Genomic DNA, 115,343 nt, shown 5'->3' with positions numbered 1-115,343 from the left:
TATTCCAGGATGCTGATGCTACGGCTAGTCGCTGTATGCGAGGTGCCTCCGTCTTCCACGTACCACAGCGTCTGTCCTTTCTCGCCCGGCACGTCACTGATGCCCGCAAAGCGGTACGACCACAGGGCACTGGACGGATAACCGGTCATATAAGGCGTTTCGACAAGCTGGTATGCCGAAGTGGCAGGGTTCTGCACGTCGGTCACCACGTTCTTGTTGTAGGACATCGTGAAGTTGGTGGTCCAGCCGAAGGCACGGCGGCGATGGGGCACGAACCAGTTGTAGCTGAGGGCCAATTCCATACCGCGGTTGCGGATGCTCGCCGTGTTGTAGTACATCGAGGTGAATCCGGTGGTCGGGTCGAGCTGGCGCGGCGCGAAGATGTCGGTACCCATCTTGTTATAGAAGTCCAGCGACCCCTGCAGGCGGTTGTTGAAGAACGAGAAGTCGACACCGACGTTCGTGGTGGTGTTGCGTTCCCACTTCAGGTTCGGATTGGCAGGGCTTTCTATCGACCCGTAGGGCAGGTTGGTATATTCGTTCACCTCCGTCGACGTGGCGGTCATGTAGCTGGTGACGCCCTGGTAGATGTTACCCGTCACACCGTAGCTGACACGCAGCTTCAAGAAGTTAATCCAGTCCACCGGCTTCAGGAACTCTTCCTGATGGAGGTTCCAGCCCGCACCGACCGACCACAACGGACGGCCACGGTATTTGGCGTTCAACCCGTAGACATCGGCATAGTCCTTGCGGAACGACCCGAAGACATTATAACGGTCATCGTACGTGTAACTCAGGGTAAAATAACCGGAAGCATAGCGGTGGAACTGCTCTATCACCGGTCCCATGCCGTCACGGAAGTAAGGATTGAACACAAACTGCTGCGAGGGATAACCTCCTGCCAGCTGCATGTAGTAGCTGTTGTATATCATCGTGCTCATCGTGCCGAAGTCCACCGTATGCGTGGAGCTGTTCTGCAACTGGTCATCGTAGCCCAGGACGAGGGCTTTCGAACCGTTCGACTTCGTCTGGCGGAACTCCAGACCGGCAATGGCTGCCACGTAATGCTTGCCAAAGGTATTGGCATAATTCAGCTGTCCGCGGGCTGTCCAATAACGTCCGTAAGTATTGGTGGAACGCAGCATGCCCCCGTTCTCCGGCGTCATGTAGGTGACTTTCCCGTCGGCTCCTACCTGCGTATAGGCATTGCGGATGCTGCGTGCCGCGTGGCTCGCCTCGTTGGCAAACCAATCTTCTTGTGTCCGGTCGGTCTCGTAGATGAACTGCGCATTGGCGGTCAATCCCTTGATAATCTTGAACAGCAAATCGCCGTGATAACGGAGATGCTGGCGGCGGGTGGTCAACGTGTTGTTATAAAATTCGTCCTTGATGTTCACACCCAGGTCGTGAAAACCTTCGGCACCCTTGCTGCTCCAATAAGGGTTTCCATCATACCAATAATAAAACAGATTGGCGGAACCATCGTCGTTGTACATCCGTTCGTAGGCAGGAACCGCCCACGGGTTGGTGTGCTGCGAATTATAATCCTCACCCGGACCGACACTCTTGTCATAGATGCCGTTGATATTGAAAGTGGCCGTCAGCCAGGAAGCCACGTCGTAGCTCCCCTTGTAATTGATGTTGAGCGAACTCTTGTCGGAATGAATCTGCCCGCTGTTGTCGAACTTGTAATTCAGCGTCAAGTTGCTCTGGAACTTGTCGGAACGGCTGCGCAGCGACAGGTTGTATTGTTGCAGAATCTGCTGCTTATAGATGTTGTCGCCATATTCCTTGGCAAAATTGTTCTTCTTCAAGCCATTCAAATAGTCATTCAATTCCTGATTGGTGATTTCGCCCTGTGCCAGCCGGTAATAAGCATACTGAATGGGAGAGATGGCACTCGATCCACCCTCGATTGTCTGATATGTACTCTCCAACGGGTCGGCAACTTCACCGTCGTTATCGAAGAAATAATAATTCCAGTAGTCCGACTCGATGTCTACCTGCTGTTCGGGAGTGAGGTAGAAGTTATCGGCATAATCCATGTTTTTCTTTTCCCAAATGGTCAGGTTGGTGGAAAAATCAATGTCAATCTTCCCTTTCTCCTTCGCGCTCTTGGTCGTGATGACAATGATACCATTGGAAGCCCGCGCACCGTAAATGGCCGTTGCGGCAGCATCCTTCAGGACATTGACACTTTCGATGTCGTAAGGGTTCAAGTCTTCTATCCTTCCCTCGATAGGCACGCCGTCCACTACCAGCAACGGATTGGTCTCGGCATACAACGAACTGGCACCACGAATGGTTATCTTGCCATCCTGCGTGCTCAAACCAGCCACACGACCTTCCAGGTTGTTCAAGATATTCGGCGTATAGCGAGTCTGCAAATCTTCGGCGCGGACAATGGCGACCGAACCTGTCATTTTCTCCTTGGCAATGTCCTGATAACCGGTCACGACCACTTCATTCAACATCGTGTCGTCATCTTTCAGGGTAAAGACCGTATTCGAACCCGGTTCCACATCCGCCTCGATGGTCTTCTTGCCCAAGAAAGAAATCACCACCGTCGCCTTACTGCCGCTCACGCCCGGAATGGCAAAACGTCCGTCCATATCGGTAATCATACCCTTACGGGTTCCTTTCAGCAAAACCGAGGCACCGATGACCGGCTCTCCTCCTTCGTCAAGCACCTGTCCCGACACGGCAGCCCTTGCCTGCGCACCTTGGGAGGTCTTCGGTTTGGAAACGATAGTATAGATACCGTTTTTCTCTGTATAAGTCAAGGAAGTATTAGCCAACAATGCGTCCAATATTTCGGTAATATCCTTTTCCCGGAACACCTGCGCCCGACAGCGGATATGTGCAGCTACATCGGTGTTATACACCAGCTGGATATCACTGTTCCGCATAATTTGTTGGAAAGCCTGGTCCAGCGTTCCCCGTTCGATGCGGACAGAAAGCGCCTGTGCCAGCAGCGAAGCCGGAAAAGCCAAAGCACCTCCCAGCATCAAAGCACAAAAACAATTAACGATTCGTTTCATAAGCATTCTCTACTTTTTTATCACTATATATATTATCAACTGATTATTCGGAAATGATGATGCGTTTGCCTTGCAACTTAAACTTCAGTCCCGAAGTCTTTTCATAACTGTCTAACAAAATACGGATATCATCGTAACGATACAAACGCCCCGAAAGCCGGACATGACGCACAGCATCGGAAGTGAATACAGGGGTAAAGTCATACCAACGCGACAAGGTTGTCATAATTTCCTCCAATGTCTCACCGTGGAATACAAACTGATGGTTGACCCACGCCACATACTGGGAAACATCGACCGGATGCACCGCTACTTCTCCCGAAGCTGCATCATATTCCAAACGCTCGGAAGGATGCAACCGGACTTCTTCTCCTTCTGACGGCTGAAAACCGACATTGCCTTCGACCAACACTGCCGACAAAGGCTCGCCTGCATAACTGGAAACATTGAAACGAGTACCATACACACGAATAGCTCCCTCGTCTAAAGACACGACAAACGGATGCCGGCGGTCCTTCGTCACATCAAAAAATGCCTCACCTTTTAAATAGACTTTCCGTTCCTCACCCTTGGTAAAAGTGACCGGGAAGCGTAGTTCCGACTCGGAGTTAATCCATACCTGTGTGCTGTCGGGCAAACGGAATACATACTCCTGACCGGCTTCGACCGTCAACGTATTATAAGGAACAGTATCAGACTTGATATCCAACGAAACCGATGTTACCAATTCATCCACCACCTGACGGTCGACATCTGCAATATCAAACTGCCTTCCGTCTGCCAAAGTCAACACCGCTCCGCCTTTACCAGGAAAAATCTGTTGCTGCTCATGCTCGCCCCAAAAATAAAAAGAAAGCGAAAAAAGCAACACAAACATAGCAGCCACACTTCCCCACCGAAGTAAGCGGATGCGCCGTTGCCTGCCGAATACCTGACGCGAAAAGCGGTCTGCCATTTTTTCTCCATAATCTTCGTGTTGCAAACGGAGAATAAGCCTCGCCAATTGTTTACTACGAATCTGCTCGTACAGGTTCCGGTTTTCTTCCGAAGCCCGCAACCATTCATCCAAACGGCGATTGTCTTCCTCGCTCAAAGGGACTTCTAAAATCCGTTGAGCAATCAAATGGGATATATCTTTATTATTTTGACACATATTTTCGTCTCTTTATTACAATAGACGGTCAATATGCGCCAAAAGTATGACAAAGCATTACGATTTTAACACATGGAAGAATATAAAAGTAATAAGAGAGGAAGAAAGTCCTCTTTCGAAAGCGAAGATGCAAGCTGCTTGATGGCACGATATTTCAAGGTCTTCACTGTATTAATGGAAATATGCAGGGCATCGGCGATTTCGGGCATTGTCTTCCCGTCCATACTCATCAAGATAATGCGCCGGCTCTGAGGAGACAGTTTATGGATTGCCGCAGCAATCAAGTGTGAACTTTCAGCTTCGATGATATGCTGTACAAAAGATTCATTGGAAGACACCTCCATATAATCATCCAGACTCCGTTCGTTCTCACCCGCAGTGAAATACGTCCATTTATCAATGATGGTATTCCGAAGTATCGAATAAAAATAATTTTGCACGGAGCTGACTTTGCCGATTGTCTTCCGGTGAGTCCAAAGTTTTACATAAGCTTCTTGCAAGAAATCGTCAACAAGATCCGGATTATTGACATAGCGACTGGCAAAAGCATAAAACAAAGCAGAATTGTCTCGTATAAAACGCTTCATACAAGACTCATCCCACGTAGATATATCCAAAGGCAAGCCATCGTTCATTTTTCTATCCCAATATTAACAACCACCATAAAAACGGTGACAAAATAAACGTTTTTCAGCCAATTAAGCAACATCTATGGATAATTATTTTAAAAAGAAGGGACAAATTGTAAAAAAATCAAAATGAATACCCCCATCCAATTATGCTTTTGCAATGATAGCTATGCTTCAACAGTTATAGAAGCAATGATAAAAGGCAAAGTATCCTATAATAAATGGCAAAGTATCCTATAATACTTGACCATAGAAGCAATGATACTTAGACGCCGGAGTTTACTACTATATGTTCCTTATTTTCTGTTCGGGCAAATCCAAAAGATAGCCATTAAAATCAACAGTAAATTCAAAAATCAAATGACAACTGACCATCACCCAAAAGATTGAAAGTCATCCGATGATAAGGAGTCGTACCATACAGCCGGATAGCCTCCCGATGTTTCTTTGTCGGGTATCCCTTGTTGCCCTTCCAGTCATACATCGGATATTCCTTATCCAAACAGTTCATATAATCATCACGATAGGTTTTAGCCAAGATGGAAGCAGCGGCAATAGACAAGTATTTTCCGTCACCCTTTATCACGGTTGTATGAGGAATACCCCGATAAGGATTAAAACGATTTCCATCAATCAACAAATGTTGTGGACGTATCGACAATTGGTCTACCGCCCGGTGCATCGCCAGAAAAGATGCATTCAAAATATTGATTTTATCGATTTCTTCCGGCGAAACTACACCAAGCGCCCATGCCAAAGCATCTCGTTCGATAACCTCACGAAGCCGGTATCTCTGACGCTCAGTCAGCTTTTTCGAATCGTTCAACAACTCATTTCTGTAATCGGCAGGCAAAATAACAGCGGCTGCATATACCGCCCCTGCAAGGCATCCACGCCCCGCTTCATCACATCCGGCCTCTATCAAATCTTTATGTAAATAAGGTAATAACATCGTGTACATTCTCCTTTCACTTCATAAATGTTGCTTCTGCAAACAGACACAGGTACCAGTTCAGAGCAACAGAGGCATTTACGCCAAAAAACAAAAAAACCGGAATCTGAAAAGATTCCGGCCTCTTTTTATATTGCATTTACAGAATTATTCAGCTTTAGGGGCTTCCTCTGTAGTAGCTTCAGCAACAGGTGCTTCGGCTGTAGTAGCTTCAGCAGCAGGTGCTTCAGCGGCAGCAGCAGATGCAGACTTCTTAGAACGACGGGTGCGAGTTGCTTTTTTAGCAGCAGTCTTAGCCATGTTCTCATTATAGTCAACCAGTTCGATAAAGCACATTTCAGCGTTATCTCCCAAACGGTGACCGGTTTTGATAATACGGGTATAACCTCCCGGACGATCTGCAACCTTTACAGAGATTTCCTTGAAGAGTTCAGTAACGGCATATTTGTCTTGCAAATAGCTGAATACTACACGACGTGAATTAGTTGTATCGTCTTTTGAACGAGTAATCAACGGTTCTACGTACTTCTTCAAAGCTTTAGCCTTCGCAACAGTCGTAGTGATTCTTTTGTGCTTAATCAGAGAACATGCCATATTAGACAACATCGCGTGTCTGTGAGAAGCAGTACGACCTAAATGGTTAAATTTCTTATTGTGTCTCATTTTTTATTCTTTATCTAATTTATACTTAGAAATATCTGTTCCAAACGACAGATTCAGACTCTCGAGCAAATCATCAAGCTCCGTGAGCGATTTCTTACCGAAGTTGCGGAACTTCAACAAATCGGTCTTGTTGAACTGTACCAAATCGCCCAGTGTTTCCACATCGGCAGCCTTCAAGCAGTTCAATGCACGGACTGACAAGTCCATATCGACCAACTTGGTCTTCAGCAACTGGCGCATGTGCAAAACTTCTTCATCAAATTCTTCATTGCCGTCAGCATCTGCCGTTTCGAGTGTAATCTTCTCGTCAGAGAACAACATGAAGTGATAAATCAGAATCTTTGCAGCTTCTTTCAGCGCTTCTTTCGGGTGAATGGAACCATCCGTCGTAATCTCCAATACCAGCTTTTCATAGTCGGTCTTCTGTTCTACACGGTAGTTTTCCACCGCATATTTGACATTACGAATCGGAGTGTAAATAGAATCGATAGGAATTACATTCACATCGGTACAGAATTCCCGGTTCTCATCAGCCGGAACATAACCACGACCTTTGTTGATTGTAAGATCTATCTGCATAGTTGCTTTTGAATCTAAATGGCAAATAACTAATTCAGGATTTAACACTTCAAATCCGGTCAAATACTTACCAATATCACCTGCCTTAAATTCAGTAGAATTCTCAACGGTAATGCTAACCTTTTCATTTTCGAATTCCTCAACTATTTGCTTGAATCGAACTTGCTTCAGATTCAAGATAATGTTAGTCACATCTTCCTTCACACCGGGAACGGTTGCAAATTCATGCTCAACACCTTCTATGTGAATTGTGTTAATGGCATAACCTTCCAGAGAAGAGAGAAGAATACGGCGTAAAGCATTACCAACGGTAATACCGAAACCGGGTTCAAGCGGACGGAATTCAAACTTCCCATATTTAGAATCCGCTTCCAACATTAAGACTTTATCAGGTTTTTGAAATGCTAATATCGCCATGAAATTAATTATTTTATTTAGAGTACAATTCTACGATCAAGTGTTCTTTAATGTTTTCAGGAATGTCAGCTCTCTCAGGTTTATGCAACAATTTTCCTGTCTTAGAGTTCTCATCCCATTCCAACCAAGGATATTTGCTGTGATTGAATCCAGCCAATGAGTTTGCAATAACTTCCAGAGACTTAGATTTTTCACGAACACCAACCAATTGACCAGGCTTTACAGAATAAGAAGGGATGTTTACTACCTTACCGTCTACTGTAATATGTTTATGACCTACCAATTGGCGAGCGGCAGCACGAGTCGGAGCGATACCCAAACGGAACACCACATTATCCAAACGGCACTCAAGACTTTGCAGCAAGATTTCACCAGTAATACCATTCATGCTTGCAGCCTTTTCAAACATATTACGGAATTGTTTTTCCAATACACCGTAAGTATATTTAGCCTTCTGCTTTTCTGCCAACATGACACCATATTCAGACGTCTTTCTGCGACGATTATTCCCATGTTGTCCAGGAGGATAATTTTTCTTTGACAAAACTTTATCAGCTCCAAAAATCGCTTCACCAAATTTACGTGCAATTCTTGTTTTTGGTCCAGTATATCTAGCCATTTTCTTTAATTTAAATTAATTGTTATTCATGAACTCAATTTGTTGCAGCCGCGATTACAGAAAGGAAATGCAATCCATGTATCTAACAAAATCAAGTTACACTTTAAATTAGGTTATCAAAAATTATACTCTTCTTCTTTTCGGAGGACGACAACCGTTATGAGGCAATGGAGTTACATCAATAATTTCTGTAACTTCAATTCCAGCACCGTGTACCGTACGAATAGCAGACTCACGTCCGTTTCCAGGACCCTTCACATAAGCTTTCACTTTTCTCAATCCAAGATCATACGCTACTTTTGCGCAATCTTGAGCAGCCATCTGAGCTGCATAAGGAGTGTTCTTCTTAGAACCTCTAAATCCCATCTTACCGGCTGAAGACCATGAAATAATCTGACCTTCACTGTTTGCCAAAGAAACGATGATGTTGTTGAATGATGAATGCACATGCAACTGTCCGTTAGCATCTACTTTCACATTTCTTTTTTTAGCTGCGACTGTTTTTTTTGCCATATCAACAATTATTATTTAGTAGCTTTTTTCTTATTTGCAACAGTTTTCTTTCTTCCCTTACGTGTACGAGCATTGTTCTTAGTGCTCTGACCTCTTACAGGAAGACCTAAACGGTGACGAACACCGCGATAGCATCCGATATCCATTAATCGCTTAATGTTCAACTGGATTTCTGAGCGCAAATCACCTTCCACCTTATATTCAGCACCGATGATCTCACGAATCTTTGCTGCCTGATCGTCTGTCCAATCTTTTACTTTCAGATCACGATCAACACCTGCCTTGTCCAAAATTTTTGCTGAACTACTGCGTCCGATACCATAAATGTATGTCAACGCAATCTCACCTCTCTTGTTCTGAGGTAAATCTACACCAACTATTCTTATAGCCATATACTAAATTATTTTTTCTGCAAAAATAATAATAAATTATCCTTGACGTTGTTTATACTTAGGATTTTTCTTATTAATAACATACAAACGGCCCTTACGTCTCACGATTTTGCAATCCGGCGTACGTTTTTTTAATGATGCTCTTACTTTCATATCTATATTATTTTATTTGTATCTAAAAACGATTCTTCCTTTGGACAGGTCATAAGGAGACATTTCCACACGAACCTTGTCACCCGGTAAAATTTTAATGTAATGCATTCTCATCTTGCCAGATATATGAGCAGTTATTTCATGCCCGTTTTCCAGCTCTACACGGAACATTGCGTTTGACAATGCCTCTACGATTACTCCATCTTGTTCTATTGCAGCCTGTTTTGCCATATATTAATTCTCTTTATTTTTCAATACCTCTTCTATATAATCAAATGATGATAAAATATCAGCTTTCCCTAATCCTACAGCTACGGTGTGCTCAAAATGTGCGGCACACTTACGATCCATCGTACGGACAGTCCAACGGTCATTTTCCATTACGATTTTCCGACTACCCAAAGTTATCATAGGCTCGATAGCGATACACATACCTTTCTTCAACAAAGTGCCTGTGCCCCTTTTTCCATAATTAGGGACAGGAGGATCTTCATGCATCTCCTTTCCTATGCCATGCCCGACAAACTCGCGGACCACTTCATAAGATTGGGCTTCACAGTGCTGCTGGATAGCATATCCGATATCACCTAACCGTTTTCCATGTACAGCATTTTCAATACCTTTGTACAAAGCTTCCTTTGTCGTTTTCAATAAGGCAACAATCTCCGGAGCAACTTCCCCTACACAAAACGTATATGCAGAATCACCACAATATCCATTCATGTAAGTTCCACAATCAACCGAAATTATATCACCTTCTTTCAAAGGAATATCATTGGGAATGCCATGCACTACCTGCTCGTTCACCGAAGTGCAGATAGAACCTGGAAACGGACCTCCATAAGGATTCGGAAATCCTTTAAAAGTAGGAACAGCTCCATGGTCTCTAATATACTCTTCAGCAACTTTATCCAGTTGCTCCGTAGTCACACCCGGCTTGATTAGTTTAGCCAGTTCAGCCAAAGTTTTCCCCACAAGGAGATTACTTTGGCGTAACAGTTCTATTTCATCATCAGTCTTTAGAAATATCATATTGAATGCAAATTAATATGCAGCAACGCCGGAACGGCCTTTTATTCTTCCCGAAGTGAGAAGACCGTCATAATGGCGCATCAATAAATGACTTTCTACTTGCTGTAAAGTATCAAGTACAACACCTACAAGAATCAACAGAGATGTTCCACCGAAGAATTGCGCAAACTCTGCCTGCACACCGAAAATACCGGCAAAAGCAGGAAGGATAGCGATAAGTGCCAAAAACAACGAACCAGGCAAAGTGATACGTGTCATAATCATATCAATATAATCAGCCGTACTTTTACCCGGCTTAATACCTGGGATGAAGCCATTATTCCGTTTCATGTCCTCTGCCATCTGATTCGGATTAATCGTGATTGCTGTATAAAACCACGTAAATACAATAATCAAAATAGCAAAAACCAGATTATACCAAAAACTGGTATGATCAACGAAAGCACGGGCAATTCCACTTGCCGAAGCAACATTCGAAAAACCGATAACAGTTATAGGAATGAACATTATTGCTTGCGCAAAGATAATCGGCATCACATTTGCAGCATTCACCTTCAAAGGAATGTATTGTCTTGCACCACCATATTGTTTGTTCCCGACAATACGTTTTGCATATTGCACTGGTATTTTACGGACTCCTTGCACCAGAAGGATAGCAGCAGCTATTACCAAAATCAGCACGATAATTTCAAGCAAGAACATGATAATACCGCCTGCTCCTGGAGAAGCAAGACGTGATACGAACTCACCGGAAAAGGCTTGCGGAAGACGGGCTATAATTCCAATCATAATTATTAAGGAGATTCCGTTTCCGATACCTTTATCTGTGATTCGTTCACCTAACCATAAAATAAACATACTTCCGGCTGCCAAAATGATGGTAGAAGTAATAATAAAGAAAGTCCAATCTAATGAAGCATTAAGAGCCGGACCTGCCTGCATTTTCAAGTTAATCAGATAAGAAGGAGCCTGAAAAATCAAAATGAATATAGTCAGAATTCGAGTATACTGATTGATTTTCCGACGCCCACTTTCACCTTCACGCTGTAGTTTCTGGAAATAAGGAACTGCAATCGCCAACAACTGAATCACAATGGATGCAGAGATGTACGGCATAATTCCCAATGCAAAAATAGAAGCATTGGAAAAAGCTCCACCAGAGAACATGTTTAACAAAGCAAGAAGACCTTCACTTGTTTGTTCATGCAACTTTGACAACATATCTGGGTTGATACCTGGAAGAACCACATACGAACCGAATCTGTAGATTGCGACAAACAATATAGTAATGAGGATCCGTTTTCTCAGATCCTCAATATTCCATATGTTCTTTAATGTTTCAATAGATTTTCTCATTGAATCAGAGTTTTACTGCATTACCACCAACGGCTTCGATTGCAGCTACTGCACTCTTGGAAAAAGCATGTGCTTCTACTTCGAGTTTAGTAGTTAAACTACCGTTACCAAGAACTTTCACTAATTGATTAGAAGAAACAAAACCTGCCTCAATCAGCTCATTAATGCCTACTTTAGACAAATTATTTGCAGCTGACAGCTCTTGAATTACACTAAGATTAATAGCTTTATATTCAACACGGTTAATATTCTTGAAACCAAATTTAGGCACACGGCGCTGGAGAGGCATCTGCCCTCCTTCAAAACCAATCTTCTTAGAATAACCCGATCTTGATTTTGCACCTTTATGTCCTCTTGTAGAAGTTCCACCCAAACCAGAACCCGGACCACGGCCTATTCTTTTTCTTGTCTTAGTAGAACCTGCTGCTGGACGTAAACTATTTAAATTCATATCGCAAAATTCTTTATTAATTATTACTTAACGATTGTAACAAGATGTCTCACCTTTTCAACCATACCCAGAACAGAAGGAGTAGCTTCACGCTCAACCACTTGATTCAATTTACGAAGTCCCAAGGTATCCAACGTTCTTTTTTGATTGGCAGGAGCACCTATTCTACTTTTAACTTGCTTAATCTTAATAGTTGACATGTAAAACCTCCTTATCCTCTAAATACTTTATCCAAACTTACACCTCTGTTTTGAGCAACCATACAGGCATCACGCATTTCACTGAGTGCCAAAATAGTAGCCTTTACCAAGTTATGAGGATTGGAAGATCCTTTAGACTTAGCCAAAACATCTGTCACACCTACGCTTTCCAATACAGCACGCATTGCACCTCCGGCAACTACTCCTGTACCTGTCGAAGCCGGTTTGATAAATACTTCAGCACCACCAAACTTTGCAGTCTGTTCGTGAGGCACAGTACCTTTCAATACAGGCACACGAGTCAGATTCTTCTTAGCGGCTTCCACACCCTTAGCAATTGCAGCTGTCACTTCACCAGCTTTACCAAGACCATAACCAATGATGCCGTCTTCATTTCCTACCACCACGATAGCAGCAAAACTAAAAGTTCTACCACCTTTCGTAACCTTCGTTACACGGTTAATGGCTACCAGTCTGTCCTTTAATTCTATATCGTTAGTGATCTTAACTCTATTATTAATTGCCATAATCCATTAAAATTTAAGTCCACCGTTACGAGCAGCATCAGCTACCTCTTTTACTCTCCCATGATACAAGTAGCCATTACGGTCAAATACAACAGCCGTAATACCAGCTTCCTGGGCTTTCTTTGCAATCAGTTCACCAACCTTGGCAGCCTGTTCTTTCTTAGGCATTGCAGCCATTCCCAAAGAAGAAGCTGCCGCCAAAGTCTTGCCGCTCAAATCATCAATCACCTGAACATAGATTTGCTTGTTGCTTCTGAACACGCTCATACGAGGACGTTCCGGAGTACCTGAAATCTTGTTACGTACTCTATATTTAATCTTGATTCGTCTTTCTATTTTTGTTGTCATAATATTATACGATTTAATGTGAATTATTTAGCGCCAGCCGACTTACCAGACTTTCTACGAATTTCTTCACCAACAAACTTAATACCTTTTCCTTTATAAGGTTCAGGCTTACGGAAAGAACGTATTTTTGCACACACCTGACCAAGCAGCTGCTTGTCACAAGATTCCAATATAATAAGAGGGTTCTTATTTCTCTCAGACTTAGTTTCCACCTTAATTTCAGGAGGCAACTGTATAAAGATATTATGCGTATATCCTAAAGCGAGGTCAATGATATTACCATTGTTTGACGCACGGTAACCTACACCGACCAATTCCAATTCCTTCTTATATCCTTCAGAAACACCCACAACCATATTGTGCACCAATGCACGATACAAGCCATGATATGCATGACGTTGTTTCAGATCGTCAAGCATTGCGTTTTCATTTTCTTTCAACTCCACATGTCCGTCTGCAATCGTCACCTCAATAGCGGGATTGACATACTGACTCAACTCACCTTTAGGACCTTTTACACTAACTACATTATCCTTCAGAGTTACAGTAACTCCGGCAGGGATAACAACTGGCAATTTACCTATTCTTGACATAGCTTACCCTCCATTAATATACATAACAAAGAACTTCACCGCCAATTTTCAACACTGAAGCTTCCTTATCTGTCATTACACCTTTGGAAGTAGATATAATAGCAATACCTAATCCATTAATAACTCTCGGCATGTCCTTATAGCCAGTATACTTACGCAAACCTGGAGTGGATACTCTTACAAGCTTCTTGATAGCATTAACCTTATTTACGGCATCATACTTCAAAGCTACCTTAATAGTACCTTGAGGACCATCTTCCACAAATTTGTAATTCAGGATGTAACCTTTGTCAAACAGGATTTTTGTAATCTCCTTTTTCAGATTTGAAGCAGGTACTTCCACCACTCTGTGCTTTGCACTAATTGCATTTCTCAACCTTGTGAGATAATCTGCGATTGGATCTGTCATAAAACTAATTGTTAAATTAATCAGGACTACCCTGACAATATTTAATAATAAACACTAATTACCAACTTGCCTTCTTTACACCCGGTATTAAACCACTGGATGCCATTTCACGGAATTGGATACGTGAAATACCGAACTGACGCATGTAACCTCTAGGACGACCTGTCAGCTTGCAACGATTGTGTAAACGAATCGGATTTGCATTCTTAGGGAGGCTTTGCAATTTCTGTGCCGCCTCAAACGCTGCAACAGGATCACCTGAATTGACAATTTTTTTCAGTGCAGCACGTTTTTCTGCATATTTGGCTACCAGCTTCGCTCTTTTTACTTCACGAGCTTTCATTGATTCTTTTGCCATATCTAATCAGTCTTTTTTAGCGTTTTTAAACGGTAAACCGAATTCTTTCAACAATGCATAACCTTCTTCATCAGTCTGAGCAGAAGTCACGAAAGTGATATTCATACCCATAATCTTGGCAATGCTATCGATATTGATTTCCGGGAAAATGATTTGCTCCTGAATACCCAAGGTATAGTTACCACGACCGTCAAACTTACTTTCAATACCTTTGAAGTCACGGATACGCGGCAAAGCCACACGCACAAGTTTTTCAAGGAACTCATACATTCTCTCACGACGCAAAGTCACCATCACACCAATCGGCATTTTTTTACGCAATTTGAAGTTTGCGATATCTTTGCGTGATACAGTTGCCACTGCTTTCTGTCCTGTAATAGCAGTCAACTCATTGATGGCAACATCAATTATTTTCTTATCAGCAACAGCCATACCCAAGCCCTGATTGATTACAATCTTCTTGAGTACAGGAATTTGCATAGTCGAAGAATACTTGAATTGATTCTTCAATGCAGGAGCGATACGCTCTGCATATTCTTTCTTAAGGCTAGCAGTATTACCCATTATTTAATCTCCTCTCCCGATTTTTTAGCATAACGAACAAATGTTCTTCCATCAGAACTTTCTCTTCTACCAATACGTGTCGGTTTACCTGTCTTCGGGTCAACCGGATTCAGGTTAGAGATGTGAATCGGAGCTTCCTGTTTCACAATACCTCCCTGCGGATTCTTTGCATTCGGTTTAGTACTTTTGGATACCATGTTGATACCCTCAACCACTGCACGTCCCTCTTTTACAAGAACTTTCAACACACGTCCAGTTTTACCCTTGTCTTCACCAGAGTTTACGTAAACTGTATCGCCTTTCTTAATATGTAACTTACTCATTACGACTTAACTTTTTAACAAAATTAAAGTACTTCAGGTGCAAGTGAAACCACTTTCATATTCACACTACGCAATTCTCTCGCTACCGGTCCAAAGATACGACTACCTCTAATTTCGCCCGCATTGTTCAGCAACACACATGCATTGTCATCAAAACGAATATAAGAACCATCAGCACGACGGATTTCTTTCTTAGTACGTACGACCAAAGCCTTAGATACTGCACCTTTCTTAATATCACTTGATGGGATTACGCTCTTTACAGAAACGACAATCACATCTCCTACAGAAGCATAGCGTCTTCTCGTTCCGCCCAATACACGAATGCAAAGAGCTTCTTTTGCGCCACTGTTATCACATACTGTAAGTCTGGATTCTGTTTGTATCATAATTACTTCGCTTTTTCAATTATTTCAACCACTCTCCATCTCTTAGTCTTACTCAAAGGACGAGTTTCCATGATGCGTACAGTATCACCTACAGCACATTCATTCTTTTCGTCATGAGCATGATATTTTTTCGTCTTCGAAACGAACTTACCATAAATCGGGTGTTTCTCCTTAAATTTGGCAGCAACAGTAACAGTCTTATCCATCTTGTTGCTAACCACAACACCAGTTCTTTCTTTTCTTAAATTTCTTACTTCCATAATAAGACCTTGTTATTTGTTGTTGAGTTCTCTCTGACGCAATTCTGTCTTCATCCGTGCAATCGTTCTACGCAAAGTTCTGATTTGTGCAGTATTTTCCAACGGAGAGATTGAATGATTCAACACCATTTGGTTATAATTAGCCACTTCTGTCTGAATTCTTTCAGCCAATTCACTGGTCGGTATTTCTCTAATTTCTGCAATCTTCATATCTCAATTAAGCATTTTGACTTGCGTCGTAATCACGTCTAACAATAAACTTAGTAGTCACAGGAAGTTTTTGTGCCGCCAGGCGCAAAGCTTCTTTAGCTACATCAAAAGATACTCCTTCCACTTCAATCAGGATACGACCCGGAGTTACAGGAGCAACAAATCCTTCCGGATTACCTTTACCTTTACCCATACGTACGTCAGCAGGCTTACGAGTAATCGGTTTGTCCGGGAAAATGCGGATCCAAATCTGACCCTGACGTTGCATATATCTAGTTACAGCAATACGAGCTGCTTCAATCTGACGACCCGTAATCCATTTGGTCTGCAAAGATTTGATTCCAAAAGAACCAAATGCCAACTGATGACCACGCTGTGCATTACCTTTGGCGCTGCCCTTCTGCTGTCTTCTGAATTTTGTCTTTTTCGGTTGTAACATAATTCCTAAAATTCAAATTCGTTAGCGATTGTTATTTTTCTTTCTGCGGAAATTCTTGCCACTGTTATTTCCGTTTCCGCCACGGCCGTTTTCTTTTGCCTGTGTAAAGTTAGGAGCCAACTCACGTTTTCCATAAACCTCACCCCGGCAAATCCATACCTTAATGCCCAGCAAACCGACCTTTGTCAATGCTTCAGCCTGACAGTAATCAATGTCTGCACGGAAAGTATGCAACGGTGTACGACCTTCCTTATACATTTCAGAACGCGCCATTTCTGCGCCATTCAAACGACCAGAAATCAAAACCTTAATGCCTTCAGCACCCATGCGCATCGTATTGGCAATAGCCATCTTAATAGCACGGCGGTAAGCGATTTTACCCTCTACCTGGCGAGCGATGTTGTTTGCAACGATAACAGCATCAAGTTCGGGACGCTTTACTTCGAAGATATTGATTTGGATATCTTTATCGGTGATCTTCTTCAACTCCTCTTTCAACTTGTCAACTTCCTGACCACCTTTACCAATGATAATACCCGGACGAGCAGTACATACAGTAATTGTCACCAATTTCAGAGTACGTTCGATTACGATTCTAGAAACGCTGGCTTTTGCAAGTCTGGCATTCAGATATTTACGAATTTTGCTGTCTTCCAGCAAAGCATCACCATAATTCTTGCCACCGTACCAATTAGAATCCCATCCTCTGATAATTCCTAAACGGTTGCTTATCGGATTAACTTTCTGTCCCATCTACGTTTAATTTTTATCATTAGTATTTTTAGCATCAACAAACAGAGTCACATGATTAGAACGTTTGCGAATTCTGTAACCTCTACCCTGCGGAGCCGGTCTCATTCTTTTCAGAGTAACTCCTTCATCAACAAAAATCTTAGTCACATACAATTCGCCGTCTTCAGCCTTGCGCTCGTTTTTCGTTTCCCAGTTTGCAATAGCAGAGCGTAACAATTTCTCAACTTTTGCAGCTGCTGCTTTTGAAGAAAACTTCAAAACGCCAAGTGCACGATTTACTTCCATTCCACGAATCATATCTGCAACCAGACGCATCTTACGTGGAGAAGTAGGCACATTTTGCAATTTTGCAAAATACATGGTTTTACGGGCTTCTTTTCTTTTCTCAGCCGATATTTTTTTTCTTGCTCCCATTATTCTTCACTTTTTATTATTTCAAAAAGCTCCTGTCCGTTTATTTTTTCTTGTTACCAGCATGGCCACGGAATGTACGTGTCGGGGCAAATTCACCCAACTTGTGTCCCACCATGTTTTCTGTAACATAAACAGGAATAAATTTATTTCCGTTATGAACTGCAATAGTATGCCCAACGAAATCAGGCGAAATCATTGAAGCTCTGGCCCACGTCTTAACAACTGACTTCTTGCCACTTTCATTCATGGCAAGCACTTTCTTTTCCAGTTTTACATTAATATATGGACCTTTTTTTAATGAACGACTCATAATTTTCTCAGTTAAAATCAGTTGTTATTACTTTCTTCTTTCAATTATATACTTAGAAGACTGTTTCTTCGGAGATCTTGTCTTCAAGCCCTTAGCATACAAACCTTTGCGTGATCTCGGATGACCTCCAGACTGACGTCCTTCACCACCACCCATCGGGTGATCAACAGGGTTCATAACAACACCACGGTTGTGCGGACGACGTCCCAACCAGCGAGAGCGGCCTGCCTTACCAGAAGACTCCAACGCATGGTCAGAGTTACCTACACTACCAATAGTAGCCTTGCAAGCACCCAAGATTTGCCTCAATTCGCCAGAAGGCAATTTAACCACACAATAACGTCCCTCACGAGAAGTCAATTGAGCAAAATTACCAGCCGATCTTACCAGTGCAGCTCCTTGTCCCGGACGCAATTCAATGTTATGAATTACAGTACCGACAGGGATGTTATCCAACGGAAGCGCGTTACCAATCTCAGGCGTCGCATCCGCTCCCGACATCAATGTGCTGCCTACTTGCAATCCATTAGGAGCAATGATATATCTTTTTTCTCCGTCAGCGTAAAACAACAGAGCGATACGAGCCGAACGGTTCGGATCGTATTCAATAGTTTTAACAACTGCCGGAACACCGTCTTTGTTTCTCTTGAAATCGATGATACGATATTTTCTCTTATGACCGCCACCTATATAGCGCATTGTCATCTTACCTACGTTGTTACGACCACCCGTAGAACGCTTTCCATACACAAGAGATTTTTCTGGTACCGATGCAGTAATCTCTTCAAAAGTACCAATAATTTTGTGTCTCTGCCCCGGTGTTGTGGGCTTAAATTTACGTACTGCCATCTTCTATATCAAATATTACTATAAAAATCAATAGTATCGCCTTCTTTCAAGGTAACAATTGCTTTCTTGAAAGCGTTCTTGCGACCTTTGATCAAGCCTGATTTTGTATAACGAGTTTTGTTTTTCCCTTGATAACGCATCGTGTTTACATCCAACACGGTCACGTTATACAAAGCTTCGATTTCACTCTTAATTTCCAATTTGTTGGCTTCCGGACGTACGATGAACCCGAAACGGTTGTTCATCTTATCTGTAATAGCCGTCATTTTTTCTGTAACCAACGGTTTAACAATCATTCCCATATTACTTTCAGCCTCCTATAATTATTTAATTAAGGTTTCCTCGATAGCTTTCAATGCATTCTCTGTAACAACAAGAGTTTCTGCGTTCAATACCACATAAGTATTCAGCGCAGAAGCAATCGCCAAATTTGTACGCTCTAAATTACGAGCTGACAAATATACGTTTTTATTTGCTTCCGGCAAAACCATCAGTAACTTCTTACCAGCTACTTTAAGATTATTCACAACATTTACGAAATCTTTTGTCTTCGGAGCTTCAAATGTGAAGTCTTCAACCACAACAATGTTATTTGCCTGAGCCTTATAAGACAAAGCAGACTTACGGGCCAACGATTTCACTTTCTTGTTCAACTTAAAGCTGTAGTCACGAGGTTTCGGACCAAACACACGTGCACCGCCAACCAACAGCGGAGAATTGATATCACCGCGACGTGCACCACCGCCACCTTTCTGACGGCCCAATTTACGAGTAGAACCACTTATTTCACTTCTTTCTTTTGACTTGTGAGTACCCTGACGCTGATTAGCCAAGTACTGCTTTACAGCCAAATAGATAGCGTGGTCATTCGGAGTGATGCCGAAGATGGCGTCATTCAAGACAACTTTTCTTCCGGTATCTTCACCTTTAATATTTAATACATTAACTTCCATTATTTCTCAATTATTACGATTGAACCTTTGTAACCTGGAACAGAGCCCTTAATCAACAGCAGGTTATGTTCAGGAATTACTTTTAATACTTGCAAGTTGTGAGTAGTAACTCTACCACCACCCATTTGACCTCCCATGCGCATTCCTTTGAACACCTTTGCGGGATAAGAACATGCACCGATAGAACCCGGTTTGCGGGCACGGTTGTGCTGACCGTGAGTAGTCTGACCTACACCACCGAAGCCATGACGTTTAACGACGCCCTGAAAACCTTTACCCTTCGATGTTCCGATTATATCCACATACGGAGCATCATTGAACAGTTCTACGGTAATTGTGTCACCTAAATTCAATTCTTCTGAGAAATCTTTGAACTCGGCCAAGTGTCTCTTGGGAGTTACTCCTGCTTTTTTGAAGTGACCCATCAGCGGTTTGGTTGTATGCTTTTCCTTCATTTCCTGGAAGCCCAACTGAACAGCTGCATAGCCATCTTTTTCTACGCTCTTAATCTGAGTAACTACACAGGGACCAGCTTCGATAACAGTGCATGGTACATTCTTACCATCAGCACTGAAAACGGATGTCATTCCGATTTTCTTTCCTAATAATCCTGGCATTTCAGTTAATTTTTAATTCATTAAACTTTAATTTCTACTTCTACTCCACTCGGCAATTCCAATTTCATCAATGCATCCACTGTCTTGGCAGTTGAGCTATAGATGTCAATCAGTCTCTTGTAAGAAGACAATTCGAACTGTTCACGCGACTTTTTATTAACGAAAGTCGAACGGTTTACTGTAAAGATACGCTTATGAGTAGGCAATGGAATCGGACCGCTCACAATAGCACCTGTAGCTTTTACAGTCTTTACAATCTTCTCAGCAGACTTGTCTACCAAGTTGTGATCGTAAGATTTCAATTTAATTCTGATTTTCTGACTCATTTTCCTTTTATTATATTAATAGATGATTATCCAATAAGATGAAGCATGAGGGTTAAGAGTCATTCGCTAACCCCCATAGGCTTCAAGCTATTTTTTTGATTATACCAAATCGGTACGGCCTTTCACTTCTTCCAGAACAGCCTTAGCGATAGAAGAAGATACTTGAGCATGATGGTCGTAACTCATTGAAGAGGTTGCACGACCCGAAGTAATCGTACGCAAGGCAGTTACATAGCCGAACATTTCTGCCAGCGGAACCATCGCCTTCACGATACGGGCACCCGAACGGCTTGTCTCCATACCTTCTACCTGGCCACGACGTTTGTTCAAGTCACCGATTACGTCACCCATATTTTCTTCCGGAGTAACGACTTCCAGCTTCATAATCGGCTCCATCAATACAGGACCTGCCTTCACGCAAGCGTTCTTATAAGCCTGGATGGCACAGATTTCGAATGACAGCTGGTCAGAGTCTACCGGGTGGAACGAACCATCTTTCAGCACAACCTTCAAAGAGTCAAGCGGGAATCCTGCCAACACACCATTCTTCATAGCTGTCTGGAAACCTTTCTGTACAGAAGGAATGAATTCCTTAGGCACATTACCACCTTTCACCTCATCGATGAACTGCAATCCACCTTGTGTCCAGTCTTCGTCAACCGGTCCTACGGTAACGATGATATCGGCAAACTTACCACGACCACCCGACTGCTTCTTATACACTTCACGCAATTCCACAGTCTTTGTGATAGCTTCCTTGTAGTTTACCTGCGGACGGCCTTGGTTACATTCAACCTTGAATTCACGTTTCAAACGGTCGATGATGATATCCAAGTGAAGCTCACCCATACCCGAGATGATGGTCTGACCGGTCTGCTCGTCTGTGCGTACAGTAAAGGTCGGATCTTCTTCAGCCAGCTTAGCCAAACCGTTAGACAGCTTGTCCAAATCTTTCTGAGTCTTCGGCTCTACTGCAATACCGATAACCGGTTCCGGGAAATCCATAGATTCCAATACGATCGGAGCAGTTTCGTCACACAGTGTATCACCGGTGCGGATATCTTTGAAACCTACCCCAGCACCAATATCACCAGCACTAATTACCTCTACCGGATTCTGCTTGTTAGAATGCATCTGGAACAGACGCGAAACACGTTCTTTCTTTCCAGAACGAGAATTGTAGATATAAGAACCTGCCTCAACCTTACCAGAATAAACACGGAAGAAAGTCAGACGGCCTACATACGGGTCAGTAGCAATCTTAAATGCCAAAGCAGCAGTTTTTTCATCTTCGCTCGGCTTACGGTCTTCTTCAGCTCCGGTAGAGGGGTTTGTACCCACAATATTCGGAGTATCCAACGGAGAAGGCAAGAATGCACATACATAATCCAACAATGTCTGCACGCCCTTATTCTTAAACGAAGAACCGCACAACATCGGCACGATTTCCATCTTCAAAGTTCCGGCACGCAAAGCACGCAGGATTTCTTCTTCCGTAATCGTAGAAGGATCATCGAAGTACTTTTCCATCAAAGCTTCGTCGAACTCAGCTACTTTTTCCAGCATTTTATCGCGCCATTCATTCGCTTCGTCAACCAAGTTTGCCGGGATATCCTCTACCTCATAATCGGCACCCATGGTTTCATCATGCCAATAGATAGCTTTCATCTTGATCAAGTCAACCAATCCCTTGAAGTTTTCTTCGGCACCGATAGGAACAACTACCGGACACGGATTAGCACCCAATACATCTTTCATCTGACGTACCACTTCGAAGAAATCCGCGCCCGAACGGTCCATTTTGTTGACATAACCGATACGGGGAACATTGTACTTGTCAGCCTGACGCCATACCGTTTCCGACTGCGGCTCAACGCCACCTACGGCACAATAAGTAGCAACAGCACCGTCCAGCACACGCAACGAACGTTCTACCTCAGCAGTAAAGTCCACGTGCCCCGGAGTATCGATCAAGTTGATCTTATACTTGTTGCCCGCATAATTCCAGTAAGTGGTTGTAGCAGCAGAGGTAATCGTGATACCACGTTCCTGCTCCTGTTCCATCCAGTCCATCGTAGCAGCGCCATCATGAACTTCACCGATTTTGTGAGTTAAACCAGTATAAAACAGAATACGTTCTGAAGTAGTGGTTTTACCGGCATCGATGTGAGCCATAATACCAATGTTACGGGTCAAATGCAAATCATGTTTAGCCATTTTCTGTTCCTTCTTAAATTAATTATACTTGATTAGAATCTGAAGTGAGCAAATGCACGGTTAGCTTCAGCCATACGGTGCATATCTTCCTTACGCTTGAAAGCACCGCCCTGTTCGTTATATGCATCCAGAATTTCAGCAGCCAATTTGTCAGCCATCGATTTTCCACCACGTTTACGTGCAAAAGCGATCAGGTTTTTCATTGAAATAGACTCCTTACGTTCGGGACGGATCTCAGTCGGAACCTGGAAAGTGGCACCACCAATACGGCGAGACTTCACTTCCAACTGAGGAGTTACATTGTCCAATGCTTTTTTCCACACTTCCAATGCTGATTTTTCTTCGCCCGGAAGCTTTGTTCCTACCACATCCAATGCTTTGTAGAAGATTTCGTAAGAAGTATTCTTCTTACCGTCATACATCAAGTGGTTTACAAATTTAGAAACCTTCGGATCGTTGAATACGGGATCCGGAAGAATGATACGTTTTTTAGGTTTTGCTTTTCTCATTTTGTTTTGATAATAATGTTTAGTTTGGGGCTGCACCTTTTGTTTTCTTCAACGCCTCCTCCGAGACATTTACTCAACCTTAAAGCTTTCCTGCAAACCAAAACGGATTAATAATTTTCTGTATACCCGCAGCAGATATTACTTCTTACCCTTTCCTGCCGGAGCTGCCTGTCCCGGTTTCGGGCGCTTAGCACCGTACTTAGAACGTCTTTGCGTACGTCCTGCCACGCCGGCCGTATCCAATGTGCCACGAACGATGTGATAACGTACACCCGGAAGGTCTTTCACACGACCGCCACGTACCAATACAATAGAGTGTTCCTGCAAGTTGTGGCCTTCTCCCGGAATATAAGAGTTCACTTCCTTAGAGTTTGTCAGACGCACACGAGCAACTTTACGCATTGCAGAATTCGGTTTCTTCGGAGTTGTAGTGTAAACACGCACACATACACCACGTCTTTGCGGACATGAGTCAAGTGCCGGAGATTTACTCTTCTCAACCAAAACCTTTCTTCCTTTTCTTACTAATTGTTGAATAGTAGGCATTTTGTTTGATTTTTAATTATTTATATTGTTATATTTATTTTGTTTTCCTATATCAAGCCGAAACTATACATTTCGGGCTGCAAAATTACAAATAACTTTTTAATACACAAACTGTTTTTGCATAAAATTCTGATAACGATAAAATTTTCTCCTTTCTTTTCCGCAAACTGATTAGTCAGAGAGAAAGGCATAGAGCTTACCCAGCCGGAGAACATCCGTCACAAACTTCAAAGATGACAATACGGATCATTATACAATGACTTTCAGGATTCTATGTCCCAAGAGAAGAATCATCCCTTTCCCGTAGATATAAAATTGCATAAAAAGGTTAAATAAATATTTAGATTTCATGTATATATTCATTTGAGGACGAAGATATATTCACAAGTCATTCCAGTTGACTGCCACAATCCACAAAGATAACTGAAACGGCAAAATGGAACAGCCGCAGATAACTTCGCCTGGTGTAAGATTAATAATCTTCCGCTTGTAAGATTAATAATCTTGCAGCCTGAAGATTAATAATCTTACAACGGATGGACTTATATGTATGTGCCGACGCACCCATATCCGCGGGCTTCCGCAGCCAACTGCGCCTTACTATGATACTATCTGGAAAAACGGCAATCAGCAAGCATTGGTTCGAATGTCTACGAAATTTCATCAGACAATTAAGAAGCTGTTTTGAATTTCCCAAAAAAGTTTTTCTTGGCTTGATGTATACGTTTTCGTGTGTTTTTTCCCGTCTTGATGTATTCGTTTCATGACTGACCCTTTTATGCCTGCATAAGAATTAAAATACAAACAGACAGACAGAGGCATAAGGAAATAAAAATCAGTCTTCGCAAATTACAAAAAAAAACACTATATTTGCATACGTTACATTTCTAAAACACCGGCAATTATGGACAGAAGAGAACTCAGCGACAGATACGTCAACCCCTATACCGACTTCGGATTCAAGAAACTGTTCGGCACCGAAATAAACAAGGACCTGCTCATCAGCTTCATCAACAGCCTCCTGCACGGAAAAGAAGTGGTGAAAGACCTGACCTACCTCAATACGGAGCATTTAGGCACCGGCGAGGCAGACCGCAAGGCGGTGTTCGATGTGTATTGCGAAAACGAAAACGGAGAGAAGATACTGGTAGAAATGCAGCGCGGAGAACAACAGTTCTTCAAGGACCGAAGCTTGTATTACGCCACCTTCCCCATTCGCGAACAGGGACAGAAAGGGGAATGGAATTACAAGCTGAAAGCCGTATATGTCATCGGCATCCTCAACTTCACCTTCGACGAGCAGAGCGATGATTTCTATCACCACGAAGTGAAGCTCATGGACACCCGGACCAAAGAAGTGTTTTATGACAAGCTGACTTTCATTTACCTGGAAATGCCCAAGTTCAATAAAAGCGAAGAAGAACTGAACGGCATGTTCGAGAAATGGCTCTTCGTGTTGCGCAACCTCTCACGCCTGATGGAACGTCCCAAAGCCCTGCAGGAACGCATCTTCACCAAACTCTTCGAAGCCGCTGAGATTGCCAAGTTCACCAAGACCGAATACGACAGCTACGAAGAAAGCCTGAAAATCTACCGGGACTGGAAAAATACCATTGATACTGCGAAAATTAAATCGAAGGAAGAAGGACGCAAGGAAGGACTGAAAGAAGGACGCAAGGAAGGACTGAAAGAAGGAGAAAAAATCGGTATTGAAAAAGGAGCAAAGAAAAAAGCAATTGAAATGGCGCAAAGCCTAAAAGCTAAAGGAGTTGCAATCAGCATAATTGCTGAATGCAGCGGCTTGTCCGAAGAAGAAATCAACAGCCTGTAGGTTAGTTTGTAAGTTTTTTAGTTCTTAAGTTCGTAAGTTCTTGAGTTAAGCATAAGAGAAACTTAAAAACTCAAGAACTCAAAATCACATGCGGCTCCGCTGCTCCTGTCCTGCACCCGTGCCTTTGTACTTGCTCTTTGTGGCATTGAATTTGTAGCGCAAAGTAAGCGTGAAATAGCGGCGCGATTCTTGATCAATGGTTATTAAGCGATTGCCGCCATATATCGTGCCCCATGCGTTACGGGAATTAAACAAGTCTATACCTTGCAGCTGCAAACTGAGGCGTTCATTGAAAAAAGCTTTGCGCAGGCTGACGTTAAGTGCCCAGCCTACTTCGCTGACGTGACCGTTTTCATTATCACCGGGTGTATCGAGCGATGCGTCTACATCCAACAGCAGTTCCCAAGGCAGACGGAAATTGTTGCGCCAGCTGAAGCTGCCCATGGGGTGGTTGAAGTTCTTGCGTGTGCCGTCGGGCATATCCACCATATACCATTGCTGAAGGTACATCAGCGTGAATTGGGGCGACCAGATGCCGATGGTAGGCGAGAAGCTGAGCGTGGCGTAGATTTTATCTGAATCATACTTATTAAAGTAGCTTAGCAGCATGATGTTAGGCTCGTCTTCCGAATAGGTACCGCCCAAGTTCACAATGGCGTCTTTGGTATGTGTATAGCGGGCATTGAAGTAAATCCACTTCCAAGAGGCGTCCAATGACAGGCGGTTGATGATGGAAGGACGGAGCAACGGATTGCCACTCTCGTAAGTATAACGGTTGGCATAGGTGATGTTGCTGCGCAGCATGTAATAAGTCGGACGGTAGATACTGCCCGTATAACTCAACGAAAGCTGCGTCTTGCCCACAGGAAGAGAAAGCGCAAACGTAGGGAACACATTGTCATACGTACGGCTCTGCTCGTCCACAAGGATTTCATTCTCATAATAGTCGGATGCCAAGTGCTCGTAACGCACGCCTATATGAGCCTGCAGCTTGCCGAAACTGCGGCTGTACTCCAGAAAGGCAGAAGCGGCGTTCTCGCGGATATTGCTGTGGTCGTCATCCAAAATGCCCTGGTCGTTGATATAGGTATTCGTATGGTCGGTATAGGTATATTCCCCGCCGAAAGACAGGTTTCCGTCCCACAGGGGACGGCTGATGATAAGCTTGGCGGCATAAAGCGTGTTCTCGTCCTTGTTGTAGCTGGTGACGTTCTGCTCCTGCAAGGCTTCGCCGATGGGGGTATATTCTTCGGTCATATCCTGCAACGTCTTGCTGTATGACCACATGCCGTCGGCATTGAAGTCAATGTTCCAGTCGCCTGCCTGACCGTTGTAATAAGCATTAAAGGAGTGGGTAGTAGCCGGAGTCCTCTGCCAACCCCGGCTGGTGTTCTCTTCATAAAGCGCACCGTCTCGGAACACTTGCGAGTACATATTGATATTCCACCAGTCCTTGGGCGTACGGTTGAAGTCGTAACGCGCACCGGCTGAATGATTCTCGTTGAACTGGTAATTGAGTGAAAGCATGGTAGAGATATTCCGGGAGCCTCCTGTTGTAGAAATGGAACTCTCCTGCCGCCACGTATTATCGAGGAATGTTTCAAAAACCCCTGTCTTGTTGTCTTCGCTATAGACTTTCGAGCCGTAAAGCATGCCGCTCAGGTCGAACCCGCCCTTGCGATAGTTAAAGTTAAACTGGTCAAGCACATTCCAGCCATAGTAATAACGGGTGAGGAAACGGTTGTTGAATCCGAAACCTTCGCCCTGCGCCTTCTTGGTATAGATGCGCACCACGGCTTTCACCGTTGCGTCATAACGTGCACCGGGATTGCGTACCACCTCTACACGCTTCACGTTATCCGATGAAAGCTGGTCCAGTTCCGAAGCATTACGCATCTTGCGCCCATTGATGTAGATTTCAGCCGCACCCGAACCGAACACGTTTACCGTACCTTCTTCCGCCGATACGCCCGGAAGCTTGCTCAGCAAGTCATTGCCCGTACCTGCTTTCTCCAAAATACTTCCTTGCACATTCGTCACCTGCGCATCCCCTTTCAACTGCATTTTGGGCAAATCGCCCTTTACTACCACTTCGCCCAACAGCTGTGCATCGGGCAAAAGCTGGATGGTTCCCAAGTCCGGTTTATCTACCTTAACGTGAGTTCGATGAAATATAAGTGTTTGAAGATTTGGTGATTAGCGAAAATTGCTGTAACTTTATAGTGCTAAAATACAAAGACTTACAAACAATAATCGCTATGATCACCGAGGACAAAGTTACAGAATTATTTTGTATGGCAGACGATTTCTGCAAGTTTTTTGATGCTATGATGAAGAAATACACATTGAAATCTGATAATAAGCGTGCTTATCACCGCGATTCAACCATGTCAAAGTCTGAAATTATGCTTATTATGATATTGTTTCATGACTCTGGTTATCGTTGCCTAAAGCATTTTTATGTAGAAAAAGTCTGCAAGCACCTTCGCCACCTCTTCCCCAAGGTTGTCTCCTACAACCGCTTCGTGGAACTTGAAAAGCAGGTTGCCGTCCCCTTGGCCTTATTTATAAAGAAGGTATTGCTGGGCAAGTGTACAGGCATAAGCTTTGTCGACAGCACTCCGTTGAGGGTGTGCAGGAACCAAAGGATACATATCCACAAAGTATTCAAGGGCATTGCGCAAAGAGGCAAATGTTCCATGGGATGGTTCTTTGGCTTCAAACTGCACTTGATTTGCAACGAGAAGGGCGAGATTTTGAATTTCATGATAACTCCAGGTGACGTAGATGACCGCAAACCGCTTGAGTACAAGGCTTTTGTTGAATTCATTTACGGAAAGCTCGTCGGTGACAAAGGCTATATCGGAAAGAATCTCTTCCAAAGGCTCTTTGTCGATGGCATACAACTTATCACAAAATTGAAAAGCAACATGAAAGGTGCGTTGATGAGTGTCTCAGACAAGCTTCTTCTCAGAAAGAGGGCTATAATTGAAACCGTGAATGACGAATTGAAAAACATCGCACAAGTGGAGCATTCAAGGCACAGGAGTTTTGAGAATTTCATAGTAAACATGCTTGGGGCAATTGCCGCTTATTGCGTGTTCCCTAAAAAGCCTTGCATCCATGTACAACGCACATTGGATACACAGCTTGCCTTATTCTAAATTCATCGAACTCACGTTACCTTATTATATATAGTAGCATAACCGATAGAGGAAATCCGGAGCAGCAGATTGTCCCGGTTCGTCTTTAGGGCAAAAGCACCCGATTCGTCACTCACCGTTCCCGTCACAAAAGCGGAATCGGGAAGGGATAACAACACTACATTGGCGTAGGGCAAGGGCTGGTTCTTTTCGTCTGTCACCTTGCCCGTGTAGGTCTGCGCCGGAAGGATGGATGCCGCGCACAGACACAGCAAAAAGAATAAAATCTGTCTCATTTCGGTTGATTGTCTTTGTTTTGTTTGGCGCAAAGTTAAAGAGTATTATCCGATGAAACAAGAAATCCATCTATACAGCACCGTTCCTATAAACAGCTTATAATAAACGGATTACAAATTTTAAGGAAAGCCGAATCTATACAGATGCGGCATGTTCAGGCTTCCCAAGCCCATAAGTCCAGGCTCTTCTTGTCCGTGATGCCGAGGCACGAATAGATTTTCTTCTTCACACGGTGCTTGCTGGTAGAGACCGAAGAAGGGGAAATGCCCAGCAGGGTGGCTATCTCACCGACAGTGAAGCGGAGCTTGATCAGGCAGCACAGCTCCACCTCGTATTCGCTCAGCGAAGGGACGGATTGCGAGAGGCGCCGGCAAAAGCCCCCGTACACCGTATCGCATATCTGACGGAGCCGTGACATGCCTTCCGCCTGAAGGTACACCGGATGGGCATGGAGGGAGGAAAGCTCGGGGTATCGTTCCAGCATACGGATGCGGAGCTCCTCGTTCTCCTGCCTGGTCTGGCGAAGTTCTGCGGCGATGCGTTCCGTACCTCCTGACTCTTCCGAAGGGAGGCGGAGCTTCTCCATTTCCTTACGCAAGCGGTCCGCATCACGGCGCAAGGAATCGTTTTCCTTACGTAGGGAGGCAAGCGTTTCCTCTTGCTCACCCAACTGGTCCGAAGCCTCACGCCCCTCGGCTATCTGCGCTTCCAGTTCCGCAATGTAAGCGTTGTTCCGATCCATCAGCGACTCATGCTCGTGAAGCCGCAAGCCCAGACGGTTCAGTTCCTCTCCCTTTTCGTGTATGGCTATTTTCCGCCGCTGATAGAAATAAACCAACAAAACAAGCAGGACTAAAACTATAATAATCAGTAGGAGAAGCAGACGGGAAGTATAAACCTTTTCCAATTCTAACTGCTGGTTTTGTGTGATCAACTTTTCATTTTCGTATTTTTTTTGTAAGTGATGATTTCCTTACTCTTATCTACTATGTAAATCGAATCCTTATAAAACAACAATGAATCTGCATAAATTTTCATATATTCCCTATACGGTTGATAATCAGTCAGTTTATATAAACTTTCGTAAATGGCTCCACGGGTATAAATATTCGGAGTATTCAATGCTTTTGTTAAATAATAATATGCGGAATCGTACTGATGCAAATTCTGATAGTTGACTCCTAATCCATAATAAGCCTGGGCAAATGGACGCCCTCTTCCATTTATAGCTTCCTTTTCTAATGTTATGGCTTTCTCGTATTGCCCTAAAAGCGAGTAAATTTCAGCCAGACCACTTTTTATGGAATAATAAAAATAATCTAAATTCAGACTATCTGCCAACTCTAAAGCCTGCTCATAACATGAAAGTGCCTTGTCGAAATTTGTCTTTAAAGTGTAGCATCTGGCTAAAAAACGTAATGAAGCTATTTCATAGCGTTTATAAGAGGCTTTGACTGCATACTCATACGCTGTCTGACAGGCTTCCAATGCTTCATCCGGTAAATTGCGAAACAGATAAAGATTACCTAAACCGGACATGATTAAATATCCCAATTTGAAGTCGGAAGTTTTCTCCACTTCCGTTGCTGCTTCCAGATAGAAAGCCTGTGCTTCCTCTGCCTTACGCAATTGATAGTTTATCGTACCCATATAAAGTGCCGCCATAGCCTTGCGCCGGGCATTATCGGTAGGCTTGTAATAATCGTATGCAATACGAAGAAGCGAATCAGAAGAAGCAGGAAACTGTTTGCATTCCGCTTGCGTCACCAGCAGGCACCACAAGGCATGCTGCCCCTTATCCGCAGGCATGGGCATAGATTCTAAAATACGCAAGGCACTGTCGGGATGGTCGAACATCACCGCTTCCGCCCGCTCCAGTTCGGGCAAAGGGGCGGCTTTCCGCTGAGAGCAGCCGAAGAACAGGTTCATCACACAAAAAATCAACAATAGGCAGGTTACGGCATTCGGTTTCATGGCTTGTCCTTTTATGCTTGCAAAGATACAATTAAAATGCAAACAGACAGAGGCACAAGGAAATAAAAAATCAGTCTTCGCAAATTACGAAAAAAATACTATATTTGCATACGTTACATTCCTAAAACATCGGCAATTATGGACAGAAGAGAACTCAGCGACAGATACGTCAACCCCTATACCGACTTCGGATTCAAGAAGCTGTTCGGTACCGAAATAAACAAGGACCTGCTCATCAGCTTCATCAACAGCCTCCTGCACGGAAAAGAAGTGGTGAAAGACCTGACCTACCTCAATACGGAGCATTTAGGCACCGGCGAGGCAGACCGCAAGGCGGTGTTCGATGTGTATTGCGAAAATGAAAAAGGAGAGAAGATACTGGTAGAAATGCAGCGGGGAGAGCAGCAGTTCTTCAAGGATCGAAGCTTGTATTACGCCACCTTCCCCATCCGCGAACAGGGACAGAAAGGCGAATGGAACTACCGGCTGAAAGCCGTATATGTCATCGGCATCCTCAACTTCACTTTCGACGAGCAGAGCGATGATTTTTATCACCACGAAGTGAAGCTCATGGACACCCGGACCAAAGAAGTGTTTTATGACAAGCTGACATTCATTTACCTGGAAATGCCCAAGTTCAATAAAAGCGAAGAAGAACTGAACGGCATGTTCGAGAAATGGCTCTTCGTGTTGCGCAACCTCTCACGCCTGATGGAACGCCCCAAAGCCCTGCAGGAACGCATCTTCACCAAGCTATTCGAAGCCGCAGAAATCGCCAAGTTCACCAAGACCGAATACGACAATTACGAGGAAAGCTTGAAAACATATCGTGACTGGAAAAATACCATTGATACGGCAGAACTGAAAGGTGAAAAGAAAGGGTTTAAGAAAGGAGAGAAAAGCGGTATTGAAAAAGGACGGAAAGAAGGACTTGAAAAAGGACTTGAAAAAGGACGGAAAGAAGGAGCAAAGAAAAAAGCAATTGAAATGGCGCAAAGCCTGAAGGCTAAAGGAGTTGCAATCAACATAATTGCCGAATGCAGCGGATTGTCCGAAGAAGAAATCAACAGCCTGTAGGTTAGTTTGTAAGTTTTTTAGTTCTTGAGTTTTTAAGTTCGTAAGTTCTTGAGTTAAACATCAAAGGAACTCAAAAACTTAAAAACTCAAAAACTTAAACTCACATCCGGCTCCACTGCTCCTGACCTACACCTGTACCTTTATACTTACTCTTCGAAGTATAGCTGAGCGAAAGTTCCGCCTTTCCCACAGGCATTGCAAGCGAAAAGGAAGGGAACACATTGTCGTACGTACGGCTTTGTTCATCGATACGGACACCGTTTTCGTAGTAATCAGAAACCAAGTGCTCGTAACGTACACCTGACCGAAACGGCGGGCATATTCCACGAAAGCCGAAACGGCATCTTCGCGGATATTGCTATGGTCATCGTTGAGGATGCCTTGCTCATTGACATAATTATTGATGCGGTCGGTATAAGTATATTCACCTCCAAACGAAAGATTGCCCTGCCACAACGGACGGCTCACCACCAGCTTGGCGGCATAAAGGGTATTCTCGTCCTTGTTATAACTGGTGACACGCTACTCCTGTGCATCCTCACCCGCCAAGGTATATCTTTTGCTCATATCCTGCAACATCTTCCGGTACGACCAAAGCCCGTCGGCATTGAAGTCGATATTCCAGTCGCCCACCTGCCCGTTATAGTAAACATTCAACGAATGGCTGGTTCCGGGACGGTTCTGCCAGCCTGTGCTGACATTCTCCTCATAAAGTACTTCATCTTGGGTCACCTCGGCGTATGAATCAATGTTCCACATATACCGGGGTTTGCGGTCGAACTCGTAACACATACCCAGCGAATGATTTTCGTCCAACTGGTAATTGAGCGAAAGCATGGCGATCAAATCCTGGTCGTGCCCCGGGGACGCAAAGCGTTCGACTGCCTCCACACCTTATCAAGAAAGATCTCAGTCACCACGTCTTGTCGTCCCCTCCGCGCGTATTCGCTCCATACAGCATTCCCCTAAATCGAACTTATCCTTACGGTAATTGAAATTGAACTGGTCGAGCACCATCCAGCCATACTTGTAATAAGTGGAAAAGCGGTTATCGAAACCGAATCCTTCGCCCTGCGATTTTCGGGTATAGATACGCACCACGGCTTTCACCGTCGCATCATAACGTGCACCGGGATTGCGCACCACCTCCACTCGCTTCACATTATCCGAAGAAAGCTGGTCCAGCTCCGAAGCATTGCGCATCTTGCGCCCGTTGATATAGATTTCCGCTCACCCGCTCCAAAGACATTTACCGTACCTTCTTCTGCCAACACTCCCGGAAGTTTGTTCAACAAGTCATTGCCTGTGCCTGCCTTCTCCAAGATGGTGTTTTGCACATTCGTTACCTGTGCATCGCCTTTCAACTGTATTTTGGGCAAATCACCCTTTACCACCACTTCGCCTAATAGCTGGGCATCGGGCATCAATCGAATGGTTCCCAAGTCCGGTTTCTCTACCTTATTATATATGGTAGTATAACCGATAGAGGAAACACGGAGCAACAAGTCGTTTTGATTTGCCTTTAAAGTAAAACTTCCACTTTCATCACTTACCGTTCCCGTCACGAAAGCGGAATCAGGAAGGAATAACAATACTACATTGGCATACGAAAGAGATTGGTCCTTCTCGTCCATCACCTTGCCCGAATAAACGGACTGCGCATAGCAGCATAGCACAAGGCTGAAGAACGCAACCAAGCTAAGCAATCGTTTCATATTTCTATTCCGTTTAATTACTTGTATTTGGCGTGCGAAAATACAAAACTTCTGCATTTTGCCAAACAATTTGTAGAAGCAAAAAAATTTTCCCCGTTACAATTGTAACGCTGTATACCCTACCTGTGAAAGTATATGCACAGCTTCACGCATATACTTTCGCGAGGCTGTGCAACGATATGTATGCGTGCCTGCATTGACTATTTGCCGAATCATATAAATTGCCCCACTTGGTGTCTCCGGCATCCTCCATCCCCAACTCGCATGGAATCGAGTAGGAGGAAAACGAAGTAGTTTTCTTTAGGGCTCATTAGGGACTTGCACCCGTTAGCTAATACTCATGCCGAGCGTACTACCAAAAAAGCTCCCTACCCCTTGACGGGCGGGAGCTTTCTATGATAAACACCAAAGAGATAATGATTATTCTACTTCGTTATAGTCAAGCACATTCTTCTTGTTGGCAAGGATACGGTCGTATTCCTCTTTCGAACCTACAATAATCTTATCGAACTCGCGCTGTCCGGTACCTGCAGGAATCAAGTGACCGCAAATCACATTTTCCTTCATACCTTCCAAACGGTCTACCTTACCATTGATAGCAGCTTCGTTGAGCACCTTCGTCGTTTCCTGGAAGGATGCAGCCGACATGAAGCTGGAAGTCTGCAATGCGGCACGGGTAATACCTTGCAGAATCTGCGTAGAAGTTGCCGGAACAGCATCACGTACTTCCACCGGTTTCAGGTCGCGGCGTTTCAGCATACTGTTCTCGTCACGCAACTTACGTGCCGTAACAATCTGCCCCGGCTGGAGATTCTGCGAATCACCTGCGTCAACCACAACTTTCTTGCCCCAGATACGGTCGTTCTCTTCGTTGAATTCCAGACGGTCTACCACCTGTTGCTCCAAGAAACGGGTATCTCCCGGCTCGTCAATCTGTACCTTACGCATCATCTGGCGTACGATAATCTCAAAGTGCTTGTCGTTAATCTTCACACCCTGCAGACGGTACACATCCTGGATTTCATTAACGATGTATTCCTGTACAGCCGTAGGTCCCTTGATAGCCAAGATGTCGGCAGGCGTAATGGCACCATCGGACAACGGTGTACCAGCACGTACATAGTCATTTTCCTGTACCAGAATCTGCTTAGACAATGCAACAAGGTACTTCTTTACATCACCCGTCTTCGAAGTCACAATAATTTCACGGTTACCACGTTTAATCTTACCCATCGTCACCTCACCGTCGATTTCGGATACTACGGCAGGATTGGACGGGTTACGTGCTTCGAACAACTCAGTCACACGAGGCAAACCACCGGTGATATCACCCGCCTTACCTACGGCACGCGGAATCTTCACCAAGATATCACCTGCCTTCACGGTCTGTTTGTCTTCTACAACCACGTGACCACCTACCGGCAAGTTATAAGTACGGATTTCGTTGCCATTCTCATCGGTAATATGCAACGAAGGTATCTTGTTTTTATCTTTCGATTCAGTAATGATGATTTCACGCAAACCGGTAGCTTCATCGGATTCCACTTTATAAGTCACGTTTTCGATAACCGACTCGAAAGCAATCTTACCTGAAACCTCGGTTACGATTACAGCGTTGAACGGGTCCCACTTCGCAATCAGCTTGCCCTTTTCTACCACTTCGCCATCCGAAGCATACAACTTAGAACCGTAAGGTACATTGTGGGTAGACAAGACAATGCCTGTATTTACATCGATAAACCGGACTTCGGCCAACCGACCTACAACAATCTTCACAGGTTCGCCAGTTTCTTCTACTGCATCTACTGTACGCAATTCTTCAAATTCCAGACGTGCGTCATTCTTTGCTACAATACTTGCATTTGCTGCCATATTGCCTGCGATACCTCCGGCATGGAAGGTACGCAAAGTCAACTGAGTACCCGGTTCACCAATAGACTGTGCTGCAATGACACCCACTGCTTCACCTTTCTGTACCATACGGCTGGTAGCCAAATTACGTCCGTAACATTTTGCACAAACACCTTTCTTCGATTCGCACGTCAATACCGAACGGATTTCCACGCTTTCTATCGGAGAGTTTTCGATTTCCTCGGCAATGCTTTCGGTAATCTCTTCGCCCGAAGCTACAATCAGCTTTCCGGTAGTAGGATGAATCACATCGTGTACAGACACACGTCCCAAGATGCGTTCGTACAGCGTAGCGATAACTTCATCGTTGTTCTTCAATGCCGTACAAACCAGACCACGCAAGGTACCACAGTCTTCTTCATTGATAATCACATCGTGTGACACGTCAACCAAACGACGGGTCAAATATCCGGCATCGGCTGTCTTCAAGGCTGTATCGGCAAGACCTTTACGGGCACCGTGGGTAGAAATAAAGTATTCCAACACCGAAAGACCTTCCTTAAAGTTCGAAAGAATCGGGTTTTCGATAATCTGTGCGCCTTCGGCACCTGCCTTCTGCGGCTTCGCCATCAAACCACGCATACCAGACAACTGACGGATCTGTTCCTTAGAACCACGGGCACCGGAATCCAACATCATAAATACAGAGTTGAAACCTTGGTCATCGTTCTTAATGGTCTTATACAAGATATCTGATAAATCACTATTTACGTGAGTCCATGTATCGATAACCTGATTATAACGCTCGTTATCGGTAATGAAACCCATATTATAGTTCATCGTGATTTGTTCAATTTCTTCATTACCGCGTTTTACAAGTTCTTCTTTTTCCTTCGGAATGATGATATCGCCCAAGTTAAACGACAAACCTCCCTCAAATGCTTTCTGGTAACCCAGGTTCTTGATGCCATCCAGGAAGTCACAGGCACGTGCCACACCGACCTTCTTGATAACATCGCTGATGATGTCGCGCAAGGATTTTTTCGAAATAATGGTATTCAGATAACCGCATTCGTCCGGAACCAACTCATTGACAATGACACGGCCGACAGAAGTTTCCTTAATCATCTTCTTAACAATGTTGCCATTCTCGTCAAGGTCGTTTGCCACCACACTGATGATAGCATGAATGTCTACCTTTCCTTCATTATAAGCAATCATCGCTTCTTCCGGACCGTAGAAAATCAATCCTTCACCTTTAGCTCCCTTACGGAGTTTAGTAATATAATAGAGTCCCAATACCATATCCTGTGCAGGCACGGTAATAGGCGCCCCATTGGCAGGATTCAAGATATTATGCGATTGAAGCATCAATAGTTGGGCTTCCAATACAGCTTCGTTACTTAAAGGCAAATGAACAGCCATCTGGTCACCGTCAAAGTCAGCATTGAATGCCGTACAAGCCAATGGATGCAACTGAATAGCCTTACCTTCAATCATCTTCGGCTGGAATGCCTGAATACCCAGACGGTGCAGTGTCGGTGCACGGTTCAATAGTACCGGATGACCTTTCATTACATGCTCAAGGATATCCCAAATCACCGCTTCCTTACGGTCGACAATCTTCTTTGCCGATTTCACGGTCTTGACTATACCACGCTCAATCAACTTACGGATAATAAACGGCTTGTACAATTCGGCAGCCATCAACTTGGGAATACCGCATTCACCCATTTTCAACTCCGGTCCTACAACAATAACCGAACGTGCTGAATAATCGACACGTTTACCCAACAAGTTCTGACGGAAACGTCCTTGCTTACCTTTCAAACTATCCGATAAAGATTTCAAAGGACGGTTTGAATCAGTCTTCACCGCACTTGATTTCCGTGAATTATCAAATAATGAATCGACAGCCTCTTGTAACATACGCTTTTCATTACGCAAAATCACTTCAGGAGCCTTGATTTCAATCAATCGTTTCAGACGATTGTTACGGATAATCACACGACGATACAAATCATTCAAGTCGGAAGTGGCGAAACGTCCACCATCCAGCGGAACCAACGGACGAAGTTCAGGCGGAATAACCGGTACAATACGAACAATCATCCATTCAGGCTTGTTGCGTCCACGTGAAGCACGGAAAGATTCTACTACCTGCAGACGTTTCAATGCCTCGTTCTTACGCTGTTGCGAAGAGTCATTGTTCGCCTTATGGCGCAACTCGTATGAAAGCGCATCCAAATCAAGACGGATAAGCAAATCATAGATAGCTTCTGCTCCCATCTTGGCAATGAACTTATTCGGGTCGGTATCTTCCAAATATTGATTATCTTTCGGAAGAGTATCCAAAATATCAAGATACTCTTCTTCCGACAATAAATCATATTGATTAACACCGTCTTCTGCCTTGACCCCCGGCTGTATGACAACATAACGTTCGTAATAAATAATAGCATCCAGTTTCTTGGTGGGTAACCCTAGCAAATAACCGATTTTATTGGGCAAAGAACGGAAATACCAGATATGAGCCACCGGAACCACCAACTGAATGTGCCCGCTACGCTCACGGCGCACTTTCTTTTCGGTCACTTCCACACCGCATCGGTCGCACACGATTCCTTTATAACGGATACGTTTGTATTTACCGCAATGGCATTCGTAGTCTTTTACCGGACCGAAAATACGTTCGCAAAACAAACCGTCACGTTCCGGCTTATAAGTACGGTAATTGATAGTTTCGGGCTTAAGCACTTCACCGTACGAATTTTCCAAGATTTCTTCGGGTGATGCCAGTCCAATCGTAATTTTGGAGAAATTACTTTTTACCTTAGTATCTTTTCTAAAAGCCATACTTTCTTAATTTCAAAATTAACTATTATTCCAATGTAATACTCAAGCAAAGACCTCTCAGCTCATGCAACAACACATTCAAAGACTCAGGGATACCCGGAGTAGGCATCGGCTCGCCTTTTACGATTGCTTCATATGCTTTCGAACGTCCTACTACATCATCCGACTTAATGGTCAGAATCTCCTGAAGGACATGAGCCGCACCGAATGCCTCAATTGCCCAAACCTCCATTTCTCCGAAACGCTGACCACCAAACTGTGCTTTACCACCAAGCGGCTGTTGAGTAATCAAAGAGTACGGACCGATAGAACGCGCATGCATCTTGTCTTCTACCATGTGACCTAATTTCAACATATATGTCACACCGACTGTAGCAGGCTGGTCGAACTGTTCTCCTGTACCACCATCATACAAATATGTCTTGCAATAACGTGGCAAGCCTGCCTTGTCTGTCCATTTGTCCAAATCATCCAAAGTAGCACCGTCAAAAATCGGAGTAGCAAATTTCACGCCCAATTCCTTACCGGCACGTCCCAGTACAGCTTCAAAAATCTGACCGATATTCATACGAGAAGGCACACCCAACGGGTTCAATACGATATCTACCGGGGTACCATCAGCAAGGAACGGCATATCCTCCTGACGGACTACACGCGATACAATACCTTTGTTACCGTGACGACCTGCCATCTTATCACCCACACCAATCTTACGTTTCTTTGCAATATATACTTTTGCCATTTGGATAATACCCGAAGGAAGTTCATCACCGATAGTCAAAGCAAACTTCTTACGCTTCAACTCGGCATCAAGTTCTTTATATTTCTTCAGATAATTCATTACCAAATCGCGAATCATATCGTTCTTATGAGCATCTGCCGTCCACTTGCTTAACTGGACAACCGTATAGTCCAAAGATTCCAAATCATGCTTGGTAAACTTCGCACCTTTGGCAATTACTTCTGTACCCAAATAGTCTTTCACACCCTGTGAAACTTTCTCGTCTGTCAATACCAACAGCTTCTCTATAAGAATTTCTTTCAGAGCTGCAGCCTTTTCTTCAAACTCTTCATTCAATTTTGGAAGAATCTGCTTGTCAGCATTCTTCTCACTACGAGTCTTAATAACACGAGAATACAATTTCTTGTCAATGACTACTCCACGCAATGAAGGAGAAGCTTTCAGTGAAGCATCTTTCACATCACCTGCCTTATCACCGAAAATAGCACGCAACAGTTTCTCTTCCGGCGACGGGTCCGATTCACCTTTCGGAGTAATCTTACCAATCAGGATATCACCCGGTTCAATACGGGCACCGATACGTACGATACCATTTTCATCCAAGTCTTTAGTAGCTTCCTCACTTACGTTCGGAATATCCGAAGTCAGTTCCTCCATGCCTCGTTTTGTTTCACGCACTTCCAGGATATATTCATCCACATGCACAGAAGTAAGAATATCTTCGCGCACCATGCGTTCATTCAATACGATAGCATCCTCATAGTTGTATCCCTTCCACGGCATATAAGCCACCAGCAAGTTCTTGCCTAAAGCCAACTCGCCATTTGCCGTAGAATATCCTTCCGTTAAGATATCGCCTTTCTTCACACGCTGTCCTTTGCTACATATCGGACGCAAGTCAATAGTCATGCTTTGGTTGGTCTTACGGAATTTCGGAATACGATATTCTTTCAATGCCGGTTCGAAGCTTACAAATTCTTCATCCTCGGTACGGTCATATAATACACGAATAGTAGTAGCATCTACAAACTCAATGACTCCATCTCCTTCAGCCGCAATCTGTGTACGAGAATCTTCGCACAGCTGCTTTTCAATACCTGTACCTACAATCGGAGCCTCTGTACGCAACAAAGGCACAGCCTGGCGCATCATGTTCGATCCCATCAATGCACGGTTTGCGTCATCGTGTTCCAAGAAAGGAATCAACGAAGCAGCAATAGAGGCAATCTGCTGTGGAGAAACGTCCATCAATTCCACCTGATCGGGAGTTACCACCGGATAATCTGCATCCCGACGCGCTTTTACCTTATCACGGATAAACGTTCCGTCATCATTCAACGGCGCATTACCCTGTGCGATAATCTTATCTTCTTCTTCTTCGGCAGACAAATATTCGATACCTTCCGGTGAAAGGTCTACTTTGCTATCAGCTACCTTGCGATACGGAGTTACAATAAATCCAAGGTCGTTAATCTTCGCATATACACAAAGAGAAGAAATCAAACCGATATTCGGTCCTTCAGGAGTCTCAATAGGACACAAACGACCATAATGAGTATAATGTACGTCACGCACTTCAAATCCGGCACGGTCGCGCGACAAACCACCAGGACCTAATGCCGACAGACGACGCTTATGAGTAATTTCAGCCAGCGGGTTGGTCTGATCCATAAACTGTGACAATGCATTCGTACCAAAGAACGAATTGATTACAGACGAAATTGTCTTCGCATTGATCAAGTCTATCGGAGTAAACACCTCATTATCACGCACATTCATACGTTCACGAATCGTACGAGACATACGAGCCAAACCGATGGCAAACTGATTGGACAATTGTTCGCCTACCGTACGTACACGACGGTTACTTAAATGGTCGATATCATCCACATCAGCTTTCGAGTTAATCAATTCTATCAAATACTTGATAATCTCGATAATATCTTGTTTTGTCAAAACCTTGACATCCATCGGCGTATCCAAATTCAACTTCTTGTTGATTCGGTAACGGCCGACTTCACCTAAATCATAACGCTTTTCCGAGAAGAACAAATTATTGATTACTTCACGTGCACTCGCATCATCCGCAGGGTCAGCATTACGCAACTGACGATAAATATACAACACCGCTTCCTTTTCCGAATTACTCGGGTCCTTCTGCAATGTATTGAAGATGATGGAATAATCAGAAGCATTCGCTTCCTCGTTATGAATCAGAATATTCTGAACACCCGATTCCAATATCAAATCAATATGCTCAGGTTCAATAATCGTTTCACGGTCAATAACGACTTCGTTACGTTCAATAGAAACTACTTCACCAGTGTCTTCATCTACAAAGTCTTCCGTCCATGTCTTCAATACACGCGCTGCCAACTTACGTCCGATTATTTTCTTCAGATTGGCCTTGTTCACCTTTATGTCTTCGGCGAGATTAAATATTTCAAGAATGTCTTTGTCATTCTCAAATCCAACAGCGCGCAACAGCGTGGTAACTGGTAATTTCTTTTTACGGTCGATGTAAGCATACATGACATTATTAATGTCTGTTGCAAATTCAATCCATGAACCTTTAAATGGAATAATACGGGCAGAATAAAGTTTAGTCCCGTTGGCATGGATACTTTGACCGAAGAACACACCTGGAGAACGATGCAACTGAGAAACAACCACACGTTCAGCTCCATTGATAACAAAAGTCCCTTTAGGAGTCATATAGGGAATAGGACCTAAATACACATCCTGAATAACGGTGTCAAAGTCTTCATGATCGGGATCGGTACAATAGAGCTTCAACTTCGCCTTCAAAGGAACACTATAAGTCAGCCCACGCTCCAAACATTCATCAATCGAATAGTGAGGCGGGTCGATATAATAATCGAGAAACTCTAATACGAAATTGTTACGCGTATCCGCAATGGGGAAATTTTCAGCAAAAACTTTATACAAGCCGTCGTTCTTGCGTTTCTCGGGCGGTGTATTCAACTGCAAAAAGTCTTGAAATGACTTCAACTGAACTTCCAAGAAATCCGGATACTTCATCGGATTCTTGATTGAAGCAAAATTAATTCGTTGGTTATTTGTATTAGAAGACATCTGTATGGAGTTAATTTATTAATTTCAGGAGTAAAACCTGTGTAGACGCAAAAAGGTTAAGAATCCTCCTATGAGGATTCTTAACCGAAATACCTGTTAAACAGGCAAATATTATTTGAGTTCAACTTCAGCTCCAGCAGCTTCCAAAGTTTTCTTCAATGATTCAGCTTCGTCTTTAGCCAAACCTTCTTTTACAGTGCTAGGAGCTCCGTCAACCAAGTCTTTTGCTTCTTTCAGACCCAGGCCACAAGCTTCTTTCACTGCTTTAACTACCTGCAATTTAGCAGCACCTGCGCTCTTCAAAACTACATCGAATGAAGTTTTTTCTTCAGCTGCAGCAGCAGCACCAGCAGCAGGACCAGCAGCAACAGCTACAGCAGCTGCAGCAGGTTCAATACCATATTCTTCTTTAAGGATAGTTGCAAGTTCATTAACTTCTTTTACTGTCAAGTTAACTAATTGTTCTGCAAAAGCTTTCAAATCTGCCATTTTTGTATGAATTTAATTGTTTGTTACTAATTGAAAAATATTAAAGTTGTTATTCGGGACGTTCTGCAAGCGTCTGAAGAACGCCGTGAATGGTGTTTCCACCTGATTGAAGAGCAGAAATAACATTCTTCGCAGGCGATTGCAACAAAGCAATAATATCTGCAATGACTTCGTTCTTACTCTTGATAGTTGCCAAAGCATCGAGTTGTTCTGCTCCTACATAGAAACCTTCTTCTGCATATGCAGCTTTCAATGAAGGAACACCGTCTTTGTATTCTTTCAACAATTTTGCCGGGACATTGGCAACCTCAGTAAACATGACTGCCGTAGTACCCTTCAAAGAATCGAATAACGGTGAATAATCAACATCTTCCATGCTCAGCAAAGCCTTGTGAAGCAAAGAATTCTTCACAACAACCATCTTAATACCGGCCTTATAGCACTTTCTACGCAAATCACTGGTAGCAGCAGCATCCATAGCTGTAGTATCTACCAGGTAGAAATGTCCATACTGCTTTACGGTATCAGCTAATTGACCTATAATTACGCCTTTATCTTCCTTTCTCATGACTCCTCCTTAGTTTATTGTATTTCATCTACTGATTTCGGGTCGATTTTAATACCCTTACTCATAGTACTTGAAAGATAAATACTCTTGATATAAGTACCCTTAGCTGCTGCCGGTTTCAATTTGATGATAGTAGCGATAAATTCTTTCGCATTTTCACGGATTTGGTCAGAAGTGAAAGAAATCTTGCCGATAGAAGTATGAACGATACCGCTCTTGTCTACCTTAAAGTCAATCTTACCTTGCTTAACCTCCTTAACAGCCTTAGCTACATCCATAGTCACAGTTCCGCTCTTCGGATTCGGCATCAATCCACGAGGACCAAGTACACGACCGAGAGCACCGATCTTACCCATGATAGAAGGCATTGTGATGATTACATCAACATCTGTCCATCCACCTTTGATCTTTTCAATATATTCATCAAGACCAACATAGTCAGCGCCAGCTTCTTTTGCAGCAGCTTCAGCATCCGGCGTACACAATACAAGCACACGAACCTGTTTACCTGTCCCATGAGGCAAAGATACAACACCTCTTACCATCTGGTTAGCTTTACGAGGATCCACACCTAAACGTACGTCGATATCAACTGAAGAATCAAATTTGGCGAAAGTAATTTCTTTTACCAGTTCCGAAGCTTCTTTCAGTGAGTATGCTTTCCCTGCTTCAATTTTTTCTGCAGCCAACTTTTGATTTTTTGTCAGTTTACCCATTATTAATTGAAGTTTATTTGTTATTTACCCGGGAAGTCACCTTTTACAGCGATACCCATACTTCTAGCTGTTCCTGCTACCATAGTCATGGCAGCCTCAATAGTAAAGCAGTTCAAGTCAACCAACTTATCCTGAGCGATTGCACGAATCTGATCCCAAGTCAATTCAGCGACTTTCTTACGATTCGGCTCAGCAGAACCACTCTTAATCTTCGCAGCCTCAAGCAGCTGAATAGCCACAGGAGGAGTTTTGATTACGAAGTCAAAAGACTTGTCTGTGTAGTAGGTAATAATAACAGGCAATACCTTACCTGCCTTGTCCTGGGTCCTGGCGTTGAATTGCTTGCAAAACTCCATAATGTTGATACCCTTCGAACCCAAGGCAGGTCCAACGGGAGGTGATGGATTTGCAGCGCCTCCTTTAATCTGTAATTTGATTAGTCCAGCAACTTCTTTAGCCATTTTCTTAGTTTTTAATATAAATGATTAACGAATAGAATAACGACACGTAACAAGATGTCTTATTCCTTTTCCACATCCGTAAAGCCCAACTCAAGCGGAGTCTTCCGCCCGAATATTTTGACCATCACTTTCAATTTCCGCTTTTCCGTACTCACTTCTTCAATGACACCACTGAATCCGCTGAACGGTCCGACAGAAACCTTTACTGTTTCTCCTACAACATAAGGAATGTTTGTGTCCTCACTTGCCTCCTGCAGTTCATCCACCGTACCCAGTATCCGATTTACTTCCGATTGTCTTAATGGTACCGGATGATCCAGTCCTCCTAAGAAACCGATTACATTGGTAATGTTTCTCAAATGATGAGCCACTTCACCAACCAACGCAGCTTCTATCAAGACATAACCGGGAAGATAAGTCCGCTCTTTCACAATTTTCTTACCATTGCGAACCTGATAGACTTTCTCCGTAGGAATCAATACCTGAGATACGTATTCGCCAAGGTTCGTATTCCGCATTTCTGCTTCGATATACTCTTTCACCTTGGTTTCCTTACCACTCACGGCACGAAGTACGTACCATTTCTTTTCAACCTCAGACATTTTCTTCAACTGTTAATTAGTGCGGATAGATAACATCTTCCATAATGAACTGGAAGGCAGAATCCATAAGAAAAACAACGAGTGCAATAAGCAGGGAAGCATATAAAACAACTACTGCACTACTAGAAAGTTCTTTACGAGTAGGCCAAGATACTTTATGGACTAGTTCGTCGTAAGATTCTTTACAATAATTCGTTATCTTTTTAAACATAGTTTTCAAATTTAGCACGGGAAGAGAGACTCGAACTCCCGACACTCGGTTTTGGAGACCGATGCTCTACCAACTGAGCTATTCCCGTAAAAATAGTTCCCGAAAATGAATCCGGGAACTATCTATCTTAATTCAATGATTTCCTTTAATTAGTCAAGAATTTCAGTAATCTGACCTGCACCTACTGTACGTCCACCTTCACGGATAGCGAAACGCAAACCTACGTTCAATGCAACCGGGTAAATCAATTCTACAGTGATAGTTACGTTATCACCCGGCATTACCATGTCTGTTCCTTCCGGCAAAGTAATTTCACCTGTACAGTCCATAGTACGCAGATAGAACTGAGGACGATAGTGATTGTGGAACGGAGTGTGACGACCACCTTCTTCTTTCTTCAGGATATAAACCTCAGCTTTGAACTTAGAGTGAGCCTTAACCTGACCCGGGTGACACAAAATCATACCACGTTTGATTTCGTTCTTGTCGATACCACGGAGCAACAGACCTACGTTATCACCAGCTTCGCCTTCATCCAAGATCTTGCGGAACATTTCAACACCAGTTACAACTGATTTCTTATCCTCACCCAGACCCAAGATTTCAACTTCGTCACCTACTTTTACGCGACCAGCTTCAATACGTCCGGTAGCTACAGTACCACGACCTGTGATTGAGAATACGTCTTCAACCGGCATCAAGAACGGTTTATCAACATCACGCGGAGGCAGAGGAATCCAGTTGTCAACAGCTTCCATCAGTTCGATAACCTTGTCTTCCCATTCCTTCACGCCGTTCAATGCACCCAGTGCAGAACCACGGATGATAGGAGTATTGTCACCGTCGTAGTCATAGAATGACAGCAGTTCGCGCATTTCCATTTCTACCAGTTCCAACATTTCTTCGTCATCAACCATATCGCATTTGTTCAAGAATACAACCAAACGCGGAACGTTTACCTGACGAGCCAACAGGATGTGTTCACGAGTCTGAGGCATCGGACCATCAGTTGCAGCAACTACGATGATCGCACCATCCATCTGAGCAGCACCAGTTACCATGTTCTTCACATAGTCGGCGTGTCCCGGACAGTCTACGTGTGCATAGTGACGATTTGCAGTTTCATATTCTACGTGAGAAGTATTGATAGTAATACCACGTTCCTTTTCTTCCGGAGCGTTATCAATCTGATCGAAAGACTTGATTTCGTCAGCTTTAGTGAAACCTCTTTCTGCCAAGACCTTAGTAATAGCAGCAGTCAAAGTTGTTTTTCCGTGGTCTACGTGACCAATCGTACCAATGTTCACATGGGGTTTGGTGCGTTCAAATTTCTCTTTAGCCATAGCTTTACTTATTTATTTTGATTAATAATCAGCTTTACATATTCGCGAGCTGTTACCGGGACTTGAACCCGGGACCTCTTCCTTACCAAGGAAGTGCTCTACCGCTGAGCTATAACAGCAAAAGAAGAAAAGAAGAGCGGAAGACGGGACTCAAACCCGCGACCCTCAGCTTGGAAGGCTAATGCTCTATCGACTGAGCTACTTCCGCAAATCAGTGGGCAAAGATGGATTCGAACCACCGAAGGCGTAAGCCAGCAGATTTACAGTCTGCCCCATTTGGCCACTCTGGTATTTGCCCAACTTTCTTTCTTCTGAGCCTCTTGTCGGATTCGAACCAACGACCCCGAGATTACAAATCACGTGCTCTGGCCAACTGAGCTAAAGAGGCAAGATTAAACTTTGCAGCCACGCGGCTATCTATCGTGGCTTAGCGGCTGCAAAGTTAGATATATTTTTTGAATCACAAAACTTTTAGCGTGATTTTTTTATTTCCCTTGCTGTTTTTCTTTTACTTTCAGCAATTGCTTAGACAATGCATCCATGCATACGTCTATCGATTCTTCAAATGTATCACTTACTTTTTCTGCGTAAAACTCGGTATTCAGCGCCAATACGCGCACGCCAGCTTCCTTATTCATAGCTGTCTCCGGCTTTACCACCTTCAAAGACACCTCTACTTTCTTTATATTATCGCAAAATCTTTCAAGTTTCTCTGCTTTCTTCTGAATAAAAGCTTCCAGTCTCTCAGATGCATCGAAATGAATGGATTGAATTCTTACTTCCATAAAAACCTCCTTTTTTTACGCTCTTGGATGAGCTTGTTCATAAACTTTTTTTAATTCTTCAAAAGTCGTATGCGTATAGACCTCGGTAGTGGTCAGGCTCTCATGTCCCAAAAGCTCCTTCACCGACTCCAGCCCTGCCTCATTATTCAGCATAGCCGTCGCAAATGAATGCCTCAGCACATGCGGGCTTCTTTTCTTCAACGTCACGACCTTCGACAAATCGCGTTTCACCAACAAATAAACAAGACTGGGATATAATGCTTTCCCTTCCTTACGGACGAAAAACGCCTCACATTCCCCGTGCCAATATTCTTCTCTTGCCGAAAGATAACGGAGCAGCCTTTCTTTCAAACCTTCCCCGAACGGGATAATACGCTGCTTATTCCTCTTTCCTGTCACTTTTATCTGGCATGCAGACAAATCCACATCCCCGTCTTTCAGACCTATCAGCTCCGCCTCGCGGATACCCGTTTCATAAAAGACTGCGATAACCGTCTTGTTGCGGACACTCTCGAAATCGTCACCCGGTTCCTCATCCAGCAACCTGTCCATATCAGCTTCTTTTACAAATACGGGAAGCGGTTTCTTCTTTTTCGGCCCCTGAACCTTCCGGATCGGATCTGCCGAAACCACATTCTCCCGCAACAGATAGCGATAAAACGACCGCAGCGCACTCAGCTTCCGGTTTACCGACGATGCCGAATACCCCTCATCCATCAATGAAACCATCCATCCACGGATAATGTCCGAATCGACAGCCGTAAAATCCAAAGCCTCATCCACCGCTTTGAAGTATGCTTCAAACTCCGAGAGGTCTGTACCATAGCTGACAATGGTCTTGTCAGAATAGTTTTTCTCGAACTGGAGATACCTCAGAAAAGATTCCTTCAACATAAAAATATCGCCTTTCTTGTTCTCAGCAACGAATTTATGAAAAAGAATTCAATTATTCAAAGATTTTTGCGGAATTATTCTTCTGTCTGATGCATTTTTTGAACGTAAATAGCACGTTCCATCTTCAATCTCTTCAATACAGACGGTTTGTCGTACTGCTGTCTGCGTCTCAATTCTTTTACAACACCTGTTTTCTCAAATTTTCTTTTAAATTTCTTCAGCGCTTTTTCAATGTTTTCGCCTTCTTTTACTGGTACTACAATCATGTTTTTAAAATTAAGATTATATTGTTATTAAATGTTGCGTAGTCAATTCGCGGCGCAAAATTACACATACTTTCTTTATTTACAAAACTTTCCACCATATTTTATTGTATATTCCACAGAAATCGTAACTTTGCTAACCGTTAAAACGAAAGCTACTGTATGGAAACAAGAATCACCGAACGAATAGCGTCTTTACGCGCTTTCATGCAAGAAAGAGGACTTTCTGCATTCATCATCCCAAGCACCGACCCACATGCGGGCGAATACGTGCCTCAATACTGGGAGGCACGCAAGTGGATTTCCGGATTCACAGGTTCGGCAGGAACCGCTGTCATCACCTTATATAATAAAGGAGGACTTTGGACCGACTCGCGTTACTTTCTCCAGGCTGAAGAACAGTTGAAAGGCTCGGGCATCATTTTATTCAAAGACCGTCTGCCCGAAACTCCATCTATCCCCGACTGGCTGGGAAGTGTACTGAACCCGCACGACAAGGTGGGTATCGACGGATGGGTAAACAGCTATGGAGAAACAGAAGACTTACGCACTGCACTGGATACACATGGACTGGAACTGGTAGCAACCGATGACCCGTTCCGACTCATTTGGAAAGACCGCCCTGCCCTGCCCGGCAATCCCCTTTCTATTCTGCCACTCACTTATGCCGGAACGTCTGCATCCGACAAGCTAAGAACCATACGTGCCTGCATTGATGCAACTCCGGCCGACGGAATCCTCCTGTCCGCTCTTGACGAAATAGCCTGGACACTCAATCTGCGGGGAAATGACGTACATTGCAATCCGGTATTCATCAGCTACCTGCTCATCACCCGCCAAGATGCCACCTTATATATAATGAGTGAAAAACTTACCCCCGAACTGACCGCTTATCTCACCGAAAACGGTGTACAGGCAAAAGATTACGGAGAAATAGAAAACGACCTGCGGCACTTCACCGGCAAGAGCATCCAACTTTCGCCCGAGACCAATTACGCACTATACCGTACGGCACAATCGGCCGCATCCGTCATCTGCCGTCCATCACCCGTCTGTATGTTGAAGGCCATCAAGAACGAAACCGAGATAGAGGGCTTCCATCAGGCAATGAAACGCGACGGAGTAGCAATGGTACGCTTCCTGATGTGGCTGAAGGAAGCCGTAAAGAGTGGAGCGGAAACCGAAATCAGTATTGATAAGAAACTATACGAATTCCGCTCGAAGCAAGACCTGTTCCAAGGCATCAGCTTCGATACCATCGCTGGCTACCAGGAACATGGAGCCATTGTCCATTACGAAGCCACCCCCGAAACAGCATCTACACTGAAGCCTGAAGGCTTGCTGCTCTTGGATAGCGGTGCACAATATACCGACGGCACAACCGACATAACCCGCACCATTGCCCTCGGACCGGTATCCGATGCACAACGCATCGATTACACCCTGGTGTTGAAAGGTTTCATCGCCTTGTCGCAAGCCGAATTTCCACAAGGCACATGTGGCACACAACTCGATGTACTCGCCCGCCAGTTTATGTGGAAAGCAGGTATCAATTACGGACACGGTACCGGACACGGAGTAGGACACTTCCTCAACGTTCACGAAGGCCCTCATCAAATCCGAATGAACCACGTCCCTGCCCTACTCCAACCCGGCATGACCCTCACCAACGAACCGGGCATTTACAAGTCTGGACGGTACGGTGTGCGCACCGAAAACACCATGCTCATCATCCCCAGCCAGACTACAGAGTTCGGTAAATTCTATAAGTTCGAACCATTGACACTCTGCCCGATAGACAAAGAGCCCATCCGCCCCGAAATGATGACAGCCGAGGAGAAAACATGGCTAAATGCCTATCATCAGAAAGTATATCAAGAACTTGCACCGCTGCTGGCACCCGAAGAGGCTGCATGGCTGGAAAATGCCACCTCTCCCCTCGCCTGAAGCATACAGATATTATCTTCAGAACCATATGCACATATTTGCACCAAGCGGTGCAGATATGTGCATCCGCCAAGGCAAATAAGTGCACCGCCGACAAGATTAATAATCTTCCGCGTGCAAGATTAATAATCTTACGGCTTGAAGATTATTAATCTTATCGCATATAGGTCGAAGTGCATCCGCCGGAGCAAAAGGCTGAAGAACCGCAAACAACCTTTTATCGCAACATTCAAACTTAAGAAAATATGGCTTTAATCAAATCAGTAAGAGGATTCACTCCCAAAATGGGAAGCAACTGTTTCCTTGCCGACAATGCCACGATTATCGGTGATGTAGTGATGGGGGACGATTGCAGCATCTGGTTCAATACCGTCCTGCGGGGAGATGTCAATAGCATCCGCATCGGAAACCGGGTAAACATTCAGGACGGAAGCGTCCTGCACACACTTTACGAGAAATCGACCGTAGAAATCGGCGATGATGTTTCTATCGGACATAACGTCACCCTGCACGGGGCATGTATCCACAACAAAGCACTCATCGGTATGGGCGCCACCCTGCTCGACCATGCCATAGTGGGCGAAGGTGCCATCGTAGCCGCCGGCGCTCTGGTACTTTCGAACACGATAATCGAACCATACACCCTTTGGGGAGGCGTTCCGGCAAAGTTCATCAAGAAAGTAAATCCTGCACAAAGCAAGGAATTAAACCAAAAGATAGCTAACGGATACCTGATGTATGCCTCGTGGTACAAATAAATGAAGAATGAGGAATGAAGAATCGCTGCGCCCGCATGGAATTCTTCATTCCTCATTCTTAATTCCTCAAAGCTTCCCAATCAATGCATCCACGTTTTCTTCTCGTGTCGCCCAGCTGGTAGCTATGCGCACCGCGGTATGCGTATCGTCTACTTTTTCCCAGACCTCGATACCGACCTGGGCAGAAAGGCGTGCCAATTGTTCATTCTCCAATACCACGAAGAGTTGGTTGGTCTGCGGAGTAATCAGAAACCGGTATCCCCGTTCCTTCAGTGCCGATACAATCTTGTCCGCCATCACAATGGCATTGCGGGCAATCCGTTCGTATAATCCGTCGGTAAAGAGTGTATCAAACTGAAGTCCGAGCAAACGCCCTTTTGCCAACAATACCCCTCTTTGCTTGATAATGGAAGACAACTGGCGGATAGCACCCGGACGAGGCATCACCAAAGCCTCGCCAAACAAAGCACCCACCTTTGTACCACCAATGTAAAACACATCGCAAAGCGAAGCTATCGCTTCCAGTGTCACATCATTACCATGAGCCGCAAGAGCATAACCCAAACGCGCACCATCCATATACAAAGGAAGGTGATGCTTGCGGCACACAGCCGACAAAGCCCGAAGTTCTGCCAATGTATACAAAGTCCCATACTCGGTAGGCTGGGAAATATACACCATTCCAGGAGCTACCATAGCCGTCCAACTGGGATTGGCATAAAAATCTGTAACATAGCGGTTCACATCCGTAGCAGAAAGCTTACCCTCAGCATGTGGCAAAGCCAGTACTTTATGCCCGCCAGCCTCTACAGCACCGGCTTCATGCTGGTTAATGTGTCCGCTCTCTGCAGCTATCACACCTTCATACGGACGAAGCATTGCTGTTATCAGCGTAGCATTGGTCTGCGTTCCGCCTACCATAAAATGTACCTCCGCTTCGGGAGCAGCGCACGCAAGCCGTATTTTCTCACGTGCCGCCTCACAATACACATCAGTTCCATATCCCGGTGTCTGTTCCATATTAGTCTGCATCAACCGCTCCAATACAAGCGGATACGCCCCTTCCAGATAATCACTTTCAAAATGTAACATAGTTTACAATATAAAAAATCCAAGACAAAGATAGAAATAAAACCTCTATCTTTCTTGATAAAAAGCCTCCAATCTCAATAAAACAAAACAGACCCTCATACGGAACATTTTACCAACAAACCTTAATATCAGACACGAATACATCTATAAATCAAATACTTATATACAATCCGTCAGTAGCCGGCGCGGCTACTGACGGGGCTTTCCTCCTGTTCTCTCCAGAATATGGCTGTACTTGTAAAGGCTTGAGTTAGAACGATTTGAGTTTTTTAATTTATAAATTAAATTTTATTTGTTATGAGAAAAAAGTATTTAAGTGCACTGCTGTTCGGAGCGCTGTTGTTCGCTTCAACAGGAACTTTTACCTCTTGTAAAGACTATGATGACGACATCAACAATCTGCAAGAACAAATCAGTGGCCAGGAAGGTGTAAGCGCCAAGATTACTGCGATAGAAAGCACTATCAGCAGTTTGCAATCTGCACAAAGCGGTTTGCAAAGCGCAATTGACGCTGCCGAAAGTGCAGCCCAACAAGCTGCTCTGGCTGCTCAAAACGCTGCCATTGAAGCTGCAAAGGCTGACTTGGAGGCTGCAAAGGCTGAACTGCAAGCTGCCGCTACTGCAGACAAAGAAGAGCTGCAAGCTGCTATTGCTACTGTTAACGAAACATTGGCAGGCATTTCGGGCAGCATCCAGACTTTGGAACAGTTCAAGACTAACACTGAAGCTTCACTGGAAGCCTTGGCGCAAGCTGACACCAATTTGCAGAACGCCATCACTGATCTGGAAGCTTCTGTGGCTGAAAACGCAAAGCAGATTGCTGCCAACAAAACTGCCATTGAGGGACAGCTTGCTGCTTTGGACGAATATAAGGCTCTGACAGGTGCAGACATTGATGCTTTGAAAGCTTCAATCGAAGCCATCGAAGCTGGTCAGTTGACCGAAGAAATGGCTAACAAGATTGCAGAGCAGGTGACTGAAACTGTTGGTGCTGAACTGGATTTGATTTCGGCTGCTTATAGCAAGATGGTCACTCATGTAGAAGTGTTAGGCTACGATGAAGGTGAATACAGCGACCCCATCATTGCTGGTTTTTATAACCGTATGGATTTACGTACAGCAGAAGCTGTGGAAGACCGTGTATTCGGAGGCGCAGAGCAGGCTGACGAAAAAGAAGCTGCCTTGTATGAAATCAAGAACCAAATTGAATTCAAGAAGGGTGAAAGAGCATTCTTGACAGACTCTGTTTTGATCCGTGTATCTCCGAGCAATGCAACACTGACTGCTGATCAGATTTCATTCATCAACAGCGAGCTGGGTAACTTGGATGAATTGGTTACAGTTACGGATGTGAAACCATATAAAGGTATGGTAACTCGTGGCGTTTCTTCTAACGGCTTGTGGAAAGTTTACTTCAAGTTGAACGAAACTAACTACAGTGAAGATGCATACATGAAAGCTGCCAAGTATAAATATGACAACACATTGAGTCAAACAGCTATTGACAACTTGGCGGAAATCAAGTATGCAGTCGCTATCAAAGACACTCCGGCTGAACAGGAACGTTATGTAACCAGTGGTTACGACTTGTATTTGGCATCCGACTATGCTCCTGTATACGAGTTAAGATTCAAGGTTGATGACAAGAATGTCTCTACCATATATAACCGTTTCCACCATGCAGAACAAAACAATGGCTCAGACTGGGTATTGAACGGAGATAACGACTTGATGTACGACTACAAGTGGAATACAAACCGTGAGGGTGATGAACGTATACTCCAAAATGGTTCTTATACTAGCATTGATGCCGATTACAAATCAGGTACTGCCACTATTTTAGGAAGTCGACAAGATTTATGGAATGGCGGTGACAATAGAGAAGATTATGACTATTTCTCTGCAGAAGTAGGAGTGCCGTTCACTGTAGAACTTGGTGATTATACAACCGACCAGCAAAGCGGCATTTATGGCTTCTATGTCGTATTGGATGCACAACGTGCGGTAGAAAGTGCTCCGTCTGAAATCAACGCATGGAATTCGTATGAAGCAAACATTACCGGACTGAATACCATTACTACCAACGGTAAGCTGACAATGAGCATCAACGATGAGAAGGCAAACGGTGATATTATCGGTTTCCGTGTATATGCTGTTAACCATGACGGTTCTTTGGTTGACCCGGACGGTAAGGCATTCTATGTTGCTGTAGGTGAATTCGAAGCAACTACATTGGCTACTACTTATACTCCGGATTACGACCCGACAACAAAAGCTGTTAGTCGTGAAGCAAAAGTCATTACTATTGATAATGAATTGAAAGCATTGTTCGAACAAGGCTGCGATATCGACTACACTGAGGATATCGATAACAACCCGATTGTTGATGGTGTACAAGGTACATTCTCCTATGAATTCTTGGATAAGGACGGTAATGTAACTTATAATAAGGCTGACGCTGTAAGCATACGTTGGGTTGCTGATAATGCCGCTTATAACTATGCTGACAACGAGACCTACACAATCTTTGTTGATATCAAGAACCGGAACAACATGATTGTGAAGAAGTATGTTGTAGAAATCACGAAGACTATGCCTGGATTCCCTGAACGCTTTACGCCGAAGGATAATCAGTTCATTGATGGTGTTCATACCACTGTTGATGCTTACACTTTGAATAACTGGTACAATCCTTACGACTTCACTGAAGCATTTAATGGATTAGTAGATGTAGAAGGTACAAGTGCATCAGACGGTAACTATGACTTTAAGTGTGCAACCGACGGTATTCTAATCAAGCGAGTATGGAATGGCACTGAATATCGTTATCAAATAGAATTTGACTACAGTGTTCTGACACAAAACGAAATTTTCGAATTGATAGGTGGAACTTACGACATCAACGTATCTTACACTTATCCGCGTATATCTTCGGAAAGTGATGATCATAATTATACCGTATCAGGCGAAAGCTTCAAGGTTAAGTTGGATAACGATGAAGTTCTGTCTGCTGATTGGTTGAGACTCAATGCTGATAAGAGTCCGGTTAAATTCAACTTGACTTATGGACAAAACAATAGCCAATTGACTATTGGTTCTGATGCTGCCACTTGCTGGATTAATATCAAGAAAGATGGCGACGCTTACAACTTCAGTCCGGCAATGATTGGTTACGAAGCTGTTAAGGAAGGCGAAATCCATTTGATTAGCAACAATGGAGGTGTAGACGAATACTTCACGGTAGAATTCAATGAAGCTACTAATGCCTTTGTATTTACACCGGTTGTAGGTGCTTTAAGACCTGCTGAAGATGTTAATTCTACATTGCAATTCGTCTTGGTTGACGCATTCGGACACGAACATCCTGTATCATTGGCTAATTTCGTTGTAAAAGCACAATAATAAAGATGGAAATTAATCAAAGATAACCAAATGCTTACCTAAGATTAAGAGAGGCGTTCTCAATCTCGTATTGGGAACTGCCTCTCTTCTTTTTAACTGATTATCCTTATGAAAGCCAACATCCAGAAAGCCTTTGTCGTCTTGATTATCTGCCTGAGCGCAGCCATTGTGATGTATTACCTCTGCAGCTAATGCCGGAGAACTCCCGAAGGGCAAGCCACAGGAACAATAGATGAAGGCTGATATAAAGGACAAACAAATTCGAAACGGATCATTCCTCTGTAACCGGGCGCATCAACATGCTGATGAAAAACTCCCGATTCTACTACCGGACCTATACGGAAGACAAAATCATCCTCAAATACATCGTTCCCCAACTATAGGCCCACCAACGCTTGCATCCGGCTTATCAACCTTCCGGAAGTGTCTTTATCTGCAAGCCGCTCATATTTTCTTTCCCGAAAAACGATTAATAACCACTTTTTTATTAGTGAATATCCACATTTCACTCAATGAACTGTAGGAGCGTATCGCATACGCCCGAATGCGCCAACTTATCCACGCAAATACCTTCAGGGCGTATGCAATACGCCCCTACATGGCTTTTGCGAAATTCATTAATAGTAAATCGTAAATAGACAAATAGTAAATCAGGCGGTTTTCCAGTCCTCCACTGTACCCGTTTCGGAAGAGAAATTCACTCCTATTTTATATAAGGTGCGCGGGTCGGCCTCGTAAGGGCGGGCATAGCCTTTCGCCTCTATCTGCGCCAAAGCCTCGTCCGCCGTGCCATCGCGCTTGAATTCGAAAATATAGATGTACTCATCCGTCTCCACGATACAGTCGGCACGTCCCTGGCTCTGTTCTTTCTCGGTATAGACTGTATAAACGCTTATCAGGCGGAAAATGAGATAAAGCGTATAGTGGAAGAAGCGTTCCTTCTCCGCCTCGTCCTTCTTGGTACGCATTGAGTATGGAATACTGGCAAGGAACGATGTGAACAGTTTGCGAAGCTGTTCCAAATCGCCGTGTTTCAGAGATTCCACTACGTCTATTACCCAATTCCCCATATTTTCTTTGGATTTCAGGTAATCGGAAGCGATTAAGGACACGAAACCGTTCTTCACTTCGTTGTTCGGGAAATCGAGAAGGAAACGTTCGTATACAGGCTCATATCCTTTGATGGTCAGATAACCGCTCTGGTAAATCATCGGCAAGGGCTTCTCCACGTCCGCCTTGTAATCGACAAACTCTTCGGGGCGATAATAACGTCCGGTCAGTTCGTTCAAGTTCTCCTGCGTATGGTTCAGCAGGCGGACCAGATAGGTGGGTGTGCCGCTGGAGAACCAATAGTCACGGAGTGCCTTTTTGGCAAACGCGTTCAGCAGGCTGAACGGGTTGTATATGTCCGTCAGGTTGCCGCTGAAGTGATAGCCGTCATACCGGTGCTTCAGCATGTCCAGCATCCCTTCTTCAGTAACCTTATATTTTGTAGCCAATGCCTTGATAGGCTCGGCAAAATAATGCTCCAGTTCTTCCTGTGTGATGCCGCAAAGCGTTTCATACTGCTCGTCCATGCTGATGTCGCTCGGCTGGTTGAACCCGCTGAACACACTTACCTGAGAGAACTTGGTCACGCCCGTCAGCAGCACGAACTGAAGGTCTTCATCCGCCAATTTAAAGGTGGAATAGAAACTCTTTAATATTTCCCTATGGATGCCTTCCAGCAAACGTTCCTTCCCGTCTATCGTGGTCGTGTATCCCGTATCCAGCACATCGAGTATGGGTTTGTCGTATTCGTCTACCAGCACCACGCACCGCCTGCCGTACCGCTTGTGCGCCTGCTGCAGCACGTAGGCGAACCGCTTGCCTATATCCTCAAATTCTGTAGTTCGCCCGTATTCCTTTTCCCATGTGCCGACCGTACCTCCTATGATATCATCCAGTTTGCCCGATCTTGTAAAGTCAGTCCCGTTAAAGTCGATATGGAACACGGGGTATTCCGCCCACTCGGTTTCCAACTTGTCAATAGCAAGCCCTTTAAATAGTTCTTTCCGCCCCTGAAAATAACATTTCAGGGTAGACACCAGCAGGCTCTTGCCGAACCGACGAGGGCGGCTCAGAAAATAGATTTTCCCGCCTTTTACTAACTGGTAAATCAAATCAGTTTTATCAATATAGACATAACCGTCTTCTATAATCTGGTCAAAGCTCTGGATTCCTATCGGGTACTTCATCATGCATCAAGTTTTGGATTTACGCAAAGAAACAAAATTATTCTGAAAGGGGCAATAAAAAAGCGGCTCAAAAGAGCCGCTTTTATAATAGAAGAGTTAATTGAATTATTCAACCGTAATTTGTACAGGTACTGAACTTGTCTTAGAATATCCCCAAATATCGGTAACTGTAATTTCAACAGTTGTTGTTGAAGTTTGTGGAACATTCTGTGAATGCATTTCAAAGTATCCGTCACGCTTAACCGTTGTATTACCAGAAGTAATCGGAGACTGAGCTGCGTTCGGAGTCCTTTAATATGATTGATTTGACTTTGCCCATAAGTGTATCTTTGAGGTTTATGAGGCAAAGGTATCAAATCTATATGATATAAACTAATTATGAACATCTACTTAGTTTATCGAATGCTTACAATATTAACCCCAAAAAACAGAACCAAATGAGAACAGCCGACTTTGCTCAGAACCTGCTGAGCGTCCAAACCGAATTACATCACTTTGCTTATAAGCTCACGGCTGACCGCGAAGACGCGGACGACTTGTTACAAGAAACATCGCTTAAAGCACTGGGTAACGAAGACAAGTATACCGCAGAAACAAACTTTAAAGGATGGATATATACCATCATGCGCAATATCTTTATTAATAATTACCGCAAATCAGTACGCGACCAGACTTACATAGACCAAACCGATACCCAGTTCTTCCTCAACCAGCGGGAGTATGACATCGAGACCGGCTCTATCGAAAACGGATACGACCTGAAAGAAATGCATATCATCGTCAACGCCCTTCCCAAAGAATACCGCATCCCCTTCATGATGTATGTATCGGGCTTTAAATACCGTGAGATAGCCGACCGGTTGGATTTGCCTTTGGGCACCGTAAAAAGCCGCATCCATTTTACCCGCCGCCGGTTGCAAAAGGAGCTGAAAGACTTCCGGTAAGCCGTATTTATAGTAGGACAAAATTGGCTTGCGGAAAATGGAATGGTACACAGAAACACAGAGTTTAATGAACTCTGGAAACATCCACATAAATAAATAATCCTGTAGGGGCGTATGTGATACGCCCCTACAAGGTTATTGGGTAAAATACGGAATCCATAATTTTATGTCGAGATTGCAGAGAGTGGCGTTTGGCTCCGTACCTTTTGCCTTCTCCCAATGATTCCCCCGCTTCTTTGCGTCTCTGTGTTCTATTGAGAAACTGTTTTGAATTTATCATGGCTGATTTAGAGCCTGTTTAAATTTTGCTCAGGCTTATTTTGAGCATTGTTTTCGAGGATGTTTTTCTGATTTTATAAAGAGGATAACGGGCTATCTGATGACGAGTTGAAACGGAAAAAACGTTTTGTAGAAATTCAAAACAGTTTCTTTAATCACACGGATTTTTCGCATTTCATTTCTGATTAAGTATATCATCAGCCCCAATACACAAATATATTTTGCGCAAAATATACGCTATGAACAAAAATAATAAAATACGATGGCTATAGCCAAACAAACAAGTACGCTTACAAAAATCACTTCCTTTTTATTTTTCTGCATATTATACTTCCGCCATTAAATGATTGTCTTCCCGCAAAACCATAAAAAAGAAGGTGACTTTGTGAGCCACCTTCTAAAATGTCAAGAGAGCGAATATTTATCGTTTCTTCAGTGTTACAGGAATGATAACTTCTACTTGAGAAAGGTCTGTGAAAGTTACAGTAGCTTTCACTTGAAGAGCATAGTCGCTCTGCAACAACGAACCTTGGTTCTTCCAAGTAACTACACCATCCGAATCAACCTTCAACTCACTTCCTGCACTCATGTTGCTTGTAATGGTTGTCCAAGCTTCATTGCGTACAAATTCATAACCTACAGAAACGATGCCGCTTGTAAGCTTATATGTATCCGTAGCCTTGGAAGTCAATGCCAATGCAGAACCATTCCACTTGTAAATATCATCTCCTTCGGTATCTTTTACGAGTACCTTAGACATTGTTTCCACCTTATTTTCACCGACACCGTCTGTCAGTTCTACACCACCTGCATTACCGGCAACAAACGGATTTTCGAATACAATATCGTAAGAGTAGTCACAGTTTTCACCGTTAGCAAGAGTCGTGGTATAAGTCATCGTCTTGATGGCGTAAGGTTCGGTCAACTCATTGCTCAATGCTACTATATGGCCGGCTGGATCCATAGTTACGCCTGTTTCATCTATCGCCCAAGCAAATACTATGCTATTGACATTGGTTGGCAGATAACCCAGATCGAATATACCTGAGCCAGACTTTCTTGTGAAATGCTCTTCCAATGCGGTAGACATTTCCCAAGCGTTAGAAGTATTCAACTGGCCTTTTACGACAATCAAATCACCGGTATGTCCATCGTAGTTCGTAACATGATACAGCGGGTTGTAAGTGTATTGCTGGCATTCTTCTTTTACATAGAATACTTGCGTCAAGACAACATCCGGATGTGCAGTCGTATCATCAGACTTCAGAGTGATGGTAACCGTATACTTGGCACCCTTGCCGTCAACGTCTTTATAAGTATTTTGTGTCAATACTTCGTTATTGACAGCTACTTCAACATTAGAAGTTGTCTGGTTTGCCTTGTTGAGGTCTACAGTACATTGGATTCCTGCATTTGTAACGGCGTTACCGTTAGCAACGGTTGTTTCCGGTATAACCGTAACAGTACCCGAAATGCCTTCAACTTCTACCTTAATGTTATAAGTGTCATTGTTGCCTCCATAATAATTCCAGAACGATGCTGCAGTCAAGTGGGTCTGGCCATAAATCTCTGTATTGATTTCTTCCCACGACATTGCTCCAACTTCCGTATATGCGCCAGAAAGTGTGTAGTAATCTTTTTCTGCAGTAACGTCAATGTTGGCATTGATAGCTTCCATCGGTTCAGAAGAAGTCGCTGTAATCTCAATCTTGATATAAGAAGAGCCGACCATTCTTTTAACACCATGGTTATCTGTCAAATAAGCATCTACACGTACCACCGGTGTACGGCCGATAGCAGGAGTCAATGTTCCTTCACCTAAATTAGCGGTATTTACTTTCAAAACACCGTCTGTAAGTTGAACGAACCATTGCTGGTTGGTGTGTTGTTGATCATTTGCCAGATATTCTTCGGGTAAAGAGAATTCGTATTCCATGCCATAGAAGCCCAGGTCTGACAAATAGTTATCTTTGTCGTTAGAATACAATCCAACCTTTTCCTTCAAATCCAATTCACCGGTATATATCATTTCAAGATTTGCAGGAGCACTCAATGCAACAAACTGCTGGATGAAATCGCTTGTCTCACCATTTCCCACAATAGCTTTGGTTCTCGGATAGAATTCAACGGCATCCGAACCAACTACTGTTTCAGTCGTGTCTGCTATTACAGCGTCAATGGGAGTAGAAGTAATATGAACGAAATCAGAAGTAACGGTTTCTTGACCGCTGAATACCTGAAGGGCTGCAAGTGAATTTTCTTCCAGCTTGGTAGCGTTAACCAAAGTCTTGGCTGTTACTTCGCCGTCAACAATTTCTGATTCATGAATGGTCAGCAAACCATTTTTATCACCCGTAGCTCTTGACACAGCTCTGTTGACGAACTTCAAAGAAGTATCTTCGCCCACATAAGCTCCGGTAGGATTCAAGCGGTACAACATATCTACTACGTTCGATTTATCCAAGTCTTGCGCAATGAAGTCTTTCGTAGTCGTTTCGTATTTGCTTTCGTCCAAATACGTTGCTACGTGGTAGAATTCTTCTGTCGTTGTAGGATAAGGCAATGTTTTGCTGACTTTTTCAGGAAGGAAAGCAACAGAAGCTAACGCTTCACCCAATGTCAGTTCAAGGTCTGTTTCAGAACCATCTACATTGCTGAACACAAGCTTATTTCCGTTTTTAACAGCAGTCACACCCGATGCGGCCCATTTTATATCGGTTTGTTCTACAAACTCACCATCTTTATAAATGTCGAAATAGCCAGTTTCCTTGTTGGGGACATATACTTCTACAGGTTCCGCTTCGGTCGAACTGCCGATAGCTTGATATTCTGTCTTCACTCCATCTTGATACCAATAACCATCTTCCCCGATAGTCCATACTACAGCGTCTGCCCCATCTGTACCGTTGGCTCCATTCAACACTTCATACACACCATCACTTGTTGTGATTCTGATACCGCCATTCCCATCTGTAATTGTTTCAACAGAAGTAATTACGACACCTGCATTCACAAGATCCTGTAAGTCGGCAAGGTCAGCCTTTACGGCATCCACTTGCTCCTGCAGACTGTTGATGTCATCATCGTAGTCTTTACAAGAGGTAAAAGTTCCTGTTGAAGCGAACAAAAGCGCTCCGAACAGCAGTGCACTTAAATACTTTTTTCTCATAAAAAATTAAATTTAATTTATAAATTAAAAGATTCAAATCGTTCTAAATCAATGAGTTGATTGCACTGCCTGATTCACGGAGAAAGGTGGTTTATGCCCCGTCAGTAGCCGCGCCGGCTACATGTGCGAAATGAGCTAATTAATTGATAAATAAAAGTGTAGATGTTTATGCGTGCGGAGTTGATAACAAAATGTGTCGAATATGTGCCGATTGAATAGTCGGATAGTTGAGTAGGATAGATGGGAATAATTATTTACAAGATAATTTGTAAATTAAGTGAATATAAAAATACAGAGGCACAAAGTCTGCTTATTCAAGAGTTGGTTTGTGTGCTTTATTTTACTACTTAAATAAGATTACATTATGCCTCTGTTTTTTCTACATTTAAATTTTAGTGATATATTTTACTCGATAAATTGGATTTTGTCTGCTTCACGAGGCTTGGCGGTTGGAACCTCATCGGGATAGCCGAAGCCGATGCAATATAACAGTTCGTAACCTTCACTGAAGTTTAGCTTTTTCAAGTATTCAGCCGCTTCAGGACTCTTCATAAAGCGGGCGGGACTTCCCAAACAACAACTTCCTATCCCCATAGACCAAGCTGAAATCATCATGTTTTCAGCCAACAAACCGCAGTCGAAAGGCGAACTTTCTGATTTTGTATCGTGCCCGATAAAGACTACCGTAGGTGCATTGCGGAACATATTGCGGAATGTAGAGTCTGACGCGGCTTTCGGATTGGCTTTCTTATATAATTCGGTTACGCCGTTAATATAATTGGGATTGTCTACGACACGGATTTCCCAAGGTTGGCGGTTCATGGCATTGGGGGCATTGATACCGCATTCGACAATAGTCTGTATCTTTTCACGCTCTACCGCCTGCGGTTTATACTGGCGGATGCTACGGCGTGACATAATAGTTTCCACTACTTGGTTCTTGGTGCTGTTCTGGACGGTTTCGCTGGTCGTTTGCACCTGTTGGTTTCCTCCTCCGCACGCCATTAAGGGCAGCAGCAGGGTTGTCATAAATACGTGTTTCATTTGCTTTAAGTTTTGAGTTTGTAATCGTTAAAGTCTCACCACAGAGAACATAAAGCATCGTAACAGATGAAATGAAAGATGTTTTGTGTTTCTGTAGCGAATAAGGTCTTCGGTTGCGAATATACGAATAAACTTACAAAATCTGAATACTCAGCCACTTAAAAACTCAAAAATCAATATCCTGGTGTTTATGGGTTCTGGTGTTTGTGGAACAGCACAGTTAGATCCTGTTTTAAGATTCTGTTTAAGTTCCGATGTTTGTAATGTGCTAGCAAAATAGCATAAAGCCAAGAGAAACTGTTTTGAATTTCTCCAAAAAGTTTTTTCCCGTCTTGATGTATTCGTTTTCGTGTGTGCTGATTTGGTTGCATTACTTGTTTATGCCACCTTCAATAGTTTCAAAGATGAATTTGAGATGTAATAAAAAGTAAGTAAATATATGACTATTGTGTGTATTTGATAATTGAGGATTAATTTCATAAAATGACAATATAACAAATATGTGCGCGATATTTTGATAATTTATAAGTTTTATATACAAAAACCTGCTATTAAATAACCAATTTTACTGTTTTTGTAGATTTAGATATTATTTTGATATAAAATATTTGCTTTTATTTTCCTTTTATTTATAACTTTGCGAAAAATTCAATAAAACAGGTTATGACAGCTGTATTAATTAAAGATTGTTTAACTAAACGAGAGAGTTTATGAAAAGGAAAATTGTTTTAATGTTGTCTTTTCTATGTATTGGAATAGGCATTTTATGGTCTCAAGGGAGACAAGTGAGGGGAATTGTGACTTCCGCAGACGATGGGTTGCCGATAGTGGGAGCATCTGTTTTAGTAAAAGGGACAACCATGGGAACCATTACTGATGTGGAAGGCCGTTTTAATCTTTCCAACGTGCCGGCTTCTGCCAAGACATTAAGTATTTCTTTTATCGGTATGAACACAAAAGAGGTTGATATTACTTCCAGAACGATGAACATTGTAATGGAACCTAATACTGAAACTTTGGATGAGGTGGTAGTTACAGCACAAGGACTTACCCGCCATGAGAAATCATTGGGATATTCTACTCAGACCGTAAAGGCAGAAGATTTGACCATTACCCGGCAAACAGACTTGAACAATGCATTGGCGGGCAAAGTGTCCGGTATCCGTTTCTTAGGTTCATCAGGTGCCACGTTTGATAGCGGACGTATCATTTTGCGTGGTACATCTTCTTTGACTGATGCCAGTGGAGTAGAACCGATTTATGTCATTGATGGCATTATTTCGGAAGATGCCAATGCCATCAATATGGACGATGTGGAATCAGTTAACGTACTGAAAGGCCCTGCAGCTACGGCTTTGTATGGCTCACGTGGTGGCAATGGTGCCGTAATTATCACCACAAAAAACGGTTCAGGACAGGAAGGGCATACAGAAATCAATGTAAGCCATACTTTCGCATGGGAAAAGATGTACGACCATTTTGACATGCAAAACCAATATGGTGGAGGTTATTTGGGAGCTGAGGCGGAACTTCCTGTATTCCATTATGATGCGAGCAGACACCCGTCATATCTGCAGGCATTGGACGGCAAGGCATATTATGACTACAATAACGATGCCAGTTGGGGTCCGGCTTTCAATGGCCAGCAATATCTTCCAGCATACGCATGGGATCCGAGCGACCCACGTTTCGGACAGACCACCTCATGGAGTCCACAATTGAAGCTGAGCGATTTGTTTGAAACCGGTTTCAGCAATACGACCAACGTGGCGTTTTCACGTTCAGGTAAAGATTATTCTACACGTGTGTCATTCTCTAACGTGTCACGCCAAGGCATCACTCCCAATAGCGATGCGGCACGGCGTTATTTGTCCGTACGGACTGAGTTCAAACCCTTTGACCGTTTGAAAATATCAGTAGACTACAAATATACTTACCGCAAAAACCATAATGCGGCGGTAGAGGGATATGCTGAGACAGGAAATGCTCTTTATTCATACCAGCAATGGGGGCATACCAACGTAAACTTACAGGATTATAAGAACTACAAGCGTGCGGACGGCAGCCATATATATTGGAACATCACCAGCCGTGATTCGGATCCGACTAGCCTGAACGCCGCTTTTCATGATAACCCTTATGCTGTATTCAATGAAATCAACACAACGGACACTTATCAATGGAACTTATTCAGTGGAGATGCCGAACTGACTATTTGGAAGAACCTGAAAGCCGGCATTCGTGTTAATGGCAACATTCGTAATGAAAAGTCGGAACAAGTTATCCCTAACCAGATGTTTGGTTTAGTATCCAGCTACCAACAAGATCAGAATTCTTATTCGGACATCCAAACCCAAGGGCGCATTACATGGAACGATCATTTCTTGAATGACAAGCTGGCAATAGATGCGGCACTTTTCTTTGAAGACCGCCAAAGCAACCTGGACGAACTCTCCGGATTCACTCGTAACGGATTGATTATGGATGGTTTCAACAATTTAGGAGGATCTTCGGGTGATGCAGGAGGCAGCAATAATAAAGAACAAATTCACGAGCAAAGTATCTATGGTACAGTGACGGCCGGATGGAATGATACCTATTATATAGATTTTTCATTGCGTAACGATTGGAGTTCTACTCTTCATCCGGACAACAACAGCTATTTGTATGGAGGTTTGTCGGTAGCTGTCATCGCCAGCAACTGGTTCAAACATGCCGATTGGTTAAATTTCTGGAAGATTAGAGCTTCCGCAGCCCAAGTCGGTTCAACGATGGATCCGTATAATGTGTACAACATTTATTCCATTCGTAACAGCGATGGTGAAGTAGTCAAGTACAACGGTTTGTCTACCATGTGGACCAGTCCTACACTGAATGACCCGTATATCAAGCCGACAATTTCTACCTCGTATGAAATTGGTACGGAGTTCCGCATGTTCAACAATCGTTTTTGGGGAGACATCAACTTCTACAACCGAGACTCAAAGAATCAGATAGTCAGCATGAATACTACTCCATCCAGCGGCTACACTTCCCGTAGAATGAATGCCGGATTGATCCGAAACCGTGGTATTGAAGTATCATTAGGAGGTGAAATCATTCGTACGAAAGACTGGTCATGGGAAGTAAATGCCAACGTAGCCCATAACCGGAATACATTGGAAGAGTTAGTAGATGGACAAGAATCTTATCAACTTTACTGGATGTCGTGGAGTTCACGCGTTTATTCTTATGCGGAAGTCGGAGAGCCTATTGGCGTAATACGCGGCTCGGTTTGGCAGCGTGATCCCGAAGGAAACCTTTTGTTGGGTCGCAATCAGAACGGTGATTACGTACCTTTGTATAACACGTCCGCACAAGAAGAATTGGGCAATATACAGCCAGATTTGACGGGTGGTTTTGCCACTACGTTGCGCTATAAAGGATTTACCTTGAACGCTTCGCTCGATTTCCAAGTAGGAGGTGCTTTAGCTTCTGCTACGAATATGTTTGGCGAAGCATCCGGTTTGCTGAGTTCAACCACAGGATTGAATGACAAAGGAAATCCGATTCGTAATAGTGTGGCAAACGGTGGAGGTATCCGCTTGGATGGAGTGATCCAAAACGAAGATGGCACATACTCTCCTGTCACTACTTATATGGATGCGCAGACTTACTTCCAAAGCTATAAGTCATTGTTATGGGAAGACTATGTATATGATGCAAGCTATGTAAAACTGCGTGAACTGAGTCTTGGTTATACTGTCCCTGAATCGTTCTTGCGTCGTCTGAATTGGGGAATCAAGCGTGCCAGCATTTCTTTTGTAGCACAAAACCCTTGGTTGATTTACTCGGCAGTTCCCAACATCGACCCGTCTGAAATGGGAGCGGCTACCGAAGGATATATTGAAGGCGGACAGGCTGCTTCTGTACGTTCATACGGTTTTACAGTGAGTCTGACATTCTAACTTAAAAGATTGGTTTATTATGAAAAAGATAAAATTATTGGCTTTGATTTTTGTCGGAGTTACCGGCTTGAGCAGTTGTGGCAATTTCGGAGATTTGACTGTAGACCCTAACAATCCTTCTTCTCCGGATACACGCTTTTTGTTTACCCGGGTATGTATGGATACGTATCTTTTTGCCCTGAATGGCACTTATAACCCGTGGACACAATTGTTTCCGCAATATTTGTCCGAACGGCAGAATATCCAATATTCCAACTTTGGATTGCAAGACTATGATACGCGGGCTTTCTATTACAGAGATTTACAAAATTTGGAAGAAATCATTTCGCTGAACACTGAAGAATCGACTAGCCAGTCTTCAAACGTGCTGCAGATGGGAAGCAATGAAAACCAAATAGCCGTGGCGCAGACATTGCGTGCTTACTTCTATATGCACATTACCGATGTGCTGGGCATGATTCCTTATTCGGAAGCATTGCAAGGAGATGCGGGAAATTTCACTCCGGCATACGATACACAAGAATCCATCTATTCAGATCTCGACACTCGCCTTACAGAAGCGTATGCGCAATTCGATGAAAGTGGAGATTTAGACGGCACGTATGACATACTCTATAACGGAGATATCTCTAAATGGAAGAAATTCAATGCCTCCCTACGCATGATGATGGCGATTAAGCTTTCGGATGTAGATCCTTCTTCCGGACGTGAACGGTTTTCCCGTGCGTATGCCGATGGCGGTATGACTGACAATTCTGACGCATTGGTCTATAACTTTGTAAGCGAAGAGATGAACGAGAATCCTCTCTATACCAATATTGTAGTAGATGGGCGTGCCGACTTTGCTCCGTCAAAGACTCTTCTGGATCAGTTGCTCGCTTATAACGACCCACGCATAGAAGCTTATGCTGAGCCTAATTCGCAAGGAGAATATGCTGGGGTTCCTTTCGGTATTTTGCAGTCGGACATCACGCAATATACGGACTGTGCTACTTTTGACCCTCGTTATTATCAAGCGCAGAACACGCCGATAACTATCATTTCCCCCTCACACATCTTGCTGATTCAGGCCGAAGCTGCCGTACGTGGTTGGATTGACCAAAGCCAAGCTGAGAATTATTATCGTCAAGGCATTCAGGCTTCATTCGACCAATACGATTTGGGAAGCCGCTTTGACGCATATTATGCCCAACCGGATATAGCCTTTACCGGATCGGATGAAGAAAGGATAGAAAAGATAGGCATGCAGCGCTGGCTTGCCAACTTTATGCAAGACGGTATAGAAGCATGGTCGGATTGGCGGCGGTTGAATGTGCCGAAAATCTATCCGGGACCATCGGCAAGCATCTCCCATATCCCTTACCGGCGTATCTATTATCCGGATGATTACGGAACTAATATGGATAATTACAATGCTGCAATCCAAGCTCAAGGAGAAGACAGCTTCGAAACGCGTGTGTGGTGGGATGTTGCGGACAATAACTAATAAGTAGATGTTCATAATTAGTTTATATCATATAGATTTGATACCTTTGCCTCATAAACCTCAAAGATACACTTATGGGCAAAGTCAAATCAATCATATTAAAGGACTCCGAACGCTTGGCGTTGGAAACAGGTTTCCGTCAGGGACTCAGCCATTGCTTCCGCATGCGTTGCCGTGCCGTATTGCTCAAATCGTCAGGGCTTTCAAGCAAGCAAGTAGGTTTGCAGACGGAGATGTCGCATGTATCCGTCAACTTTTGGGTGAAACGTTTCATGCAGGAAGGCATCAGCGGCTTGCATACCCGCCCCGGGCGTGGTCGCAAACCTATCATGGACTGCACGGACGAGGAAGTTGTCCGCAAAGCCATAGAACAGGACAGGCAGAGCGTCAGCAAAGCCCGCGAAGCTTGGCAGAAAGCCACGGGCAAGGAAGCGAGCGACCAGACATTCAAGCGTTTTTTATCAGCATTGGCGCAAGATATAAGCGAATAAGAAAACGCCCAAGGGGAGTACCCTCGCCGCAACTCTATGCGTATAAGACCGAGAAGTTGCAAGAACTTGAACAACTGAACATGGACGGCAAGATAGACCTTTATTACGCCGATGAGAGTCACGTATGCACCGAAGGCTATGTGCCTTACGGCTGGCAATTCCGTGACGAAGACGTGTATGTCCCATCCCAAAAGGCACAAAGGGTCAACATCTTCGGCATGATAGACCGGAACAACCGCTATCATGGGTTCACCACGACTGAAAGCATTGACGCGGACAAGGTCGTTGAATACCTCGACGCCTTTTCCTTGAGCATTAAGAAAGACACGTTCATCGTGCTTGACAATGCGAGCGTACATCGAAACAAGAAGGTACGAGAACTGAGGACATTGTGGGAGAAACGTGGGCTTTTCCTCTTTTATCTTCCGCCGTATTCCCCGCACCTGAACCTTGCGGAAACATTGTGGAGGATAATGAAAACCAAATGGATCAGACCGCAGGATTATGCGAGTAGCGACAACCTCTTTTATACCGTCAATAGGGCATTGGCGGCTGTCGGGGATACTTTGGGAATTAAACTTAAACATAATGCTGCTTAATTTTGATTAGTTACTTAACGAAGTGACAAGCCGTCTTTTTAAATTCTCTCTAATATTTTAACTTGTCAGTAAAAAAGCGGATGCGCCGGGTTGGCACGTCCGCTTTATCAGTTTAAGTACAATAGTTAGAGAAAGTGAGAAGCCAATAGTCATGTCCTATGCACAACTAAGAAGCTGTTTTGAATTTATCGTGCGATGATTTGGGATGAGTTTTTGAGGCATTTCCGCTTCTGTGATGAGGAAGATAGCGGGCTATCTGACGAAGAACAGGAGCGAAAAGGACCAAAAAATCGCCCAAAGCACACACGAAAACGGATACATCAAGCCAAGAAAAACTTTTTGGAGAAATTCAAAACAGCTTCTAAGGTCTTGGCATCTGATTCCCTTTTGGGCTTTCCTCCTTCTTTACCATCTTCTCGATGAAATAAGCATGTACTGTAGTATCGTCCGTCAGTTCGGGATGGAAGGAGCAGACCAACATGTTCTTTTCACGTGCTGCTACGATGTGCCCGTCTACCGTTGACAAGATTTCCACCTGCGCGCCTGCCTTATTTATATAAGGAGCACGGATGAAAGTCATGGGTATTTCTTGTCCGGCAAACAGGTCATGAGTGAAGAAACTGCCCAACTGGCGGCCGTATGCATTGCGTTTCACGCAGATGTCCATCACTTGCAAGTAGCGCTTCGGGTCGTTTTCTATTTCATTTGCCAATAGAATCATACCTGCACATGTACCGAATACGGGCAATCCTTCTTTCACCTTCTCCCTAAGCGGAGACATCATATCCAGGCTATTCAAAAGCTTGCCGATAGCCGTACTCTCTCCGCCTGGTATAATCAGCCCGTCCATGGGGCAGGACAAATCGGATAATTGGCGGATTTGAAAATGTGCTACACCCAAGTGGTCCAACATCTGTTCGTGCTCAAGGAAAGCTCCTTGCAGCGCCAAAACACCTATTTTCAGCATATCCTTTCCCGGTTATTTTCCTCTTTCTGCCATCAACAGGGTGATTTCATCTTCGTTAATGCCTACCATGGCTTCGCCCAAATCGGTAGAAACCTCTGCCAATAACTTAGCGTCGTTATAGTTGGTTACGGCATTGACAATGGCACGCGCCCGCTTTTCGGGATTGCCAGACTTGAAGATACCGGAACCGACAAACACACCTTCAGCCCCCAGTTGCATCATCAAGGCGGCATCGGCAGGAGTGGCTACACCTCCGGCAGCGAAATTCACTACGGGAAGCTTTCCGTTTTCGTGTACATACCGCAACAAGTCCAACGGCACTTCCAGCTCTTTGGTCTCATTGTACAGTTCGTCTTCGGCAAGTGCCTGTACGCGGCGGATGTCGCGCATCATGCTGCGCATGTGAGTCACTGCCTGAATCACATCGCCGGTGCCCGGTTCTCCTTTGGTACGAATCATCGAAGCACCTTCTGCGATACGGCGCAATGCCTCGCCCAGGTTTTTAGCTCCACAAACGAACGGTACCTTAAACTGGGTCTTGTCTATATGGAACACACCGTCTGCCGGCGACAATACTTCACTCTCGTCGATGTAGTCGATTTCCAACGCTTCCAATATCTGTGCTTCCACAAAATGTCCGATACGCACTTTCGCCATCACAGGAATACTGACAGCTTCCTGTATGCCACGTATCATCTTCGGGTCGCTCATACGGGCAACTCCGCCCGCTGCACGGATATCAGCCGGAATGCGTTCCAATGCCATAACCGCTACTGCACCTGCCTGTTCGGCAATCTTTGCTTGTTCCGGAGTCGTTACATCCATGATAACGCCTCCTTTCAACATTTGAGCCAAATTCTTATTCAGCTCGTACCTTTCATTCTTCATCTTCTACTAAAGTTCTTAAGTTTGTAAAACAAAGCAAATATAACAAATAAAGCAACATGGTAATTTTAAGAGCCTATTTAAATTTTCCAATAAAGCCATGTTGTACTGTAAAACGGTATCAAAATGTGCATTTTGATGAACATAAGTGAGTGGACCGTTTCACATAAGTAACCCGGGCGTTTCACATAAGTGAGTCAGCCTTCTCACTTATGTTCGTTTGAGGGAGCTTTTGGCTTGAACAGCATTTAAACAGGCATTAAAAAAGCGGTCCTCTACGAAAGAGGACCGCTTTGCCATATAGGTTGAGATTGAAATTACAATTTCGGACCAGCTTCAACCAAAGCCTTACCAGCTTCGTTACCAGTGAACTTAACGAAGTTCTTGATGAAGCGACCAGCCAGGTCTTTAGCTTTTTCATCCCACTGAGCAGCGTCAGCGTAAGTATCACGCGGATCAAGAATCTTCGGATCTACGCCCGGCAATTCAGTCGGAACAACGAAGTTGAAGTACGGGATAGTCTTAGTCGGAGCTTTGTCGATAGAACCATCGAGGATAGCGTCGATGATACCACGAGTATCGCGGATAGAGATACGTTTGCCGGTACCGTTCCAACCAGTGTTAACCAAGTAAGCCTTAGCACCAACCATCTTCATCTTCTTAACCAACTCTTCTGCATATTTAGTCGGGTGCAAGCTCAAGAAAGCCTGACCGAAGCAAGCAGAGAATGTCGGAGTCGGTTCAGTGATACCACGTTCTGTACCTGCCAATTTTGCAGTAAATCCAGACAAGAAGTAATACTGAGCTTGTTCCGGGTTCAAGATAGATACCGGAGGCAATACACCGAAGGCATCAGCTGACAAGAAGATTACTTGGTGAGCGTGAGGACCTTTAGATACCGGCTTAACGATGTTGTTGATGTGGTAAATCGGGTAAGAAACACGAGTGTTTTCTGTTACGCTCTTATCTGCGAAGTCGATCTTACCGTCAGCAGCAACTGTAACGTTTTCCAACAGAGCGTCGCGTTTGATAGCGTTGTAGATATCCGGTTCTGATTCTTTATCCAAGTTGATAACTTTTGCGTAGCAACCACCTTCGTAGTTGAATACACCTTCGTCATCCCATCCGTGTTCGTCGTCACCGATCAATTTACGTTTCGGGTCGGTAGACAAAGTAGTCTTACCTGTTCCAGACAAACCGAAGAAGATAGCTGAGTCAGTTTCTTCCATGTTGGTGTTAGCTGAACAGTGCATAGAAGCGATGCCACGCAACGGGTTGAAGTAGTTCATCATAGAGAACATACCTTTCTTCATTTCACCACCATACCAAGTATTCAGGATAACTTGTTCCTTAGTAGTCAAGTTGAAGACAACGGCAGTTTCAGAGTTCAAGCCCAGTTCTTTGTAGTTTTCAACTTTAGCCTTAGAAGCGTTGTAAACAACGAAGTCAGGTTCGAATGATTCCAGTTCTTCTTTAGAAGGACGGATGAACATGTTAGTTACGAAGTGAGCCTGCCAAGCAACTTCCATGATGAAACGTACGCACAGACGAGTTGCAGGGTTTGCACCGCAGTAACCATCTACTACATACAGTTTCTTGTTAGAAAGTTCTTTAGTAGCCAATTCTTTCAAAGCGTTCCAAGTTTCTGTAGTTACAGGCTTGTTGTCGTTTTTGTATTCATCAGAAGTCCACCACACTGTGTTTTCACTTGTAGCGTCTTTTACCAGGAATTTATCTTTAGGAGAACGACCTGTGTACACACCGGTCATTACGTTTACAGCACCCAGTTCAGTTACCTGACCTTTTTCATAGCCTTCCAAACCCGGTTTTGTTTCTTCTGCGAACAAAACATCGTAAGACGGATTGTGTACGATTTCTACGGTTCCATTGATACCGTACTTAGTAAGATCTAAATTTGCCATTGTTCAAATGATTAATTGGTTATTATATCAAATGTTTAGTTATTGCTTGATGTTCTCTTTAGTTAGCTTCAAAAAAGATGTTCTTCAACACATCTCCCTTGTTTTTCGCGCTACAAAAATAGTGGTTTCTTTTGAATCCGAAGCAGATATTATTGAAAAAAATCCGTAATTAGCAAAGTTTTATACTTGTGTAACAAATATGCTACACGGAGTTTGCAATTGCCTTGTTTCAAAAAAGATACCCCTCACCCTCTTTACCACGAAACCTTCGGGGCATAGCATGACATTTTTACACAAATGTCCTTTTTTCTTCGTACCTTTGTGAAAAATTATCAAGCGAACATCATGAAGATTATTGATTTTAGTACCAGCAACACACTGTTAAACCAATTCCTTGCCGAGATGCGCGATGTCAACATCCAGCAAGACAGTTTGCGATTCCGGCGGAATATCGAACGTATCGGGGAAATCATGGCATACGAAATCAGCCGTGACCTGCCTTATGAAGAGAAGGTGATACGCACGCCGCTTGCCGAAGCAGTGGAAAACATACCGGCTGTCCGTCCGGTTATTGCGACCATTCTGCGTGCAGGGCTTCCGCTCCACCGAGGATTCATCAATTATTTCGACCATGCCGAGAATGCTTTCGTATCGGCTTACCGCAAATACATCGATGAAGATCATTTCGACATTCATATTGAATACATCGCTTCTCCAAAACTGGATGGAAAAACATTGATTCTTACCGATACGATGCTTGCTACGGGTGCTTCTATGGAATATGCATATGAAGCCTTGCTGACCAAGGGAACGCCTGCGCACGTACATATTGCTTCGGTAATAGCCAGCCGACAGGCTGTAGAACATATCCAGAAAGTTTTTCCTCAAGAAAAGACTACCTTGTGGTGTGCTACTATCGATCCGGAACTGAATGCTCACTCGTATATTGTTCCGGGGCTGGGCGATGCAGGCGACTTGTGTTATGGCGAAAAAGAATGACTTCTGAATTGTGCGTGCAGGCGTGCGGAGAAACACGTCTGCACACATTCTCAGTCTGGGATATAAGAAGCTGTTTTGAATTTATCGTGCGATGATTTGGGATGAGTTTTTGAGGCATTTTCGCTTCTGTGATGAGGAAGATAGCGGGCTATCTGACGAAGAACAGGAGCGAAAAAGACCAAAAAATCGCCCAAAGCACACACGAAAACGTATACATCAAGACAAGAAAAACTTTTTGGAGAAATTCAAAACAGCTTCTAAGTCTTACAGGTTTCGGATATGATTTAGTAAACCTTTGCAAGCATCTTCCAGAATGTCTAGTACATTTTCGAAGCCTTGTGCACCACCGTAGTAAGGATCGGGTACATAGTCAGCTACTTTCGTTTGGCAGAAATCGGTCATCCGACCAATCTTTCGTTCTGTTTCCACATCAGGGGCTTTCTCGCGTAAGGCATCGATATTGGCATCATCCATACCAAGAATCCAATCGAAGTTGTAAAAATCATCGGTACGCACGGGACGCGAATGGTGCGTAATCTGGTAGCCACGCCGGGAGGCATGCATTCGCATCCGTGGGTCGGCAAGGTCGCCTTCATGATATCCGCTGATACCTGCCGAGTCGACCTCTATTTCCATTTCCAGTCCTTCTTGTTTCAGGTAAGTACGCATGATTTCTTCGGCGGCAGCCGAACGGCATATATTGCCGAGGCAGACAAAGAGTATTCGCTTCATAATTTGTAAAGGAATTAGAAAAAGCAAAAGAAGCCAGGAGAACAAGAGGAGCAAGAAGAGTTTAACGGCATTTCGGACATAAAAGTCATGGCTTCTTGGATCCCCGATAACAGTTCCTTTCCTCCCTGCTTACATTATATATTCAAATAAGTTTTAAACTTTTCTACGCTGGTGTTCATGATCAGTTCTTCAGGGAACTCTGTCTCACCTATCAGCTGCAAGGCATAATCGTAAGTTGCAATATCGAACGAAATGTGTGCATCGCTTCCCAATATGACCGGTACTTCGTATCGTTTGCACAAACGCAGTATTTCCAGGTTATTGTCGCGTGCATCCATCTTTTTCCGGCAAGGACGAAGTGAAGAATTGTTGATTTCGAGCAACGTGTGGTGCTCTTTGGCGGCCAGCACAATGGGTTCGAAATTCAGTTTCGCAGTCCCGTCTCCCGGATGACTGATAATGTGAATGTAAGGATTGGCTATTGCCTGTACCATGCCGTGCGTGTTTTCTTCAGGTGTACCGCCCGCATAACACAACGAGTGTATACCGGCAATACGCAAATCGAGCAAATTAAGGTAAAACTCGTCCATGTCAATGTTGCCTTCACAATCCAGAATGTTGATTTCCGCTCCCAGCAGCAAATCGACGCCGTACATTCGGCGCGGTACGACATAAAGATTGCGGAAATAAATGGGACTGCACGAACCCGGAATGCCGGGAGCATGTTCGGTAATGCCCAACAGTTTCAATCCCTTTTCGGAAGCCGCTTGCACCATTTCCTGCAAAGTGCTGAATGCATGCCCGCTGGCTATCGTATGGGTGTGTACATCTAATTCTATTTTCATATTCTTTATTATAATTGGAGAGAAAACTCAACTCACATAGGGTCTACGTCATAATATACCAACAGCGAACGAAAACGTTCGTCTTCTGCGATGGCACGTTGCACTTGGCGCAGGTATGCCCGTACTTTTGACATCGACGCCTGTAATTCTACTTTTACCATTATCTTCTTTATGAACAAAGTTTGAATACGTGCCACCAAAGGTAAATCCGGCCCTAAAATCCGTTCGCCCAATCCTTGTCGCAAGTAACGTGCCATTACGTCAGCCGCCTGGTCGAGAACTTCTTGTTTACGGTGTTTCAGGTATACATAGACCAGCCGGTAAAAAGGCGGGTACTTGAACAAGTGGCGTTCGGCAATTTGCTCATCGAACAAACTGCGGTAATTATTCGTTACCACTTCGTGTATCAACGGAAGGTCGGGCGATTTGGTCTGCAAGATTACCAGTCCTTGCTTGTTTTTCCTGCCCGCACGTCCTGCTACCTGTGCCATCAGTTGGAACGCGCGCTCGTATGAACGGAAGTCGGGATAGTTCAGCATCGAATCGGCATTCAGTATGCCAACCACACTTACCCGGTCAAAATCCAAACCTTTCGATACCATTTGGGTTCCGATAAGGATATCGGTTTTTCCTTCTTCAAAATCAGCGATAATTTTTTCGTATGCAGTACGGGTACGGGTCGTGTCCAGGTCCATCCGGGCAATACGTGCTTCGGGAAAGATTTCCTTGATGCTGTCTTCCACCTTCTCGGTTCCGAACCCCCGGCTGACCAGTTCCACTCCTCCACATGCCGGGCATGCTTTCGGTATGGGTTCGGCATACCCGCAGTAATGGCACGTCAACTGGTTCAATCCTTTATGATAAGTCAGGCTCACATCGCAGTTTTTACACTTTGGTATCCAGCCACATGTACGGCATTCTATCATCGGGGCAAATCCTCGCCGGTTCTGAAACAGGATGACCTGTTCCTTTTGCTCCAACGCCTCCCTGATCTTTTGTAAAAGCAAAGGAGAAAATTGTGCCGTCATCCGTTTCTTGCGTGCCAGTTCCTTGATGTCTACCACTTCGATTGCCGGCAACTGAATCTGTTGGTGACGCTCGGTCAGTTCCACCAGGCCGTATTTCCCCTGAAGGGCATTGTAATAGGTCTCGATACTGGGAGTGGCAGTCCCCAGTAATGTCTTTGCACCGAACAATGAAGCCAGCACCATGGCAGCATTACGGGCATGATAGCGCGGTGCCGGTTCTTGTTGCTTATAGGTGTTCTCGTGCTCTTCGTCAACGATGACCAGCCCTAACCGACGGAAAGGTAAGAATATGGACGAACGTACACCCAGTATGATATCGTAATCGTTTTCGGAAAGCTGCTTCTGCCAGATTTCTACCCGTTCGGCATCCGGGAATTTGGAATGATAAATTCCAAGCCGGTTGCCAAATACCCGCCTTAGCCGTTCGGTTATCTGAGTGGTCAAGGCTATTTCGGGCAGCAAATACAACACTTGTTTGCCACTCTGGATAACCTGTCTAATCAAATGAATGTAAATTTCCGTCTTACCACTGGAGGTCACTCCATGAAGCAAGCATACGGATTTTGTAGCGAACGACCCGATTATTTGCTCGTATGCTTTTTGCTGTGCCATGCTAAGCGGGTTTAGCGGAACTGTATCCAAAACACCTTTTGCCAGTCTTCCTATTTCCTGATGGTATAATTCAAATACTTTTTTATCCACCAGGCCAGACAATACAGCAGGGGTCACTCCCGATTCTTGCAGCAAAGCCTTGCGTGATACTTCTTTCAGAAAGCTGCCAGGACGCACCCATCCTGAAAGTTCTACGTATTTCATCAAAGCAGCCAGCTGTTTAGGAGCACGTGCAAGCGCATCGAACAGCCGATGCAGGTCTGCTTCCTGTTGTATCGTCTGTGGAAAACGCACAAAAACCTCGGTACGTGGCTTGTAGCTACGTTTCAGTTCCTCCTTGACATAAATGGCATTTCTCTTCAGCAGGCTATGAATAACAGGAAGTATGTTCTTGATGCCGGTGATTTTTCCCAGTTGGGTAATGCATTGTTCGTTATCAAGGGTCAGGGCATCAAGCACAGATTGTTCTTTCTCAGGAAGGATGGAATCCGCTTCAAATTCAGGATTGTAGACTACTAGAGTCTCGCTTTCCAGCTTCATCCCCGAGGGTAGGGCAGCCTTATAGACATCGCCCAACGTGCACAGGTAATAATCGGCTATCCATTGCCAGAAATCGTATTGCCGTTTTAGCAATACAGGTTTTTCATCGAGCACTTCTACAATCTCCTTGGTCTCATATCCTTCTGGAACTTCTTCGTGCACGCGTGTCACAATAGCCGTATAATATTTCTTTTTGCCGAATGAAACAACGACACGGATGCCTGCGCATACTCTTCCTTCCAACTCTGCCGGAACAGCATACGTATATTGCCCCAGGATAGGCAACGGCACTATGACATCTGCAAACTTTTTCATGCCGCAAAGTTACAAAAACCCGTGCATCTTGCTGGGATATTTTGGAAACTTTTAATAGCTTTGCATCCGACTCATTGTTTCATCTTATAGTTAATTCAATATGAAAGTTTATAAAATAGGTATCATCGGTTGTGGCAGAATAGCTCAGAAGATGGCAACTACCTTGGGAGGAATGAAAGGAGTGGCCCGTTATGCCGTCGCTTCGCGCAGTAAAGAAAAAGCAGAACATTTTGCCCGTGAATGGCAGTTTGCCAAAGCATACGGCTCTTACGAAGAACTGGCAAACGACCCAGAAGTAGACCTTATCTATATAGCTACTCCGCATTCGCACCATTACGAGCAGGCACGAATGTGCATCGGAAAAGGGAAACCGGTATTGTGCGAAAAGTCTTTCACCGCCAATGCACGCCAAGCCGAATCTTTGCTGGCATATGCCAAAGAGAAAGGAGTCTTTATTACCGAAGCTATCTGGACACGATATTTGCCTCTCTCGCTCAAAATACAGGAACTGATACATAGCGGCATAATCGGTACACCTTATACACTCTCGGCAAACCTTAGTTATCCGGTATCGTACAAAGAACGCATCCAACGTCCGGAACTGGCGGGAGGTGCCTTGCTGGACATTGGCGTATATACACTTAACTTTGCCGCTATGGCATTCGGCACCGAAATAGAACGGATGGAATCTTCTTGCCTGCTGGCCGATACAGGAGTGGATGCACAAGAAAACATCACTTTGTTCTACAAAGACGGGAAAATGGCTTCGCTCCAGTCGAGTATTTATGCCAAGAGCGACCGTATGGGAGTCATCAGCGGAGATAAGGGACAACTCATTGTAGAGAATATCAATTGCCCACAATCGGTACGGGTAATAGATGACGATTACAATGTATCTGCCGTATATTATGCCCCGCAATGTATCACAGGATTTGAATATCAAGTATATGCCTCCATCGAGGCCATTGAAAAAGGCTGGCTGGAATCTCCTTATATGCCGCATGCAGAAACACTTCGCATCATGAGACAAATGGACGAATTGCGGAAATCGTGGGGAGTGGTTTTCCCGTGTGACTGACTTAATACGATGCCATGTAGGGGCATATTCAACTTCTCTATTTGCAGACACACGCATATAGATGCGTAAGCATAAGCATAAGCAACTATTCCTGATTAATTAAATTCATCACAGAAGACAAAAATGCCCATAGCATAAAAGGGAGTTAGAAGGAGTTATGTCTTCGGCAGGAGTTAAAGGCCAATAATCCTGTTATGGCTTCCATGAGCAAAAGTATTGGCTTCTAACTCCCTTTAACTCCCTGAAATAACTCCTTTTCAACTCCTTATTGGGGAAAATGCTTAAAACATATATGCCAGTGATACCTGCCACGTGTTTTTCTTCATGTCTACCGTGCCTTCATAATCTTCTATCACGGCTTTCGCCACTTTGTTGATGCTGAAGTTATAGTTCAATCCGATTTGCAAATGCTGAATGAGTTTTACACCTGCTCCCACATTGAAGGTAGTATAAGATTTCTTCATATCAAATGTTTCCGAACCGATATTGAAAAGTCCGCTGCCTACATTGAAGCCGAATTGGGGTCCCGCCGCAATATAAGCTCCGAAGGTACTTCCCAGTCCAAACGTCCATTTTAAGTTGACAGGTATTTCTATTGTTTTCAATGTCCTGTTTTGAGATACTCCTTCTTCATAATAATTCGCCTTTCCTTTAGACTGGTTATACAGGGCAGCCACATCAATGCCCAGTCCCACTACCGGAATAGTAAATTCAGCCATCGGTCCGATAAAGAATCCGGTCCGGTTGTCTCCTTTAAACACATCTTCTGAAAAGGTGAGGGTGGAAATGTTCAGACCTCCTTTTAAGCCGAACTTCAATTGAGCCTGTGCCGGTATGGCTATCCACAGGCAGGCCACCACCATAAGAGTCGATAAAATCTTTTTCATAACGCAAATAGTTTTAGTTTAGCCAGACAAAAATACGTATTTACCTTGTGGTTTACAAATGTTTGAAGGTAAATATTTGCATAAGCCCCCGATTCTATCTGTATAAGCCAATGCACCTATATGCATCGGGCGGTGCAGCTATAATTTTTTATGTAAAAACAGAAAGAAGGAAACCGGTTAGGTTATGAACCGGCTTCCTTCTTTCAATCAGTTTATAGAAGCGATGTGTCTTCTTATAAAATCATAGCTCAATACCAGCGAGGATCGCCTACCTGGTTGTAAATCAACTCTTCATTACTTAATGTAAAGTCACCGTTTGCAGCATCTGCATACCCCGGGTCAAGCGTTGTACCATCGGCGTCGAAGAACTTGGCTTTGCCGTCTCCTCCATCTGAAACAAGGTTCTTCGTATTGAAGTAATTATTGTTTTCGAATGTAGGTTCTGCCGTATTGCTGTTGTCGGAGAATCCTCTGCCACAATTCGGCATATTGGAAACCATGTTGTTAGTAAAGCTAATGCTATTGCCCTTGAAGCGTACGTAAAGCAAACGGCGGCTGCTGTCATTGCTTGCACCGTCAATCGTACAATGGTCGACTGTAATGACAGGGGCAGCACCGGCAAAGTCGCTGGAAGCATCATCATAGCGTATGAAGTCACGATCGGCACAACTGTTCCAGATGGTGCTGTTTGTGATGTTCAGTGTGGCAATGTATCCCTTGCGGCAATCGAACATATCGCCACCGCTGCACTGTATTCCGTGCATCAGGCTATTGTTGATGGTGATTTCATTGATAGAGGCAGTTACGTTGACATAATACAGGCCTTTCACATAATTGCGGATTTCACAATCATTAATCATCAAATGTCCATACGTGCCTTCATCTTTGTATTCGAAAGCCTGGCTACCGTCTGTACCTGTTCCATCCATGACAATCTGGCTCAGGCTCAACGATGCTCCTTCATTGAGTGTAATGCAACCATTGATAACCGGCCGGTCGCTTGGACGTACAGCTTTGAGTTCGATATCTGCCTTGATATTCAACTTACCAACTCCACCTTCTTCGCCAGGTACAGTATAGGTGCCCGGATAAAATGCGAAGGACGCACCGTCTTCGGCTCCTTCCAGGATGGCAACAAAGTCATCTTCGGGACTAATTGCTGTAGCGCCCGCCAAATCAATCAATGTTGTAAAGGTTTGCGAGCCTCGGGTCTTGTTACCGTTCATCAGTTTGGCGGTATATTCCGTTTCCGGTTTCAGACCGGTGATAGTGGCCTGTCCGGCTGCTATTTCTTCGGACGTGACTGTATGTGCAGGCACATCGGCAGGACTTAGCACGATTTCTGTTGCCGTTTGTCCTGCAGGCCAACGTAAAGTGACTGAATTGTAGGTAAGGTCGGCTTCGGTTACGGTTTCCAGTATCTGTTCAGCATCGGTTTCGAAAAATACGCCGCTCCATTTCGAAGTCTTGCTTTCGTCTTCACCTACTGCCTGTACACGTGCCGAATATTGAGTTTCACCTTCCAGTCCGGAAATAACATAAGGAAGGTCGTCCGCCGTAATTCCGTCGAATGTCAAAGCTGCTGTACCTGCAAAAGTCAGGCTATCATTGGCAAATAGTTCAATATTATAGCTTGTCGCGCCTTGGCTAGGAGTCCAGGTCAGACGAACGTCCGTGCGGTTTACAACTCTTGCTTCCAGATTGATAGGAGCAAAGTAACGGCTATAGTCAATGCTCAGCACTTCTTCGCTTTGGTCTTCGCAAGCCGTAGCAAGAGCCACCAAAGCAACTCCCAACAAATAGGTATATTTTTTCAGCTTATTCATAATCATGTGTTTTTAATCATTCGTTAACATTCCATTGCTATTATCCACGAATATCTGCCAGATAGGCCAATATTGATTTTCATCCGGATTATTCACATAAAGTACGTCCACCTTGGCATCTTCCAATTTGTCGGTTCCCAGCCATGTCGTACTTGTATATCCTTGGTCCAGCAAGGTTTCACCGACCGTTTCCGTATCGCCATAATTCAAACCGTAAATTACGAAAATATCAGTCATGCCATCAATGGTTTCGATGGAGGTATAAGCACCTGCAGGAATAGCGTTCACAATTTCGCTTGCCTCTCCCTCGTTTACTACTGTCTGGTATGTATAGACTTTATCTATCAAGTCGGCGTATTTTCCTTCACGTCGTGCCAGTTGTTTCATCTTGGTCTTGGCCTCGTCCAGTTTGGTCTTTAACAAATTCCAGCGTATCAGGTCAGCTTTCCGCAACGATTCTCCGGCAAATTCCAATCCGCGTTGCTCTACAATGGCATCAAAGAACGATTCTTTGCTGGCAGTAGCTGTATTCATATAAGCGGAAACTTTGTCTGATGGTAATGCACGTTCCAGCACCGGACGCATGTATTGGGCAGCATTTGCCGGACCTTCCAGTTCGTTAACAGCTTCTGCAGCCATTAAATAGACATCTGCCAAACGCATGTATTGCCAGTTTACACCGTCATCATTAGTAGAAGTCACGATGCGGCTCATCCATTCGTAACGCAATTTTCCGAAGTTCCATTCTTTTAATGAAGCCAGCTCTTGTGTACTGCGTCCGTTGGTCAATGTTTGCGACCACCTGAAAGGGGCACAGGTGATGTTGCGGCGTATGTCATCTACATCATAATCATAAAATAAAGTAGGAAGAGGACCGTTCACACCGCCTTTGTTCTGTTGGGTATACTGGTCTTTCGCCTGATGTTCTACCCCTAATGTATAAAGTACACGGCCACGTCCTTCCGAGAAAGGAATCTCCCAAATAGACTCTTGCCCGGCGGTAACTACATCCTGGCACAAATTCGTAAAGTTATCTTTAAACGGAAGTGAAGCCAGATTCGGATATTGTGCTATCACATCAAGGCATTCGTCACGTACGATGGTATACATGGCGGTACGATCCAGGTCTGGGTCATTGCTTAACCGTATACCGTCGGCACGTTGGCTGTAGCCTCCTGCATAAAGAGCGATTCGAGCACGAAGGGCCTTGACAAAAGCCTTGCTTACACGTTCGGTAGTCTGGGTTATGTTGGACTCATTAGGCCAATATACATAGTTTTCTGCTTCCAGCAGGTCAGCCAACAGTTGTTTGTATATTTCATCCCGGTCAGCCCGCGGAAGGTACATCGTTTCTGATGTGATAGAAGAAAAACGTGCAGGTACATCTCCCCAGCCTTTAATCAAGTCAAGATAGATGACAGCCCGTAAGGTCAAAGCTTCTCCCAGCAGGTGTGCCATATCAGGGTTGTTTTCATAATTGCCGTATGCACGTATGCCTTCGATCGCCTTGTTGGCACGTTCGATACCTTCGTAAAACTTAGCGTATGCATTATTGTCTGTATTCATCTGTGAATTGGAAGGCTGGGCATTATAAGTGGCGAGGTCGTTCTTCCCTCCGTCATTGATACCGCTGGCTTCCAAACCATTAATCCATTCCACATCGCTATTGATGCCATAGTAAGGCAAGTAGCGTCCACGATAAGAATTGGTTTCTCCGAATGACTGATGAATACCCATAACGGCAGCTTCTGCCATCTCATACTGCGAAAAAATAAGCGATGAGTCCATTGATGACTGTGAGGGAGCTTCCATATCACAGGAGCTTATACCGCATGCCAGCAACGCTAATAGAGGTATATAAAATAATTTTTTCATATTGTCTTAATTTACGGGTTTAGAAATTCAAGTTAACACCAATGACGAATTGGCGGCTCTTGGGATAAGCAGAATAATCTACCCCCGGAGTCAGATTCGTCTGCAAGGCAGTAGATACTTCCGGATCGAAGCCTGAGTAACCTGTAAGGCAGAATACATTATAAGCTGTCACATAGAAGCGCAGGTTCTTGATGTGTACTTTGTTCATCAAAGATTCCGGCAATGTATAGCCTAATGTCAAAGTGTTCAGGCGCAGGAATGAACCGTCTTCTACCGCCCAGTCGCTGAATACCATGCGTTGAGTCATAGGAGACCACATTGTGGTATTGGCATTCATGGCTGCAAGCTGTTCCGGGTCATTACAAATGGTCCCGTCCGGATTCAAGTTAGTCCAACGGTTTCCGTCAGCCATTTCCGTAGTCATGTTACGGTACTGGTATTTGCCAGTCATGGTGTACTCGATTTTGTTGGCATTGTAAACGTCGTTGCCGATACTGAAATTAAAATTGGCACTCAAATCAAAACCGTATGCACGCGCATTGATTCCGAAACCTCCGGTTGCTACCGGATTGGCATCGCCAATGATCTCACGGTCTTCATAACCTCCAGTCACTACTCCGTCGCCACTTAAATCTTTCAGTTTCATCATACCTGGACGTAATGTCCCCACTACCGCAGTACAGTCATCAACACCTTCTTTCAGTATCCATGTTTCTGATGCAGCATCGTAACCTACGAAATCACTCACTTCATAACGTCCTGCCGAACGATAGCCTAACATCTCACCTACAGACCCGCCTTTGGCAATCCAGAAATCTTGACCGATTTCAGAAGAAGCCCAACTGGTATCTTGTCCGAAATCCTGCATAATTCCCAAATCCTTGATTTCATTCTTGTTGAAACCGATATTGGCATTCAAGCTGATTCCCCAGTTTTTCTTGTTGACAATAGTCCAGTTAATAGTAGCTTCAATACCTTTATTTTGAGTTTCTCCCATGTTACGGTATTGGGTATCATACCCCGTTCCACTGACTGGGAAGTTTATCAGCAAGTCCTTAGTCGTATTCAAGTAAGCTTCGATTGTACCATTCAGCTTGCCACCGAATAATGTGAAATCCAATCCTAAGTTACGAGTAATGGTTGTTTCCCATTTCAAGTCTGGATTTGCCATGGTCTTGCTGGGTGCCCAATAATTATTAAAACCGTTAATCCACGAAGTCGTATTACTGTTGTACACCTGTACGAGTTGTCCTGACGGGATGTTGTTATTTCCTGCAGTACCATAACTGAAACGCAACTTCAAGTCATCCAGCCAATTCTTGGCACCTTCCATAAAAGATTCAGACGAAATACGCCATGCAACAGCAGCCGACGGGAAAAATCCCCAACGATTGTCTTCCGAAAATTTGGAAGAGGCATCGGCACGGAATGTTGCAGTCAACAAATATTTGCTTTTGTAATTATAATTGACGCGTCCGAAGAACGAAAACAACTTATCGTCTGGATTTAATGTATTTTCTATGTTATAAGGAGTGGTACCCTGAATATTTGTCAGTTTCCACGCCTCTGTAGCCGAAATCCAGTCTGGAAATCCGTGAACTTCATTTTCCAGCTCGTTTTCCTTGGTTATAATCCATTCGTGCCCTACCAACAGATTCAAACTATGGTCTTTGTTTTTAAGTACTTTCTCAAAATCATAATTGATGGTATTCGTATTCCGGAAACGGTGACGGAACAAATTGTTGATGCGGATAGCAGGATGTCCTTGATTGGCTGCAGCCGGTGTGTTTTTTATATAATAGGTAGTTGTACCCCAAAAACGTTGGTCATTATTGCGGTAATCATCATAACCGAATTCAGTTTTTACCTTGAAATTCTTGAATATTTCCCAGCCAAAACTACCGTTCATATTCAGGGTCTTGCGCTCTTTCATACGGTCGTTGTCCCAAATGGCGGTTATCGGATGATATAGATTACCCAAGTCATCGTCGGCACTACCTGCCGATTCATCCAGATTTGCCAAAGGTATCGGCGTATAGATAACAGAATACTTCAAACGCTTGTCTGTATCCAACGTACTGCTTGTTTCATTGGCACCACCACCTCGGATATCGGTTTCCGAATAACGGATGGAGAAATCCAGTGTCGTGTTCTTGGTAGGCTTCGTGTTCAGTTTCAGACTGAAGTTATCACGCTTATAATTCGAACCTTCCATGATGGCTTTATCGTTCATGTGTGCATAGCTGAACGAATAGCGGATACGTTCCGTACCACCGCTGATATTCAGGTTATGATTAAACGTATGCCCTGTACGGCCGAATGTCAAGTCTTGCCAGTCATTATAAGGTATATTTTGATACATATCCATGTCTTCATACTTCCCGAAATATTGTTCGTACGAAGTCAAGTCATCTTTCAGCAAAGCCAGTTCATATTGCCACTTGGCATAATCATAAGGGTCGAGCACATCCATTGTATTGGCAATTTTCTTCCACGAATAATAGGCATTATAACTGACGCTGACCTTACCTTCTTTTCCCGATTTAGTTGTGACCAGAATTACACCATTGGCACCACGTGAACCGTAGATAGCAGTAGAAGATGCATCTTTCAGTACAGTGATATCTTCTATTTCCGAAGCGGGGATATCTGAAATAGACTCTACCGGGAAACCGTCTACGATAAACAGAGGACTATTATCGCCTGTGATAGAGCCTCCACCACGTACACGGATTTTCATTTCTGCATCAGGCGAACCTTCTGTTGTGGTAATCTGTACACCAGCCATCTTACCTGTCAAGGCTTCTGTGGCCGAAGCTACCGGAACTGCTGTCAGTACGTCTGCATCGACCGTAGCCACAGAACCGGTCAGGTCTTTTCTCCTTACAGAACCATAACCAATGACAACAACCTCTTCCAACGCCTGAGAGTCATCATCCATTGTTATATTCAAGATAGTCCGCCCCTTTACTGCCACTTCTTGTGTCTTCATTCCGATGTAAGAAAACACCAAAGTTGCATCAGAAGGAACGGTAAGCGTGAAATTACCATCAAGGTCCGTAATTGCTCCATTGGTGGTATTTCCTTTCTCTACTACAGAAGCACCGATAACAGTTTCTCCTGTATTGTCTTTCACTGTACCTTTTACGGTTACATTTTGCGCTGATACGCTAAGCGATATCATCGCTGCAAAAAACAGCAGCACATAACGCATAGATTTCATCTTACTAGCCATTCTTACGCATATATTAAATAAAGATTAATAAAGGGTTAATAACGTATGCAAGCATACATTGTTAACGTATCGTAGCAAATGTATGAAAATATAGAATCAAAATTGTGGAAAAATTGTTTTTTCACAGGTCTTTTTTGTTCATGCCTGTCTGCAAAAGAAAAAGCGTAATCCGGATGTGTTGCATAACATCATTTATACATCACACAATATAAGTTCCCATGTTTGTAATGTGCTAGCGAAAAAACAGCTTCTTAATTTCTCCGATAAGTTTGGCATATACGAATCAATGTATGATTGGAAGGTTCAGTATCTGTTTCAGGCTGTCTTCTTTTTACGTTCTCCATATGGAAACCGTACGGTTTCCATATCGAAAACATACGGTTTCCATATCAAGAACGTACGGTTTTGAGATGGAAACTATAAAAGGAAGCTATCTGGATTGGTAACGCAACCCAATCAGAAACTCCAACTGTTTTGATTACCTTTTGGAATTTGATTACCCAATTGATTAGATGCCCATAGCATTTTTCTTTGATTAATTCAAAACTGTCTCATAATAGTCCGTTAAGAATTCAACATATCGGCTAAGCGGCTTCTGCCACTATGCCAAATAGTTCTTTGATAAGTTTAGTATTAAAAGTTCTGTTCGGTTTCAGACCGGACTTGCTAAAAATTCTTTTGAACATGTAAATATTACTCAGATAGGCCTTTAGCAGTCCGATGGAAAGCGAGGGATAGTATCGTTGTCGCAAATAATTTATAATTTTGCGACAAACTCAATGTAAAGGTAAGCATAGAAGACCATATTTTGACTGAAGTCGGAAACCTGTTTTTATCGCATATCTTAGAGATAAGAATTCATCTGGATATGGCAATCTCTCGTTAGTCTTTTAGCTCATTCTGTAATCTGCAAAAAATATATAATACTATTTTGCACGATAGAACGATTGTCATAAAACCAATATAAACCTTCTCCCAAGATGTGAATTTTCTTTTCGGTTGACCTAATACTTTTCTCAAATGTTCCATTGTATTCAAAATTTAAGTTAGGGGCAGAGATTGTCAATACGGCATTCCTTTTGCAGGAATACCAAGACAAAGACACAGGTAAAGCCAAAGTCCAAGACCGGATGTTTTTATAGCTGCAAACATCCGCCGTTTGTTAATTAGACATCCTTATTCCAATTCCTATTAAATAAGAACGACAACCTCTGCCCCATCAAAGCCGTGATTAGCATCCATTGAGATGCAAGTTCACGACACCTTTTTTATTCTTCAAGCCGGCTTAATTGCTCATAAGTGCTTTGCAAGGCTTCCGGTACATTGATTTTCAGTTTAGAGATGCGTTCCTGCTCTTTCAGTTGCCATTCTTTGTATTGAGTGAAAAGCGTCATGTGGCATTGTTTTTCACTTTCCAGTTCCTGCTTGAACCGATGCGTATTTTCTAAAGTCTGTTTCTCAGCTTGTTTCTTGATGGCAAACTTCATTTTATTCAGCTCCCGTTCATTCTGACGATGCCATTTTTGGAGTTCGAAAAACACATCTTCTACTTTTTGCGGGTCAACGGAAGGAACATGAGCGTAAATCAGCGTGTCTTTTCCATTGCCATCGGTGCTGTATGGCTTCATGATTCCGTTTTGGAGTTCTTCACGAGCAGAAGAAAATTGGCCTCCGGGATGGATGTATTTTCCAATAGTAGCAGCTACGGCTTCCAATTGTAGATAACGGTTACGCTCCTTGATATTCATTTGAGCAATGATATCCGTTTCCGTCGTTTCCTTCGGATAGGATGGACTGGAGGGTATTTCGACTCCTTGAAGCGCACACCATTCTTCAAACGTAAAGTTTGCTACTTGTTTCAATTCCCTGTCTTTAGCCTTGACTGCTTCCCTCATCCAAGCGCAAAAAGCGTTCATTGCAGCTATGTTTTCCAAAAGAGGACGCACCTGGTCCAGCATATTCCCGTCATAACCGACACATATAGTTTTTCCCGATTCAGAAGGTGAGCCTACAATATCAACTTTCGTAGTCAAAAAAGTCATGTTTTTCAACTTTGCCTCATTCCCAGCTATGACTTCTTGTGCCAAATCCGCCAAATGCGATGCCGATGTGGAAGTCAGCCCGTGATTGTCAAAGAATATTTCATTAATATTATTCATGCCGTTTTATTAATTAGTGAGTTTGATTATACGAAGACAAACAAAGATACACTGCATTGATTTAAAATATTGGCACGTTCTTGTATTCCCCATATCACCTCTATATCCTGTTTTGTTAAATTGTTCAAACAATCAGCCATGCCCTCAAGTTCTTCCATCATAAACGGATATGAAGGATTGAACGAGACAGACAGAATTATGGCTGACATCACAGTTGTCTCTTGTTTCCTTATTTCCTCCATAGCAGTTTCAATTTGAGCGGAAACCGAGATGCGGGCATCAACGGTTATCTGCATTACGAGTTTATACTTATCAGCGAATTTTCTGAAATCATTCAGATCTAAATTAATCAATCCTTTTGCTTGGGCTACATTGATGAAATAATCTTTTGTTATTTCCTGTTCATCCTTGATAACTCGTATCAAATCTTCTCTACTTGATTCTTTCATTTCTATTTACTATTAAAAACCTATTCTTACCCACCGCTCTTCCGACATTTCTCCGTTAAGCGAGACAAGCAGGAAAAAAATAAGGGTAAAAACAATACATGCCCAAATGATTGCGGCAACCTTTTTCCGTTTCATGTCCATGAAGGCAGAAATAAGACATTCCCAAATGAACATGACAATATTCTCTCGTTTCATTTTGTTCCTCCGTGAAATGTCCTATTCATATTTTTTTGTGCAATCTCTTCCGTCCCGCCAAAGTAAGTGATTTCCCACAGCAAGCCCGCGACAAGCTCTTGTGGCGTGATCACGATATCTTTTTCTACCACCACTTCCATACCAGCTATTTCCGACCACGAAGGATAGCAGGCCATAGGGCAGTCGAGGTGATTGTCCGCTTTGTCGTATACAGAACAGTTCATATCTATCATCGGACTACAGGTTTCCCAACGCCATCCCAAGCGGATGTAATAGGGGGATGATTTTGCCTCCAACGCTTGCACTTTCTGATAAATTCTTTTCCACTTGTCCAAATCAAGCTGCCCGGCCAACTTCGGTTCGTTGGTTTGCCATAGATTCAAGAATGCCGGACTTATTTCAGCAAAACTAAATTGCGAAAACAGTTCCTTGAATGTCATAACACTATTTTTTATCATGATACTAATCCCCTCAACCCACCCTCGTCCTCTTTCCAAAAACAATCGGCACAAGGTAATGCGTAATAATCTTCCCCCAGGGGTCGTATGCGTGAATGCGTTTGTACGCTGTGTTGGAGATGCGCAGTAATAACCATGCCTCTACCAGCTGCCACCTTGGTTTGTTGCCCCTGTCATACGACAAAGAAGTGCCGCCATTGCCTGATAAAAGAAGGACTACACCTTATTTTATTAAATTAAATCAACTGACCAATTCAGGCTTTGTAGCTTCATATCCAGACTTCGGAGTTGTTTGGAATAGTTGTCCGTCACCCTTCTCAATTCACCCACATCCACCGTGCGGACATATTTTATCTCCTGTCGTCCGTAACGGTCATTTTCAACAACGTGCTTCAAGAGGTCGCGCATTACTGTCAGACGCAACTTCAATGCGTCTTTGCGGGCAATCATTTGAGTGAGAGTTTCTCCTTCGTGCACGGTTTGCATGTTGGTGTGGTTAATCCGATAAACAATCCCCTCGAATTGCGAAAGGCATTCATCCAATTCTTTATACAATTCGTTCACGTTCTCAGAAGGTTGGTCACCTTCCTGCACCTTGGCGCTGTACTTCAGTCGGCTCTTTAATTGGTCGATTCTGTTTTGCAGGTCAGCGCGGATGCTTAATGCTTCTGCCAGTTTCATTCTATTCCTCCTATTTGGTTTGATGGTGCAAATATCCGTCATGAAAGTGCCAAATCGCAGCACAAGGCGGAGATATTTTTATTTCTATTATAATTTTTCGAACCACATGTAGAGTAATGCAAACGAAAGCAGACGAAAAAAATAATCAGCCTATGCTCCGATTCGGCGCATCGAAAGGTTTCCTTTGCCGCAAAATAAAATACCATTTATGAAAAATAGAGAAGATTGGAAAGGGGCTGCCAAGAAGCAGCAAAATAAAATAGAGGCATGGAGGCTTTCTTATCTTTCGGTAGAAGAATTATTATGCCTGCAGTTGCTGGGGTATTCTCCCAAGCAACTATATGAAGACATGGAAAGCGAAAGATATTCACTGAAAGAAACGGCTTCCATGTCCATCCGCGAACTCGACAAGGCAAAACGGATATTGGACAGGCAGACAAAAGCAGGAGTGATTACCATCCCTTATCATGAGGAAGCGTATCCTCATCACTTCCGCAATTTATGCCAAGATGCACCGCTGCTCGTCCACGTGCTAGGGAATAAGGATTTACTCAACCGTGAAGACAATGTGGCTATCATTGGTGCCCGTGCTGCGGACAAAGATGGATTGGACATGGCATACGGGCTTGCCAAACAGATGGGTGAACAAGGACATATCGTCATCAGTGGTTTGGCTTTGGGATGCGATACGGCTGCCCATCGGGGTTGTCTTGATGCGGGCGGACAGACAATCGCAGTGGTGGCCTCAGGCTTAGATATCACACATCCTAGAGTGAACAAATCATTGCAGGATGAAATAGTAGCCAAGGGCGGAGCCATCCTTTCCGAACATCCTTTCGGCGTGAAAGCCAATCCCACAAGACTGGTGGCACGTTGCCGTATGCAAGTTGTCTTGACCCAATCGGTCATCGTGGCTCAATGTCCCATCATCAGCGGCACGATGTATGCTGTACGCTTCGCCCAAGAATATAGCGGGGGTTCCTTTGGGTGGGAAAACAATGTTTATTCTGTCCGGTATGATACGCAGAATGAACTGAACTCCGGCAACCAATTCCTGCTCGATTATAACTTGGCTCTGCCCATTAGACCTGGACAGGAGGCCTCATTAGACAGTGATAATAAAATTGTTATAGCATAACACTTCTACTACAAATAATTATGACACTAAAAGAATTACTAACGCAAGTCGGCTTCGACGAGCTTCTTCCGGATCTGGAGAAACACGAGCCAGAACATCTGGACAATCTCTACGCCTTCCGCGAGGCATACGACATTCTTCGTAACATGAAACCTGCAAATAATTTTGAAGGTAAAATCTTTGTAGAATGGCATGGCGGAGAATGGGAAGATGAAGAAAAATGGATTGGCGTAAGCCCGATGCACGACTGTACTTGGGAAGAAGATTTGGCCAAAGAAATTGTCGTGGCCGATGATATACACCTCACTGATGAAGAGCTTGCCATGCATTGCTTGTGGGAAATCACTTATTGGGGATTCTCACCTGACGAAAGAGAAGAAACATGGCAAAGAAAATTTGGACCAAAGATTTTGAATAATAAGTATGAAGTTGCTTTGGATAAACTGGAGGAAAGCATCTGGCGGCATCAAACTCCACGCCGCCTACGCAGCAAAGGGAAAGACGGACGGCGTTATGTTACGTGGACAAACGCGCGTGACTTCTTTAACAATCGCATGAACCGCTCAAAACGAAAGCGAGAATACCGTCAGGACAAACGGGAAGAATATCTGCGCAAAATGGCTGCACGAGAGAATTTGGTAAGGATGCTTTCCGCCGAAGGCAGCACCTTTAGGCGGAGCGACGTGGAGTTTCTGCTCAATGTTCAATACGGCAGACAGTATGATTACCACTCGGTGATGCAAGATACTAATTCGCGCCTCACCTACATTTTGGAGTCAATGACCCAATATCAGCTGCTCGACCTAACGAAGTATGACAGTGCCGTTATCTTCATCCGTTGTCCTTCTCACTGCCCGCTGGATGAAACGGAGCTTGAGACCTTCCGTAAATCCGTGATGCAACATCTTGGATACACAAACATGTTGTTTGGTACGCAGACAGAAAATTATGAAAAAGAGGAAGTAAAGGTTACGCTGTTATTGAACAAAAAATAAGTTTAAGACAGGGACGCCAATATACCGATGTCCCTGTCTTATCTTAGGGTTATTGCCGATAATGTTTGTTTTACTCCCACCACTCCCTCATCTTGTAAAGACGTATCCGGTAATATAGCCGCTCCATCTTGCGGACATATATCTTCTCGCCATAATAGAACTTGTCGGGAAGACCGTCTTCTTCATCACTTGGTGCAGGCGCTTCTTCATAAGCGCCCACTAGAGTGGAAGGAACTATATTCTTTACATTTCTGGTATTCATTCGTTCAATCTGTTGCCGGGAGATGTGCAGGCCATCTCCTTTGATATGTTGCAGCAGGCTGATGCAAATATCTATCCAGCGGTTGAAGCTGAAGTTACCATTCTCGTTCGCTATCAAAGAATGTGAGAAGTAAGCCCTCATACAACGCAATTTGGCACACTCCAAAGCATACAGATATTGCCAGTCATATTGCGGGTCGTGGGCGGCATGTTCCACCAACTCGTCAATGAGCGGTTGCAGATGTTCTTTTTTCCATTCGTTGAAACGCTTGCGGTGATACCACAAGCCACGCTCATAACTTGCGGTAGCCATTTTTTCGGAGTTTCTTTCTTCTTCCGTAGGCTTATGGCCGTTGCTGTGGCTGTATGTGTTCCATTCAGCAAATACCGTTACCCATTGTTCAAACTCCTCATCGGAATACAGTTCCTTCGGCCTGCGCATCCCTCGTCTTAGCAAATCCTTTTTCTCTTCTTCCGACAAATACGACACGTCAGCCAACGGATAGCTGTAATCACTTTGGCTTAAACCTGACAACATCTTAGGTTCGTCCATATTATTCTGCTGTTTTGAAATTATAGATTGGCTTTATCACATTCATAATGTCCACCGTATCACGAATGTTTCCGATGATTTCATCCTTGTGATGCGTCCGGTACCATGTGGGACGGAACAGCTTTCTATCGTTTTCATTTTACTTTATGAAAGAATACGTATCTTTAATTGTTTCTTTTCGTCTTCAACCAATTTATCCCACAGGCGTGAACGCTGCAGGGCGGATGCCGGAATATAATCCTGGTATTTCTCCAGAAACTCCATGCTGTACAAATCATCCCGGTTATAACAGTCGATGATTTCACTCCAATCCCAATATTCGGCAAACTGTTCCAAGAGCGCGGGAGTCAGTTCCACGCTTGAATTACCCGACAATTTAGACCAGTTCCAACAATTCTTGTATTTTCCCAGATTTTCAGCCGTAAACAGATGTTCGTTGTCGGAACCGGAAAGCTCATCCCAATCTACTTTGTTCTTGAACTTCTCTATCATGGATACAGTCCAAAGAATGTTCCGATTGTCGGAAATCTCTTTCCACGACACCTTGTCCTTGTACTTTTCCAGCAGTTGCTCATTCCACGCAAATTCATTCGACAGTTCTTTCCATGCGGCTTCTTCCAATACTTTAGCCATAAAATCGTTGTTCCAATTCTTTGTTGCCATACTACTTGTTATTAAAAGGTTTAACTTCAATTCTGCTGCAAAGTAAATGTCGGCAAGTGCCAAAACGAGGCATATCATAAAAAGAAATGCAGGAAAAAGAGAAAATTTAATATTGAGCTACGATTTGGCACAAGGAAATGCGTAACTTTGTGGCATAACCATTAAATGACAGCAATATGGCAGCAAATCTTTTTGGACGATACGTATGGCTGATGGACATCTTGCGCAGATACAAACGGCTGACGTTTCAGGAAATCAATGAGCTTTGGCAGGAAAGCGGATTAGGTTATGGCGAGGAACTGCCTTTGAAGACCTTTCATAACCACAAAAAAGCCATCAAAGACATCTTCGATGTATATATAGAGTGCGACCGGAAGGACGGATACCGTTATTACATTGACGAGCCGGAACGCATAGAGGGTAACAACCTGCGCAGCTGGCTCATCAGTTCATACGCTACATTGAACCAAATCCAAGCGGATAACAAATTGGAGGATCGGATTATATTTGAAGAAATCCCTTCGGGACAAATATGGCTTACATCCATCGCCGAGGCTATGCGTCGCAATCATGTGTTGAGCATCACGCACCAAGGTTTTGGCAAACCGGAACCCAGCACATTTGAGATTGAACCATATTGCCTAAAAGTCGTGAAGCGTCGTTGGTATGTGGTGGCACGCAGCCCGTACTATTCGGAGCGGAACAAAGAAAAAGGCATCAAGCCCGCCGATGTCTAACGGGTATATGCCCTCGACCGTATTTCAGACATTCAGGATACGGGCAAGACATTCAAAATGAAGAAGAACTTCAATATCAATCAATATTTTGAAGGATGCTGTGGAGTAATCACATCGAATGAACCCATACAGCGCATTGTTCTTTTGGCTTATGGCGGTTTTGCCGATTATCTGCGTACCTTACCCTTGCACGAATCACAACGGGAGATAGAGGGCGATGACGAGTCCACGCTCTTTGAGTACCATCTGAAACCGACTTTCGATTTCTATCAGTTGGTTCTTGCCCAAGGCGACCAAGTGGAAGTATTGGAACCGGAATCAGTGCGCAACGAAATGCGCAATTTTGCAAAAAACATGTTGGACTATTACACTTGGAAAGAGGAGGATAAACCATGCAAGGAATAAATTTCATCGCCATAGATTTTGAGACAGCTACAGGCAAACGTGCTTCCATCTGTGAAGCAGGCATCTGCGTAGTGCGTGACGGAGAGATTGTGGAAACCCGTTCGTGGCTTGTCCGTCCGCAAGGAAATAGTTACAGTTATTGGAACATGCAGATTCACGGCATCCGACCGAATGATACTGTCTATTCACCGGAATTCCCGGAAATATGGGCAGAAATCAGCAAATACCTTAAAGACATACCAGTGCTTGTGGCTCACAATGCCGCTTTTGACATCGGTTGCATCCGTCATTCGTTGGAACTATACGGCATTAAGAAGCCTGACATTACCTATTATTGTTCCCTCCGTGCAGCACGCAGACTATACAACTTCGGTTGCAACAGTCTGGATTACCTTTGCGACCAATTCAAGATATCTTACGGGCAACACCACCGGGCAGGCAATGATGCCGAGATGTGCGCACGGTTGTTTCTAAGGGAGATACAGGATGCAGGCGAATTGAAAAAGGTGGAGAATTGTGGAGGGAAACTATAAATGCAGCTACTTTTCATCAGACAGAGTCTTTTCATCAGACAATATAGGTGTCATAATCCTGATAAAAGAGAGGGGAGCTATGTATGTCAATTGTTTCTATGCAAAATAAATGATTTAATTAATAAAACATGTTTATATGAAAACAGAATGGACGTTGAAAGAAATGTCGAATTGGACAAGGATCGATTCAGAAGTAAAAATCCCGGCTATACAACGAGGGTTAGTATGGAAACCCCATCAGGTGGAGTTGTTGTGGGACTCTATCCTACGCCAATTCCCTATCGGTGCTTTCACTCTTTCGCATTTGCACACAGAGGGTACAGATATATATAACCTAATTGATGGGCAACAACGTTGGAATGCTGTGGCCTTGGGATATGGTACTTTCTCGCACGAAGATTGTATCTTATGGTTTGACCTAAAACCCGATGATAAAGTGTGGGGTAGTAGTAAGACAACCAGAAAATACATCATTCGTGCCACCACAAAGGCACACCCTTGGGGTTATAAGGCTAACGATGACTGCACTACGCTTAATACGGCGCAAAAGAGAGCTGCGCTTCAGGAATTTGGAGTAAACACAGGCAACGAATACGAAGGCACAATCAGCCTGACTGAAACTTATCCTATAGAATCGGGATTACCCATTCCTCTGTGCTGGATGATAGTCGCAGGTGAGGAGCATGGTGAGGACAAAGATGGCTTTGCGAAATGTATCATGGACAAAATAGAAGAAAACAAAACATCCAGAAAGTTCAAGCTGAAACAAGTGGACGAAATAAATGATGACTTGATAGTCAAGTACTATGAAGCATTCAAGAGACTGTCGCATTATAAGGTTCCGACCATTAACATACTCCAAGAGACCATCGAAAATGAAAGCGAAGATAAAGGTGAGGCCGGAGCACTCTCGGACATAGAGATACTTTTCAACCGTATCGGCACCGGTGGTACACCGATCACCCAAAGCGAGTTGATGTACTCAGCAGTAAAGGCTTATTGGCCGGAACTGACGGAAGAGAACGATAGATTGGCAACACTCTACATGCCTCCGCATACACTGATATCATTGGCTTTCCAACTCGTACTCTCTACTACGGGCAAGGGACTTGAACGAGCACCATCTGTGGCGAAAATCAGAAAGTTGGCTGGTGACGATGGTGTACGTAAAGCAATAAACGAACTGTATTGTACTGATGGGAAAGGCTCTATAATGAGCCACATATTAGTTACAGTAGACCATTGGCTGACCAATTATGATAAGATACCTAAAGTATTAAGAACCACAATTGCCCGTAAGTCGCCCGAAGTGTACCTGTTGCTGATGATATTTGCCAAGTGGAAAGAAGAGGGACAGATAGATCCGATATTAAAGGAAGAGGCACTATTTCGAGCAACGGCTTACTATCTTCACTGGATGGTCGGCGATAAGTTTGGTGTGGCAAATAGTATATACAAGGCTGTGGCAAACAATCCACTAAACGAATGGAGAACCATTATAAAGCGAGTGTTGTTGGTGTCGTGTGTGAAAGGGACGATTATCCCCTTGTTGTCGCCAGAAGCATTTAGGAGCTTGTTTATAATAGAGGGTGATAAGAACTGGCGACCTGATGGGAATGGGCGCGGCAGTATGCCGTGGTGGCCGCTGTGGGAAACCGTCTCTTACAACGAAGAAATGCTACTCTACGCGCAACGGGAATATATGTGTAAGAGATTTCCTAATTACGACCCAGCACGGCAAGATTTATGGGAAGACAAAAACAGACCTTGGGATTTCGACCATATCATACCTCAAGACTGGATACACAGACAAAGAAGTTGGAGACAGGCATACACTGATTATTGCAAGGCTTGGAAGGATAACAATGGGAACATGGCTGCCATACCATTTTGGGTGAACAGGGCAAAAAGTAATGAGGCAAACTGGGAGGAATATAAAGAGAATCCTACAGGCTTGTTGGCTGATGATGATATATCCGATTTCGACGAACTATTTAATGCAATGTTAAATAGTGATGCAAAGCAGGCAAAGTGCTTCGCAGAAAAGACTTTCACTCGTATGTGCAAGATATACAAGGAAGTATATGCTCTACTTGAGCCAGTAGATTTTAGGGTAGGAGGAATTACTTTCATCGAAAAAGGAGGAACAAAAAACCGTAATGAAAGAATGACGGCTATTCGCGATATATTGGTAAAGGAAGGTTTTACTGCAGGTATATACTACCTTTACGATAATATTGAGTATCCTCAAAACGATATTGATGACTGGACTAGGGAGTGGATGTCGTGCGGTTGCATTACTGAAAACAATTATTATGCAGCTTTTACGATGGTACTATATCAAGATGGAAGCATTGGCGACCAAATAGAGATAGGACTGAGACGGTTGCCCCAAACTGCTGAACGTTCCGGGAAAGTAACAGAAGGGCAGTTGCAGAAGTTGAGAAGATACGAAACATACGAGTTGTATGAGGATAATAATTCATGGTGGCACATTTGTAAAGAGATTAGCATAAACACGGATAATGATATAATAATCAATGAACTAAAAGAATTAGCAAAATTCGCATCTAAGGAGTTGCAATAAGTATTCAATTTGAATAATGATGTCCATCCTTCACCTCTCCGATACCCACAGTCAGCATCGGCGGCTCACCCAGCTACCCGATGCTGACATCCTTGTACATTCAGGGGATTTCACCATGAATGGAAGTGAGCAAGAAGCCATTGATTTTATGAACTGGTTTTGCGACCTCCCTTATTCCTACAAAATTTTTATCTGTGGCAATCACGATGCCTGCCTATATGGAGCCAAGATAGACGGGTTGGATAAGAATGTGTATTACCTATGCAATTCCGGCGTAACAATTGATGACGTTAATTTTTATGGCGTTCCCATGTTCATGGAAGATTGTATCTCTGAACGTCAGAGCCGTAACTATGCTGCCATACCTGCCGACACGGATGTATTGATAACCCATTGCCCACCCTATGGTATTCTTGATTTTTACGATGGGATAAAGTATGGTTCGACAGAACTTCTGGCGAGGGTGGAAGAAATAAAGCCTCGTTTGCATCTGTTTGGCCATATCCATAAACAGCATGGCGTAAAGAAAGATGGTTCAACTATTTTCTCAAATGGTGCGATCATGAATGGAGATTACACGAACTTCAACCTTCCGAACCTGATTGAAATCTAATGAAAGTATTGATTATTCAGAAAGGGGTATTTAAGGAAATGGCGGCGAAGTTCAGTCGCTTTTCCGAACTTTGCTTTTTAATTTGCTAACAAGTTGTTGGTAAAGACTGGAGCATGTTAGAGGCAGAAAACCGTCCATATTGGATGGCATCGCACATGACACTTCACGCGACACAATATACAATCAACCCTAATGCCATCGTATAAACGAACAAAAATATCACCAATACTTTCATCCAGAAGTCAGAGAACCAAACACCTTCATTCCGCCTAAGGATTTTGCGCATATTGGATTCATGTTCCGTTAGCATCTTCGCCTGTTCGGAACGGTGATTTCCCAGCATGGTTTTCCATGTCTCAGTGGCTTGGTTTAAGAGCTGTTGAAGCTGGACAAGATGTTCGAATTTTATAGTTGCCTTGAACCGCGTGTTTCGTTCTGCTTTTACAATCGCATTGCAAATACCGTTAATGATATTGCCGGAACTATCAATAGCAGTTTTCAATATCATTGCAGTATCACGCTCTGCTTTAATAGCATCCTGAAGGTCTTGATGGATTTTCAGCAATGCCTCTTTTGCTTCACGGATTTCTGTGAACCGCTTGTCTGCATCCTGCTTTTCAGCCTCTATCTCATGGCTGATTCCAGCCTTTTTCAACATATCATCAACGTTTATTGATGGAATGATTTTTGATTTTCCAATTCCCTTGATTCTTGTCTTTTAATAGTTCATATATCAATAAAGGATTGTGACTTGGTCATGTTTTCTTTGGATAGCATCACACCCTCACCCATGACACATTGACGTACCATTTCAAATGTCAGGATGCCACCCTTGTCCAGATTCATCAGCATTTCTTTGTATTTGGGAACAAAGGTATCTTTCCACTCTTTTTGAAGTTTGTAGTTCTCGCTCTTGCATTTAGTCGCATTACAGATGTCTGAGAACTTTCTTTCAGTGAAAGAACTTCCGACAATAAGATAAAAGAATTTGCGGTCTATCGTGAAACGGAGAGATAACGGAAACTCGCACGCGTTTTTCCTGCGAGTACGTGAATCCAACACGACAGAAACAGAACAGTTCCGTTCCTTGAAAAGCGACAGGGACTTTGTCAGTTTTTCCATTGCATTCATTGTTTATGTTCAACATAACCTCTGAATACAGACGCTTTGCAATGTGAGGCATACATATACAAAACACTGCATATAACCACAGAGTCCCTATCCCTAGACGGATAAAAACATTGCCGTTATATGCAGCGGTGCAATCTCGTTGTCTTCTGTCGCTGACTGGTAACCGGGCTTATGCTAATCGATCTCAACCCCTGAAGCAACTCTCGCGTTTCGTTTGTCATAGAGTACCCTCCGACTGGCACTCCCTCTACGCATTGATTCATCGGAATGGGATAACCCTCCCACGGCGGTTAGGCAAACTCACTTTTCTTTTTCAAGAAAGAATACCACCAAAGGTCATGGCTTGCCACAAATGCATTATGCAATACAAAAGTACAATATTATTCTATAAATCAAGATGTAAATGAATATATTTGAACTTATTTAACCGCCAAGTAGAGTCATATTAACAGAATATTTCAATGAATTATGTTATAGAATGGCATGGGATTTCATAGAATTTCTATGTGTAAACAGAACCTACTCAAACCGTTTGTTTACGCATTGTTTACGCAGACAAAGAAAAAAGCACTTGCGATTTCTCGTAAGTGCTTGATTACTAACGTGGACCAGCCAGGGCTTGAACCTGGGACCTCCAGATTATGAGTCTGTTGCTCTCTTCGGCATAGAAAAGCTGCGCTTTCCTATGCAACCAACTGAGCTGCAAGTCCTTTGCACATCATTGCTAACAAGTTAATGAACTCTATTAAGAATGAATTAGTCAACAATCAGTCAACATTCGTTCTTGTTGCAAAGATAGTCATTCTTATGAGTTTATGCAATGATAAAGGCTATATTTAGTAATTTGTTTACAACTATTCCTATATTGAGAGATAGTATAGTTTTTATGATAAGGTATTTGTTCCGGTAGGTGATTCCTGCTTTTATATCAGTATTCCCGTTTTGAGAATGTCTGCATAGAGAGGATTGTTGATGTCCTCTGTATGTAGGACTAGCTCTATAAGATTGCTTATCTTACGTTTCAGTTTCCACAGTAATGGAGTATCTTCAAAGTAATCATCGCTCATTCGTTCTACTAGAACAGCAATGTCAATGTCGCTGTCCTCTGTATGGTTGCCTTTGCTGTATGAGCCATAGAGGTAAAGAGCCTTTAAGGGCAACCGTTCTGCGACTGCCGCTTTATATCGCTGTGCCAATTTTATAGCTTGCTCTTTATCCATAGACAAAACTACCTTTATTTTAGTTTATCAAATGCTTCTGCAAAGAAACGGTTAAACCATTCGTAGCTCTGATTAGTGATTTCGTGTTTAGCTGATTTCTTGATATAGATTGCCACTATTTCTCCATAATTGGAGTTCCCGTCTACAAATGTGATATTGTCAAAAAGATGCAGATTTTCTTGTACACGCTTGATTCCCTCATAGAAGTTGTATTCTATGATTTCATTCGCAACATCGTGTCCTCCAAATAACTTTCTCTGCATCACCCTTGTTGTGCTTTCTTCCAAAGACCCTAAGCCGAAATATAAAAGCGAGATTTTATATCCGGCTTCCTTGAACTCCCCAATCATGTTCAAAATAAGGTCGTTGGAGAAGTTTGTTTCAAAAGCGAAGTCTTTATGCTGTGCAATGGCTTCATCTTTTTGCTTCTGCAATTCGCTTGCTACTGTACCACTTATCCAGCGTTCTATCCAATCAGGATGTTCCTTACGCAGATTGAGTGCAAGCAAATCACCATCAAAAGATTTGCAATGCAAATAATAAGGAGACAAACGGCTCTTACCAGCTCCGTTTGCACCTGCTATTACTGTAAATTCAGGACGTGTTTCCATTCCTATTTGTTTAACAGGTAAGCGTATCTGCCTTTCCCCTTGTCTGCAACTCTTGAAATAACCTTGTAGCTTCTTTCCTTACGGTTGAACTCTACCAAATCTTCACTACCGTCAGGATTAGCCAAATAGAAGTTGCCTTGCTTATCCCAAAATGGAATAGAAATGCCTTTTGCCCAGCCCTCCAAGTAAATGTGTTCCACTTCCTTGCGGACATTCTCATTCACTTCCTTGACGGTCTTTCCATTGGAGAGTTGAATGTTTTCTATTTCTGCATATTCGCACATAATAGTCTATGATTTGTTTTGAGCAAAGGTAGTGAATATTGTTGAATTATAGTACAATAAGCCACTGATAAATGCCTTTCAAGTATGATTTTTAGCAAGAGGACTATTTTCTACTCCGTCTTATAAATTGGATTCCGTTCAAAAAAAGTACCAGCTAAAAAGAAACGGCATCCATATTGAATAAATGCCATTTCTTCTTATCAAGTTTTTTAGAAGCCGAAGCCAATAGAAACAGACACACCATGAGGGTAAATATCCGTTTTATTTTGTTCTGACACCCATCCCATTTCATTTGGCTTTATCCAATCATCACAAGGGTTGGCATTGTAGGTATATCCAACTTTTAGAAACACAGATAATCCTTTATAGAAGTTCCAATTAACACCCACTCCCGGATTCATCAAGTAGGCTATATCCGATTTTTGCATCTATGAAGGGAGAAACTTTCTTCTTTAACATGGTGTAGTTAACATCTGCATATATGGGAATGGCAGTATAGCTATCTCCTAAACGTATTCCAGCACCTGCACCCACATAAAGGTATGGGTTAAATTGAAAACCATGTGTTGTGTAAATATCAGTGGTACTAAACAGTCCCATATCATCGGTATGCAGTGTTCTGCCACCCTCAATAGAGCCTTTATAAGTTTGCACATTGCTTGTTGTGGGAGCTATGCTCAATGTAATAAGAGCAAAGAGCAACCCCATAATTCTTAATGTTTTCATCTGTCTTTTGTTTTTATATTAAACGTATATCTTGTTACTCGTTTGTCACTCTTATATATTTCTCAATCTCTCCGCTTACAAGTTCGTCTATGCTGTCTGCATATATCCTTTGCCGTCTAAGTTGCTTTATAAGGCTGTCATTGGATAGTTTGAGTATCTTGAAATGCTGTTCTCCAAAGCCCTTATTATAGATAATCAACAAATCAGGCTTTATCAGGTGGTAGGTAAATTTACCCGTTTCAGGTGGGCAGTCAGCCTTACCGTTCTTGTAAAAACCAAGTGTGTCAAGAACATTAACATAACCATCAGCATATTCCACCATTTTCCATTTGCCAACTATCAAGCTGTCGATAGAAGCATAATTTATAGGTTGCTGTTTGTTTTTGCAACTATAAAAGAATGACAAAGTTATTCCTATAATTCTTCGACTTGGAAGAACTCACGAATCGTCTGTGCTGTAACCGTATCTTTGGGCGATATGTCAAGCATCTTATAAAGTCTGACTAATTCAGCCTTTATATATTTCAATGTATAGCATTTCCCTACTTGAAAGGAGTTCTTCAATAGTTGGACAAACTCAACACCTGTCGTCTTTTCCCGATAGCGTTTCAGTATCATGGCTTCTTTGATTTTCTTCGGTGAGTAATTGTTAATCTCTATCACTTCCTTTCCTACCGTTTCATAGGCTTCCACTATAAAAGGGTCAAGTCTGCGAAGTTCCCTTATGTGCGTTTGGACAATGGGAGAATCCATGTCGTTTTTCAAAGATTCAAGAATCTCCACCAACTTTTTACGGCTTTCCTTTATTGATGTATTCTTGTTCTCCAATGTCAACCGTTCCTTGTCGCCTAATGGATAAAATAGCGAATCGGATATTTCCGCTCTGAAATGGCTTGTCTTTCCATAGAGTGACATGAGCAAGTCAATGTTGTTGTATGAGGACTTAACCAATGCTTCATCCATATAGTTGTCAATGGCAAAATAATCAATCTTGCCGTTTTTCAGCATCTTGTTAAATGGCAATATATCCAACGCTGCCTTAAAAGCGTTTCTTGTTTCCAAAGAGGTTGTACAATCATATATCCGTTTTATCGTCATATATGCTTCTCTACTTGCTTTTAGATATTCTACTATGCCGGACTTTGTTCTAACAGGGTAGCTTTCATTGGTGTTCACGATATGGTGTATGGTGGAAACTCCACCCCTAAACCGTCCGATTACCTGTACCGCATCCGTGCAAGGGTCTATCATAATATATTCAGCAAAGTAAGGCTCTGTCACAAAGGCAACATCAGGTTTCTCGTCAAGTTCTATATCCAATGCACTGTAAAAACGGCTTGTAAAGAACATATAAGGCTTCTTGTGCTTGTCGTTCCAATTATCATAAGCTCGGTTGAATCCGCTTCGTTTCAGTTTATCCACGCTCTTTGCGGAACAAAACACCACACTGTCCTCAATGATATTCAGCTTATTCATAAGTTGAAGAATCATGTCTGTGCTGTTGATGAAAAAGCAAATGCTTCTCGGTTCTTCCTGTACCTGTTGAATTTGGGGCAGGGTCACTTTCAACGCTTCAAGCACGTTGTTTGTATGGACTATGTTCATTGCTTTGGTATAATCATAATCGGGCTTGACTTCTACAAGTATAAAATTTTGTTCTTCAAAACGTAGGTCAGAGGGAATAATCGGGGTTGCTGACACCATAGCTTTCCCGTCAAAATGAAAGAAATCGTCTATTGGCAAAGTTATATCCTCCCGATAATCGTTGTCCTTGACAAGTTTGTGGCACTCATCCAACAACATGAAGCACATTGTGTACATATTCAGTTCCAAGTATTCAAAGGCTTGCTTGACCTTGTAGAAACTTTCGGGTGTACATAGTATCTTAATGAGTTTACCATTGGCAATGGTGTCTTCAAGATATGCAATCACATCATCTACCGTGACTTTCTGCATTACCCCGAAAAGGTTGTCTTTCTTGTGTTTCGGGTCTTTACATTTGCCCACAATGGGCGGTTGGTTTAACTCTATAATAATAGAATGGCGTTCAGCCTTGATTTCTGAATAAGTAGCTCCCAATCCTGTAAGCGTCTTACAAAGAATAGTATTTGTTTCAATCGTGTAAATATCAGACAAGCGTTGCCCTTTATTTATTGGTAAGATTATATTTATCATAATTCGAGTGTTTTTTAAGAGAGTGGAGAGCTTTTGGTTGCTCCCCAACTCTCGGTTGGTAATAATGCCTATCTAATCAATCCTCTTTCTCGCAAATAGCTTGTGATTTCCTCGTCACGCTCCATAAAGAAAAGGATAGTTCCGTAACGGAAGTTGGCTACTCCCGTAAGTTTGCCTGTCCTGTCCCGAAATTCAGGGGTAAACTGAATGTTTCCTATTCCGTTTTCCACAAACAGTTTCAACATATCCTTGCGGAACTTGTTAGCGTCTGTTTCTTCGGACTTGGCTACCGCATCGGGCTTCACGTTGAAGTCCTCGGTTTCACCTTTCAATAGATAGTTCATCACCCATGCAAATGCTTCTTGGTTGATTTGATAGGCAAAGTTCTTGGTTGTCTTGCTTTCCACTCTAATTGCTTCATAGCCGTATCGGTCTATGGTGAAGTAGAGGGATAATCTTTCATTGCGATTCATCATCGCTTTTAACTCGGTGTGAGCTGCCGTATTATTATATGACTGCTCAACTTGTTGCATAATGCCAGCAAATGTAAAACTCATGTTGTTCAATTTTGTACTTTTAACTCTTGCGACCTACCCACTTAAAGCTATGCTGCATCTCGCTTTTCGTATCGGATTGCGTTGCAAAGGTCGGTATTATTCTTGGGGAACATTGGTAAGTAATTAAAGCTGTTTTTAGAGAGTTTTTTACTAAACAAAAAGGGTGTGTCTATTCGGACACACCCTCTAAAAATCATATCGAATGAAAAGGCTTGCTAATAATATCTTGATGAATCTGTATTATTGGGAGAGGTCTTATATTGCTTTGCTTTGATTATATCGTCAATCGAATCATATTGCATGAGATAATTTTTTAACGACACGCGAATTCTCTCCCCATCCATATAATCCAAAAAGCTTTCTTTTTCCTTGTACTCAATTAAATTGAGCCTGTTCAACAAGTCTGCGATAATCCTGCCTTGTTTTTTGGTTACAGATTTTTCAGTCTTGGACTTGCAGTTAGGTATATCTTGCAGCAAGTGATAAGTTCCCCACATAAATCTTATTGCGTTCACATTCATTTTAGCCCCAACAGTTTTTCCATAAATGGCATATAATTCCTGCTCGGCTTCTTTTACGCTTTTTACACCAAGATATTTTTCAAGATAACGGTCAAGTGCTTCCTGAAACCACGGTGTCTGCTCGTCTATCTTTATAGGGCTTAAATCACCAAATGATATTCTGCATTGTTTGTGGTATTTCTTGACTTTATCATTCAGACTATCGTTGTGGTGCAAGCCTATGTATAGTTTCAACATATCAGGACGGATGGCATGGATGTATTCTTGATATTCGTAATTCATATCTTCCAGTGTGGATTCCGTTGTTTCCAATTTATTTCTCATTAATAGGGCACAGGCATAGAGCAAGACTTGGTAAACTTCGTCTTTCTCTGTAATTTCAAGTTGGTTTTTCTCGCAGAAATCCTCTATGGTAAGCAAATAGGTATCTGTTGATATTCTCATAAGCAATTCTTCTTTTGCTAACGCTTCAAAATGCGCTTCTGCGTAAGCATTGACATCATAATGCCCTTTTTCATTCATGTATCTTTCTTTGTTGGAAGATTCATCTAACTTTATGCTTGCATAGTTACCAAAAAGTTCTTGTATGTACGGATTGTTTCTATCTATTCCAAACCATTTCTTTAATCGAGGTTCAAGACGTATGAATTCCTCCATTGTGAACAGTAGTCTTAAATAATCTCTTTCCATATTTTATGTTATTCATTATAGGGCAAAGTTACAAATAATCCCGCCTATCGTTCTGATAAACAGGATTATTTTTATTAAAGTAGTGATTTCATCGCTTCATCAATCTGCTCATTGTCAAAGCTGTCAAGATAGATTTGCGTCACTCTTTCAGAACTATTTACCAAACACATATCTCACCACCTTATCATTAGCTTTATTCTCATTCACAAAATCACGCTCTATATAAATATCGGTCACTTTCATAGAATCGTCAATGTGGTTCAAAGCTGCATGAACTACATATTTATCAATGCCAACTTTGTTCAAGGCAATGGTAGCCCAGCTATGGCGCGCAGCATAATATTCCAAATCATCCACTTCTAATATAGCACCAATCTCTTTTAGTCCATAGTTGATAGCTTTGTTGAAGCCTTTTTCATCTGCATAGTATTGATAGAAGTTGAATAACCGCTTACCTGTCTTGTCTTTGTACTTCTCTATTAAAGGCAAAATTATTTGAGGAACATCTACTACCATCTTCGCATTATCCAATCTGCGGTCTTTCGTTTTGGTTCTATAATAGGTGATAGTGTTATTCTTCATTTCTGTGGCATTATAGAGGTCTGCTGAATTGATACCCATTAAACAAAATGAGAGAATAAAGCAATCTTTCGCCAGATTATAGCGGCAAGTGGCTTTATAGCCTTTCTTCATGTCTTTATAAGGCAACTTCCATATCTTCTTTATGATGTCTGTGGATATGGCTCTTTTGCGTGTGGCTTCTTGTTTGGGTATGGCAAAGTCCTCAAAAGGTGAGTGGGGTATCAGAATCAGGTTCTTGTCTTTTTTGTTGTACTTCTTTTTAGCTTCATTAAATAGTTTCTTTATGCTCACCAAATAAAGGGACAAAGAACGGTTAGAGGGAACACGCTTACCTTGTGCTATCAGCTTCTTAGTTCTTGCTTCACGTTCTTTATTTAGAAACGCTTTGAAATTCTCCAAGAAATCAAGGGTTATCAGATTCACGTCCAATTCTTCTTTACCAATGAAGCGGATTAGCGCATTAAGGGCAGAAGTGTAATTGGGTGCTCCTTTGATAGTGGTTGAGGCTATCCATTCACGGCTGAACTTTATAAAGTCAATAGTTTGCTGCTTCTGACGTTCACCGTCCAAATAGTCCATTACTTCATCAAGTGTATAATGGTTTAGTTCAATTTGTAGCTTGGCACACTTCTCCTGATAACTGCGAATCAGGCTATCCACTTCTTGCCTGATAGATGATGTCTGTTTGATTTTCAAGTCTTTAGTTAAGTCTTTGTTGGTGACAAACAAACTCGTTGACAAACGCTTTACTTTCCGGTCAAGGGTAAACCGTAGCTTGACATTGTACGTTCCATCCAACTTCTGTTCTTGCTTCTTGATTTCTGCTTTGATAGTCAGCATCTTGCACATCTTTTAATTAGTCAACAATTAGTCAACAAATGATGTGAAAGGCACAGATAACTGTATGTTTAAGATTGCCACAGGAGCATAAAGAGGGCAAAAAGAAAAGCGTTAACTGCTTGATTTCGTGCAATTAACGCTTTGTTTTCGAGTGGACCAGCCAGGGCTTGAACCTGGGACCTCCAGATTATGAGTCTGTTGCTCTAACCAACTGAGCTACAAGTCCTATTAGAAGTATCCCTTAAAAACTGGTGCAAAAGTAATTGTTTTGACTGACTTTTGCAATACTTAAGCGGTTTTTTTGCAAAAAAAAACTAATCACGAGCAATGCTTCCAATATATATTGTATTTTTGCGGCACTTAAATTAACTAATAAACAGGCATTATGTCACAAAAAACTAATGAACCGCACCTGACTGGATTGTCTGATCAGGAAGTTCTCTCCAGTCGTGAGAAGTATGGAGTCAATCTTCTAACTCCTCCCAAACGACCATCTATGTGGAAACTGTATCTGGAAAAATTCCAAGACCCTGTTATCCGGGTGTTGTTGGTCGCTGCAGTCTTTTCACTTATCATTTCTATTATTGAGAATGAATATGCCGAAACCATTGGCATTTTCTTTGCTATCTTTTTGGCTACAGGCATCGGATTCTATTTCGAATACGATGCGAACAAAAAGTTCGACCTGCTGAATGCAGTGGGCGAAGAAACTCCTGTTACGGTTATCCGAAACGGGAAGGTACACGAGATTCCTCGCAAAGATGTGGTGGTAGGTGATATCGTCATTCTGAACACGGGTGAAGAAGTGCCAGCCGACGGTATCTTGCTGGAAGCCGTATCGCTTCAGGTGAATGAATCGAGCTTGACCGGAGAATTGATGGTGAACAAGACAACGGTGGAAGCCGACTTTGACGAGGAAGCCACCTATCCATCGAACAGCGTGATGCGCGGCACGACCATTACCGACGGTCACGGCATGATGCGAGTAGAGCGCGTGGGCGATGCTACCGAAATCGGCAAAGTAGCCCGTCAGGCTACGGAGCAAAGCCAAGAGCAGACTCCGCTGAACATCCAGTTGACCAAACTTGCCGACCTTATCGGGAAAGTCGGATTTACGATTGCTGCCCTTACCTTTATTATATTTACCTCGAAAGATCTGTATGCTTACTTGCAGGTGAATACAATAAGCGATTGGCATCAATGGCTTGACATCGCCCGCATTGTATTGAAATACTTCATGATGGCGGTTACCTTGATTGTTGTGGCTGTTCCCGAAGGCTTGCCGATGAGTGTTACGCTTAGTCTTGCCTTGAATATGCGCCGGATGTTGAAAACCAATAACCTGGTGCGGAAGATGCATGCTTGCGAAACAATGGGTGCCATTACCGTAATTTGTACGGATAAGACCGGTACACTGACACAGAATCTGATGCAGGTATATGACGCAAAACTGGATGAAAGCCAACCCGACCTGATAGCAGAAGGCATTGCGGCAAACTCTACCGCTTTCCTTGAAGAGAAAGCGGCAGGTGAAAAGCCGTCGGGTGTAGGAAATCCAACTGAAGTGGCACTGCTGCTTTGGCTCAACGGCAAGGGTAAGAATTATGAAACGCTGCGGGCAGGTGCTAAAGTGGTGAACCAACTTACGTTCTCCACCGAACGCAAGTATATGGCTACGCTGGTAGATTCGCCTATCCAGCAAAAGCGGATACTTTACGTGAAAGGTGCGCCTGAAATCGTGATGGGAAAATGCAACGTAAGCAAGGAACAGGTAGATGCCAATAATGAGCAGCTGCTTGCTTACCAGAACAAGGCAATGCGTACCTTGGGGCTTGCCTATAAGATAGTGCCCACGGATGCATCGACCGATTGTGCCGAATTGGTAAACGAGGGCGGATTGACCTTTTTGGGCATCTTTGCCATCAGTGACCCGATTCGTCCCGATGTGCCTGATGCCGTAAAGAAATGCCAGTCGGCAGGCATCAGCGTGAAGATTGTGACCGGCGATACACCGGGAACAGCTACCGAGATTGCCCGTCAGATAGGTTTGTGGAAACCCGAAGATACCGAACGCAACCGTATTACGGGTGTGGAGTTTGCCGCTTTGAGCGATGAAGAAGCACTCGACCGTGTGCTCGACTTGAAAGTGATGAGCCGTGCCCGCCCGATGGACAAGCAACGATTGGTGCAACTCCTGCAGCAGAAAGGTGCTGTAGTGGCTGTAACAGGCGACGGGACCAACGATGCCCCGGCATTGAACCACGCACAGGTAGGACTTTCGATGGGTACGGGTACATCGGTGGCTAAAGAGGCGAGCGACATCACCTTGCTCGATGATTCCTTCCATAGCATTGCCACCGCCGTGATGTGGGGACGCTCCTTGTATAAGAATATCCAGCGTTTCATCGTATTCCAGCTGACCATTAATGTAGTAGCTTTGCTGAGCGTATTGTTAGGCGCATTCTTCGGCACTTCCCTTCCGCTTACGGTGACGCAGATGCTTTGGGTGAACTTGATTATGGACACCTTCGCCGCCATGGCACTGGCATCTATTTCGCCCAGCATGGACGTGATGAACGAGAAACCTCGTAAACGTACCGACTTCATCATCACGCCGGCGATGCGCAACAACATCTTTGGCGTAGGGTTGGGATTCCTCGTCATCCTGATGGGTATGTTGGCTTATTTCAAGGGATTACCCGAAGGCTTGCTTCCCAACGGCGAAATGAACGTGCACTACCTTACCGTATTCTTCACGGTATTCGTCATGCTCCAGTTCTGGAATCTGTTCAATGCCAGCGTATTCGGAACCAACCATTCCATCTTCCGTGACGCCAGCCACGCATTGGGTATGCTGAGTGTGGCATTGATTATCCTGGTCGGACAGTTCATCATCGTCACCTTCGGCGGCAAAGTGTTCCGCACCGAACCGCTTCCGCTTATGGAATGGCTTTATATCATCGGCGGCACGTCGTTCGTATTATGGATTGGCGAGATTTGGCGAGGCATCAAGCGTTTGTCTAAGAACTGATAAGTAAGTGTGCAAAATTAAATGATATTACCAGAAACACAGATCTTCACGGATTTTCGCAGATTCTTTTAATTTACGATTTGACAATTTACTATCTACTATTTGAACTTTAAATCGTACTTCGTAAATCGAAAAATAGTAAATTAAAAGAATCCGCGAAAATCTGCGTTAATCTGCGTTTCTGAGCCGACCACATTATATAAACTAATTCTCAACATCTACTTATGGAAATAATCAGTGCCGAAAGCCCATTTGCGTTTCCGCCTTGCGCAGCCACTATCGGGTGCTTCGACGGTGTGCATCGCGGACATCGATACTTGATAGAGCAAGTGCACCGCGAGGCCCAAGCCAGAGGATTGCAGAGCACGCTGGTTACTTTCCCTGTCCATCCCCGGCAGGTCATGCAAAGCAGTTATTGTCCGCAATGGCTCACTTGCCTTCCTCAGAAAAAAGATTTGTTACAGCAAGAGGATGCCGATTATTGCATCCTTTTGCCGTTTACGCACGAATTGTCACTGCTTTCAGCACGCCGGTTTATGGAACTGCTGCACGTCCGTTTCAACGTACAGGCACTGGTTATCGGTTACGACCACCGCTTCGGGCACAACCGGAGCGAAGGCTTCGAGGACTATTGCTGCTATGGGAAAGAGTTGGGTATGGAGGTAATCCATGCCCAAGCGTTGGAAGAAGACGGTCTGTCCATCAGCTCCAGCCTCATCCGCAACCTATTGAAAGAAGGCGATGTGGCGCGTGCCAACCGCTATTTGGGCTATCGTTATTACCTGGACGGGCAGGTGGTAAGCGGCTATCAGGTGGGGCGCAAACTGGGCTTCCCTACCGCCAACCTCCAACCGTCCTGCCCCGACAAGCTGGTACCGAAAGAAGGAGTCTATGCCGTTTACGCGTATGTGGAGGGGAAACGCTACGCCGGCATGCTGAACATCGGCAGCCGCCCCACGATAGGCAACGGCACCGAGCGGAGTATCGAGGTGCACCTCATCGGCTTCGAAGGCAACCTGTACCAGCACGCTCTTCGGGTAGAGTTCATGCAATACATCCGTGAGGAACAGAAGTTCGAAGGCATCGAGGCATTGATAGCCCAGTTGAACCGGGACAAGGAAGAAATCGCCCGGTTTCTGAAATAATAGTCGAAACGGATATGCAGCTTTCCAGTTTCCTGCGAATAGCCCAGGCTTTGCAGATAGACTTCACTCCGGTCTTTATATGACAGAAGTGAACAGCATATCTCGCTTTTTTATGGAAATCACTGCTCCGTCCGACGCATCTCAGTCCTCCTAAAATCCTAATAAGGCAGGACTGCAGTCCTAATAGGGGTAAGACTGCAGTCCTAGGCTGTCAAGACAGCAGTCCTACTCTGCTAGGAGTGAGGACACAAGCAGATGTATATACACAATCATCTAAGGTGATATATTGTTGGCTGCCTTTTGCTTCGTAAAGATAGTTAGCATAATCGGCGGATTAGGCAACGGTTTGGCGGTCGGATTATCAGGCAAAAACAAATCCGCAGGAGCCGGAAACGGGGCTGCTGCGGATTCGGTTTAGAGTTCGAAGATAACATAGCAGGGCTTGCGGTCGATTGCGAAAAGAATCTTATACAATCCCTTTTTTACCGAAGAGGCGGAATAATTGTAGAGCGGAATTTCCGTCGTGTAATCCACTCCGGCGAAAAGATAAGAATCCCCCATAAGGATTTTGCGGAATGCTTCCCGCAGTTCGGGGGCAATCGTCTCCTCGGTGATGTCTTTCCATTGCCCGTCTTCGTAATAGTATAGCGCATATTCCTCTCGCCCGTGCGCCCATGGGTACACGGAACTCCGTGTCCAAATCACGTCATCAAGCGAATAGTTAAAGGTTACTTTCAGTACGACTTCGCACTTTACGTTCATCCCCTTCGGGAAACCGTATGCGCCGGGCTGCGGCACTTCGACCGTCTTCTTTTCTTCCGTCTCTTGTGCCTTGCCCCCGCAGCTGAGGAGGCAGAGGCACAAAAGTATTCCTAAGAGCCTGTTTTGAATTTCCACAAAAGGTTTTTCTTGGCCTGATGTATTCGTTTTCGTATATGCTTTGGGCGAGTTCTTTTAGTGTTGATAGGTTTCTTTCAGGAACTTGTCGAGTGCTGGACCTCGCATATTCACTTTATAGAAGCGGCCTTCCGGATCGAGTACGATGCAGGTCGGTACAGCAGTGATATTGTATTTCTTCACTGTGTTTCCCATAATGCCGTCGGCGATACGTGCCTGTGTCCACGACATATTTTCTTCTTTCAGTGCCTTTAGCCATTCTTCTCTTTTTTCGTCTACCGAAATGCTGATAATGGCAAAATCTTTGTATTGCTTGTTCACTTTTACCAAATGCGGGATTTCTGCCCGGCACGGACCGCACCAGCTTGCCCAAAAGTCCAGCAGTAC

Annotated in this window: 110 protein-coding genes, 7 tRNA genes and 3 pseudogenes (2 of these 120 cut by a window edge); 23 read left to right on the top strand and 97 right to left on the bottom strand. The window is 43.6% G+C overall.

The window, feature by feature from the left end:
* From B5G04_RS05380 to rpsL, 37 genes are all read right to left on the bottom strand, one after another.
* Positions 1-3,041, bottom strand: the 5' portion of a protein-coding gene (locus B5G04_RS05380) for a SusC/RagA family TonB-linked outer membrane protein (RefSeq protein ID WP_158100052.1). Its footprint begins 484 nt before the window's first position; only the first 3,041 of its 3,525 coding nucleotides appear in the window; it begins with the start codon at positions 3,039-3,041; its stop codon lies beyond the left edge, outside the window.
* 43 nt (positions 3,042-3,084) lie between these two features.
* Positions 3,085-4,194 (bottom strand): FecR domain-containing protein, encoded by a 1,110-nt coding sequence (locus B5G04_RS05375; RefSeq protein ID WP_022038683.1) that lies wholly within the window; start codon positions 4,192-4,194, stop codon positions 3,085-3,087.
* 65 nt (positions 4,195-4,259) lie between these two features.
* Positions 4,260-4,829: a sigma-70 family RNA polymerase sigma factor gene (locus tag B5G04_RS05370; protein WP_022038682.1), complete on the bottom strand. Its 570-nt coding sequence runs from the start codon at positions 4,827-4,829 to the stop codon at positions 4,260-4,262.
* Positions 4,830-5,172: 343 nt separating this feature from the next.
* Positions 5,173-5,775 (bottom strand): ribonuclease HII, encoded by a 603-nt coding sequence (locus tag B5G04_RS05365; RefSeq protein WP_087396167.1) that lies wholly within the window; start codon positions 5,773-5,775, stop codon positions 5,173-5,175.
* Between the two features lie 147 nt (positions 5,776-5,922).
* Positions 5,923-6,438, bottom strand: a complete 516-nt coding sequence (rplQ, locus tag B5G04_RS05360; RefSeq protein ID WP_022038679.1) for a 50S ribosomal protein L17 — start codon at positions 6,436-6,438, stop codon at positions 5,923-5,925.
* A gap of 3 nt (positions 6,439-6,441) precedes the next feature.
* The gene (locus B5G04_RS05355) at positions 6,442-7,434 is read right to left on the bottom strand and encodes a DNA-directed RNA polymerase subunit alpha (RefSeq protein ID WP_087209566.1); all 993 of its coding nucleotides are present in this window, start codon (positions 7,432-7,434) and stop codon (positions 6,442-6,444) included.
* A gap of 13 nt (positions 7,435-7,447) precedes the next feature.
* A complete protein-coding gene (gene rpsD, locus B5G04_RS05350; protein WP_022038677.1) occupies positions 7,448-8,053 on the bottom strand; it encodes a 30S ribosomal protein S4 in 606 nt (201 codons plus the stop codon).
* A gap of 123 nt (positions 8,054-8,176) precedes the next feature.
* The gene (gene rpsK / locus B5G04_RS05345) at positions 8,177-8,566 is read right to left on the bottom strand and encodes a 30S ribosomal protein S11 (RefSeq protein ID WP_007567382.1); all 390 of its coding nucleotides are present in this window, start codon (positions 8,564-8,566) and stop codon (positions 8,177-8,179) included.
* Positions 8,567-8,577: 11 nt separating this feature from the next.
* Positions 8,578-8,958 (bottom strand): 30S ribosomal protein S13, encoded by a 381-nt coding sequence (gene rpsM / locus B5G04_RS05340; RefSeq protein WP_022038676.1) that lies wholly within the window; start codon positions 8,956-8,958, stop codon positions 8,578-8,580.
* 36 nt (positions 8,959-8,994) lie between these two features.
* Positions 8,995-9,111 (bottom strand): type B 50S ribosomal protein L36, encoded by a 117-nt coding sequence (ykgO, locus tag B5G04_RS05335; RefSeq protein ID WP_087209568.1) that lies wholly within the window; start codon positions 9,109-9,111, stop codon positions 8,995-8,997.
* Between the two features lie 12 nt (positions 9,112-9,123).
* Complete coding sequence (gene infA / locus B5G04_RS05330) at positions 9,124-9,342, bottom strand: translation initiation factor IF-1 (protein ID WP_022038675.1); 219 nt, start codon at positions 9,340-9,342, stop codon at positions 9,124-9,126.
* A gap of 3 nt (positions 9,343-9,345) precedes the next feature.
* Positions 9,346-10,143 carry a type I methionyl aminopeptidase gene (map, locus tag B5G04_RS05325; protein ID WP_087396164.1) on the bottom strand — a complete coding sequence of 266 codons (798 nt, stop codon included), beginning with the start codon at positions 10,141-10,143 and terminating at the stop codon, positions 9,346-9,348.
* 12 nt (positions 10,144-10,155) lie between these two features.
* Positions 10,156-11,499 (bottom strand): preprotein translocase subunit SecY, encoded by a 1,344-nt coding sequence (gene secY, locus B5G04_RS05320; RefSeq protein ID WP_022038673.1) that lies wholly within the window; start codon positions 11,497-11,499, stop codon positions 10,156-10,158.
* A 4-nt stretch (positions 11,500-11,503) separates the two neighbouring features.
* Positions 11,504-11,950, bottom strand: a complete 447-nt coding sequence (gene rplO, locus B5G04_RS05315; protein ID WP_087396160.1) for a 50S ribosomal protein L15 — start codon at positions 11,948-11,950, stop codon at positions 11,504-11,506.
* Between the two features lie 23 nt (positions 11,951-11,973).
* Positions 11,974-12,150, bottom strand: a complete 177-nt coding sequence (gene rpmD, locus B5G04_RS05310) for a 50S ribosomal protein L30 (RefSeq protein WP_022038671.1) — start codon at positions 12,148-12,150, stop codon at positions 11,974-11,976.
* Between the two features lie 11 nt (positions 12,151-12,161).
* Complete coding sequence (gene rpsE / locus B5G04_RS05305) at positions 12,162-12,677, bottom strand: 30S ribosomal protein S5 (RefSeq protein ID WP_162608498.1); 516 nt, start codon at positions 12,675-12,677, stop codon at positions 12,162-12,164.
* Positions 12,678-12,683: 6 nt separating this feature from the next.
* Positions 12,684-13,025, bottom strand: coding sequence for a 50S ribosomal protein L18 (gene rplR / locus B5G04_RS05300; RefSeq protein ID WP_087209576.1), 342 nt, complete (start codon positions 13,023-13,025; stop codon positions 12,684-12,686).
* Between the two features lie 23 nt (positions 13,026-13,048).
* Positions 13,049-13,618 carry a 50S ribosomal protein L6 gene (gene rplF / locus B5G04_RS05295; RefSeq protein ID WP_022038668.1) on the bottom strand — a complete coding sequence of 190 codons (570 nt, stop codon included), beginning with the start codon at positions 13,616-13,618 and terminating at the stop codon, positions 13,049-13,051.
* A gap of 13 nt (positions 13,619-13,631) precedes the next feature.
* On the bottom strand, positions 13,632-14,027 hold the full coding sequence (rpsH, locus tag B5G04_RS05290; protein WP_022038667.1) for a 30S ribosomal protein S8: 396 nt from the start codon (positions 14,025-14,027) through the stop codon (positions 13,632-13,634).
* A 58-nt stretch (positions 14,028-14,085) separates the two neighbouring features.
* The gene (gene rpsN / locus B5G04_RS05285) at positions 14,086-14,385 is read right to left on the bottom strand and encodes a 30S ribosomal protein S14 (RefSeq protein ID WP_022038666.1); all 300 of its coding nucleotides are present in this window, start codon (positions 14,383-14,385) and stop codon (positions 14,086-14,088) included.
* Positions 14,386-14,391: 6 nt separating this feature from the next.
* Positions 14,392-14,949, bottom strand: coding sequence for a 50S ribosomal protein L5 (gene rplE, locus B5G04_RS05280; RefSeq protein ID WP_022038665.1), 558 nt, complete (start codon positions 14,947-14,949; stop codon positions 14,392-14,394).
* Positions 14,949-15,272 carry a 50S ribosomal protein L24 gene (rplX, locus tag B5G04_RS05275; RefSeq protein WP_013617995.1) on the bottom strand — a complete coding sequence of 108 codons (324 nt, stop codon included), beginning with the start codon at positions 15,270-15,272 and terminating at the stop codon, positions 14,949-14,951. Before rplX ends, rplE begins: the two co-directional genes overlap by 1 nt.
* A 23-nt stretch (positions 15,273-15,295) precedes the next feature.
* Positions 15,296-15,661, bottom strand: a complete 366-nt coding sequence (rplN, locus tag B5G04_RS05270; RefSeq protein WP_022038664.1) for a 50S ribosomal protein L14 — start codon at positions 15,659-15,661, stop codon at positions 15,296-15,298.
* 2 nt (positions 15,662-15,663) lie between these two features.
* Complete coding sequence (rpsQ, locus tag B5G04_RS05265; protein WP_022038663.1) at positions 15,664-15,921, bottom strand: 30S ribosomal protein S17; 258 nt, start codon at positions 15,919-15,921, stop codon at positions 15,664-15,666.
* Between the two features lie 12 nt (positions 15,922-15,933).
* Positions 15,934-16,131, bottom strand: coding sequence for a 50S ribosomal protein L29 (gene rpmC, locus B5G04_RS05260; protein WP_022038662.1), 198 nt, complete (start codon positions 16,129-16,131; stop codon positions 15,934-15,936).
* A 7-nt stretch (positions 16,132-16,138) separates the two neighbouring features.
* On the bottom strand, positions 16,139-16,570 hold the full coding sequence (gene rplP, locus B5G04_RS05255) for a 50S ribosomal protein L16 (RefSeq protein ID WP_022038661.1): 432 nt from the start codon (positions 16,568-16,570) through the stop codon (positions 16,139-16,141).
* 21 nt (positions 16,571-16,591) lie between these two features.
* Entirely contained in the window at positions 16,592-17,323 is a 732-nt protein-coding gene (rpsC, locus tag B5G04_RS05250; protein WP_022038660.1) for a 30S ribosomal protein S3, read from the bottom strand.
* Positions 17,324-17,329: 6 nt separating this feature from the next.
* A complete protein-coding gene (rplV, locus tag B5G04_RS05245; protein WP_022038659.1) occupies positions 17,330-17,737 on the bottom strand; it encodes a 50S ribosomal protein L22 in 408 nt (135 codons plus the stop codon).
* A gap of 40 nt (positions 17,738-17,777) precedes the next feature.
* Positions 17,778-18,047, bottom strand: coding sequence for a 30S ribosomal protein S19 (rpsS, locus tag B5G04_RS05240; protein ID WP_013618002.1), 270 nt, complete (start codon positions 18,045-18,047; stop codon positions 17,778-17,780).
* A 27-nt stretch (positions 18,048-18,074) separates the two neighbouring features.
* A complete protein-coding gene (gene rplB / locus B5G04_RS05235; RefSeq protein ID WP_022038658.1) occupies positions 18,075-18,896 on the bottom strand; it encodes a 50S ribosomal protein L2 in 822 nt (273 codons plus the stop codon).
* 8 nt (positions 18,897-18,904) lie between these two features.
* Positions 18,905-19,198, bottom strand: a complete 294-nt coding sequence (gene rplW / locus B5G04_RS05230; RefSeq protein ID WP_087209579.1) for a 50S ribosomal protein L23 — start codon at positions 19,196-19,198, stop codon at positions 18,905-18,907.
* A gap of 21 nt (positions 19,199-19,219) precedes the next feature.
* Positions 19,220-19,849, bottom strand: coding sequence for a 50S ribosomal protein L4 (gene rplD / locus B5G04_RS05225; RefSeq protein WP_022038656.1), 630 nt, complete (start codon positions 19,847-19,849; stop codon positions 19,220-19,222).
* Positions 19,849-20,466: a 50S ribosomal protein L3 gene (gene rplC, locus B5G04_RS05220; protein WP_087209582.1), complete on the bottom strand. Its 618-nt coding sequence runs from the start codon at positions 20,464-20,466 to the stop codon at positions 19,849-19,851. Before rplC ends, rplD begins: the two co-directional genes overlap by 1 nt.
* 20 nt (positions 20,467-20,486) lie before the next feature.
* Positions 20,487-20,792, bottom strand: coding sequence for a 30S ribosomal protein S10 (gene rpsJ, locus B5G04_RS05215; RefSeq protein ID WP_005941888.1), 306 nt, complete (start codon positions 20,790-20,792; stop codon positions 20,487-20,489).
* A gap of 99 nt (positions 20,793-20,891) precedes the next feature.
* Positions 20,892-23,009 carry an elongation factor G gene (gene fusA / locus B5G04_RS05210; RefSeq protein WP_087209585.1) on the bottom strand — a complete coding sequence of 706 codons (2,118 nt, stop codon included), beginning with the start codon at positions 23,007-23,009 and terminating at the stop codon, positions 20,892-20,894.
* 32 nt (positions 23,010-23,041) lie between these two features.
* Positions 23,042-23,518: a 30S ribosomal protein S7 gene (gene rpsG / locus B5G04_RS05205; RefSeq protein WP_022040834.1), complete on the bottom strand. Its 477-nt coding sequence runs from the start codon at positions 23,516-23,518 to the stop codon at positions 23,042-23,044.
* 138 nt (positions 23,519-23,656) lie between these two features.
* Positions 23,657-24,064: a 30S ribosomal protein S12 gene (gene rpsL, locus B5G04_RS05200; protein WP_022040833.1), complete on the bottom strand. Its 408-nt coding sequence runs from the start codon at positions 24,062-24,064 to the stop codon at positions 23,657-23,659.
* Between the two features lie 904 nt (positions 24,065-24,968).
* On the opposite strand from rpsL, the gene B5G04_RS05195 reads away from it, so the two are divergent.
* On the top strand, positions 24,969-25,895 hold the full coding sequence (locus B5G04_RS05195) for an Rpn family recombination-promoting nuclease/putative transposase (RefSeq protein WP_087396156.1): 927 nt from the start codon (positions 24,969-24,971) through the stop codon (positions 25,893-25,895).
* Between the two features lie 84 nt (positions 25,896-25,979).
* Here the strand turns inward: B5G04_RS05195 and B5G04_RS05190 are convergent, their stop codons facing one another.
* Entirely contained in the window at positions 25,980-28,031 is a 2,052-nt protein-coding gene (locus tag B5G04_RS05190) for an outer membrane beta-barrel protein (protein WP_239414032.1), read from the bottom strand.
* A gap of 122 nt (positions 28,032-28,153) precedes the next feature.
* Here B5G04_RS05190 and B5G04_RS05185 point away from each other — a divergent pair, with 122 nt between their 5' ends.
* A complete protein-coding gene (locus B5G04_RS05185; protein ID WP_087396154.1) occupies positions 28,154-29,059 on the top strand; it encodes an IS982 family transposase in 906 nt (301 codons plus the stop codon).
* Positions 29,060-29,070: 11 nt separating this feature from the next.
* On the opposite strand, the gene B5G04_RS05180 is transcribed toward B5G04_RS05185, so the two are convergent.
* From B5G04_RS05180 to B5G04_RS05170, 3 genes are all read right to left on the bottom strand, one after another.
* Positions 29,071-29,334 carry a carboxypeptidase-like regulatory domain-containing protein gene (locus tag B5G04_RS05180; RefSeq protein WP_087396151.1) on the bottom strand — a complete coding sequence of 88 codons (264 nt, stop codon included), beginning with the start codon at positions 29,332-29,334 and terminating at the stop codon, positions 29,071-29,073.
* 155 nt (positions 29,335-29,489) lie between these two features.
* A complete protein-coding gene (locus tag B5G04_RS05175; RefSeq protein ID WP_143270431.1) occupies positions 29,490-30,242 on the bottom strand; it encodes a hypothetical protein in 753 nt (250 codons plus the stop codon).
* Positions 30,243-30,265: 23 nt separating this feature from the next.
* On the bottom strand, positions 30,266-31,309 hold the full coding sequence (locus B5G04_RS05170) for a tetratricopeptide repeat protein (protein ID WP_087396147.1): 1,044 nt from the start codon (positions 31,307-31,309) through the stop codon (positions 30,266-30,268).
* Between the two features lie 138 nt (positions 31,310-31,447).
* Here B5G04_RS05170 and B5G04_RS05165 point away from each other — a divergent pair, with 138 nt between their 5' ends.
* Positions 31,448-32,386, top strand: a complete 939-nt coding sequence (locus tag B5G04_RS05165) for an Rpn family recombination-promoting nuclease/putative transposase (RefSeq protein WP_087396145.1) — start codon at positions 31,448-31,450, stop codon at positions 32,384-32,386.
* A 100-nt stretch (positions 32,387-32,486) separates the two neighbouring features.
* Here the strand turns inward: B5G04_RS05165 and B5G04_RS05160 are convergent.
* The 21 genes and pseudogenes from B5G04_RS05160 to rpsU all read right to left on the bottom strand — a co-directional run bounded on the left by B5G04_RS05160 (position 32,487) and on the right by rpsU (position 48,981).
* Positions 32,487-32,854 (bottom strand): annotated as a pseudogene (locus B5G04_RS05160) (outer membrane beta-barrel protein).
* A gap of 54 nt (positions 32,855-32,908) precedes the next feature.
* Complete coding sequence (locus tag B5G04_RS05155; RefSeq protein ID WP_022040825.1) at positions 32,909-33,277, bottom strand: TonB-dependent receptor; 369 nt, start codon at positions 33,275-33,277, stop codon at positions 32,909-32,911.
* Between the two features lie 18 nt (positions 33,278-33,295).
* On the bottom strand, positions 33,296-33,589 hold the full coding sequence (locus B5G04_RS05150) for a hypothetical protein (RefSeq protein WP_022040824.1): 294 nt from the start codon (positions 33,587-33,589) through the stop codon (positions 33,296-33,298).
* Positions 33,544-34,101 carry a carboxypeptidase-like regulatory domain-containing protein gene (locus B5G04_RS05145; RefSeq protein WP_158100051.1) on the bottom strand — a complete coding sequence of 186 codons (558 nt, stop codon included), beginning with the start codon at positions 34,099-34,101 and terminating at the stop codon, positions 33,544-33,546. The genes B5G04_RS05150 and B5G04_RS05145 overlap by 46 nt, the downstream gene beginning before the upstream one ends.
* 420 nt (positions 34,102-34,521) lie before the next feature.
* Positions 34,522-38,808 (bottom strand): DNA-directed RNA polymerase subunit beta', encoded by a 4,287-nt coding sequence (rpoC, locus tag B5G04_RS05140; protein WP_087396139.1) that lies wholly within the window; start codon positions 38,806-38,808, stop codon positions 34,522-34,524.
* Positions 38,809-38,833: 25 nt separating this feature from the next.
* Complete coding sequence (gene rpoB / locus B5G04_RS05135; RefSeq protein ID WP_022040821.1) at positions 38,834-42,646, bottom strand: DNA-directed RNA polymerase subunit beta; 3,813 nt, start codon at positions 42,644-42,646, stop codon at positions 38,834-38,836.
* 111 nt (positions 42,647-42,757) lie between these two features.
* Positions 42,758-43,135: a 50S ribosomal protein L7/L12 gene (rplL, locus tag B5G04_RS05130; protein ID WP_022040820.1), complete on the bottom strand. Its 378-nt coding sequence runs from the start codon at positions 43,133-43,135 to the stop codon at positions 42,758-42,760.
* Positions 43,136-43,184: 49 nt separating this feature from the next.
* Positions 43,185-43,703, bottom strand: coding sequence for a 50S ribosomal protein L10 (rplJ, locus tag B5G04_RS05125; RefSeq protein ID WP_022040819.1), 519 nt, complete (start codon positions 43,701-43,703; stop codon positions 43,185-43,187).
* A 14-nt stretch (positions 43,704-43,717) separates the two neighbouring features.
* Entirely contained in the window at positions 43,718-44,419 is a 702-nt protein-coding gene (gene rplA / locus B5G04_RS05120; protein WP_022040818.1) for a 50S ribosomal protein L1, read from the bottom strand.
* 20 nt (positions 44,420-44,439) lie between these two features.
* Complete coding sequence (gene rplK, locus B5G04_RS05115; RefSeq protein ID WP_087396137.1) at positions 44,440-44,880, bottom strand: 50S ribosomal protein L11; 441 nt, start codon at positions 44,878-44,880, stop codon at positions 44,440-44,442.
* Positions 44,881-44,939: 59 nt separating this feature from the next.
* On the bottom strand, positions 44,940-45,482 hold the full coding sequence (nusG, locus tag B5G04_RS05110) for a transcription termination/antitermination protein NusG (protein ID WP_022040816.1): 543 nt from the start codon (positions 45,480-45,482) through the stop codon (positions 44,940-44,942).
* A 16-nt stretch (positions 45,483-45,498) separates the two neighbouring features.
* Complete coding sequence (secE, locus tag B5G04_RS05105) at positions 45,499-45,693, bottom strand: preprotein translocase subunit SecE (protein ID WP_022040815.1); 195 nt, start codon at positions 45,691-45,693, stop codon at positions 45,499-45,501.
* 15 nt (positions 45,694-45,708) lie between these two features.
* Positions 45,709-45,781 (bottom strand) — tRNA-Trp (locus tag B5G04_RS05100).
* Positions 45,782-45,842: 61 nt separating this feature from the next.
* Positions 45,843-47,036, bottom strand: a complete 1,194-nt coding sequence (tuf, locus tag B5G04_RS05095) for an elongation factor Tu (RefSeq protein WP_087211339.1) — start codon at positions 47,034-47,036, stop codon at positions 45,843-45,845.
* Between the two features lie 47 nt (positions 47,037-47,083).
* A tRNA-Thr gene (locus B5G04_RS05090) sits at positions 47,084-47,155 on the bottom strand.
* Between the two features lie 16 nt (positions 47,156-47,171).
* Positions 47,172-47,244, bottom strand: a tRNA-Gly gene (locus B5G04_RS05085).
* A gap of 7 nt (positions 47,245-47,251) precedes the next feature.
* A tRNA-Tyr gene (locus B5G04_RS05080) sits at positions 47,252-47,334 on the bottom strand.
* Between the two features lie 16 nt (positions 47,335-47,350).
* Positions 47,351-47,424: transfer RNA gene (locus B5G04_RS05075), tRNA-Thr, on the bottom strand.
* A gap of 97 nt (positions 47,425-47,521) precedes the next feature.
* A complete protein-coding gene (raiA, locus tag B5G04_RS05070; protein ID WP_087211356.1) occupies positions 47,522-47,821 on the bottom strand; it encodes a ribosome-associated translation inhibitor RaiA in 300 nt (99 codons plus the stop codon).
* Between the two features lie 15 nt (positions 47,822-47,836).
* Positions 47,837-48,715, bottom strand: a complete 879-nt coding sequence (locus tag B5G04_RS05065; RefSeq protein WP_087211336.1) for a tyrosine-type recombinase/integrase — start codon at positions 48,713-48,715, stop codon at positions 47,837-47,839.
* A 74-nt stretch (positions 48,716-48,789) separates the two neighbouring features.
* Positions 48,790-48,981, bottom strand: coding sequence for a 30S ribosomal protein S21 (rpsU, locus tag B5G04_RS05060; RefSeq protein ID WP_087211334.1), 192 nt, complete (start codon positions 48,979-48,981; stop codon positions 48,790-48,792).
* A 159-nt stretch (positions 48,982-49,140) separates the two neighbouring features.
* Here rpsU and B5G04_RS05055 point away from each other — a divergent pair, with 159 nt between their 5' ends.
* On the top strand, positions 49,141-50,925 hold the full coding sequence (locus B5G04_RS05055) for an aminopeptidase P family protein (RefSeq protein WP_087396135.1): 1,785 nt from the start codon (positions 49,141-49,143) through the stop codon (positions 50,923-50,925).
* Positions 50,926-51,170: 245 nt separating this feature from the next.
* Positions 51,171-51,683, top strand: a complete 513-nt coding sequence (locus B5G04_RS05050; RefSeq protein WP_022040137.1) for a gamma carbonic anhydrase family protein — start codon at positions 51,171-51,173, stop codon at positions 51,681-51,683.
* Between the two features lie 66 nt (positions 51,684-51,749).
* Here the strand turns inward: B5G04_RS05050 and B5G04_RS05045 are convergent, their stop codons facing one another.
* A complete protein-coding gene (locus B5G04_RS05045; RefSeq protein ID WP_087396133.1) occupies positions 51,750-52,775 on the bottom strand; it encodes a beta-eliminating lyase-related protein in 1,026 nt (341 codons plus the stop codon).
* 297 nt (positions 52,776-53,072) lie between these two features.
* Between B5G04_RS05045 and B5G04_RS05040 the strand changes: the two genes are divergently transcribed.
* A complete protein-coding gene (locus B5G04_RS05040; RefSeq protein ID WP_087396131.1) occupies positions 53,073-56,177 on the top strand; it encodes a hypothetical protein in 3,105 nt (1,034 codons plus the stop codon).
* Positions 56,178-56,827: 650 nt separating this feature from the next.
* Here B5G04_RS05040 and B5G04_RS05035 read toward each other — a convergent pair.
* Positions 56,828-58,414 carry an ATP-binding protein gene (locus B5G04_RS05035; RefSeq protein ID WP_204246998.1) on the bottom strand — a complete coding sequence of 529 codons (1,587 nt, stop codon included), beginning with the start codon at positions 58,412-58,414 and terminating at the stop codon, positions 56,828-56,830.
* A gap of 437 nt (positions 58,415-58,851) precedes the next feature.
* On the opposite strand from B5G04_RS05035, the gene B5G04_RS05025 reads away from it, so the two are divergent.
* Entirely contained in the window at positions 58,852-59,358 is a 507-nt protein-coding gene (locus B5G04_RS05025; protein WP_087396125.1) for an RNA polymerase sigma factor, read from the top strand.
* A 700-nt stretch (positions 59,359-60,058) separates the two neighbouring features.
* On the opposite strand, the gene B5G04_RS05020 is transcribed toward B5G04_RS05025, so the two are convergent.
* The gene (locus tag B5G04_RS05020; protein ID WP_087396123.1) at positions 60,059-62,806 is read right to left on the bottom strand and encodes a PL29 family lyase N-terminal domain-containing protein; all 2,748 of its coding nucleotides are present in this window, start codon (positions 62,804-62,806) and stop codon (positions 60,059-60,061) included.
* Positions 62,807-63,211: 405 nt separating this feature from the next.
* Positions 63,212-63,811: a nitroreductase gene (locus B5G04_RS05015; protein WP_239414039.1), complete on the bottom strand. Its 600-nt coding sequence runs from the start codon at positions 63,809-63,811 to the stop codon at positions 63,212-63,214.
* 749 nt (positions 63,812-64,560) lie between these two features.
* Here B5G04_RS05015 and B5G04_RS05010 point away from each other — a divergent pair.
* The 5 genes from B5G04_RS05010 (at position 64,561) to B5G04_RS19685 (ending at position 70,796) form a co-directional block, all read left to right on the top strand.
* The gene (locus tag B5G04_RS05010) at positions 64,561-67,797 is read left to right on the top strand and encodes a SusC/RagA family TonB-linked outer membrane protein (RefSeq protein ID WP_087396119.1); all 3,237 of its coding nucleotides are present in this window, start codon (positions 64,561-64,563) and stop codon (positions 67,795-67,797) included.
* Between the two features lie 19 nt (positions 67,798-67,816).
* Complete coding sequence (locus B5G04_RS05005) at positions 67,817-69,283, top strand: SusD/RagB family nutrient-binding outer membrane lipoprotein (protein ID WP_087249090.1); 1,467 nt, start codon at positions 67,817-67,819, stop codon at positions 69,281-69,283.
* 74 nt (positions 69,284-69,357) lie between these two features.
* Positions 69,358-69,774 carry a helix-turn-helix domain-containing protein gene (locus tag B5G04_RS05000; RefSeq protein ID WP_087396117.1) on the top strand — a complete coding sequence of 139 codons (417 nt, stop codon included), beginning with the start codon at positions 69,358-69,360 and terminating at the stop codon, positions 69,772-69,774.
* Positions 69,690-70,373, top strand: coding sequence for an IS630 family transposase (locus tag B5G04_RS04995; protein WP_143270429.1), 684 nt, complete (start codon positions 69,690-69,692; stop codon positions 70,371-70,373). Before B5G04_RS05000 ends, B5G04_RS04995 begins: the two co-directional genes overlap by 85 nt.
* A gap of 195 nt (positions 70,374-70,568) precedes the next feature.
* Positions 70,569-70,796, top strand: coding sequence for a hypothetical protein (locus B5G04_RS19685; RefSeq protein ID WP_158100050.1), 228 nt, complete (start codon positions 70,569-70,571; stop codon positions 70,794-70,796).
* Here the strand turns inward: B5G04_RS19685 and pdxT are convergent.
* From pdxT to pckA, 3 genes are all read right to left on the bottom strand, one after another.
* Positions 70,735-71,337 carry a pyridoxal 5'-phosphate synthase glutaminase subunit PdxT gene (gene pdxT / locus B5G04_RS04990; RefSeq protein WP_087249098.1) on the bottom strand — a complete coding sequence of 201 codons (603 nt, stop codon included), beginning with the start codon at positions 71,335-71,337 and terminating at the stop codon, positions 70,735-70,737. The two genes, B5G04_RS19685 and pdxT, sit on opposite strands and share 62 nt — an antisense overlap.
* A 15-nt stretch (positions 71,338-71,352) precedes the next feature.
* Positions 71,353-72,228 carry a pyridoxal 5'-phosphate synthase lyase subunit PdxS gene (gene pdxS, locus B5G04_RS04985; RefSeq protein ID WP_087249088.1) on the bottom strand — a complete coding sequence of 292 codons (876 nt, stop codon included), beginning with the start codon at positions 72,226-72,228 and terminating at the stop codon, positions 71,353-71,355.
* A 314-nt stretch (positions 72,229-72,542) separates the two neighbouring features.
* Positions 72,543-74,147 (bottom strand): phosphoenolpyruvate carboxykinase (ATP), encoded by a 1,605-nt coding sequence (pckA, locus tag B5G04_RS04980; protein WP_087396115.1) that lies wholly within the window; start codon positions 74,145-74,147, stop codon positions 72,543-72,545.
* Positions 74,148-74,492: 345 nt separating this feature from the next.
* Here pckA and upp point away from each other — a divergent pair, with 345 nt between their 5' ends.
* Complete coding sequence (gene upp / locus B5G04_RS04975; protein ID WP_087212513.1) at positions 74,493-75,146, top strand: uracil phosphoribosyltransferase; 654 nt, start codon at positions 74,493-74,495, stop codon at positions 75,144-75,146.
* Positions 75,147-75,237: 91 nt separating this feature from the next.
* A complete protein-coding gene (locus B5G04_RS19290) occupies positions 75,238-75,429 on the top strand; it encodes a hypothetical protein (RefSeq protein ID WP_140406900.1) in 192 nt (63 codons plus the stop codon).
* On the opposite strand, the gene B5G04_RS04970 is transcribed toward B5G04_RS19290, so the two are convergent.
* The 3 genes from B5G04_RS04970 to priA all read right to left on the bottom strand — a co-directional run bounded on the left by B5G04_RS04970 (position 75,411) and on the right by priA (position 79,218).
* Positions 75,411-75,878 carry a low molecular weight protein-tyrosine-phosphatase gene (locus B5G04_RS04970; protein WP_022040446.1) on the bottom strand — a complete coding sequence of 156 codons (468 nt, stop codon included), beginning with the start codon at positions 75,876-75,878 and terminating at the stop codon, positions 75,411-75,413. The two genes, B5G04_RS19290 and B5G04_RS04970, sit on opposite strands and share 19 nt — an antisense overlap.
* A gap of 134 nt (positions 75,879-76,012) precedes the next feature.
* On the bottom strand, positions 76,013-76,723 hold the full coding sequence (locus B5G04_RS04965; RefSeq protein ID WP_087249084.1) for a phosphatase: 711 nt from the start codon (positions 76,721-76,723) through the stop codon (positions 76,013-76,015).
* A 32-nt stretch (positions 76,724-76,755) separates the two neighbouring features.
* Positions 76,756-79,218 carry a primosomal protein N' gene (gene priA / locus B5G04_RS04960; RefSeq protein ID WP_087396113.1) on the bottom strand — a complete coding sequence of 821 codons (2,463 nt, stop codon included), beginning with the start codon at positions 79,216-79,218 and terminating at the stop codon, positions 76,756-76,758.
* A gap of 100 nt (positions 79,219-79,318) precedes the next feature.
* On the opposite strand from priA, the gene B5G04_RS04955 reads away from it, so the two are divergent.
* Positions 79,319-80,296 carry a Gfo/Idh/MocA family oxidoreductase gene (locus tag B5G04_RS04955; RefSeq protein WP_022040449.1) on the top strand — a complete coding sequence of 326 codons (978 nt, stop codon included), beginning with the start codon at positions 79,319-79,321 and terminating at the stop codon, positions 80,294-80,296.
* Between the two features lie 281 nt (positions 80,297-80,577).
* Here the strand turns inward: B5G04_RS04955 and B5G04_RS04950 are convergent, their stop codons facing one another.
* From B5G04_RS04950 to B5G04_RS04910, 8 genes are all read right to left on the bottom strand, one after another.
* The gene (locus tag B5G04_RS04950; protein ID WP_022040450.1) at positions 80,578-81,183 is read right to left on the bottom strand and encodes a porin family protein; all 606 of its coding nucleotides are present in this window, start codon (positions 81,181-81,183) and stop codon (positions 80,578-80,580) included.
* 248 nt (positions 81,184-81,431) lie between these two features.
* The gene (locus B5G04_RS04945; RefSeq protein WP_158100049.1) at positions 81,432-83,009 is read right to left on the bottom strand and encodes a fibronectin type III domain-containing protein; all 1,578 of its coding nucleotides are present in this window, start codon (positions 83,007-83,009) and stop codon (positions 81,432-81,434) included.
* Positions 83,010-83,021: 12 nt separating this feature from the next.
* On the bottom strand, positions 83,022-84,884 hold the full coding sequence (locus B5G04_RS04940) for a RagB/SusD family nutrient uptake outer membrane protein (protein ID WP_087396110.1): 1,863 nt from the start codon (positions 84,882-84,884) through the stop codon (positions 83,022-83,024).
* Positions 84,885-84,903: 19 nt separating this feature from the next.
* Positions 84,904-88,119: a TonB-dependent receptor gene (locus tag B5G04_RS04935; RefSeq protein WP_022040453.1), complete on the bottom strand. Its 3,216-nt coding sequence runs from the start codon at positions 88,117-88,119 to the stop codon at positions 84,904-84,906.
* 1,268 nt (positions 88,120-89,387) lie between these two features.
* A complete protein-coding gene (locus B5G04_RS04930) occupies positions 89,388-90,278 on the bottom strand; it encodes a hypothetical protein (protein ID WP_087396108.1) in 891 nt (296 codons plus the stop codon).
* 26 nt (positions 90,279-90,304) lie between these two features.
* A complete protein-coding gene (locus B5G04_RS04925; protein WP_087396107.1) occupies positions 90,305-90,727 on the bottom strand; it encodes a hypothetical protein in 423 nt (140 codons plus the stop codon).
* Positions 90,728-90,918: 191 nt separating this feature from the next.
* Positions 90,919-91,362, bottom strand: coding sequence for a DUF6557 family protein (locus tag B5G04_RS04915; RefSeq protein WP_087396103.1), 444 nt, complete (start codon positions 91,360-91,362; stop codon positions 90,919-90,921).
* Positions 91,363-91,611: 249 nt separating this feature from the next.
* Positions 91,612-92,061 (bottom strand): DIP1984 family protein, encoded by a 450-nt coding sequence (locus tag B5G04_RS04910; RefSeq protein ID WP_087249070.1) that lies wholly within the window; start codon positions 92,059-92,061, stop codon positions 91,612-91,614.
* A 208-nt stretch (positions 92,062-92,269) separates the two neighbouring features.
* Here B5G04_RS04910 and B5G04_RS04905 point away from each other — a divergent pair, with 208 nt between their 5' ends.
* Both B5G04_RS04905 and B5G04_RS04900 read left to right on the top strand, forming a co-directional pair.
* Positions 92,270-93,199 carry a DNA-processing protein DprA gene (locus B5G04_RS04905; protein ID WP_087396101.1) on the top strand — a complete coding sequence of 310 codons (930 nt, stop codon included), beginning with the start codon at positions 92,270-92,272 and terminating at the stop codon, positions 93,197-93,199.
* A 20-nt stretch (positions 93,200-93,219) separates the two neighbouring features.
* On the top strand, positions 93,220-94,194 hold the full coding sequence (locus B5G04_RS04900; protein ID WP_087396099.1) for a DUF6557 family protein: 975 nt from the start codon (positions 93,220-93,222) through the stop codon (positions 94,192-94,194).
* A 70-nt stretch (positions 94,195-94,264) separates the two neighbouring features.
* Here B5G04_RS04900 and B5G04_RS04895 read toward each other — a convergent pair whose 3' ends face one another.
* Both B5G04_RS04895 and B5G04_RS04890 read right to left on the bottom strand, forming a co-directional pair.
* Complete coding sequence (locus tag B5G04_RS04895; RefSeq protein ID WP_087249063.1) at positions 94,265-95,008, bottom strand: hypothetical protein; 744 nt, start codon at positions 95,006-95,008, stop codon at positions 94,265-94,267.
* Between the two features lie 144 nt (positions 95,009-95,152).
* Positions 95,153-95,671, bottom strand: coding sequence for a hypothetical protein (locus B5G04_RS04890; protein ID WP_022039926.1), 519 nt, complete (start codon positions 95,669-95,671; stop codon positions 95,153-95,155).
* A gap of 176 nt (positions 95,672-95,847) precedes the next feature.
* On the opposite strand from B5G04_RS04890, the pseudogene B5G04_RS04885 reads away from it, so the two are divergent.
* The 4 genes and pseudogenes from B5G04_RS04885 to B5G04_RS04870 all read left to right on the top strand — a co-directional run bounded on the left by B5G04_RS04885 (position 95,848) and on the right by B5G04_RS04870 (position 100,546).
* Positions 95,848-96,813: pseudogene (locus B5G04_RS04885) on the top strand (WYL domain-containing protein).
* Positions 96,801-97,346, top strand: a complete 546-nt coding sequence (locus tag B5G04_RS04880) for a 3'-5' exonuclease (protein WP_087396098.1) — start codon at positions 96,801-96,803, stop codon at positions 97,344-97,346. The pseudogene B5G04_RS04885 and the gene B5G04_RS04880 overlap by 13 nt, the downstream one beginning before the upstream one ends.
* A gap of 136 nt (positions 97,347-97,482) precedes the next feature.
* Positions 97,483-99,933 (top strand): DUF262 domain-containing protein, encoded by a 2,451-nt coding sequence (locus tag B5G04_RS04875; RefSeq protein ID WP_087396096.1) that lies wholly within the window; start codon positions 97,483-97,485, stop codon positions 99,931-99,933.
* A 19-nt stretch (positions 99,934-99,952) separates the two neighbouring features.
* Positions 99,953-100,546 (top strand): metallophosphatase domain-containing protein, encoded by a 594-nt coding sequence (locus B5G04_RS04870; protein WP_087396094.1) that lies wholly within the window; start codon positions 99,953-99,955, stop codon positions 100,544-100,546.
* Positions 100,547-100,709: 163 nt separating this feature from the next.
* On the opposite strand, the gene B5G04_RS04865 is transcribed toward B5G04_RS04870, so the two are convergent.
* From B5G04_RS04865 to B5G04_RS04810, 13 genes and pseudogenes are all read right to left on the bottom strand, one after another.
* Positions 100,710-101,204, bottom strand: a complete 495-nt coding sequence (locus B5G04_RS04865; RefSeq protein WP_087396092.1) for a hypothetical protein — start codon at positions 101,202-101,204, stop codon at positions 100,710-100,712.
* Between the two features lie 77 nt (positions 101,205-101,281).
* Positions 101,282-101,668, bottom strand: a pseudogene (locus B5G04_RS04860) (integrase); the annotation flags it as partial.
* Between the two features lie 613 nt (positions 101,669-102,281).
* A tRNA-Met gene (locus B5G04_RS19680) sits at positions 102,282-102,387 on the bottom strand.
* Between the two features lie 213 nt (positions 102,388-102,600).
* Positions 102,601-102,897, bottom strand: a complete 297-nt coding sequence (locus B5G04_RS04855; RefSeq protein WP_087396090.1) for a nucleotidyltransferase domain-containing protein — start codon at positions 102,895-102,897, stop codon at positions 102,601-102,603.
* 14 nt (positions 102,898-102,911) lie between these two features.
* Complete coding sequence (locus B5G04_RS04850; RefSeq protein ID WP_087396088.1) at positions 102,912-103,508, bottom strand: zeta toxin family protein; 597 nt, start codon at positions 103,506-103,508, stop codon at positions 102,912-102,914.
* A gap of 2 nt (positions 103,509-103,510) precedes the next feature.
* On the bottom strand, positions 103,511-103,792 hold the full coding sequence (locus B5G04_RS04845) for a xenobiotic reductase B (protein WP_087211849.1): 282 nt from the start codon (positions 103,790-103,792) through the stop codon (positions 103,511-103,513).
* 378 nt (positions 103,793-104,170) lie between these two features.
* Positions 104,171-104,518 (bottom strand): hypothetical protein, encoded by a 348-nt coding sequence (locus B5G04_RS04840; protein ID WP_225226232.1) that lies wholly within the window; start codon positions 104,516-104,518, stop codon positions 104,171-104,173.
* 34 nt (positions 104,519-104,552) lie between these two features.
* Positions 104,553-104,840, bottom strand: a complete 288-nt coding sequence (locus B5G04_RS04835; RefSeq protein WP_143269915.1) for a hypothetical protein — start codon at positions 104,838-104,840, stop codon at positions 104,553-104,555.
* A 92-nt stretch (positions 104,841-104,932) separates the two neighbouring features.
* Positions 104,933-106,693: a hypothetical protein gene (locus tag B5G04_RS04830; protein WP_087396086.1), complete on the bottom strand. Its 1,761-nt coding sequence runs from the start codon at positions 106,691-106,693 to the stop codon at positions 104,933-104,935.
* 68 nt (positions 106,694-106,761) lie between these two features.
* A complete protein-coding gene (locus B5G04_RS04825; protein ID WP_225226234.1) occupies positions 106,762-107,169 on the bottom strand; it encodes a hypothetical protein in 408 nt (135 codons plus the stop codon).
* A gap of 296 nt (positions 107,170-107,465) precedes the next feature.
* Positions 107,466-108,461 (bottom strand): hypothetical protein, encoded by a 996-nt coding sequence (locus B5G04_RS04820; RefSeq protein ID WP_087396082.1) that lies wholly within the window; start codon positions 108,459-108,461, stop codon positions 107,466-107,468.
* 153 nt (positions 108,462-108,614) lie between these two features.
* Positions 108,615-109,883, bottom strand: a complete 1,269-nt coding sequence (locus tag B5G04_RS04815) for a phage integrase SAM-like domain-containing protein (RefSeq protein WP_087396321.1) — start codon at positions 109,881-109,883, stop codon at positions 108,615-108,617.
* 152 nt (positions 109,884-110,035) lie between these two features.
* Positions 110,036-110,109 (bottom strand) — tRNA-Ile (locus B5G04_RS04810).
* A gap of 159 nt (positions 110,110-110,268) precedes the next feature.
* Here B5G04_RS04810 and B5G04_RS04805 point away from each other — a divergent pair.
* Together B5G04_RS04805 and ribF are read left to right on the top strand one after the other, a co-directional pair.
* Entirely contained in the window at positions 110,269-112,914 is a 2,646-nt protein-coding gene (locus B5G04_RS04805; RefSeq protein WP_087396080.1) for a calcium-translocating P-type ATPase, PMCA-type, read from the top strand.
* A 224-nt stretch (positions 112,915-113,138) separates the two neighbouring features.
* Positions 113,139-114,059, top strand: a complete 921-nt coding sequence (gene ribF / locus B5G04_RS04800) for a riboflavin biosynthesis protein RibF (RefSeq protein ID WP_087396078.1) — start codon at positions 113,139-113,141, stop codon at positions 114,057-114,059.
* Positions 114,060-114,473: 414 nt separating this feature from the next.
* Here ribF and B5G04_RS04795 read toward each other — a convergent pair whose 3' ends face one another.
* Positions 114,474-114,956, bottom strand: coding sequence for a hypothetical protein (locus B5G04_RS04795; protein ID WP_022038630.1), 483 nt, complete (start codon positions 114,954-114,956; stop codon positions 114,474-114,476).
* A gap of 57 nt (positions 114,957-115,013) precedes the next feature.
* Positions 115,014-115,343, bottom strand: the 3' portion of a protein-coding gene (locus B5G04_RS04790; protein ID WP_022038629.1) for a TlpA disulfide reductase family protein. Its footprint extends 876 nt past the window's final position; only the last 330 of its 1,206 coding nucleotides appear in the window; its start codon lies beyond the right edge, outside the window; its stop codon occupies positions 115,014-115,016.

The organism is Bacteroides sp. An51A (assembly GCF_002161565.1).
GTDB lineage: Bacteria > Bacteroidota > Bacteroidia > Bacteroidales > Bacteroidaceae > Phocaeicola > Phocaeicola intestinalis.
Note: the sequence above shows the minus strand (reverse complement) of the source record. Positions and strands in the feature narration are given on the sequence as shown.

Bases quoted from the DNA above. Each gene is read 5' to 3' on its own strand.
- upp (WP_087212513.1), top strand. From the start codon at position 74,493: ATGAAGATTATTGATTTTAGTACCAGCAACACACTGTTAAACCAATTC.
- B5G04_RS05370 (WP_022038682.1), bottom strand. From the start codon at position 4,829: ATGAACGATGGCTTGCCTTTGGATATATCTACGTGGGATGAGTCTTGT.
- B5G04_RS04940 (WP_087396110.1), bottom strand. From the start codon at position 84,884: ATGAAAAAATTATTTTATATACCTCTATTAGCGTTGCTGGCATGCGGT.
- B5G04_RS04870 (WP_087396094.1), top strand. From the start codon at position 99,953: ATGTCCATCCTTCACCTCTCCGATACCCACAGTCAGCATCGGCGGCTC.
- B5G04_RS19290 (WP_140406900.1), top strand. From the start codon at position 75,238: ATGATTTGGGATGAGTTTTTGAGGCATTTTCGCTTCTGTGATGAGGAA.
- B5G04_RS04865 (WP_087396092.1), bottom strand. From the start codon at position 101,204: ATGTTGAAAAAGGCTGGAATCAGCCATGAGATAGAGGCTGAAAAGCAG.
- rplJ (WP_022040819.1), bottom strand. From the start codon at position 43,703: ATGAGAAAGGAAGATAAAGGCGTAATTATAGGTCAATTAGCTGATACC.
- B5G04_RS05195 (WP_087396156.1), top strand. From the start codon at position 24,969: ATGGACAGAAGAGAACTCAGCGACAGATACGTCAACCCCTATACCGAC.
- B5G04_RS05015 (WP_239414039.1), bottom strand. From the start codon at position 63,811: ATGGCGTGCGGAGGAGGAAACCAACAGGTGCAAACGACCAGCGAAACC.
- rpsD (WP_022038677.1), bottom strand. From the start codon at position 8,053: ATGGCTAGATATACTGGACCAAAAACAAGAATTGCACGTAAATTTGGT.
- rplA (WP_022040818.1), bottom strand. From the start codon at position 44,419: ATGGGTAAACTGACAAAAAATCAAAAGTTGGCTGCAGAAAAAATTGAA.
- rpsH (WP_022038667.1), bottom strand. From the start codon at position 14,027: ATGACAGATCCAATCGCAGATTATCTCACAAGGTTGAGAAATGCAATT.
- B5G04_RS04840 (WP_225226232.1), bottom strand. From the start codon at position 104,518: ATGAAAACATTAAGAATTATGGGGTTGCTCTTTGCTCTTATTACATTG.
- B5G04_RS05035 (WP_204246998.1), bottom strand. From the start codon at position 58,414: ATGAAGTACCCGATAGGAATCCAGAGCTTTGACCAGATTATAGAAGAC.
- B5G04_RS05005 (WP_087249090.1), top strand. From the start codon at position 67,817: ATGAAAAAGATAAAATTATTGGCTTTGATTTTTGTCGGAGTTACCGGC.
- B5G04_RS05355 (WP_087209566.1), bottom strand. From the start codon at position 7,434: ATGGCGATATTAGCATTTCAAAAACCTGATAAAGTCTTAATGTTGGAA.
- B5G04_RS04895 (WP_087249063.1), bottom strand. From the start codon at position 95,008: ATGGACGAACCTAAGATGTTGTCAGGTTTAAGCCAAAGTGATTACAGC.
- B5G04_RS04850 (WP_087396088.1), bottom strand. From the start codon at position 103,508: ATGGAAACACGTCCTGAATTTACAGTAATAGCAGGTGCAAACGGAGCT.
- B5G04_RS04965 (WP_087249084.1), bottom strand. From the start codon at position 76,723: ATGAAAATAGAATTAGATGTACACACCCATACGATAGCCAGCGGGCAT.
- B5G04_RS05055 (WP_087396135.1), top strand. From the start codon at position 49,141: ATGGAAACAAGAATCACCGAACGAATAGCGTCTTTACGCGCTTTCATG.
- rpsE (WP_162608498.1), bottom strand. From the start codon at position 12,677: ATGGCAATTAATAATAGAGTTAAGATCACTAACGATATAGAATTAAAG.
- nusG (WP_022040816.1), bottom strand. From the start codon at position 45,482: ATGTCTGAGGTTGAAAAGAAATGGTACGTACTTCGTGCCGTGAGTGGT.
- rplF (WP_022038668.1), bottom strand. From the start codon at position 13,618: ATGTCAAGAATAGGTAAATTGCCAGTTGTTATCCCTGCCGGAGTTACT.
- B5G04_RS04830 (WP_087396086.1), bottom strand. From the start codon at position 106,693: ATGATAAATATAATCTTACCAATAAATAAAGGGCAACGCTTGTCTGAT.
- priA (WP_087396113.1), bottom strand. From the start codon at position 79,218: ATGAAAAAGTTTGCAGATGTCATAGTGCCGTTGCCTATCCTGGGGCAA.
- rplC (WP_087209582.1), bottom strand. From the start codon at position 20,466: ATGCCAGGATTATTAGGAAAGAAAATCGGAATGACATCCGTTTTCAGT.
- B5G04_RS04930 (WP_087396108.1), bottom strand. From the start codon at position 90,278: ATGAATAATATTAATGAAATATTCTTTGACAATCACGGGCTGACTTCC.
- rplK (WP_087396137.1), bottom strand. From the start codon at position 44,880: ATGGCTAAAGAAGTTGCTGGACTAATCAAATTACAGATTAAAGGAGGC.
- B5G04_RS04855 (WP_087396090.1), bottom strand. From the start codon at position 102,897: ATGGATAAAGAGCAAGCTATAAAATTGGCACAGCGATATAAAGCGGCA.
- B5G04_RS04825 (WP_225226234.1), bottom strand. From the start codon at position 107,169: ATGATGAATCGCAATGAAAGATTATCCCTCTACTTCACCATAGACCGA.
- rplO (WP_087396160.1), bottom strand. From the start codon at position 11,950: ATGAATTTAAATAGTTTACGTCCAGCAGCAGGTTCTACTAAGACAAGA.
- secY (WP_022038673.1), bottom strand. From the start codon at position 11,499: ATGAGAAAATCTATTGAAACATTAAAGAACATATGGAATATTGAGGAT.
- rpmD (WP_022038671.1), bottom strand. From the start codon at position 12,150: ATGTCAACTATTAAGATTAAGCAAGTTAAAAGTAGAATAGGTGCTCCT.
- B5G04_RS05185 (WP_087396154.1), top strand. From the start codon at position 28,154: ATGATCACCGAGGACAAAGTTACAGAATTATTTTGTATGGCAGACGAT.
- rpsK (WP_007567382.1), bottom strand. From the start codon at position 8,566: ATGGCAAAAAAAACAGTCGCAGCTAAAAAAAGAAATGTGAAAGTAGAT.
- rplQ (WP_022038679.1), bottom strand. From the start codon at position 6,438: ATGAGACACAATAAGAAATTTAACCATTTAGGTCGTACTGCTTCTCAC.
- B5G04_RS04925 (WP_087396107.1), bottom strand. From the start codon at position 90,727: ATGAAAGAATCAAGTAGAGAAGATTTGATACGAGTTATCAAGGATGAA.
- fusA (WP_087209585.1), bottom strand. From the start codon at position 23,009: ATGGCTAAACATGATTTGCATTTGACCCGTAACATTGGTATTATGGCT.
- B5G04_RS05375 (WP_022038683.1), bottom strand. From the start codon at position 4,194: ATGTGTCAAAATAATAAAGATATATCCCATTTGATTGCTCAACGGATT.
- B5G04_RS05365 (WP_087396167.1), bottom strand. From the start codon at position 5,775: ATGTTATTACCTTATTTACATAAAGATTTGATAGAGGCCGGATGTGAT.
- rplE (WP_022038665.1), bottom strand. From the start codon at position 14,949: ATGGGTAATACTGCTAGCCTTAAGAAAGAATATGCAGAGCGTATCGCT.
- B5G04_RS04955 (WP_022040449.1), top strand. From the start codon at position 79,319: ATGAAAGTTTATAAAATAGGTATCATCGGTTGTGGCAGAATAGCTCAG.
- rplP (WP_022038661.1), bottom strand. From the start codon at position 16,570: ATGTTACAACCGAAAAAGACAAAATTCAGAAGACAGCAGAAGGGCAGC.
- B5G04_RS05170 (WP_087396147.1), bottom strand. From the start codon at position 31,309: ATGAAACCGAATGCCGTAACCTGCCTATTGTTGATTTTTTGTGTGATG.
- B5G04_RS05145 (WP_158100051.1), bottom strand. From the start codon at position 34,101: ATGAAACGATTGCTTAGCTTGGTTGCGTTCTTCAGCCTTGTGCTATGC.
- infA (WP_022038675.1), bottom strand. From the start codon at position 9,342: ATGGCAAAACAGGCTGCAATAGAACAAGATGGAGTAATCGTAGAGGCA.
- B5G04_RS04910 (WP_087249070.1), bottom strand. From the start codon at position 92,061: ATGAAACTGGCAGAAGCATTAAGCATCCGCGCTGACCTGCAAAACAGA.
- B5G04_RS05040 (WP_087396131.1), top strand. From the start codon at position 53,073: ATGAGAAAAAAGTATTTAAGTGCACTGCTGTTCGGAGCGCTGTTGTTC.
- rpsQ (WP_022038663.1), bottom strand. From the start codon at position 15,921: ATGGAAGTAAGAAATTTAAGAAAAGAAAGAACTGGTGTTGTGGTTAGC.
- rplW (WP_087209579.1), bottom strand. From the start codon at position 19,198: ATGGGAATGATTGTTAAACCGTTGGTTACAGAAAAAATGACGGCTATT.
- rpsN (WP_022038666.1), bottom strand. From the start codon at position 14,385: ATGGCAAAAGAATCAATGAAAGCTCGTGAAGTAAAAAGAGCGAAGCTG.
- B5G04_RS05050 (WP_022040137.1), top strand. From the start codon at position 51,171: ATGGCTTTAATCAAATCAGTAAGAGGATTCACTCCCAAAATGGGAAGC.
- B5G04_RS04905 (WP_087396101.1), top strand. From the start codon at position 92,270: ATGAAAAATAGAGAAGATTGGAAAGGGGCTGCCAAGAAGCAGCAAAAT.
- B5G04_RS04815 (WP_087396321.1), bottom strand. From the start codon at position 109,883: ATGCTGACTATCAAAGCAGAAATCAAGAAGCAAGAACAGAAGTTGGAT.
- rpsM (WP_022038676.1), bottom strand. From the start codon at position 8,958: ATGGCTATAAGAATAGTTGGTGTAGATTTACCTCAGAACAAGAGAGGT.
- B5G04_RS04890 (WP_022039926.1), bottom strand. From the start codon at position 95,671: ATGGCAACAAAGAATTGGAACAACGATTTTATGGCTAAAGTATTGGAA.
- rpoB (WP_022040821.1), bottom strand. From the start codon at position 42,646: ATGTCTTCTAATACAAATAACCAACGAATTAATTTTGCTTCAATCAAG.
- rpsJ (WP_005941888.1), bottom strand. From the start codon at position 20,792: ATGAGTCAGAAAATCAGAATTAAATTGAAATCTTACGATCACAACTTG.
- rplR (WP_087209576.1), bottom strand. From the start codon at position 13,025: ATGACAACAAAAATAGAAAGACGAATCAAGATTAAATATAGAGTACGT.
- B5G04_RS04970 (WP_022040446.1), bottom strand. From the start codon at position 75,878: ATGAAGCGAATACTCTTTGTCTGCCTCGGCAATATATGCCGTTCGGCT.
- secE (WP_022040815.1), bottom strand. From the start codon at position 45,693: ATGTTTAAAAAGATAACGAATTATTGTAAAGAATCTTACGACGAACTA.
- B5G04_RS05065 (WP_087211336.1), bottom strand. From the start codon at position 48,715: ATGTTGAAGGAATCTTTTCTGAGGTATCTCCAGTTCGAGAAAAACTAT.
- B5G04_RS05165 (WP_087396145.1), top strand. From the start codon at position 31,448: ATGGACAGAAGAGAACTCAGCGACAGATACGTCAACCCCTATACCGAC.
- rpsS (WP_013618002.1), bottom strand. From the start codon at position 18,047: ATGAGTCGTTCATTAAAAAAAGGTCCATATATTAATGTAAAACTGGAA.
- rpmC (WP_022038662.1), bottom strand. From the start codon at position 16,131: ATGAAGATTGCAGAAATTAGAGAAATACCGACCAGTGAATTGGCTGAA.
- rplD (WP_022038656.1), bottom strand. From the start codon at position 19,849: ATGGAAGTTAATGTATTAAATATTAAAGGTGAAGATACCGGAAGAAAA.
- B5G04_RS04935 (WP_022040453.1), bottom strand. From the start codon at position 88,119: ATGGCTAGTAAGATGAAATCTATGCGTTATGTGCTGCTGTTTTTTGCA.
- B5G04_RS04835 (WP_143269915.1), bottom strand. From the start codon at position 104,840: ATGGTGGAATATGCTGATGGTTATGTTAATGTTCTTGACACACTTGGT.
- rpsU (WP_087211334.1), bottom strand. From the start codon at position 48,981: ATGATTGTAGTACCAGTAAAAGAAGGCGAAAACATTGAAAAAGCGCTG.
- rplV (WP_022038659.1), bottom strand. From the start codon at position 17,737: ATGGGAGCAAGAAAAAAAATATCGGCTGAGAAAAGAAAAGAAGCCCGT.
- B5G04_RS05180 (WP_087396151.1), bottom strand. From the start codon at position 29,334: ATGAGACAGATTTTATTCTTTTTGCTGTGTCTGTGCGCGGCATCCATC.
- B5G04_RS05045 (WP_087396133.1), bottom strand. From the start codon at position 52,775: ATGTTACATTTTGAAAGTGATTATCTGGAAGGGGCGTATCCGCTTGTA.
- B5G04_RS04820 (WP_087396082.1), bottom strand. From the start codon at position 108,461: ATGGAAAGAGATTATTTAAGACTACTGTTCACAATGGAGGAATTCATA.
- ykgO (WP_087209568.1), bottom strand. From the start codon at position 9,111: ATGAAAGTAAGAGCATCATTAAAAAAACGTACGCCGGATTGCAAAATC.
- B5G04_RS05020 (WP_087396123.1), bottom strand. From the start codon at position 62,806: ATGAGAAAAAAGTATTTAAGTGCACTGCTGTTCGGAGCGCTTTTGTTC.
- B5G04_RS05025 (WP_087396125.1), top strand. From the start codon at position 58,852: ATGAGAACAGCCGACTTTGCTCAGAACCTGCTGAGCGTCCAAACCGAA.
- B5G04_RS04805 (WP_087396080.1), top strand. From the start codon at position 110,269: ATGTCACAAAAAACTAATGAACCGCACCTGACTGGATTGTCTGATCAG.
- rpsC (WP_022038660.1), bottom strand. From the start codon at position 17,323: ATGGGACAGAAAGTTAATCCGATAAGCAACCGTTTAGGAATTATCAGA.
- tuf (WP_087211339.1), bottom strand. From the start codon at position 47,036: ATGGCTAAAGAGAAATTTGAACGCACCAAACCCCATGTGAACATTGGT.
- rplN (WP_022038664.1), bottom strand. From the start codon at position 15,661: ATGATACAAACAGAATCCAGACTTACAGTATGTGATAACAGTGGCGCA.
- B5G04_RS04880 (WP_087396098.1), top strand. From the start codon at position 96,801: ATGCAAGGAATAAATTTCATCGCCATAGATTTTGAGACAGCTACAGGC.
- pckA (WP_087396115.1), bottom strand. From the start codon at position 74,147: ATGGCAAATTTAGATCTTACTAAGTACGGTATCAATGGAACCGTAGAA.
- map (WP_087396164.1), bottom strand. From the start codon at position 10,143: ATGATATTTCTAAAGACTGATGATGAAATAGAACTGTTACGCCAAAGT.
- B5G04_RS19685 (WP_158100050.1), top strand. From the start codon at position 70,569: ATGATTTGGGATGAGTTTTTGAGGCATTTCCGCTTCTGTGATGAGGAA.
- rplX (WP_013617995.1), bottom strand. From the start codon at position 15,272: ATGAGTAAGTTACATATTAAGAAAGGCGATACAGTTTACGTAAACTCT.
- B5G04_RS04845 (WP_087211849.1), bottom strand. From the start codon at position 103,792: ATGTGCGAATATGCAGAAATAGAAAACATTCAACTCTCCAATGGAAAG.
- B5G04_RS05000 (WP_087396117.1), top strand. From the start codon at position 69,358: ATGGGCAAAGTCAAATCAATCATATTAAAGGACTCCGAACGCTTGGCG.
- rpsL (WP_022040833.1), bottom strand. From the start codon at position 24,064: ATGCCTACTATTCAACAATTAGTAAGAAAAGGAAGAAAGGTTTTGGTT.
- ribF (WP_087396078.1), top strand. From the start codon at position 113,139: ATGGAAATAATCAGTGCCGAAAGCCCATTTGCGTTTCCGCCTTGCGCA.
- rplB (WP_022038658.1), bottom strand. From the start codon at position 18,896: ATGGCAGTACGTAAATTTAAGCCCACAACACCGGGGCAGAGACACAAA.
- pdxS (WP_087249088.1), bottom strand. From the start codon at position 72,228: ATGAAGAATGAAAGGTACGAGCTGAATAAGAATTTGGCTCAAATGTTG.
- B5G04_RS04945 (WP_158100049.1), bottom strand. From the start codon at position 83,009: ATGAATAAGCTGAAAAAATATACCTATTTGTTGGGAGTTGCTTTGGTG.
- B5G04_RS04875 (WP_087396096.1), top strand. From the start codon at position 97,483: ATGAAAACAGAATGGACGTTGAAAGAAATGTCGAATTGGACAAGGATC.
- B5G04_RS05150 (WP_022040824.1), bottom strand. From the start codon at position 33,589: ATGCGCAATGCTTCGGAGCTGGACCAGCTTTCTTCGGATAATGTGAAG.
- raiA (WP_087211356.1), bottom strand. From the start codon at position 47,821: ATGGAAGTAAGAATTCAATCCATTCATTTCGATGCATCTGAGAGACTG.
- rpoC (WP_087396139.1), bottom strand. From the start codon at position 38,808: ATGGCTTTTAGAAAAGATACTAAGGTAAAAAGTAATTTCTCCAAAATT.
- B5G04_RS04900 (WP_087396099.1), top strand. From the start codon at position 93,220: ATGACACTAAAAGAATTACTAACGCAAGTCGGCTTCGACGAGCTTCTT.
- B5G04_RS04950 (WP_022040450.1), bottom strand. From the start codon at position 81,183: ATGAAAAAGATTTTATCGACTCTTATGGTGGTGGCCTGCCTGTGGATA.
- B5G04_RS04915 (WP_087396103.1), bottom strand. From the start codon at position 91,362: ATGACATTCAAGGAACTGTTTTCGCAATTTAGTTTTGCTGAAATAAGT.
- rpsG (WP_022040834.1), bottom strand. From the start codon at position 23,518: ATGAGAAAAGCAAAACCTAAAAAACGTATCATTCTTCCGGATCCCGTA.
- B5G04_RS05010 (WP_087396119.1), top strand. From the start codon at position 64,561: ATGAAAAGGAAAATTGTTTTAATGTTGTCTTTTCTATGTATTGGAATA.
- rplL (WP_022040820.1), bottom strand. From the start codon at position 43,135: ATGGCAGATTTGAAAGCTTTTGCAGAACAATTAGTTAACTTGACAGTA.